General features: G+C 65.4%; 103 protein-coding genes and 1 pseudogene (2 of these 104 only partly in view). 58 read left to right on the forward strand and 46 right to left on the reverse strand.

The window, feature by feature from the left end; genetic code table 11:
* Positions 1-1,658 carry the 3' portion of an LTA synthase family protein gene (locus GA645_RS13435; RefSeq protein WP_152223514.1) on the forward strand. Its footprint begins 271 nt before the window's first position, so 1,658 of the gene's 1,929 nt are visible here — the last part of the coding sequence; the start codon falls outside the window, past its left edge; the stop codon is at positions 1,656-1,658.
* Positions 1,659-1,819: 161 nt separating this feature from the next.
* Here GA645_RS13435 and GA645_RS13440 read toward each other — a convergent pair whose 3' ends face one another.
* The 4 genes from GA645_RS13440 to GA645_RS13455 form a co-directional block, all read right to left on the reverse strand.
* Positions 1,820-2,491 (reverse strand): DUF3313 domain-containing protein, encoded by a 672-nt coding sequence (locus GA645_RS13440; protein ID WP_152223516.1) that lies wholly within the window; start codon positions 2,489-2,491, stop codon positions 1,820-1,822.
* Between the two features lie 228 nt (positions 2,492-2,719).
* Positions 2,720-2,944 carry a hypothetical protein gene (locus tag GA645_RS28805; protein WP_178119540.1) on the reverse strand — a complete coding sequence of 75 codons (225 nt, stop codon included), beginning with the start codon at positions 2,942-2,944 and terminating at the stop codon, positions 2,720-2,722.
* A gap of 370 nt (positions 2,945-3,314) precedes the next feature.
* Positions 3,315-4,343 (reverse strand): AraC family transcriptional regulator, encoded by a 1,029-nt coding sequence (locus tag GA645_RS13450; protein ID WP_152223518.1) that lies wholly within the window; start codon positions 4,341-4,343, stop codon positions 3,315-3,317.
* Positions 4,344-4,494: 151 nt separating this feature from the next.
* Positions 4,495-5,169: a DUF3313 domain-containing protein gene (locus GA645_RS13455; protein WP_152223520.1), complete on the reverse strand. Its 675-nt coding sequence runs from the start codon at positions 5,167-5,169 to the stop codon at positions 4,495-4,497.
* A gap of 511 nt (positions 5,170-5,680) precedes the next feature.
* On the opposite strand from GA645_RS13455, the pseudogene GA645_RS29185 reads away from it, so the two are divergent.
* Positions 5,681-6,073 (forward strand): annotated as a pseudogene (locus GA645_RS29185) (AAA family ATPase); the annotation flags it as partial.
* A gap of 700 nt (positions 6,074-6,773) precedes the next feature.
* On the opposite strand, the gene GA645_RS13465 reads toward GA645_RS29185, so the two are convergent.
* From GA645_RS13465 to GA645_RS13500, 8 genes are all read right to left on the reverse strand, one after another.
* Positions 6,774-6,911 carry a hypothetical protein gene (locus GA645_RS13465; RefSeq protein WP_306092912.1) on the reverse strand — a complete coding sequence of 46 codons (138 nt, stop codon included), beginning with the start codon at positions 6,909-6,911 and terminating at the stop codon, positions 6,774-6,776.
* A gap of 17 nt (positions 6,912-6,928) precedes the next feature.
* Positions 6,929-8,617, reverse strand: a complete 1,689-nt coding sequence (gene aspT, locus GA645_RS13470; protein WP_152223524.1) for an aspartate-alanine antiporter — start codon at positions 8,615-8,617, stop codon at positions 6,929-6,931.
* Between the two features lie 252 nt (positions 8,618-8,869).
* Entirely contained in the window at positions 8,870-9,271 is a 402-nt protein-coding gene (locus GA645_RS13475) for an ester cyclase (RefSeq protein WP_152223526.1), read from the reverse strand.
* 32 nt (positions 9,272-9,303) lie between these two features.
* A complete protein-coding gene (locus tag GA645_RS13480; protein WP_152223528.1) occupies positions 9,304-10,062 on the reverse strand; it encodes an SDR family oxidoreductase in 759 nt (252 codons plus the stop codon).
* Positions 10,063-10,204: 142 nt separating this feature from the next.
* The gene (locus GA645_RS13485; RefSeq protein WP_152223529.1) at positions 10,205-11,101 is read right to left on the reverse strand and encodes a LysR family transcriptional regulator; all 897 of its coding nucleotides are present in this window, start codon (positions 11,099-11,101) and stop codon (positions 10,205-10,207) included.
* Positions 11,102-11,240: 139 nt separating this feature from the next.
* Complete coding sequence (locus GA645_RS13490; protein ID WP_152223530.1) at positions 11,241-11,603, reverse strand: nuclear transport factor 2 family protein; 363 nt, start codon at positions 11,601-11,603, stop codon at positions 11,241-11,243.
* Between the two features lie 39 nt (positions 11,604-11,642).
* Positions 11,643-12,062 carry a nuclear transport factor 2 family protein gene (locus GA645_RS13495; RefSeq protein ID WP_152223531.1) on the reverse strand — a complete coding sequence of 140 codons (420 nt, stop codon included), beginning with the start codon at positions 12,060-12,062 and terminating at the stop codon, positions 11,643-11,645.
* A gap of 130 nt (positions 12,063-12,192) precedes the next feature.
* Positions 12,193-13,092, reverse strand: a complete 900-nt coding sequence (locus tag GA645_RS13500; protein WP_152223532.1) for a LysR family transcriptional regulator — start codon at positions 13,090-13,092, stop codon at positions 12,193-12,195.
* A 190-nt stretch (positions 13,093-13,282) separates the two neighbouring features.
* On the opposite strand from GA645_RS13500, the gene GA645_RS13505 reads away from it, so the two are divergent.
* On the forward strand, positions 13,283-13,723 hold the full coding sequence (locus GA645_RS13505; RefSeq protein ID WP_152223533.1) for a DoxX family protein: 441 nt from the start codon (positions 13,283-13,285) through the stop codon (positions 13,721-13,723).
* 76 nt (positions 13,724-13,799) lie between these two features.
* On the forward strand, positions 13,800-14,723 hold the full coding sequence (locus GA645_RS13510) for an NADP-dependent oxidoreductase (protein ID WP_152223534.1): 924 nt from the start codon (positions 13,800-13,802) through the stop codon (positions 14,721-14,723).
* 11 nt (positions 14,724-14,734) lie between these two features.
* Here GA645_RS13510 and GA645_RS13515 read toward each other — a convergent pair whose 3' ends face one another.
* Positions 14,735-15,661 (reverse strand): LysR family transcriptional regulator, encoded by a 927-nt coding sequence (locus GA645_RS13515; RefSeq protein WP_152223535.1) that lies wholly within the window; start codon positions 15,659-15,661, stop codon positions 14,735-14,737.
* Between the two features lie 143 nt (positions 15,662-15,804).
* Between GA645_RS13515 and GA645_RS13520 the strand changes: the two genes are divergently transcribed.
* The 3 genes from GA645_RS13520 (at position 15,805) to GA645_RS13530 (ending at position 18,808) form a co-directional block, all read left to right on the forward strand.
* Positions 15,805-16,656, forward strand: a complete 852-nt coding sequence (locus tag GA645_RS13520; protein WP_152223536.1) for a pirin family protein — start codon at positions 15,805-15,807, stop codon at positions 16,654-16,656.
* A 25-nt stretch (positions 16,657-16,681) separates the two neighbouring features.
* Complete coding sequence (locus tag GA645_RS13525; protein WP_152223537.1) at positions 16,682-17,260, forward strand: NADPH-dependent FMN reductase; 579 nt, start codon at positions 16,682-16,684, stop codon at positions 17,258-17,260.
* A 111-nt stretch (positions 17,261-17,371) separates the two neighbouring features.
* A complete protein-coding gene (locus GA645_RS13530; protein WP_152223538.1) occupies positions 17,372-18,808 on the forward strand; it encodes a DHA2 family efflux MFS transporter permease subunit in 1,437 nt (478 codons plus the stop codon).
* 25 nt (positions 18,809-18,833) lie between these two features.
* On the opposite strand, the gene GA645_RS13535 is transcribed toward GA645_RS13530, so the two are convergent.
* Positions 18,834-19,754, reverse strand: coding sequence for a LysR family transcriptional regulator (locus tag GA645_RS13535; RefSeq protein WP_178119541.1), 921 nt, complete (start codon positions 19,752-19,754; stop codon positions 18,834-18,836).
* Positions 19,755-19,878: 124 nt separating this feature from the next.
* Between GA645_RS13535 and GA645_RS13540 the strand changes: the two genes are divergently transcribed.
* A complete protein-coding gene (locus GA645_RS13540) occupies positions 19,879-21,303 on the forward strand; it encodes an aldehyde dehydrogenase family protein (RefSeq protein ID WP_152223540.1) in 1,425 nt (474 codons plus the stop codon).
* Between the two features lie 55 nt (positions 21,304-21,358).
* Here GA645_RS13540 and GA645_RS13545 read toward each other — a convergent pair whose 3' ends face one another.
* The 3 genes from GA645_RS13545 to GA645_RS13555 form a co-directional block, all read right to left on the reverse strand.
* Entirely contained in the window at positions 21,359-22,948 is a 1,590-nt protein-coding gene (locus GA645_RS13545) for an MFS transporter (RefSeq protein WP_152223541.1), read from the reverse strand.
* Positions 22,949-23,022: 74 nt separating this feature from the next.
* Positions 23,023-23,436, reverse strand: coding sequence for a DoxX family protein (locus GA645_RS13550; protein ID WP_152223542.1), 414 nt, complete (start codon positions 23,434-23,436; stop codon positions 23,023-23,025).
* 123 nt (positions 23,437-23,559) lie between these two features.
* The gene (locus GA645_RS13555) at positions 23,560-24,453 is read right to left on the reverse strand and encodes an AraC family transcriptional regulator (protein ID WP_152223543.1); all 894 of its coding nucleotides are present in this window, start codon (positions 24,451-24,453) and stop codon (positions 23,560-23,562) included.
* Positions 24,454-24,553: 100 nt separating this feature from the next.
* Between GA645_RS13555 and GA645_RS13560 the strand changes: the two genes are divergently transcribed.
* Positions 24,554-25,309, forward strand: a complete 756-nt coding sequence (locus GA645_RS13560) for an SDR family oxidoreductase (RefSeq protein WP_152223544.1) — start codon at positions 24,554-24,556, stop codon at positions 25,307-25,309.
* A gap of 11 nt (positions 25,310-25,320) precedes the next feature.
* Here the strand turns inward: GA645_RS13560 and GA645_RS13565 are convergent, their stop codons facing one another.
* Positions 25,321-26,064 (reverse strand): class I SAM-dependent methyltransferase, encoded by a 744-nt coding sequence (locus GA645_RS13565; protein ID WP_152223545.1) that lies wholly within the window; start codon positions 26,062-26,064, stop codon positions 25,321-25,323.
* Positions 26,065-26,223: 159 nt separating this feature from the next.
* Here GA645_RS13565 and GA645_RS13570 point away from each other — a divergent pair, with 159 nt between their 5' ends.
* Positions 26,224-27,258, forward strand: coding sequence for a GGDEF domain-containing protein (locus GA645_RS13570; protein WP_152223546.1), 1,035 nt, complete (start codon positions 26,224-26,226; stop codon positions 27,256-27,258).
* A 56-nt stretch (positions 27,259-27,314) separates the two neighbouring features.
* Here the strand turns inward: GA645_RS13570 and GA645_RS13575 are convergent, their stop codons facing one another.
* The 6 genes from GA645_RS13575 to csiR all read right to left on the reverse strand — a co-directional run bounded on the left by GA645_RS13575 (position 27,315) and on the right by csiR (position 35,964).
* The gene (locus GA645_RS13575) at positions 27,315-28,271 is read right to left on the reverse strand and encodes a helix-turn-helix domain-containing protein (protein WP_152223547.1); all 957 of its coding nucleotides are present in this window, start codon (positions 28,269-28,271) and stop codon (positions 27,315-27,317) included.
* Positions 28,272-28,369: 98 nt separating this feature from the next.
* Complete coding sequence (locus tag GA645_RS13580) at positions 28,370-30,454, reverse strand: hydantoinase/oxoprolinase family protein (protein WP_152223548.1); 2,085 nt, start codon at positions 30,452-30,454, stop codon at positions 28,370-28,372.
* Positions 30,455-30,467: 13 nt separating this feature from the next.
* Positions 30,468-32,147 carry a hydantoinase B/oxoprolinase family protein gene (locus tag GA645_RS13585; protein ID WP_256676189.1) on the reverse strand — a complete coding sequence of 560 codons (1,680 nt, stop codon included), beginning with the start codon at positions 32,145-32,147 and terminating at the stop codon, positions 30,468-30,470.
* A gap of 319 nt (positions 32,148-32,466) precedes the next feature.
* Positions 32,467-33,648 carry a hypothetical protein gene (locus GA645_RS13590; RefSeq protein ID WP_152223550.1) on the reverse strand — a complete coding sequence of 394 codons (1,182 nt, stop codon included), beginning with the start codon at positions 33,646-33,648 and terminating at the stop codon, positions 32,467-32,469.
* A gap of 76 nt (positions 33,649-33,724) precedes the next feature.
* Positions 33,725-35,065 (reverse strand): cytosine permease, encoded by a 1,341-nt coding sequence (locus GA645_RS13595; RefSeq protein WP_152223551.1) that lies wholly within the window; start codon positions 35,063-35,065, stop codon positions 33,725-33,727.
* 209 nt (positions 35,066-35,274) lie between these two features.
* Positions 35,275-35,964, reverse strand: a complete 690-nt coding sequence (gene csiR, locus GA645_RS13600) for a DNA-binding transcriptional regulator CsiR (RefSeq protein ID WP_152223552.1) — start codon at positions 35,962-35,964, stop codon at positions 35,275-35,277.
* Between the two features lie 194 nt (positions 35,965-36,158).
* Here csiR and glaH point away from each other — a divergent pair, with 194 nt between their 5' ends.
* The 5 genes from glaH (at position 36,159) to gabP (ending at position 42,910) form a co-directional block, all read left to right on the forward strand.
* Positions 36,159-37,136 (forward strand): glutarate dioxygenase GlaH, encoded by a 978-nt coding sequence (glaH, locus tag GA645_RS13605; protein ID WP_152223553.1) that lies wholly within the window; start codon positions 36,159-36,161, stop codon positions 37,134-37,136.
* Positions 37,137-37,267: 131 nt separating this feature from the next.
* Positions 37,268-38,518: an L-2-hydroxyglutarate oxidase gene (lhgO, locus tag GA645_RS13610; protein ID WP_152228083.1), complete on the forward strand. Its 1,251-nt coding sequence runs from the start codon at positions 37,268-37,270 to the stop codon at positions 38,516-38,518.
* Between the two features lie 38 nt (positions 38,519-38,556).
* Positions 38,557-40,005 carry an NADP-dependent succinate-semialdehyde dehydrogenase gene (gabD, locus tag GA645_RS13615; protein ID WP_152223554.1) on the forward strand — a complete coding sequence of 483 codons (1,449 nt, stop codon included), beginning with the start codon at positions 38,557-38,559 and terminating at the stop codon, positions 40,003-40,005.
* A 72-nt stretch (positions 40,006-40,077) separates the two neighbouring features.
* Positions 40,078-41,355 carry a 4-aminobutyrate--2-oxoglutarate transaminase gene (gabT, locus tag GA645_RS13620; RefSeq protein WP_152223555.1) on the forward strand — a complete coding sequence of 426 codons (1,278 nt, stop codon included), beginning with the start codon at positions 40,078-40,080 and terminating at the stop codon, positions 41,353-41,355.
* A gap of 148 nt (positions 41,356-41,503) precedes the next feature.
* Positions 41,504-42,910 carry a GABA permease gene (gene gabP / locus GA645_RS13625; protein WP_152223556.1) on the forward strand — a complete coding sequence of 469 codons (1,407 nt, stop codon included), beginning with the start codon at positions 41,504-41,506 and terminating at the stop codon, positions 42,908-42,910.
* Positions 42,911-43,160: 250 nt separating this feature from the next.
* Here the strand turns inward: gabP and GA645_RS13630 are convergent, their stop codons facing one another.
* A complete protein-coding gene (locus GA645_RS13630; protein WP_306092913.1) occupies positions 43,161-44,081 on the reverse strand; it encodes a LysR substrate-binding domain-containing protein in 921 nt (306 codons plus the stop codon).
* 170 nt (positions 44,082-44,251) lie between these two features.
* On the opposite strand from GA645_RS13630, the gene GA645_RS13635 reads away from it, so the two are divergent.
* The 10 genes from GA645_RS13635 (at position 44,252) to GA645_RS13680 (ending at position 54,488) form a co-directional block, all read left to right on the forward strand.
* On the forward strand, positions 44,252-45,313 hold the full coding sequence (locus tag GA645_RS13635; RefSeq protein WP_152223558.1) for an aromatic ring-hydroxylating dioxygenase subunit alpha: 1,062 nt from the start codon (positions 44,252-44,254) through the stop codon (positions 45,311-45,313).
* Complete coding sequence (locus tag GA645_RS13640; protein WP_152223559.1) at positions 45,306-46,415, forward strand: FAD-binding oxidoreductase; 1,110 nt, start codon at positions 45,306-45,308, stop codon at positions 46,413-46,415. Before GA645_RS13635 ends, GA645_RS13640 begins: the two co-directional genes overlap by 8 nt.
* A 145-nt stretch (positions 46,416-46,560) precedes the next feature.
* Positions 46,561-47,412 carry a transporter substrate-binding domain-containing protein gene (locus GA645_RS13645; RefSeq protein WP_256676148.1) on the forward strand — a complete coding sequence of 284 codons (852 nt, stop codon included), beginning with the start codon at positions 46,561-46,563 and terminating at the stop codon, positions 47,410-47,412.
* Between the two features lie 72 nt (positions 47,413-47,484).
* Positions 47,485-48,231, forward strand: a complete 747-nt coding sequence (locus GA645_RS13650) for an ABC transporter permease (protein ID WP_152223560.1) — start codon at positions 47,485-47,487, stop codon at positions 48,229-48,231.
* 13 nt (positions 48,232-48,244) lie between these two features.
* Positions 48,245-48,982, forward strand: coding sequence for an ABC transporter permease (locus GA645_RS13655; RefSeq protein ID WP_218572359.1), 738 nt, complete (start codon positions 48,245-48,247; stop codon positions 48,980-48,982).
* A 5-nt stretch (positions 48,983-48,987) separates the two neighbouring features.
* Positions 48,988-49,764: an ABC transporter ATP-binding protein gene (locus GA645_RS13660; protein WP_152223561.1), complete on the forward strand. Its 777-nt coding sequence runs from the start codon at positions 48,988-48,990 to the stop codon at positions 49,762-49,764.
* Positions 49,765-49,857: 93 nt separating this feature from the next.
* Complete coding sequence (gene hutH, locus GA645_RS13665; protein ID WP_152223562.1) at positions 49,858-51,405, forward strand: histidine ammonia-lyase; 1,548 nt, start codon at positions 49,858-49,860, stop codon at positions 51,403-51,405.
* A 57-nt stretch (positions 51,406-51,462) separates the two neighbouring features.
* Positions 51,463-52,575, forward strand: a complete 1,113-nt coding sequence (locus GA645_RS13670; protein ID WP_152223563.1) for an S-(hydroxymethyl)glutathione dehydrogenase/class III alcohol dehydrogenase — start codon at positions 51,463-51,465, stop codon at positions 52,573-52,575.
* A gap of 19 nt (positions 52,576-52,594) precedes the next feature.
* Positions 52,595-52,978 (forward strand): VOC family protein, encoded by a 384-nt coding sequence (locus GA645_RS13675; RefSeq protein ID WP_152223564.1) that lies wholly within the window; start codon positions 52,595-52,597, stop codon positions 52,976-52,978.
* A gap of 652 nt (positions 52,979-53,630) precedes the next feature.
* Positions 53,631-54,488 carry a hypothetical protein gene (locus GA645_RS13680; RefSeq protein ID WP_152223565.1) on the forward strand — a complete coding sequence of 286 codons (858 nt, stop codon included), beginning with the start codon at positions 53,631-53,633 and terminating at the stop codon, positions 54,486-54,488.
* Between the two features lie 156 nt (positions 54,489-54,644).
* On the opposite strand, the gene GA645_RS13685 is transcribed toward GA645_RS13680, so the two are convergent.
* Positions 54,645-55,643, reverse strand: a complete 999-nt coding sequence (locus GA645_RS13685; protein WP_152223566.1) for a nitronate monooxygenase family protein — start codon at positions 55,641-55,643, stop codon at positions 54,645-54,647.
* A 226-nt stretch (positions 55,644-55,869) separates the two neighbouring features.
* Positions 55,870-57,567, reverse strand: coding sequence for a SulP family inorganic anion transporter (locus tag GA645_RS13690; RefSeq protein ID WP_152223567.1), 1,698 nt, complete (start codon positions 57,565-57,567; stop codon positions 55,870-55,872).
* Positions 57,568-58,058: 491 nt separating this feature from the next.
* On the opposite strand from GA645_RS13690, the gene GA645_RS13695 reads away from it, so the two are divergent.
* Complete coding sequence (locus GA645_RS13695) at positions 58,059-58,391, forward strand: potassium channel family protein (protein WP_152223568.1); 333 nt, start codon at positions 58,059-58,061, stop codon at positions 58,389-58,391.
* 236 nt (positions 58,392-58,627) lie between these two features.
* On the opposite strand, the gene GA645_RS13700 is transcribed toward GA645_RS13695, so the two are convergent.
* The 8 genes from GA645_RS13700 to GA645_RS13735 all read right to left on the reverse strand — a co-directional run bounded on the left by GA645_RS13700 (position 58,628) and on the right by GA645_RS13735 (position 68,276).
* A complete protein-coding gene (locus GA645_RS13700) occupies positions 58,628-59,284 on the reverse strand; it encodes a hypothetical protein (RefSeq protein WP_152223569.1) in 657 nt (218 codons plus the stop codon).
* 366 nt (positions 59,285-59,650) lie between these two features.
* Positions 59,651-60,157, reverse strand: coding sequence for a ProQ/FinO family protein (locus tag GA645_RS13705; protein ID WP_152223570.1), 507 nt, complete (start codon positions 60,155-60,157; stop codon positions 59,651-59,653).
* Between the two features lie 234 nt (positions 60,158-60,391).
* Complete coding sequence (locus GA645_RS13710) at positions 60,392-61,690, reverse strand: cytochrome c (protein ID WP_152223571.1); 1,299 nt, start codon at positions 61,688-61,690, stop codon at positions 60,392-60,394.
* 46 nt (positions 61,691-61,736) lie between these two features.
* Positions 61,737-63,986: a xanthine dehydrogenase family protein molybdopterin-binding subunit gene (locus tag GA645_RS13715; protein WP_152223572.1), complete on the reverse strand. Its 2,250-nt coding sequence runs from the start codon at positions 63,984-63,986 to the stop codon at positions 61,737-61,739.
* Positions 63,983-64,474, reverse strand: coding sequence for a (2Fe-2S)-binding protein (locus tag GA645_RS13720; protein WP_152223573.1), 492 nt, complete (start codon positions 64,472-64,474; stop codon positions 63,983-63,985). Before GA645_RS13720 ends, GA645_RS13715 begins: the two co-directional genes overlap by 4 nt.
* A gap of 211 nt (positions 64,475-64,685) precedes the next feature.
* Positions 64,686-65,645 carry an FAD:protein FMN transferase gene (locus GA645_RS13725; RefSeq protein ID WP_152223574.1) on the reverse strand — a complete coding sequence of 320 codons (960 nt, stop codon included), beginning with the start codon at positions 65,643-65,645 and terminating at the stop codon, positions 64,686-64,688.
* Complete coding sequence (locus GA645_RS13730) at positions 65,629-67,791, reverse strand: PepSY domain-containing protein (RefSeq protein WP_152223575.1); 2,163 nt, start codon at positions 67,789-67,791, stop codon at positions 65,629-65,631. The genes GA645_RS13725 and GA645_RS13730 overlap by 17 nt, the downstream gene beginning before the upstream one ends.
* Positions 67,792-67,805: 14 nt before the next feature.
* Complete coding sequence (locus GA645_RS13735) at positions 67,806-68,276, reverse strand: DUF2271 domain-containing protein (RefSeq protein WP_152223576.1); 471 nt, start codon at positions 68,274-68,276, stop codon at positions 67,806-67,808.
* A gap of 225 nt (positions 68,277-68,501) precedes the next feature.
* On the opposite strand from GA645_RS13735, the gene GA645_RS13740 reads away from it, so the two are divergent.
* From GA645_RS13740 to nahK, 6 genes are all read left to right on the forward strand, one after another.
* Positions 68,502-69,125, forward strand: a complete 624-nt coding sequence (locus GA645_RS13740; RefSeq protein ID WP_152223577.1) for a ParB-like protein — start codon at positions 68,502-68,504, stop codon at positions 69,123-69,125.
* Between the two features lie 116 nt (positions 69,126-69,241).
* Positions 69,242-71,518, forward strand: a complete 2,277-nt coding sequence (gene pqqF, locus GA645_RS13745; RefSeq protein ID WP_152223578.1) for a pyrroloquinoline quinone biosynthesis protein PqqF — start codon at positions 69,242-69,244, stop codon at positions 71,516-71,518.
* Positions 71,519-71,823: 305 nt separating this feature from the next.
* A complete protein-coding gene (locus GA645_RS13750; protein ID WP_152223579.1) occupies positions 71,824-73,023 on the forward strand; it encodes a porin in 1,200 nt (399 codons plus the stop codon).
* A gap of 80 nt (positions 73,024-73,103) precedes the next feature.
* Complete coding sequence (locus GA645_RS13755) at positions 73,104-73,496, forward strand: hypothetical protein (protein ID WP_152223580.1); 393 nt, start codon at positions 73,104-73,106, stop codon at positions 73,494-73,496.
* Between the two features lie 286 nt (positions 73,497-73,782).
* Positions 73,783-74,940, forward strand: a complete 1,158-nt coding sequence (nosP, locus tag GA645_RS13760; protein WP_152223581.1) for a nitric oxide-sensing protein NosP — start codon at positions 73,783-73,785, stop codon at positions 74,938-74,940.
* Positions 74,870-77,497: a hybrid sensor histidine kinase/response regulator NahK/ErcS' gene (gene nahK, locus GA645_RS13765; RefSeq protein ID WP_152223582.1), complete on the forward strand. Its 2,628-nt coding sequence runs from the start codon at positions 74,870-74,872 to the stop codon at positions 77,495-77,497. The genes nosP and nahK overlap by 71 nt, the downstream gene beginning before the upstream one ends.
* A gap of 45 nt (positions 77,498-77,542) precedes the next feature.
* On the opposite strand, the gene agmR is transcribed toward nahK, so the two are convergent.
* The 6 genes from agmR to GA645_RS13795 form a co-directional block, all read right to left on the reverse strand.
* Positions 77,543-78,208 (reverse strand): response regulator AgmR, encoded by a 666-nt coding sequence (gene agmR, locus GA645_RS13770; RefSeq protein ID WP_152223583.1) that lies wholly within the window; start codon positions 78,206-78,208, stop codon positions 77,543-77,545.
* 80 nt (positions 78,209-78,288) lie between these two features.
* The gene (locus GA645_RS13775) at positions 78,289-78,855 is read right to left on the reverse strand and encodes a PQQ-dependent catabolism-associated CXXCW motif protein (RefSeq protein ID WP_152223584.1); all 567 of its coding nucleotides are present in this window, start codon (positions 78,853-78,855) and stop codon (positions 78,289-78,291) included.
* Positions 78,856-78,961: 106 nt separating this feature from the next.
* Positions 78,962-79,780: an ABC transporter permease gene (locus GA645_RS13780; RefSeq protein ID WP_152223585.1), complete on the reverse strand. Its 819-nt coding sequence runs from the start codon at positions 79,778-79,780 to the stop codon at positions 78,962-78,964.
* Complete coding sequence (locus GA645_RS13785; RefSeq protein WP_152223586.1) at positions 79,777-80,508, reverse strand: ABC transporter ATP-binding protein; 732 nt, start codon at positions 80,506-80,508, stop codon at positions 79,777-79,779. Before GA645_RS13785 ends, GA645_RS13780 begins: the two co-directional genes overlap by 4 nt.
* Complete coding sequence (locus GA645_RS13790) at positions 80,505-81,473, reverse strand: YVTN family beta-propeller repeat protein (protein ID WP_152223587.1); 969 nt, start codon at positions 81,471-81,473, stop codon at positions 80,505-80,507. Before GA645_RS13790 ends, GA645_RS13785 begins: the two co-directional genes overlap by 4 nt.
* A 23-nt stretch (positions 81,474-81,496) precedes the next feature.
* Complete coding sequence (locus GA645_RS13795) at positions 81,497-82,699, reverse strand: ABC transporter substrate-binding protein (protein ID WP_152223588.1); 1,203 nt, start codon at positions 82,697-82,699, stop codon at positions 81,497-81,499.
* 171 nt (positions 82,700-82,870) lie between these two features.
* Between GA645_RS13795 and GA645_RS28820 the strand changes: the two genes are divergently transcribed.
* From GA645_RS28820 to GA645_RS13825, 7 genes are all read left to right on the forward strand, one after another.
* Positions 82,871-83,029, forward strand: a complete 159-nt coding sequence (locus tag GA645_RS28820) for a hypothetical protein (protein ID WP_178119542.1) — start codon at positions 82,871-82,873, stop codon at positions 83,027-83,029.
* A gap of 369 nt (positions 83,030-83,398) precedes the next feature.
* Positions 83,399-83,836 carry a cytochrome c-550 PedF gene (pedF, locus tag GA645_RS13800; RefSeq protein WP_152223589.1) on the forward strand — a complete coding sequence of 146 codons (438 nt, stop codon included), beginning with the start codon at positions 83,399-83,401 and terminating at the stop codon, positions 83,834-83,836.
* Positions 83,837-83,841: 5 nt separating this feature from the next.
* Entirely contained in the window at positions 83,842-84,729 is an 888-nt protein-coding gene (locus tag GA645_RS13805; RefSeq protein ID WP_152223590.1) for an ABC transporter substrate-binding protein, read from the forward strand.
* 10 nt (positions 84,730-84,739) lie between these two features.
* Positions 84,740-85,489, forward strand: a complete 750-nt coding sequence (locus GA645_RS13810; RefSeq protein ID WP_152223591.1) for a quinoprotein dehydrogenase-associated SoxYZ-like carrier — start codon at positions 84,740-84,742, stop codon at positions 85,487-85,489.
* A 10-nt stretch (positions 85,490-85,499) separates the two neighbouring features.
* Positions 85,500-86,429 (forward strand): quinoprotein relay system zinc metallohydrolase 1, encoded by a 930-nt coding sequence (locus tag GA645_RS13815; protein WP_152223592.1) that lies wholly within the window; start codon positions 85,500-85,502, stop codon positions 86,427-86,429.
* 322 nt (positions 86,430-86,751) lie between these two features.
* On the forward strand, positions 86,752-88,524 hold the full coding sequence (locus GA645_RS13820; RefSeq protein WP_152223593.1) for a methanol/ethanol family PQQ-dependent dehydrogenase: 1,773 nt from the start codon (positions 86,752-86,754) through the stop codon (positions 88,522-88,524).
* A 943-nt stretch (positions 88,525-89,467) separates the two neighbouring features.
* Positions 89,468-90,988: an aldehyde dehydrogenase family protein gene (locus tag GA645_RS13825; protein ID WP_152223594.1), complete on the forward strand. Its 1,521-nt coding sequence runs from the start codon at positions 89,468-89,470 to the stop codon at positions 90,986-90,988.
* Between the two features lie 300 nt (positions 90,989-91,288).
* On the opposite strand, the gene GA645_RS13830 is transcribed toward GA645_RS13825, so the two are convergent.
* A complete protein-coding gene (locus GA645_RS13830) occupies positions 91,289-91,528 on the reverse strand; it encodes a hypothetical protein (RefSeq protein WP_152223595.1) in 240 nt (79 codons plus the stop codon).
* Positions 91,529-92,075: 547 nt separating this feature from the next.
* Here GA645_RS13830 and pqqA point away from each other — a divergent pair.
* The 11 genes from pqqA to GA645_RS13885 all read left to right on the forward strand — a co-directional run bounded on the left by pqqA (position 92,076) and on the right by GA645_RS13885 (position 103,365).
* Positions 92,076-92,147, forward strand: a complete 72-nt coding sequence (gene pqqA, locus GA645_RS13835) for a pyrroloquinoline quinone precursor peptide PqqA (protein ID WP_003106462.1) — start codon at positions 92,076-92,078, stop codon at positions 92,145-92,147.
* A gap of 47 nt (positions 92,148-92,194) precedes the next feature.
* On the forward strand, positions 92,195-93,109 hold the full coding sequence (gene pqqB / locus GA645_RS13840) for a pyrroloquinoline quinone biosynthesis protein PqqB (protein ID WP_152223596.1): 915 nt from the start codon (positions 92,195-92,197) through the stop codon (positions 93,107-93,109).
* Positions 93,110-93,120: 11 nt separating this feature from the next.
* Positions 93,121-93,870: a pyrroloquinoline-quinone synthase PqqC gene (gene pqqC / locus GA645_RS13845; protein ID WP_152223597.1), complete on the forward strand. Its 750-nt coding sequence runs from the start codon at positions 93,121-93,123 to the stop codon at positions 93,868-93,870.
* Positions 93,870-94,148 (forward strand): pyrroloquinoline quinone biosynthesis peptide chaperone PqqD, encoded by a 279-nt coding sequence (gene pqqD / locus GA645_RS13850; RefSeq protein ID WP_152223598.1) that lies wholly within the window; start codon positions 93,870-93,872, stop codon positions 94,146-94,148. The genes pqqC and pqqD overlap by 1 nt, the downstream gene beginning before the upstream one ends.
* Positions 94,120-95,268 (forward strand): pyrroloquinoline quinone biosynthesis protein PqqE, encoded by a 1,149-nt coding sequence (pqqE, locus tag GA645_RS13855; RefSeq protein ID WP_152223599.1) that lies wholly within the window; start codon positions 94,120-94,122, stop codon positions 95,266-95,268. The genes pqqD and pqqE overlap by 29 nt, the downstream gene beginning before the upstream one ends.
* A gap of 2 nt (positions 95,269-95,270) precedes the next feature.
* Positions 95,271-97,079: a S9 family peptidase gene (locus GA645_RS13860; protein ID WP_152223600.1), complete on the forward strand. Its 1,809-nt coding sequence runs from the start codon at positions 95,271-95,273 to the stop codon at positions 97,077-97,079.
* Positions 97,080-97,163: 84 nt separating this feature from the next.
* Positions 97,164-98,327 carry an alcohol dehydrogenase-like regulatory protein ErcA gene (ercA, locus tag GA645_RS13865; RefSeq protein WP_152223601.1) on the forward strand — a complete coding sequence of 388 codons (1,164 nt, stop codon included), beginning with the start codon at positions 97,164-97,166 and terminating at the stop codon, positions 98,325-98,327.
* The gene (locus tag GA645_RS13870) at positions 98,311-100,029 is read left to right on the forward strand and encodes a NahK/ErcS family hybrid sensor histidine kinase/response regulator (protein ID WP_152223602.1); all 1,719 of its coding nucleotides are present in this window, start codon (positions 98,311-98,313) and stop codon (positions 100,027-100,029) included. Before ercA ends, GA645_RS13870 begins: the two co-directional genes overlap by 17 nt.
* A gap of 263 nt (positions 100,030-100,292) precedes the next feature.
* Positions 100,293-100,661, forward strand: a complete 369-nt coding sequence (locus GA645_RS13875; RefSeq protein WP_152223603.1) for a cytochrome c5 family protein — start codon at positions 100,293-100,295, stop codon at positions 100,659-100,661.
* Between the two features lie 99 nt (positions 100,662-100,760).
* On the forward strand, positions 100,761-102,071 hold the full coding sequence (locus GA645_RS13880; protein WP_178119624.1) for a D-arabinono-1,4-lactone oxidase: 1,311 nt from the start codon (positions 100,761-100,763) through the stop codon (positions 102,069-102,071).
* 85 nt (positions 102,072-102,156) lie between these two features.
* Positions 102,157-103,365, forward strand: coding sequence for a DSD1 family PLP-dependent enzyme (locus GA645_RS13885; protein ID WP_178119625.1), 1,209 nt, complete (start codon positions 102,157-102,159; stop codon positions 103,363-103,365).
* A gap of 68 nt (positions 103,366-103,433) precedes the next feature.
* Here GA645_RS13885 and GA645_RS13890 read toward each other — a convergent pair whose 3' ends face one another.
* Positions 103,434-104,381, reverse strand: a complete 948-nt coding sequence (locus GA645_RS13890) for a transporter (RefSeq protein ID WP_152223606.1) — start codon at positions 104,379-104,381, stop codon at positions 103,434-103,436.
* 243 nt (positions 104,382-104,624) lie between these two features.
* Between GA645_RS13890 and GA645_RS13895 the strand changes: the two genes are divergently transcribed.
* A complete protein-coding gene (locus tag GA645_RS13895; protein WP_152223607.1) occupies positions 104,625-105,668 on the forward strand; it encodes an AraC family transcriptional regulator ligand-binding domain-containing protein in 1,044 nt (347 codons plus the stop codon).
* A 153-nt stretch (positions 105,669-105,821) separates the two neighbouring features.
* Here GA645_RS13895 and GA645_RS13900 read toward each other — a convergent pair whose 3' ends face one another.
* Together GA645_RS13900 and GA645_RS13905 are read right to left on the reverse strand one after the other, a co-directional pair.
* On the reverse strand, positions 105,822-106,049 hold the full coding sequence (locus GA645_RS13900; protein WP_152223608.1) for a YMGG-like glycine zipper-containing protein: 228 nt from the start codon (positions 106,047-106,049) through the stop codon (positions 105,822-105,824).
* 11 nt (positions 106,050-106,060) lie between these two features.
* Entirely contained in the window at positions 106,061-106,435 is a 375-nt protein-coding gene (locus tag GA645_RS13905; protein ID WP_152223609.1) for a hypothetical protein, read from the reverse strand.
* A gap of 725 nt (positions 106,436-107,160) precedes the next feature.
* Here GA645_RS13905 and GA645_RS13910 point away from each other — a divergent pair.
* The 7 genes from GA645_RS13910 to GA645_RS13940 all read left to right on the forward strand — a co-directional run bounded on the left by GA645_RS13910 (position 107,161) and on the right by GA645_RS13940 (position 112,884).
* A complete protein-coding gene (locus GA645_RS13910; RefSeq protein WP_178119543.1) occupies positions 107,161-107,913 on the forward strand; it encodes a helix-turn-helix domain-containing protein in 753 nt (250 codons plus the stop codon).
* A 166-nt stretch (positions 107,914-108,079) separates the two neighbouring features.
* A complete protein-coding gene (locus GA645_RS13915; RefSeq protein WP_218572360.1) occupies positions 108,080-108,856 on the forward strand; it encodes an SDR family NAD(P)-dependent oxidoreductase in 777 nt (258 codons plus the stop codon).
* Between the two features lie 95 nt (positions 108,857-108,951).
* Complete coding sequence (locus GA645_RS13920; protein WP_152223611.1) at positions 108,952-109,368, forward strand: nuclear transport factor 2 family protein; 417 nt, start codon at positions 108,952-108,954, stop codon at positions 109,366-109,368.
* Between the two features lie 3 nt (positions 109,369-109,371).
* Positions 109,372-110,229, forward strand: coding sequence for an SDR family NAD(P)-dependent oxidoreductase (locus tag GA645_RS13925; RefSeq protein ID WP_152223612.1), 858 nt, complete (start codon positions 109,372-109,374; stop codon positions 110,227-110,229).
* Positions 110,230-110,269: 40 nt separating this feature from the next.
* On the forward strand, positions 110,270-111,028 hold the full coding sequence (locus tag GA645_RS13930) for an SDR family oxidoreductase (protein ID WP_152223613.1): 759 nt from the start codon (positions 110,270-110,272) through the stop codon (positions 111,026-111,028).
* A 37-nt stretch (positions 111,029-111,065) separates the two neighbouring features.
* The gene (locus tag GA645_RS13935) at positions 111,066-111,902 is read left to right on the forward strand and encodes an SDR family NAD(P)-dependent oxidoreductase (protein ID WP_152223614.1); all 837 of its coding nucleotides are present in this window, start codon (positions 111,066-111,068) and stop codon (positions 111,900-111,902) included.
* A 73-nt stretch (positions 111,903-111,975) separates the two neighbouring features.
* Positions 111,976-112,884 (forward strand): NAD(P)-dependent oxidoreductase, encoded by a 909-nt coding sequence (locus GA645_RS13940; RefSeq protein WP_152223615.1) that lies wholly within the window; start codon positions 111,976-111,978, stop codon positions 112,882-112,884.
* Between the two features lie 265 nt (positions 112,885-113,149).
* On the opposite strand, the gene GA645_RS13945 is transcribed toward GA645_RS13940, so the two are convergent.
* Positions 113,150-113,230, reverse strand: the 3' end of a protein-coding gene (locus GA645_RS13945) for a site-specific integrase (RefSeq protein ID WP_178119544.1). Its footprint extends 1,212 nt past the window's final position; 81 of the gene's 1,293 nt are visible here — the last part of the coding sequence; its start codon lies off the right edge, out of view; its stop codon occupies positions 113,150-113,152.

Consider the following 113,230-nt stretch of genomic DNA (forward strand, 5'->3'; position numbering starts at 1 on the left):
TCAGCCTCTACCTGATGCTGTTCACGTCGGTGGCCGAGTGGCTGTTCTGGGATGAGTTCGGGGTCCGCTTCAACTTCATCGCCGTCGACTACCTGGTCTATTCCGATGAAGTCCTGCACAACATCCTCGAGTCCTATCCCATCGGCTCGCTGCTGAGCATCCTGGCGGCGGTCTCGCTGGGCGTCACCCTGGCGCTGTCCAAGGCATTGCGTGCCATCTGCGCATCCGAAGTCCCCGCTTTCCGTCGCCGCCTGCTGGGCTGCGCAGGTCTGGTGGCCATGGCGCTGCTCGCCGGGCTGCTGGTTGACCAGGATCATCCGCGCACCCAGGGCGGGAACACCTATGCTCGCGAGCTGGAGAGCAACGGCCCGTACCAGTTCTTCGCGGCGTTCCGCAACAACGAGCTGGACTACCCGCAGTTCTACGCCACGCTGCCGGCCGAGGACGTGGCGCGGCAGATGCGCGCCGAGTTGGCCGAGCCCAATGCCCGTTTCATCGGTAGCGACCCGATGGACATCCGCCGGACCATTTCCAACGAAGGGGCACCGAAAAAGCACAACATCGTCCTGGTGACGATCGAAAGCCTCAGTACCAAGTACCTGGGCAGTAACGGCGATGGGCGCAACCTCACGCCCAACCTCGACGAGCTGCGTCGCAACAGCCTCTACTTCAATAACTTCTACGCCACCGGCACCCGTACCGACCGTGGCCTGGAAGCCATCACGCTGTCGATTCCGCCGACCCCCGGCCGCTCGATCGTCAAGCGCATCGGCCGCGAGAGCGGTTTTGGCAGCCTGGGGCAGCAGCTGAAAGCCATCGGCTACGATGCGGTCTTCCTGTACGGCGGCCGTGGCTACTTCGACAACATGAACGCCTTCTTCGGCGGCAACGGCTATCGCATCGTCGACCAGTCGAGCGTCCAGGAAGCCGACATTCACTTCAAGAATGCCTGGGGCATGAGCGACGAGGACCTCTACGCGCAGGCCATCAAGCTCGCCGACGAGGACTACGCCCGCCAGCAGCCGTTCCTGCTGCAATTGATGACCACCTCCAACCACCGTCCCTATACCTACCCGCAAGGCCGGATCGACATTCCCTCCGGCAATGGTCGTGATGGTGCGGTCAAGTACACCGACTACGCGATCGGCAAGTTCCTCCAGGCCGTGAAGGATAAACCGTGGTTCGACAACACCATCTTCGTGTTCGTGGCCGACCACACTGCGGGTAGCGCGGGCAAGGAAGACCTGCCGGTGGAGAACTACCAGATCCCGCTGTTCATCTATGCGCCCAAGCTGCTGCCAGTGGGTGAGCGCGGCGAATTGGCGAGCCAGCTCGACCTGGCCCCGACCTTGCTGTCGATCCTCAATGTGAGCTACGCGTCGAGCTTCTACGGGCGCAACCTCATGGCGGAGAACGCGCTGCCGCCGCGTGTGGTGATCGGCAACTACCAGCACCTGGGGTTGTTCGACGGCAAGGACCTCGCAATCCTCAGCCCGCGCGCGGGCTTGCGTCGTCACAACCAGGCCCTTGGCGCGAGTGAGGAAGTGACGGCGAAATCCGATGACCCCCTGGTAAGCCGGGCGATCAGCTACTACCAGTCGGCCAGCTATGGGTTCACCCATCACCTGCTGGACTGGAAGCCGGCCCAGGCACAGTAAGCCCACGGATCGGGCAGGGCGCTGCGATCGACTCGCAGGTCCTGCCCGACTCGTTGACGCATCGAGCCGCGAGCCGGCGTTCCAGCCGGTTGATTTCCCTCGGTGCCTGACGCTCGGCGCGCCACGGTCAGCCGAGGGCGGCGCTGCAGCGCCCCCTGGCGTTAGCGTCCTTTCAGAGCCTCGAAGGACTTCACCATGTCTTGCGCCCAGCCATCGAGCGCGGCGCGGGCGTCCCTGGCCTGCATGACCTGCCCGGAATTCTCCAGCTCCGCACCGGTCCCCTTGCGCACCACCTCGGCCACGACCTGGCCATTGCCGCCGTCGAAGAAGACAGCCTCGGTAGCGAGGCTGGTCTCCTGATTGCGGATACCGGTGGCAGTGCTGATGCCCGCCGCGATCAGCGCGATCGGAATCACTTCGTAGGGCTGCAGTCCCTTGGTCGACGCGCTGACGGCGGTGATCGCCGGACGCACCACCAGTACGCCCGGACCTCGGCCACTGGCCAGCGGCAAAACCTTGGAAAACTGCGTCTGCAGCGCCTGGTCGTAATACTGGGTGATGCCCTGCAGGGTGCTTGCCGGAATTTTCTCGGTGGGTCTGGGCCGTGGATAGAGCTGGCTGGGCTCGATGTAGACGCTTCTGAAGCGGTTCACGTTCACGTCCGGAAGAATCCAGCGCAGGACAGGCGCCCCGGAGGGCGATTCGTGTTCCTCCAGGCCGCTGTAGTCCTTGAGGAAGCCCGAATACTGCTCGGGCTCGACATACTTGCTGGCGCAACCCGCAAGGGTCAGAACCGTCAGGCAGAGCGGCAACACCAAGGGTTTCCAGTTCATCACGCAGCTCCTTGTGGCCAGTTCTGAAATTCAGCTGAGGCACAGGTTGAGTCGACGGCTCGGACCCGGACAGCATCAGGTGACTCGTCGATCCTGTGCAGGATAGCGCTCTGGTAGTGACCTGACAGCGCGGTGCCTGGCCTGTTCGTCATCCCCCGTCTGGGGGCAGGTCAGGTGCGCATGCAGAAGGGACGGCGAACCGGAAGAGATTTCACCGTCCCCTGGCGGCTAGTGCTCGCGGACCAGCTGCAATTCGTGGCTGGCGATGGATTGATACAGTGCTTCCAGTGCCTGCGCGTCCTCATGCATGTGCTGAACGACATCCGCAATGCGGGCGGCGAGGGCGGGGGGAGGCATGTAGCGGCGCTGCAGCTCCAGCTGCAGCTCGGCCGCGATGTCGTTGTTGAAGGATGCGCTGCGGATCGTGCAGGGCGGGTCGATTAGCGGTCTCATGGCGTGCTCCTTCGTCCCCTAGAACAGCTTCAGGAAGTTGATGTAGAAGCGCGGGGCCTTTCGCGAAAGCGGCGAGCCCGTCCAGGCCGTTCCTGACGACGCCGGTCACGCTATGGCCGGCGTTGCGCAGGGCGGTCTCGACGCCCAGGGAGCTCAGCGGCTGCTGATCGATGAGGAGTACGTTGGCCATGCTGTATCTGCGGCTCCGGGAAGATTGGTCTTGATGATAGCTGCAGTTACAGTCGGGCCAGTGATGTACGGCAGGGCCAACCCGCTCATCTGCCGGGCATTTCAGGCGACCCGTGCGAGTCCGCGGCGGGCTGCTTTCTCCATGGCGTCAGAGATGGTTGAGAGTGTCGCCGCGCGCCGCTCAGTCGACCGTCGACTCAGCCGCTCGGAAGGGGCCTCTGCCGCGCAGGCGCCGATGCTCCAGCGGTGGGATGCCGAACCAGCGCAGGTGGGCGCGGCAGAAGGACGCCGTACGGTTGTAACCCAGCTCGCGGGCGATCTGGCCGACGGTCAGGCTGGTACGGCACAGCAGTTGCTCGGCCTGTTGGCGGCGCATCTGCTCGACATGCCCTTCGAAATCGACGCCATCGCTGGCCAGCCGCCGTTGCAGGGTTCGCGGGTTCAGGCCGAGGTTGCGGGCGACCTGCTGGAGATTGCAACGGGACTTGGGCAGCAGCATCTGGATATGGCGCTCCATCTGGCTGCGCAGGTCCTCATCCTGATTGCTCTGGGCCTCCAGGTAGAAGCGCACGATGGAATGCAACACGGCGTCGTGCTGGATGCACGGGCGTTGCAACGACGCCGGCGAAAGCGCCAAGGCATTGTGGTCCTGGCCGAACAGGACCGGGCAGCCGAAATAGCGCCGATAGATCGCGACATCGCCTTGCGGTTGATGGCGGAACAGCACCGAGCGCGGGCGGAACGCGGCGCCCATCAGCTCGGAGATCAGCAGTTTGCCCTGCAGGACCGACTTCTCGACGATCTGCGGGATCTCGTCGGTACAGGGCAGGGCGTTGTCGAAATACAGCATCGCGCTGCCGGGGCGGCGTTCCAGGCGATAGTGAATCGACGGGCTGTACAGGTGCATGTAGCGCAACACCGCGACCAAGCCATCGCCCACGGTGGGTGCCGAGCGAGCCAGGTGCTGCAGGGGGCCGAGCAGTGAAGTGCCCTGACGCGCCGCCAGCTCGAGTCCGAGCTCCGGCATGTTGATGGCGTGAGCGCTGCCTTCGAAGATCTGCACCAGGCTCTTGTAGGAGAAGGCTTTCTCGAAATCACCGACGACGTCGAGGCTGACACGCTGTGGCGCCAGGCAGCCGCGAAGCGATACGCCCTGCTCGGAGAGCAGTTCGCCAAATTGGAGGAAGGCGGTGCCGCGGATACTGTCCATGTAATCACACTGATTCGAGTTGCGGGCTAGCGGGGCGCTGCAAGCCCTGGTTCCTGCCAGGGCCTCGGGTCTGGTGTGGGGGGAAGTATTGCGGGCTGGGACGAAAGTGCAAGCAAGGCCCGGACGCGCGGTAGTATCCGGGCCTGTCGGCTTACTTCTTGTTCTTCAGCGTCTGGAAGGACTTGAGCATGTCGGAGGCCCAGCCATCGAGCACGGCGCGCGCGTCCTTGGCCTTCATGACTTGTTCGTCGTTCTCCAGTTCAGTGCCGGCGCCCTTGCGCACGACTTCCGCAACCACCTTGCCGCTGCCGCCGTCGAGGAAGGCGGCTTCGGTGGCGATGCTGGTTTCCTGGTCGCGAATACCGGTGGCGGTGCTGATGCCGGCCGCGATCAGGGCGATCGGGATGACTTCATAGGGTTGCAGGCCCTTGGTCGAGGCGGTGACCGCAGTGATCGCCGGACGCACGACCAGTACGCCCGGGCCGGGGCCCTTGGCCAGCGGCAGGGCCTTGGAGAACTGGGTCTTCAGGGCCTGGTCGTAGTACTGGGTGATACCGGTCAGCGTGCTCGCCGGAATCTTCTCGGTGGGTTTGGGCTGCGGATAGAGCTGGCTGGGCTCGATGTAGACGCTGGAGAAGCGCTTCACATCCACGTTCGGGTCGATCCAGCGCATGACCGCCGCGCCAGACGGGGATTTTTCTTCCTTGAGGACGCTGTAGTTCTTCAGGAACCCGGAATATTGCTCAGGCTCCACGTACTTGCTCGCGCAACCAGACAACGCGAGAGACGCGCCGCACAGCGTGGCCAGCAGAAACTTCGACTTCATCGTAATGCTCCTTAAACGGTCTTAGGGTCAAGCAACGGGAGTGATATCAAATTGCTTGTCATGAAAAAATTGCGGCTGGTCTCAGAATCGCCACGTCGCACTGTCGCCCAATGCAGGCGGCGCGCAGTTCTCGTAGGTCCCCAATAGCGTAATGCCGGTGCGGTGCCCGGATTACGCCAGATCCGGATTGCCCAGCCACATGAGAGTGTAGGCGGCATGCACAGCCAGTCCATTGTTCAGAGCGCAAAAGATGAGGGTGAAATGGCGGCGCCCCGATTGATATCCCAGTCCTCTGACGCCGTTATGACATCCAGACGAGATTTCGAGCCTGTCTACCCGCCATGGGGGGAGGCAGCCGAGCGGCTTTTTACGCCAATTGATCTATTCATTTGACGACAACCTGCCGGGGATACTGCGGGTGTTGTGGGCCGGTTTGGGGGTCTATGCTGGCTCGTGCCGCGCTACGACGATCCGTGGATCGACTCGATAAATCAGCACAAGGAAGATTGCGGTGGACACACGCGAGCTCATTGCCAATCTGGAAACCAGCATCGGATCGCAGGTGCTGGGTCAGCAGCAAAGCATCCGCCATATCCTCTTGGGCCTGTTGGCCAACGGCCACGTACTGCTGGAGAGCCTGCCAGGGCTGGCGAAAACCCGCACCGTGAAGGCGCTGTCCACGTACCTGGATGCGCACATGAGCCGCATCCAGTTCACGCCAGACCTGCTGCCCTCCGACATCACCGGCGGGGAGATCCTCCAGCAGACCGAAACCGGCAACCAGCTCAGGTTCCAGCCCGGTCCGCTGTTCGGCAACGTCATCCTCGCCGACGAGATCAACCGCGCGCCGGCCAAGGTGCAGGCGGCACTGCTGGAAGCCATGGAAGAGCGGCAGATCACCCTGGAGCTGCCGCCACCCTCGGCGGCCGGCGTGGTCAATCTCTACTCGCGGGACTTTTACCAGCTGGCTGCCCGCCGCCTGCAGGAAAATGGCGTGGTTGCCCAGTGGCTGCCGCTGCCGATGCAGAACGACGAAGACAGCCGCTCGCTGGTGCGCAGCTTCATCGATGTATTCCCCTACGCTTCGCTGTGGACCACCGAGTTCCACGAGATGCTGCTGGTCGGTTCGCTGCAACCGCTGCAGTTGGATGTCCCACGCATCCGCCAGCGCTTCGAGCAGCCCGAGATCGCGGCAGCCCTGAGCGCCGTGGGCATCGACTCGGCGCAGGCCCTGCTGGCCACCTGGATCACCGACCGAGAGGGGCTTGTGCGCTACGCTGGCGACGCTTCGCCAGTGACGGACGACCAGCCACGCATCGAGTACGCCCCCTGGGTGCGCTCGCGGGAAATCACCCGCGTGCTGCCGACCCTGCTGGCACTGCGCACGCCACCACCGCTGGAGGGCGCTGAAGCATCATTTCGTGGCGCGGTCGATGACCAGTGGCAGAGCCTGCGTCGCTTCTACGGCCTGAGCCTGCACGCCTACCGCGGCGAGCGGGATGCCTGGGCACGGGACGTGCGGCAGATCGCCCGGGAGGAGGGCGGTAATCCGTATTACCGGTGGTTCCTCGGCGGGCAGTGAAGGGAGCGGCTCCACAAGGCGCTCAGTGCGCGCTGTCAGCCTGTCCGACCGATGCCGGTGGAGCGCCCACGAGCTGATCAACCCAGGGATTGAACAGTTCATAACCGACGGCCAGCACCACTGAGCCAGAGAACGGGCCGATGACGCCGTTGCTGATCATCCCGACCAGCGCTCCGCTCAGGTCGTTGTCAGCGCGACGATGATCGGCCCGCAGACCGCCAGCAGCACGTTGGAGATCGCGTAGCACACGGTGAAGCCAACCACCGGGGTGTTGCTGCCGGACTGCTCGATGATCCGGTTCATCGAGGCCGCTTCGGTCTGCGCACCGGCAAGGGCACCGAACAGGATCATCGGGTGCAGGCGCAGCACGTAGCGCCCGAAATACAGTGTCACCAAGGGCGGAATCAGGGTCACCACCGCGCCAGCGACCAGCAGCGCCAGGCCCTGGTCGCGGATGGCAGAGAGCGCCGCAGGGCCTGCCAGCAGTCCGACCACGGCGCCGAACGCGGTCAGGCCGAATTCGGAAAAGGCCCACTGCGCGGCAGGGGGTAGGGTGCCCCGTTCGGGGTGGCGCGAGTTGTACCAGCCGATCAGCAGGCCGGCGAGCAGCACGCCACCGCCGATGCCCAACTCCACCGGAATCATGCCAATGTGGGTGGACAGCAGCCCCAGCAGGGACCCCAGCACCATGCCCAGGGCGTGGATGGCAATGTCGCTCTTGTAGCTGCTCTCGCGGATGCGCCCCAGCTGAATGGCCAGGGCTTCGACACTGGCGGTGCGGCCGGTGAGGCTGATGACATCGCCGCGCCGCAGTATCGTCTCGGGCAACTGCGGCAGCTCCAAGCCCTGGCGGGTGATGGTGGTAATGAAGCAGCCCATGCGCTGGGCGCCGACCAGATCCGCATGCATCTGGTGGATGCTGCGGCCGGCCAGATGGCGGGAAGTCAGGACGATGTCCGCGCTGCGGGTCGGAAAGGACAGGCTTTCGGCGTGATCGACCTCCGGCCCGACCCAACTGCTCAGCTCGCCCACCGCCTCGCGCAGGGCGTAGATGCCGAGGACGTCGCCGGCCTCCAGGTGCAGCCCCGGATCACGCTCGATGACGCGTTCGCCGCGCACCACGCGCTCCACGCTCAGTGCAGGATGCAGCGCCTCGAATGCGGCGATGCTCAGGCCGATGGGCCCTGGCGTTTCCAGGCGATGGGCGCGCACCACGATGCGGGTGTAAGGGATGCTGATGGCGGTCTCGTTGCGCTCGATGCCCAGCTCGCGCTCCAGTTCACGTGCCGAGGTGCGCAGGTCGACGCCCAGCAGCCAGGGCGCAATGCTGCCGACGAAGACCACCAGACCGATGGTGCCGAACAGGTAGGTGATGGCGTAGGCCACCGCCATGTGGCTGTTGAGCTGGGATTTGGCGGCTTCATCGATACCCAGTTGGGCGATGGCGCTGCTGGCGGTGCCCATGATCGCGGTATCGGTCAGCGCGCCAGCGCCCAGGCCGGCGGTGAAGCCGGCGTCGAAGTCGTAGAGCGCGTACATCGCCAGGATGCTGGCAAGGGCGGTAGCGCACAGCACCACGGAGAGCAGCACCAGCTTGAGGGTGCCACGGTTGAGGCTGCCGAAGAATTCCGGCCCGCTCTTGAAGCCGACCGCGTAGATGAACAGGGCGAAGAACACCGCCTTCAGCCCGTGGGGCACCTCCAGGCCGAGTTGCCCGATCAACAGTCCCATCAGCAGCGCGCCGGCTACCGAGCCGAGGTGAAACCCGGCGAAGTGCAGGCGCCCCAGCAGCACCCCCAGGGCGATGGCGAGGAACACTGCGATCTCGGGGTTGGCGCGTAATGCGCTGAGCGTGAATTCGAACATGGAACCTCGCCTTGGCGGTTTTCCGGCAACGCCACTGACGATTCCGGCCCCTCGGAGTATGGCTGCACTGACAGCCCGGGGCGGCGCTGTCGCGAAATGAATACAGCCACTTCGTCGCCACCAACCTCAAGGTCCGCCTAGGATCGGCCGCCCGGCGTTGCCGCCGCTCCGGGACCTTGCGGTCCTGGAGTTTCCTTGCTCCCCGGCATCGTACTGGCGGCGATCGATGCTCGAGGTTCGGGCTGGCGCGCGTCAGTCCGGGAAGCGCTCGCCGAACATGGGATGCCCGCCGGCGGAGCCCTGGCGTGTCGCTTCGTCCTGGATCACGTCCCAGTGCTCGACCATCACGCCGTTTTCCAGGCGCAGGATGTCGACCACCACCCAGTTGGCGGACAGGCCGAGACCGGAGAAACGCCCGTGGAGCATGACGTAATCGCCTTCGGCCACGGCCCGCTGATTCTCGTAGCGCAGGGTTTCCGGGCCGCTGGCGACAAGGCCGAACAGGCCTTCGCGGCCCGCCGGCACATGGGCGCTGTGCTGGATGTAGACGGGTGACCAGTAGCGCTCGGCGGCGGCCAGGTCCTTGCGGTTGAACAGGGTCTGGAAGGCTTCGAGAACGAGGGCCTTGTTCTGAGTGGGGGTGAATGCAGGCATTACGCTCCTCCTGTTGGGCGATGCACGGGCTGTCAACCCAGCGCCGGGCCGGCCGCGACCATGTCGTTGAACTGGTTGACCCAGGCGTGCTCGTTCGGACCGGGGTTGGCGCGCATGGCCTCGGCGGGGCTGACCAGGATTTCGTCCAGGCCCTGCTCGAACTGCTTCATCGCCTCGCTGATGAACTGCTCCAGCGGAATGGCGCGCTCTTCCTCGGTGCTGTTGAGCAGCTCGGTGCGCACCCACGGCGGTGCCAGTTCGACCAGTTGCACGCCGTGCTCGCGCAGCAGGTAGCGTTGCGACAGGGTGTAGGAGTGCACCGCGGCCTTGGTCGCCGAATAGACCGCCGTCGCCGCCATGGGCACGAAGCCGAGCACGGAGGAGACATTGACGATCACCGCGTCCTTTTGTGCCTTCAGGTGCTCGATCAGCGCCGAGGTCATGCGCACCGGGCCGAGCAGGTTGGTGGTGACGGTCGACAGGGCGATCTCATCGTCCACCGGGCCTTCGGCGTGATCCAGCAGCATGATGCCGGCGTTGTTGATCAACACGTTGAGGTCCGGATAGTCACGCAGCAGCTGGGCCGAGGCGGCCTGGATGCTGGCGGGATCGCTGATGTCGAGCTCGATCGCGGCCATGCCGGGATTGGCCTCGAGCGTTTCCCGCAAGCGCGCCTGGCGCCGGCCGGAGATGATCACCTGGTTGCCGAGACGGTGGAAGGCTTCGGCCAGGCCGCGGCCGATGCCGGAGCCGCCACCGGTGATGAAGATAGTGTTGCCGGTCATGCGCATGATGCTGGTCCTCGTGGAGTCGGGTTAAGAGCCCCGCTGGCAGGTCGTGCGGGATCTGGACTCACGATGACAGTGGCGCTTGAGGCCCGGTAGCCGTGGCGCGGCGCTAACACCTATGCCACGGATGCATGAATGCGCCGGCTCACTGGCCAGGCGCTTCGCCCACCAGGCTGGCGACCAGATGCTCGATCAGGGCGCGGCCGGCGCTGCGGGTGCGTGGCCCGTGGGGAAAGTAGGCGTGCACGGGGACCAGTTCGGTCTCCCAGTCGTTGAGCAGCGTGACCAGCTCTCCGCTTTCCAGTTCACGGCGGCAGGCCCAGGCGGTGGTCGAGGTGATGCCCAGGCCGGCGGTCGCCGCTGCCACGGCGCCTTCGTTCTCGTCGGTCGAGAAGTGCGGCTCGAGCTTGATCACCCGGGTTTCACCGTCGCGCTGGAAGGTCCAGGCGTGGGGCACGGCGCTGGCCGGGCCGCCGATGATCCGGTGTCCCTGCAGGTCCTCCGGTATCCGTGGCTCGCCCGCTGCGCGCAGGTAGGCCGGCGAGGCAAGGATCACCCGGCGGATGGTCATGATCTGCCGGCTGGTGGCGCTGGAGTCGAGCAGGCGGCCGAGGCGAATCGCGACGTCGACGTTCTCGCGGACCAGGTCCTGCCAGTGATCGGCGAGCAGGATCTGGATGTGCAGGTCAGGATGCTGCGCCGCGAACGAGGTGAGGCGCGGAATGACTTCGCGGACGCCGACACTGGTCGACATGCTGATGCGCACCACACCGCGCAGCTTGCCACCCTCGCGAACACTCTGCTCAGCCTCTTCCAGCGCCGCCAGGATAGGCTCCATGCGCGCCAGGAATTCCGCCCCGGCGGCAGTGGGCACCACCGCGCGGGTCGAGCGCGCCAGGAGCAGGGTGCCCAGGTCGCTTTCCAGTTCGGCGATCATGCGCGAGACCTGGGGCTGCGACAGGCCGTTCTCCCGCGCCGCGGCGGAAAAGCTGCCAAGGCGCGCCACGCGGGTGAACAGCCTGTAGGTGATGAGGTCCTTCATGGGGTCGAGCCTCTGCTGGGGCCGTTGCATACCCTGTCCAGCGCTGCCCGCTGATAGCGGTACGGCCCACTGGATCAGTCAATCACGGGATGCGAAAACTGCCATGCCGGCGGTGACCAAACCTGTACCCGCAGAGTCTTCAGGCGAGCTTGTCGAAGAACAGATAAACCGCGGCGATGCGGCCTTCCCGGGCAATGATGAAGTCCGTCCCGGCATAGGCCGGTGCCATCCCCGGACGCCCCGAGACCCATTGCACCCGCCCGCTGTCACCCAGTTCCTCAGGCTCGGCGGTCGGCTGATAGCGAAAGTCCGGGTGAGTGGCGCGGATGATGCCCGCGATGCGGTCGATCTCGTCGCGGCCGCGGTGGACGCCCTGGGGTTCATGGAACACGCAATCCTCGGTGAACAGCTCGTCGATGGCCGCACGACGGCGCGCGGGGTCGTTCTCACCGAAGACGTCATGAAGGTTGCGCAGCAGCAGGGTGGGAATGCTGAAGGACATGGGAAATCTCCTCTGGGGACTCGAAGTGGCGGGCCCGGCCTACTGTTGTGCGGAGGCTATCGGTTCGCCGAGCGCATGCGCCGCGCGAATGGGGTCGAAGTACTCGCGCAGGAAGGCAATTCTGCCATTCTCGATTCGGCAGAACAGAACGTAGTCCTGGCGATAGATTCGGCCCGTCTGCTTGATCAAACCCTCTGCCTTGACCTCGGCCACCGCCATGCGGGGATCGGCGAAGGCATGGATTCGCAGGTCGTAGAAGCGGAAGTTTTCGACAGCTTGAATGAACCAGCGAACATGGCCGAGCACCTGGTCGCGGCCGGTGAGCCGTTCGGGATGACCCAATCCCGGTGCGTAGGGAAGCTCCCACAACAGATCATCGGCAATCAGCGTTTTCCACTTCTCGTGATCGTCGACGAATGTTTCGAAATGCAGGTGCAGCAGGTTGGTGGCGATACTCATCACGGTTCCCCTGGAGTGGTCGGTGGCTGCGGCGACGCTGCCGTGGCGAGGAGAACTCTGGCATAGGGGGAGTTGATGCAATAGCCGAATAAAATCGACCTTTTCGATCGAGAATCTGGAATAGCCGCAGTCATGCGGGATGCTCACCGAAATGCTCGATCAGCCATCGCGCAGCAGGCCCGGGGGGCGTATCCGTGCGATAGATGGCGTCGAAACGGTAGATGCCGCTTTCGCAATCCGGCATCCCGAGCCGCACCAGGCGGCCGGACGCCAGGTCATCGCGAACCATCGGCAGTGGCATGTTGCCCCAGCCAATCCCTTCCTTGAGCAGTATGTGCTTCGCTCCCAGGTCCGCCAGGCGCCAGGTCCTTGTCCCGATGACCGCGAAGTCCTTGCCCTCGGTCAGGGGGGAACGGTCCGAAAGCACCAGTTGGACATGCTCGCGACCGGCGCCCGGGGCATTCATTGGTTTCATCGCCAGCGGATGGCTGGGCGCCGCGACGGGGACCAGCTCGACACTACCGACAGCGATCCGCTCGATGCCATCGATGCTGCCCTCCAGCGGGCCGCTCACCCCGACGCTGGCTCCGCGATTGAGTACGAGCTGGGTGACCGCACCCAGGGCCTCCATGTGCAGGTGCAGGGACACTGTCGGAAAGTTCTCCTGGAACGACTTCAGCGCCTCGACCACGCGCTCGGCGGGCAGCATCACGTCGAGCACCACGTGAAGCTCCGCCTCGAGACCGTACAGCAGTCCCTTCACCTTGGCTCGCAGCCCGCTGACGCCATTGGCGATGGTGCGCGCCTCGGCGAGCACGGCGCGGCCGGCATCGGTCAACTGGGGCTTGCGCGTGGTGTGCCGGTCAAAGAGCACAACGCCGAGCTGCATTTCCAGATTGGCGATCGAGTAGCTGACCACCGAGGTGGCTCTGCTCAGTTTGCGTGCCGCTGCGGCAAAGCTGCCGACGTCGACCACGGTAAGGAATACGCGCAGTTGATCGAGCGTCGGTGTACCGGGGTCCGAGATCATGGTGGTTTCCTTGAACAGGCACGAAGTACCCGTGTGGTGAGAGTCACTGGATGGGGAGAACAAACATTTCCAAATTCTAGAACGTAATCGTCGAAATTAGCCGGCTATTCAGATGTTAGGGCGGGTGACAGACTTTTTCCCAATGCGGCGCTCCATGGTGGATGCGCCCATCTCTGATGGAAGAAAAACCATGTCCCACACTGCATCGACCACTCCCCATGACACTCCTGAACTGTCCCGCGACCTGGCTGCCACCAGCACGGCCGCGCTGGTTGGCCGCGTGCTGATCAGTGCCATCTTCATTCTCTCCGGCCTCTCCAAGCTGGGCGCACCGGCGATGATGATCGGCTATATCGGCTCGGTCGGCCTGCCATTCCCGCAGCTGGCGCTGGTAGCGGCCATCGCCATCGAGGTCGTCGGCGGCATCGCGTTGATCGCCGGCTATCGCACTCGCACCGTTGCGTTGCTGCTGGCCGCGTTCAGTGTGATCACCGCGCTGGCGTTCCATAACAACCTGGGCGACCAGAATCAGTTCATCCACTTCTTCAAGAACCTCGCCATGGCCGGCGGCCTGCTCCAGGTCGCCGCGTTCGGTGCCGGTCACTTCAGCCTCGACGCCCGCCGTCGCTGAGCCCATGGCGCCGCGTCAGCTCGAAGCTCGCGGCGCTGGTTTGTTCTCTTCTTTCGCCACGATGCCAGGAGTCCCGATGAAGGCCATACGAGTACAGGAGTACGGCAACCCAGCAGTACTGCAACTGGAAGAGCTTGACGATCCCATCGCAGGGAGGGGCGAGGTGCTGATCGAGGTGGAGGGTGCTGCGGTTAATCCGATCGACTGGAAGATTCTCTCCGGCTCGAAAAAAGCAGTGATACCACTCTCGCTGCCTTACACCCCCGGCGTTGAAGTCGCTGGTACCGTTGCCGCGATCGGCCGCGACGTTACCGACTTTGCGGTGGGGGATGCCGTCTTCGGCTTCATCGGCATCGCAGGCGGCTATGCAACCAGGGCTGTCGCGCCGACAGAGCGGTTGGCATTAGCTCCACGCAGCCTCTCCATGCTGCAGGCAAGCGGCGTGGCGGCGACGGCACTTACCGCCTGGCAAGCGCTGCACGAACACGCCGGCATTGAACCAGGGCAGACTGTGCTGATTCATGGCGCCGCAGGCGGTGTCGGAAGCATGGCCGTACAGCTGGCCAGAAATGCAGGCGCCACCGTTATTGCCACGGCATCCGCGAGTAACCATGCCTATCTGGAAAATCTCGGCGCGAATCAACTGATCGACTACCGTCGCCAGGCTTTCGAGAAGGTGGTCGCGAAGGTGGACATCGTGCTCGACCTCATCGGTGGCGAGACCCAGGAGCGCTCATGGCAGGTCCTGAGACCCGGCGGAGTTCTGGTTTCGCCGGTCAGCGCGCCGAATCCGGAGTTGGCCAGAGTTCATGCGGTGCAGGCGAAACACTTCGCCACGCGTCCGGATGGCAAGCAGTTGGCTGCTATCACGGCGCTGTTTGACGCAGGTCGCCTGTCGATTGAAGTCGAAGCGTTCGCTCTCTCACAGGCGCACCAGGCCTTGGAGAAAAGCATGGCGGGGCACGCGCGCGGCAAGATGGTGCTCGATACCCGCCGGTGAGCAGGGGATCGCTAGTGTTCGCTGGCGTGTCCCGATGAGGGGATGACCTCGGTTTCGCCCAGTTTCTTCAGCAGGAAGTCAGCGAAGACCGCAACCGCAGGGGGTATTGGCGGGCGGCTGGTGAAGACCAGCTGCAGGCCGAGCTCGGAACTCTCGCGCCGGTAGTTCGGCAGCACCCGTACCAGTTCTCCCTGTTCGATGAAGGGCTCGGCAAGCAGTTGCGGCAGCAGCGCGATGCCCAGTCCGGCGATGCAAGCCTGCTTCAGCACGCGCATGTCGTTGGCCGCGAAGCGGCTGTTGATCGCCACTTCCTGGCTACCGCGCGGCCCCTGCAGGCGCCAGGTGTTGCGGCCCTGGCGATTGGCGATGGTCAGGCAGTCGTGCTCGGCCAGCGCGCGCAGCGTGCGCGGGGCAGGGCGCCGCTGCAGGTAGGCGGGGCTCGCGGCGAGGATCATCGCGTTCGGCGCCAGGCGCCTCACCCGGAAGCCGCTGCCGGTCTCGATGCCGCTGCGCAGGGCCAGATCGACGCGTTCGGCAACCAGGTCGGTCGGCGTGTCGTCGAGCAGGAACTCCAGGCTGATGTCCGGATAGCGGGCGTAGAACTCGTTCAGCCACTCCAGGGGAAACAGCTCGAACAGGGCGGCCATCGCGGTGACGCGAACCAGGCCGGAGGGCGCCTGCTTGTCCGCCGTGCGCCGCTCGATCTCGAAGATCTGCTCCAGCGCCGGCGCACAGCGGTCGAACAGCGCCTGGCCGTCGGCGCTGGTCGAGAGCTTGCGCGTGGTGCGGTGCAGCAGGCGCGTGCCGAGCTGGCCTTCGAGCTGGTCGATGCGCCGGCTCAGGGTGTTCGCCGGCATCCGCAGGCGCCGCGCCGCTTCGGAAAAACTGCCGGCGCGGACGACGTGGACGAACAGCGCGAGATCATTCAAATCGAGCATGGGATTGCGTCCAAAAGTGGATTAATCAAATCCTATTTTTCCACCTAGTGCCGAGTGGTTGCAATCCACATACTGGACCCATCGCACAGCCGGCGGCGCTTCCAGGGCCGCCTTCGTGCCAAGTCGGATAGCTGGAGGCCCCCATGAGCGCCGTAGTCAAAACCTTGCCCATTCCCGTCGAGGGTCGCCGCGGGATCGTCCTGCGCACCCGTGGCGAGACCCACGGGCCGATCAACCGCCTGATCAACGCCACCGACGTAGGCCGGTTGACCAAACCCTTCGTGTTCCTCGACCTGGTCGAGTCCGAGGACCCGTTCGGCAAGGCCGGCACCGGCTGGCACCCGCATTCGGGGATCGCCACGCTGACGCTGGTGATGGCCGGGCGCGGCCGCTTCTTCGAGTCCACCGGCAACGAGGGCGCGATGAAGGCGGGTGACATCGAATGGATGAGCGCCGGCAGCGGCGTTTGGCACAGCGGTTACGCGCTGCCGCCGGTCAAGGCTTTCCAGCTCTGGGTCGCCTTGCCGACGGAGCGCGAGCTGACACCGGCATTCAGTCAACACCTGAGCGTCGACGATATCCCCACCGACGGCCCGGCTCGGGTGCTGCTCGGCCGCAGTGGCGGGGCGGTCAGTCCGATCGACGCGCCAGCGGGCATCAACTATTTCGTCGTCCAGCTCAAGGCCGGCCAGCGCTGGACCTACCAGCCACCGCCCGGCCATCTGGTTGGCTGGATCGCGGTGATGGATGGCGCCGTGCGCACGCCCGAGCCGGTGGGCAAGGGAGAGCTGGCAGTGTTCGAGCATTCCGATGCGGCGCTGGAATTCGAAGCCGTGGGCAATGCGCGCTTCGTGCTCGGCACTGCCATCCCGCATCCCCACGAACTGCACCTTGGTTATTACTCGGTCCACACCAGTCGCTCGGCCCTGATCGAGGGCGAGGGCGAAATCGCCCGTATCGGCCGCGAACTGCGCGCCAAGGGCGTACTGGGCTGATCCTTCCACTCAACCGGAGCACATCATGACTGTCATTTCCGTCATCGTCGGCAGCGTCCGCCAGGGACGTCTTGCCGAGAAACCCGCCCGCTGGATTCTCGACCACCTCAAGCAGCGCGACAGCGTCGATGCGCGCCTGCTGGATCTCATGGACTACCCCATGCCGTTCTTCGACGCGGCCTATCCACCGGCGATGCCGGGGCGGCCCGCCTACGAGCACGAGGTCGTGCAGCGCTGGACGCAGGCCATCGCCGCTTCCGACGGCTTCGTCATCGTTACGCCCGAGTACAACCACGGACCCTCGGCGGTGCTGAAGAACGCGCTCGACTGGGTGTACCCGGAGTGGAACCGCAAGGCGGTCACCTTCGTCGGCTATGGCGGTGTCGGTGGGGCCAGGGCGGTAGAACAGTTGCGCGAGATCGCCGTCGAGCTGCAGCTCGCGCCGACCCGCTCGGCCGTGCATCTGCCGGCGGCGGCGCTGTACGCGCACTTCCAGGGCCAGGACATCACTCCGCACCTGGCTGCGCTGGACGACGCCGCCAACCAGACGATCGATGATCTGCTGTGGTGGAGCGAAACGCTGAAGGCCGCACGGTCACGTTGACGTTCGGCTGACCAGGCAAATGCGGTGTCGCGAGGCCCATGCCCGTGACACCGCCACTCGTGAATTCCGCAGGCAGGCGTGAGTCGCCCAGCATCGGACAGGAGCAATTTCATGACCCAGGTTCTCGACGAACCCAAGCGCTGGCTCGCCCTCATCGTGCTCTGCCTGGGCATGTTGATGATCGTGCTGGACACAACCATCGTGAACGTCGCGATGCCGTCCATCCGGGCAGACCTGGGTTTTGACGAAACCTCGCTCGTGTGGGTCGTCAATGCCTACATGCTGACCTTCGGCGGCTTCCTCCTGCTGGGGGGACGCCTGGGCGACCTGTACGGGCACCGCCGGCTGTTCCTGCTGGGTATCGCGCTGTTCACGGCGGCTTCGGCCGCGTGTGGGCTGGCGACCGCACAGGGCCTGCTGATCGCCGCGCGGACAGTGCAAGGGCTGGGAGGCGCATTGGTCTCCGCCGTTTCGCTGTCGCTGATCATGAACCTGTTCACCTCGCCGGCAGACCGGGCGAAGGCCATGGGCATCTACGGCTTCGTGGGGGCCGGCGGTGGCAGCCTCGGCGTGCTGCTCGGCGGGGTGCTGACCAGCGCGCTGAGCTGGCACTGGATCTTCCTGGTCAATCTCCCGGTCGGCATTGCGGTGTATGGCGCGTGCGCGCTGCTGCTGCCGGTGGAGCAGGCGCCGGCCAATCGAGCCAGGCTCGATGTCGCGGGCGCCCTCTGCGTGACGGCGGCGCTGATGCTGGTGGTGCATGCCGTGGTGCATGGCAACCAGGCCGGCTGGCTGTCCGCCCGGACGCTTGCCCAGCTGGGCATCGCCGCCATGCTCCTCCTGGCCTTCGTGGTCATCGAGGCGCGCGTGGCCCATCCACTCATGCTGCTGCACCTGTTCGCCTCGCGCAACCTGGCCACGGCCAACATGGTGGCCGTGCTATGGGCCGCCGCGCTGTTCGCCTGGTCCTTCATCTCGGCGCTCTACCTGCAGCGCGTGCTGAACTACGGCGCCCTGCAGGTGGGGCTCGCCTTCCTGCCGGCCAGCCTCATCATGGCGGCGTTTTCGCTGGGGCTGTCGGCCCGGCTGGTGACGCGCTTCGGCATTCGCGTGCCGTTGTCCATCGGGCTGCTGGTGGCGGCCGTCGGCCTGATGCTGTTTGCCCGCGCACCGGTGGGCGGGAACTTCGTAGCGGACGTGCTGCCGGGCATGGTGCTGATCGGACTGGGCGCGGGAGGGGTTTTCAACCCAGTGTTCCTGGCCGCAATGGGAGACGTTGCGGCGGAGGCATCGGGCCTGGCCTCAGGCATGGTGAACACGGCGCTCATGATGGGCGGTGCCCTCGGGCTGGCCATCCAGGCGAGCCTGGCCGATGCCCGTAGCAATGGCCTGGCGGCAATGGGGGTGGACGCCGTCACCGCGCTCAACAGCGGTTACCACCTGGCTTTCGCGCTGGGAGCCGTGGCAGCGGTGATGGCCGCCGCGTTGGCAGCGGCGTTCCTGCGTTCGCCCAGCCACAGCCCGGCGCACGGCGAGGCCAGCCACTAGCCTGGCCCGGCTCCGCGCCGCCTGCTCATGGTTCCCCTTGCCGCGGCGCTCCGGCCAGGCGCAGCTCGCGAGCCAGGTCGATAAGTGCGCGCAATCGCGCCGGCATGAAACGGCGTCCGGAGTAGTAGAGTCTCAGACCGCCAAACGGCTGGCACCACGGCTCGAGCACCGGAATCAGCGCCCCCGACGTCAACTCCTCGTGGATGAACCATTCCGAGATGAACCCCAGGCCCATCCCGAGCACGACGGCCCGCTTGATGGCCGGCAGCTCGTTGAGCACCATGCGCACGGGCAGTTCCATCTGCAACTTCTGACCGCCTTTCTCCAGCTCCCAGTGATAGATGCCTCCGTGCGCCATGCGCATGGCGATGCTCTGGTGCTTGAGCAAATCACGTGGGTGCCTGGGCGTGCCGTGGCGTTCGAGGTATCCGGGCGAGGCGACCACGAGCATGCGGATGTCGCCTGAAAGCGGAACCGCGATCATGTCCTGCGGCACGGACTCGGCCAGGCGAATACCGGCGTCGAAGCCGTCTGCCACGATATCGATCAGGCGCGATTCGCTCACGATGTCGATGCAGACCTCGGGATAGCGCTGGGCGTATTGGTCGAACAGCGGTTCCAGCAGCAGGGACGTCGCCCCTTGCGGTGCATTGATGCGCAGGGTTCCGCTGGGCACGTCGGGGCCGGCGCCGGCCTCTTCGCCGGCACTCTTGATTTCCGCCAATGCCGGGGCGATGCGCTCTACATAGCGCTGTCCCGCATCGGTGAGGGCCACACTGCGTGTCGAGCGATTGAACAGCCGCACCTTCAGGCGCGCCTCCAGCCCGGCCACCGCACTGCTCACCGCAGTGGTGGACATGCCCAATTCCTGCGCCGCACCCCGAAAACTGTTGCGACGGGCTACGGCCAGAACTACTTCCAGCTCGGTCATTCCTGTTCTGTGCATGGATTGTCCTGGAATTCCGGATTCATCATCAGCAAAAAGGCGTCTTATCGGAACAGTAAAGCATTCATAGACTTCCCCTCATACCGGCTTGACCTACGCGAGCCGTTCCGAAAGAGGAGCTGCCATGCAACGCATCGAACACATCTACATCAATGGCGAATTCGTCACACCGCACGGCCAGGAATGGTTCGACCTCCACAACCCGAGCACCGAGGAGGTCATCGGTCAGGTGCGGTTGGGCGATGAGCACGACGCACAGCGCGCGATCCTGGCGGCCAAGGCCGCGTTTCCCGCCTGGTCTCGCACCTCACGCGAGGAACGCATCCAGGTGCTGTGGCGCATGCACAAGGCCATTGCGGCACGGGAAGGCGAACTGATGGAGGCCATCCTCACGGAGTACGGCGCACCTGCGGCACGTGGGCGCTGGATGGCGACCTATCCGGCTGATGTCATCGCGCAGGCGATCGATGCACTGGAGTCTTTCGCCTTCGAGGAGCAGGCCGGCAGCGCCAAGGTGATCCTGACGCCGGTGGGAGTCGCAGGGCTGATCACGCCCTGGAACAGCAATGCGGGCTTCATCTGCAACAAGCTGGCCACCGCGCTGGCGGCAGGCTGTACCGCAGTCATCAAACCCAGCGAGATGAGCGCGATTCAGACGCAGATCGTGGCCGAAGCGCTGCACGAGGCCGGCTTGCCACCGGGCGTATTCAACATCGTCAATGGGCGTGGCGATGTGGTCGGCGAGGAAATCGCACGTCACCCGGACGTTGCCAAGATCTCGTTCACCGGCTCGTCCGCGGTCGGCCAGTATCTGGTGAGTGCCGGCGCCGCCACGATGAAGCGGGTGACGCTCGAGCTGGGCGGCAAGTCGCCCACCCTGGTGCTAGACGATGCGGATTTTCAGGAAATCATGCCGCTGGTGCTGCAGGCCGGCTTCCTCAATAGCGGCCAGGCTTGCATCGCGGGTACGCGTATTCTCGTGCCGCGCAGCCGGCTGGCCGAGTTCGAGGCGGTCGCGAAGGACGCGGTCGCCCAGTTCAGATCGGGCGACCCGCGCAGCGTCGATACCGACATCGGCCCGATGGTGAGTCGCAAGCAATGGGAGCGAGTGCAGAACTACATCCGCATCGGGCAGGAGGAGGGCGCAACGCTGCTCGCCGGTGGCGAAGGCCGGCCTGAAGGCCTGCACGCCGGCTGGTTCGTGAAGCCCACGCTCTTCACCCAGGCCAACAACCAGATGCGCATCGCCCGCGAGGAAATCTTCGGCCCCGTGCTGACCATCATCGCCTATGAGGATGAAGCCGACGCCATCGCCATTGCCAACGACACGAACTATGGCCTGAGCGCCCTGGTGCTGGGCAAGAGCCTGGCTCGCTGCGAACGTGTCGCCCGCCAGATCGACGCGGGCCGCGTGCTCATCAACACCCTGTCCCACGAACCGCGCGCACCGTTCGGTGGCTTCAAGCATTCAGGGCTTGGGCGGGAAATGGGCAGATGGGGTATCAGCGCGTACCTGGAACCCAAGGCCCTGGTCGCCAGTGCAGGCTGAGTCCCATCGGGGGCTTCGTTCGGCGATGGAGTGACCTGGGGGCGACTCATCCCCGTCAGGCACCCTTGAGGTAGTGGCGGATAAGGATGTCCACGCCCTGGGTCTGGAACTGGCGCGCAGCCGCTTCGATCTTCAGCTCACCACGCGTGACGCGCTGGTGGTGGCGCAGGTGCTCCAGCCAGGATTCGTCGACGAACAGCTCCAGCCACTGGCGCGGATTCTCGCTGTCCTGCACCAGCTCCCAGGAGATCGCCCCGTTGCGCCTGCGCATGCCGCGCACATCCTTCATCGCCGCCTGGAAGGCTTCGGACCTGGTCGGGTCGATGTCGTATTCCAGGGTGACCAGCACCGGACCGCGTTCCTGGTCCACGCCTTCGACGAGGATCGGCGCCGGCCAGTGCAGCGACGGCGCCAGGTCTTCCGCCTCGGTGACCGGCAGGCGGAATCGCAGGCTGGCAACCAGGCCCAGCAGCAATACAGTGCTGGCGCACAGCAGTGCGAGGGGGATCGACGCGCGGCTGGCGACGAAGCCCCACAGGGTGCCGCCGGACGCCATGCTGCCGAAGAACACCAGGATGTACACGGCCAGCGCCCGCGCGCGAACCCACGCCGGCACCGAGGTCTGCGCCGCCACCTGCAGGCTCGACAGCACGGCGATCCAGCCCGCGCCGCTGAGCAGCATCACCGGGACCAGCAGGTAGAGGTTGCGCACCAATGCCAGGGCGAGCAGCACCAGTGCATAGACCACGCTGGAGAGCACCACCAGGCGGTCGCCGCCCAGTCGTTCGCGCAGCGCCGGAAGGAACGCGGCGCCCAATACGGCGCCGACGCCGACGCTGCCCAGCAGCAGGCCGAAGTCCATGGCGCTGCCGTGCAGCTCGCCGCGCACGATCAAGGGCAGCAATGACATCCCGGCGCTGGCGCCGAGGAAGAACGCCAGCGCGCGCACCAGTACCGCCTGCAAGGGCCGGGAACTGCGGCTGTAACGCCAGCCGGCGCGCAGTGCGCCGAGCAATCGTTCGGCGGGCAGCACCGAAGACCTGGTTTCGCGCTTCCAGGCCAGCAGCACACCGATCACCGCGAAGAACGACAGTGCGTTCAGGGCGAAGGTCAGCCAGGGGCCGACGAGGCTGACCAGCACGCCGGCGATGGCCGGGCCGACCGCCCGCGCCAGGTTGACGCCGACGCTGGAGAGCGCCACCGCTGCCGGCAATTCGCCCTTGTCCACCAGCTCGGGCGTCGTGGCGCTCCAGGCTGGCATCATCAGCGCGGTGCCGATGCCCATGCACAGGGTCAGCCCCAGCAGCAGCCAGACCGTGGTCAGACCCAGCAGGGTGAGTGCCGCCAGCAGCGTGGCCACCGACGCCATCCACAGCTGCACGCCCAGCAGGTAGCGGCGTTTGTCGACGATGTCGGCCAATGCACCGGCGGGCAGCGCCAGGAAGAACATCGGCAGGGACCCGGCCACCTGCACCAGGGCGACGTTCATCGGGCTGGCCGACAGCGAGGTCATCAGCCAGCCGGCGCCGACTTCGTGCATCCAGGTGCCGATGTTCGAGGCGATGCTGGCGAGCCAGAGCCAGCGGAAGGTGGCCTGGCGCAGCGGGCTCCAGGGGGACGAGCGGGCGGTAGCGGGCTGGGACATGGCCGGCGGTCACTTTTCAGAGTGGACTGAAGAATCAGGTATAGGCGATCGATCGCCGGAGTGTTGCGGCGCGGTCAGGATAGCCACGCCGGAGTTGCCCGCGCTCCCGCGAGTCCGTTGCTCACTGACAGGCCGCCTGGCCCGGCGATGAGCAGGGTGACGAAGATGATCAGCAGCAACCAGGCGAACTGCCCTTCGGCCACGCTCCATTGCGGATGCACGAAGACCAGCGACACCAGCAGTACGCAGAGGATGGGCAGGCAGGCCAGGCGGGTCAGCACGCCGAGGATGATCGGCACCGGGCAGAGCACTTCGGCGAAGATGGCCAGGCTCAGCGTTGGAACGGCCCCCAGGTGGAACGGGTCTTCGATGACGGTCAGCTCATGGCTGAAGTTCAGCAATTTGGGCAGACCATGGACCCAGAGCAGGAGCAGGCAGCCGGATACGCGCAGGTACAGCAGCGCCCAGTCGGTCGAGGAGCGGGGCATGGCGTCACCTTCCAGTGTGGTGTGGGAGCCTATGACAATGCGCCATCTGTGCCGGGGTGTCTTGTACCTATGTGCCGGGTGTGCGGCTGGCGGGCGAGGCGATCTGTCAGCTCGCCCGGCCCATCAGTCGAGGGCGTAGCGGCTGGGCGAAATGCCGACCTGCCGGCTGAATGCCGTGCTGAAGGTACTTGCGGAGCCGTAGCCCACGCGCTCGGCCACTTCGGCCAGGCCCAGGCGCTGCTGACGCAGCAGGTCCTTGGCGACCGCCATGCGCCAACCGATCAGGTATTCCATGGGCGGCATGCCGACCTGGCTGGAAAAACGCTCGAAGAAGGACGAGCGGGAGAGGGCGGCCTCCCGGGCGAGCTGGGCGACCGTCCAGGGATGGGCGATCCGTTCATGCATGGCCTTGAGCGCCGGCGCCAGGCGCTCATCGCCCAGGCCGCGCAGCAGTCCGGGCGGTGCATCCAGGGACGGCGCCAGGCGCAGCGCCTCGATGAGCAGTACCTCCACCAGTCGCGACAGGACCAGGTCGCGCCCGGGCTTGTCCTCCGCGGACTCCTGCGCCAGGAGCCGAACCAGGAGCGTGAAGCGTTCCACGCCACGGACGTGAATCACGGCCGGCAGGATGGAAGCCAGTAGCGCGGGGTCGGAGGCGTCGATCAGGAAGGCGCCGCCCAGCAGACGAACCTCTGCAGGTCCGTCCGGCTCGCCATGCCTCACTTCCCCGGAAGAGACCGGCTCCCGTCCGGGATCGATGTGCCGGGGCTCGGCGGGCTCGAAGCCGGAAAGCGTGAAGCCTGGCGTCGCAGGCAAGAGCAGGAAGTCGCCGGACGTCAGTGTGAGCGGCTGCTCGCCGTCGACGGCGAGACGGCAGCGTCCCTCCAGCACGACGCAGAAGCTCGGATGGCCGTACTCCGAATAGCGCACCGCCCAGCGTCCGGAGCCGCTGATGCCCTTCGCGAACACCGTGCGAGGCCTGAGCAGGCCAACCACTTCCGACAATGGATCGCTCATTTCCGGACTTTGGCAAACGTAATTTGGACTTTCCAGCGTAGATCGTCCGAGCGCCCTTATCTACCGTTGGCACCTATCCATCGCCACAAGGAATCTACCGATGAAAACCGTGCTGATCACCGGCTGCTCTTCGGGCTACGGCCTGGAAACGGCCCTGTACTTCCATTCCCAGGGCTGGAAAGTCATCGCCACCATGCGCACGCCGCATACCGATGGCTTGCCCATCTCGGAGCGCTTCCGGGTGCTCGCCCTGGATGTCACCCGGCCTGAGAGCATCGCCGGGGCGCTCGCGGCCAGCGGCCCCGTCGACGTGCTGGTGAATAATGCCGGCATCGGCCTCTTCGGAGCCTTCGAGGCGACGCCCATGAGCACAGTTCGGGAGGTGTTCGAGACCAACACCTTCGGTGTGCTGGCGATGGTGCAGGCTGTCGTGCCGCAGTTCCGGGCGCGTCGCGCGGGCGTCGTGATCAATGTGACTTCGAGTGCAACCCTGGCCCCGATGCCTCTGGTGGCCGTCTACACCGCCAGCAAGATGGCCATCGAAGGATTCACGGCGTCCCTGGCCCACGAGCTGCGAACCTTCGATGTCGCGGTGAAACTGGTCGAGCCCGGCTACGCGCCGACGACCCGCTTCGCCAGCAACGGGCAGGCGCGGATGCGCAGCCTGATTCCCGAAGCCTACGCACCCTTCGTCCAGCAGGTGTTCAGCGCCTTCACCCAGGTGAGCGAGGTGACGACCGAATCCGACGTGGCGAAGGCCGTGTGGCGGGCGGCGAACGATGGGAACGACAGGTTGCGCTATCCGGCGGGAGCCGACGCCCTCGCCTTGGCCAGGATGACCGGCACGGGCCTGTAACAAGTGGGCGACTAGCGCTTCACGCAGACGAACAGTGCATTCCCGGAGGTGCCGCCCCAGGGCGTGATCCGCTCGTAGTCATGCTCGAAGACCTGCACCTCGAAAAGCGGCTGCAACAGTTGCTGCAGCTCGCTGAAGCTCAGGGCGACCATGGCATGTTCGTCCTGCCAGGCCTGGGTCACCCCGGCGGTGGTCTTCTCGATGCTCAGGCGCAGCGCCTGGCGCTCGCCTTCGCCGCTGTAGTACCAGCCGGAGCCGAAGGTGAAGTGGCTACCCTCATGCTCCACGCCATGGCGCACGAAGGAGCGATTGTCGATCTGCAGCTTGTCCACCGAGTTGAAGCAGAACACACCGTTCTCGGCGAGCGCGTCGTGCACCTTGGCCAGGCACGCCCGCAGCTGGGCAGGGCCTGCGTTGTAGTGGATCGAGTAGAGGAAGCAGGTGATCAGGTCCAGCGGCTCGTCCACCTGGAAGTCCGCCATGTCCTGTCGGCTGAACGTCGCCTCGGGGCAACGCTGCTGGGCGATATCCAGCATCGGCTGGTTGATGTCCAGGCCGGCACTGCGGTAACCGAAATCGAGGAAATGGCGCACATGCGGCCCGGTGCCACAGGCAAGGTCCAGGTGCCTGCGTCCCTGATTGCCGAACAGCTGGTGCAGCCGGCGCACACAGTGGCTCTGCGCCTGGTAGTCGATGTCGGCGCACATCAGGTCGTAGTAGGTGGACAGGTCGGTGTAGAGCGCGTTGGAGGACATAGGTAACCGGGGCGACAGGGTTTCGGCGCGGCATGGTACCTCAGCCCCGAGCGCTGTGTTCGACAGATATCGGAAAGCGGCTGGGCCCACATGGCTGGTCATGGCGAAGGTGATTTGCTATCAATCAACATGCCCATACGCCACTGTCGAAGCGCCTGCATGGACCAGATACTGTCGTTCCTGTCCGAAACCGTTCCCAAAGCCAAAAACGTAGAACAGCTCACCCGCCCCTTGCTGGCCCTGCTCGAAAAGGTGACCGGCATGGAGTCGACCTACCTGACGACCATCGACACCGAGCAAGGCGTCCAGCGCGTGGAATTTGCGCGCAACATCGGCGAAATGGCAATTCCCGAGGGTCTGGTGGTGCCCTGGGAGGACACCTTGTGCAAACGCGCCCTGGAAGAGAATCGCCTCTACTCGGACGACGTTGCGGAATGCTGGGGAGACTCGGACGCCGCCAAGGCGCTGGGCATCAGGACCTACGTCAGCGCGCCGATCACCGCCCAGGATGGCCGGGTGCTCGGTACGGTGTGTGCCGCCAGCTCATCGAAGGTCGCCCGCACGCCGGAAGTCGAGCCGATCCTGAAGCTGCTCTCCGGCTTGCTGGGGTATTCCCTGGAACGGGAGCTGCTTGTCGAGCGCCTGCAGTCCGCCAACTCGGAGCTGGCGAAGCTGGCCCTGACCGACTCCCTGACGGGGTTGTCGAACCGGCGCGCCATCCTGGGTGAACTCGAGCACCTGTTCGCGCTGGCCAGGCGGGAGCAGATGTACGTGCTGGTTGGCGTCGTCGATCTGGATGAGTTCAAGCACATCAACGATACCCATGGCCATCATGCCGGCGATGCCTTTTTGCAGGGTGTCTCCGCCCGGTTGCACGACAGCCTGCGCTCCAGCGACATCCTGGGGCGCACCGGGGGCGACGAATTCATCGTGATCGCGCTGGGAACGCCATCCGCGCAATGTGACCTGCCGACCGACATGCTGCACGCCTCCCGGCTGCTCCAGGAGCGACTGGCGAAGGCCACGGTCGGGCGTTACGAACTGGGTGTCGGGCACGGCGATATCCAGTATCGCGGCGCCAGTGTCGGCGTTGTCGCGGTGCTGCCCGACAGCGTCGACGTGGACGAGGCGATCAAGCTGGCCGACCGGGAAATGTACAAGGTGAAGCAGCAGCGCAGGTCGTCCGCGCCATAGCGGTCATGATCGATCCGCCCCTATCACCGGCAGCGTTCGATCCGCGCCCACAGCAATTAGTGCGCGTGTACGCCGCGCACTTCGCGGGCGGTGCAGCCGAACCGCTGGCGGAAGGCCCGAGTGAACTGGGCCTGGTCGTTGAAGCCCCAGTGATACGCCAGTTCGCCGATGGAGAGGTGGCAGTGCGGGTCGCGCAGCTGGCGATGCACGGCTTCCAGGCGTTGCTGGCGCACCCATTCGCCCAGGGTGTAGGGCGTGGCGGCGAAGAGCTTGTGCAGGTAGCGTAGCGACAGGCCGCAGGCGTTGGCGATGGATTGCGGGGAGAGGTTCGGATCGCCCAGGTTCTGCGCAACGAACTGTTCGACTCGTTGCAGGTGCAGGGCGCTGAGGCTGGAGCTTTCGCTGTTGAGCACGCGCTCGTCCTGTTGCAGCGCCAGCAGCAGGACGGACAGGGTCTGTTCCAGCAGCAGGTGGTGGGCGGAGGGCGGGCAGGCGTCGAAGTGGCTGGCGCACAACGCCAGTTGCTCGACGAACAGTCGGCCCAGGCCGCGCTCGGCATCGAAGCAGTAGCGGGTGTAGCGCTCGGGCCCACGCAGGTGGCCCTTGAGTGCACGCTCGGGAAGCTTGAGCACCCAGAGATCATTCTGGGCGGCGTAATGGAAGCGGTAGGGCGCGTCGCCGCGTTCGACGATGAAACCGCCCGGCGCGCAACTCAGCTGGCGGCCGTCCTGTTCGAAATGCACATCGGTACAGCGGGGCACGGTGACCAGGTAGAAGGCTTCGCGGTCTTCGCCGGCCTGCACCTTGCTGCGCGAATAGCCCAGCGTGCTGGAGCGCAGGCGGGACAGGCTGACGGGGCTGCTGGGGGTGTCCCAGACCTGCAGGTGGCCATCGAAGGGCTGGTCTCCGTCGAACTTCAGCGACAGCGGGAAGTAGGTACTGCTGATGGCCTCGGCCCAGCGCGCCTGGCGTTCATGCTGCGACCAGCGGTCGGTCGACAACTCATGGGGCATGGCGTGTCCTCGTGCTTATTGCTTTTGTGAGGACAGCGCGGCAGGTCGAGCATGCCGCGCTGTGTATCGGCCAATGATCGGCGTGAATCAGAGCCGCATCAAGCGCAGCGCGTCACCCGGTAAGTGGCCGACGGTTCGAGTGTTGCCTGCCAGAGCGGTGGAACCACGATATTGGTGGTGTCCTCCTCGATCACGCAGGGGCCCTGGACCGTCTGGCCCGGCAACAGGCGGTTGCCGTTGAACACGGCGGTGGACTGGAACTCGCCATCGGCGCTGAACAGCATCGGACGCAGGCTGTCCGGCACCGCGACCGGCGGGTTGGCCGGGCCCTGCAGTTCGAGCTGCGGCGGACGCGGCAGGTGGCCGATCACCGAGCACTCCAGGTTGACCAGTTCCACCGGGCTGGCCTCCTCGCTGTAGGAGAACAGCTTGCGGTGCCGCTCATGGAAGGCCTCGCAGAGCGCGGCCAGGCCCGCCTCGTCGAGTCGGTGCGCCTCCAGCTCCACGCTGCATTCGTGGATCTGCCCGAGGTAGCGCATTTCCAGGGTGTAGTGGCAGCTGCTGCTTTCGTCGGCGAAACCGTCGTCGCGCAGGTTGACCAGGCCTTGCTGGCGCAGGTCGGCCAGGGCGCGGTTGAGCTGCTCGAGGTCAACGTGTCCGGCGTCCAGGCGCATCGGCAGGGTGGTCAGCTGGTCATAGCGCACGTCGGAGAGGATCTGGCCGAAGGCGCACAGGCCGGAGGCGACCTTGGGGATCAGCACGGTCTGGATGCCGATTTCCTCGGCCAGGCGCACCACGTGCATGCCCGCCGCGCCGCCAGCGCCGATCAGGGCGAAGTCGCGCGGGTCGTGGCCGCGTTCGATGGACACCCGGCGGATGCCGTTGACCATGTTCAGGTTGACCAGGGTGGTAATGCCGAAGGCCGCGCGTTCGATGCTGATGCCCAGCGGGTCGGCGATCTTCTGCCGAATGGCGTCCAGCGCGGCCTGGCGGTTCAGGCGGATGGTGCCGCCGAGCAGGGCGCCGTCCGGCAGGTAGCCCAGGGCCAGGTTGGCGTCGGTCACGGTCGGTTCGCTGCCGCCCTTGCCGTAGCACACCGGGCCGGGCTTGGCGCCGGCGCTGCGCGGGCCGACCTGGAGCATGCCGAACTCGTCGAGGTGGGCGATGGAGCCGCCGCCGGCGCCGAGGGTTTCCACCTGGATCATCGGCACGCCGATGCGCTGGCGGAGGAAGTCCACGTCCTTGCTGAAGTTGGTGCGCCCGGCGTTGGTCAGGGTGATGTCGAAGGAGGTGCCGCCCATGTCCACGGTGATGATGTTGTCGATGCCGAAGGGCCGCGCCACCGAAAGCCCGGCCTGGGGCGCGGAGGCCGGGCCGGAGTTGATGGCGTTCACCGCCCGCTCGCGCATCACGTTGCCCGGCGCGAGGCCGCCGTTGGACTGGAAGTAGCGTACCGGCTGCTGGGTGCCGAGCTCCTCGAACAGCGCGTCGATGCGTTCGACGTAGCGCGCCATCACCGGGCTCAGGTAGGCGTTGACCACGGTGGTGGAGGTGCGGGTGTATTCGCGGATCTGCGGGAAGACCTCGTAGCCGGTACAGACGAACACCCCCGGCAGCGCGGCGCGCACCAGTTCGGCGGCGCGTTTCTCGTGGCTGGGGTTGCGCACCGACCAGACGAAGGAGATGGCCACGGCCTCCACGCCTTCGGCGCGGAAGTAGTCGATGGCGTCGCGCACTGCGCGTTCGTCCAGCGGGCTGTGCTCGCGGCCGTCACCGAGAATGCGTCCGCCGACGGGGCGGCGCAGGTGACGGGGCACCAGCATGTCTGCCGGCGGGTAGTGGGCGTCGTAGCGGTGGCCTTCTTCCTTGTGGCCGAGGCGGATTTCCAGGCTGTCTTCGTGGCCGGCGGTGCAGAGCAGGCCGACCTTCACGCCGGTGCGTTCGATCAGCGCGTTGAGGGCGACGGTGGTGCCGTTGATGCACAGGTCGCAGTTGGCAATGATGTCCGCCGGGGTGCGGCCGGTGGCGTCGGCGATCTGCGCCAGGCCGGCGCGGATGGCCAGGGTGCCGTCCTGCGGGGTGGAAGGGGCCTTGAACAGCTGCACGCCGCCGTCACGGTCGGCCAGGATGAAGTCGGTGAAGGTGCCGCCGGCGTCTATGCCCAGGCGATATTGGTTGCGCATGTCGGATCTCCGGTCAGAACTGGCCGCGGGCGGCGCGGGTGGCGGTTTCGTCGAGGTGGCCTTCGGCGTCGAGGATCACGCCGTACTCCAGGGCCGCGCCCTGGGGCGAGACCAGGCCATTGCGGACATCTTGCAGGACCGCCGCCACCGGGCGGCGCAGCGGGTCGCCGTAGCCGCCGCCACCGGGATTGACGTTGATGATCCGCTCGCCGGGTTGGATGGTGAGCATCGGGTTCTGCACGTAGTGGTCTTCCTCGCCGTCGGCGTGGCGGTGGATCAGGCGGCCGAGCTTGGGCTCGAGCATTGCGTTACGCGCTCCGGCTGCGCCGGCGGTGGGCAACTGACGGCCTTCGCCGAAGCCGACCACGGTCATGCCGTGCTCAAGCGGCTCGATCTCCAGGCGGGTGCCGGAACCACCGCGGAATTCACCGGCGCCACCACTGTCGGCCATCAGGCTGTAGCGGTGGATCAGGATCGGGTAGGCATGCTCCAGCAGCTCGATATCGCCACTCATCAGTGCGCCGAAGCAGCACAGCGGGCCGCAGGCGTGCCAGCCATCCATCACCTTGTTGGCGCCGGCGCCGGCGATGATCGACGCCAGCACCATGGTCACGTATTCGCTGTTGGCGTTGCGCGGATCGAGGCCGGCGATGTTGATGCCGCTGGCATGCCCCCAGGAGGCGGTGACGCGCTGCGGGGAGGCTTGCTCCAGCGCCAGGCGCACGGCGTCGGCCAGGGTTTCCATCGGCGTGGTGGTGCAGTTGACGTGCGGCGCGGGCTCCTGGGCGTTGCACAGGGTGCCCCTGGGGCCGACGTCGACGCTGACGCAACGGTACAGGCCCTCGTTATAAGGCGGGGCGACCTGGGCGAACATCATCAGCCCGAGGTAGACGCCGGAGACCGAGTTGCCCTCGTAGGAGTTGATGAAGTAGGGCACCTGGGGCGGACTTTCGATGCGGATGTGGGCCTCGTCGCCACGGATTTCCACGTGGGCGGTGATAGCCAGTTCGCCCAGGCCGTGGCCGGAGTCTTCGAGCACGGCGGTGCCGCTGTAGTGGCCATCCGGCACGTCGCGCAGCAGGGCACGCATGTGGCGGTCGGCCATGTTCTTCAGCTCGGCGATGCAGGCGCGGACCTGTTCCACGCCGTACTTGTCGAGCAGCTCCAGCAGGTGGCGCTCGCCGACCTTGCAGGCGCCGTACTGGGCGTTGAGGTCGCCTTCCTGGTAGGGACGGGCGCGCATGTTGGTGAGCATAAAGTTGATCACGTCTTCGCGACGCTTGCCCTTTTCCCACAGCTTGACCGGCGGGATGCGCAGGCCCTCGGCGTAGATTTCCTTGGCGTCGGGGTTGTAGCCGGCCGGCACCGGGCCGCCGATGTCGGTGAGGTGGCCCTTGCAGACGGTCCAGAACACCAGCTCGCCCTTGTAGAACACCGGCTTGTACATGCAGCAGTCGAGGATGTGGCTGCCCTTGTAGGCCGGGTCGTTGTGGTAGATCACGTCGCCTTCGGCGATGTCGTCGCCGAAGAAGCCGGCCACGCACTTCATCGCGGGAATCAGCGAGCCCAGGTGGATCGGGATGTCCTGGCCCTGGAGGATCATCTCGGGGAGGTGGTCGAACAGGGAATTGGAATAGTCATGGGCCAGGTTGAACACACTGGAGCGGCCGGTCTTTTCCAGGGTCAGGGTCATCTCGCGTTGCGCTGTTTCCAGCGCGCCGCGTACGACCGCGAGAGTGATCGGATCAACTGTTTTCATGGGGCACCAACGCTTGTTTTTATGTTTCGGGTGAGGGTCGTACGTGTACGGCCCTTGCTGCATACGCTACGGCCGGCGGGGGCGGCTGGCTTGTCGCTGGGTGCACCGGTTGTTGCGTTTTGGCGCACTGCGGAGGCGGGCGGTCAGGCAGCAAGGAGATGCCCCCGCGAGGCGGGGGCGAACGCATGGGCTCAGGCGAGGGAAGGGCGCGGGCATCGCGTGTGCAGGCGGCTGTCAACTGCCCGGCGGCGCCTCAGAAGTAGTAGCCGATGTTGCTGTACAGCTGGTTCTCCCAGTGGTCGGTGCCGCCCGCGCCCAGGCTCTGGGTGTAGCTGCCGCCGCCGATGTAGGGGTCGTTCTTGCCGTGCAGCCATTCCAGGGCGATCCACAACGGGCCGAGGGTGAAGGAGCTGCCGGCGATGAAGCGCTGGGAGTCGCGGAAGTCCGACTCGTCCTTGTCGAACAGGCTGTAGTTGGCGTAGAGCTTGACGCCGGAGAACCAGCCGTACTGGCCCGGCAGGCTGTAGCTGAGGTCCGCCACGTAGAGGTTGCCCTTGGCGGCGACGTTGAAGGTGCCGTCGAAGCTGCCAAAGCTCACCAGACGGTCGTCGCCGGGATTCTCCGGGGTCATCTGCTGCCGCGCGGCCTGGGCCTGGAAGCCCCAGGGGCCGTTCTGCGCGGTGGCGTGCAGTGCGGCAGCGGTGCGGTGGCCGTCGCGGCCGGTGTCCTGGTTGTCCAGGGTGGAGGCCAGCAGCGAGACGCCGGCTTCGCCGCTCCAGTCGCCGGCCTGGTACTTGCGCGCCAGGCGGCCGACGAGGATGTCCTGCTCGTGGTTGTCGCTGCCGTCCACCACGTAGTCATCGGCGCTGGCGACGCTGGTACCGTAGGTGCGTCCGCCCCGGCTGGTGCCGCGGCCCTGCTCGGCGGTGATCGGATAGTAGGCGGCCTGCAGGTCCCAGTTGCCCTGCCGGGCGAGGTACTTGAAGCCGATGTCCTGGGTGTCTTCCAGGCCGATCACGTTGCCCAGGGTTTCGAAGAAGGTGCTGCCGAAGTACGGCGCCAGGCCGAAAGGGATGGCGGTCTGGCCGACCTGCACCTGCTGCTCGGGGGTGAAGCGGTAACCGACCCAGGCGTACTCGGCGAAGGAGATGTCGCCGACCCGGTCGGTGTATTCGTAGGGGTAGTCGCCGCCGTAGAAGCGGTACTTGGCGGCCGCTATCCAGCTGTCCGAGTGGTAGTCGGCGGTGAGGAAGAAGGTGTCGAAGCTGAACTCGGAGATGTCGCGGTCGGGGTCGTAGTCCAGACGGCCGCGCAGGGCGCCGCCGAGGTCGAGGTTGTCGGTGATTTCCACGGCGCTGGCTGGTTGTGCCAGGCCGAGAGCGAGGGTGGGCAGGGCTGCGAGAATCGAGATAAGCCGAATGCGTTGCGGGTGCATGAACCGCTCCAGATGTTCTTGTAGTTGTAGGGGCATGGGGTTGCAGGGAGGAGGCCGCCCGCCGGGCGGCCGAAGATCAGCCCAGGTCACCCTGGGGTTGGGCACGGCGTGACAGCAGGGGCGCGAGATAGCCGAGGAAGGCGACGAGGAAGGCCGCCGGCGCCGAGGAGGTGGCCAGTTCGGCGACGCCGCACAGGTGCAGGCCGATGCCCACGATCGCGGAAACCAGCCAGGCGATCAGGCCACGGGCGCGGAAGGCGGGCAGGCCGTCAAGGCGATAGCGGGTGTGGCGGGTGACCAGCAGGTGGGCGAGGGCGATGGCGACCCAGCCGACGATCAGCAGGCTCTGGTAGGCCAGTGCCTGGAGGATGTAGCTGAACACGTCGAACAGCATCAGCAGGTAGACCAGCGCGCCGGTCAGCAGTGCCCAGGCCACGTAGGGGACCCAGGCCAGGCCCAGGTGCCCGGCGAATGCCTGCAGGTTGGTGGCGGCGAGGAAGAAGTTGCCGGTGTTGATGCGGGTCTGGCTGATCCAGACGAAGAGCAGGCCGCCCAGCCCCATCAGCTGGATGATCGCCAGCACCACCGAGACCTCGCTCAACCCGCCCTCGGTGGGGATGGTGGCGGCGAGGAAGATGCCCACCAGGCCGTTGAGCAGGAAGGCCACGCAGTAGAAGGGCATGCCGAAGTTGATCCGCGCGTGGTAGCGGCTGTCTTCCTTGCGGCCGAAGCGTGCGTAGTCCCAGGTGTACATCATCAGCACCCAGACGCCCATGAAGTAGGTGAAGCAGTTCCACCAGCCGTGGGGTAGCGGTCCGTCCTTGGGCGCCAGTGCCAGCCAGGCGGGGGAGTAGCCGTATTCGCCGATGGCCATCGCCACCGCCGCCACCAGGCCGAGCAGGTAGAACGGCAACAGCACGCCGTTGAGTTTGTCGAGCCAGCGCAGGGCATTGCCGAAGATCAGCAGCACGCTGTAGACGACCACCAGCAGGAACGCCGCATGCAGTTCGAGGCCCGGCAGGTAGTGATGCAACGCCACTGCCATCACCGAACCCTCGAAGACCGCGTAGTAGATGGCCGTGGCGCTGAAGATCAGCGTGGCCAGCGCGGCGCCGGTGCGGCCGAACAGCACCTGGGAGAACTGCGCCACCGAGAGGCCGGTGGCGATGGCGTGGCGGCTGATGACGGCGTTGACCAGGCCGTAGCTGATCACCGACAGCACCAGGCCGATGATGGCGTTCAGCGTGCCGTAGCCCATGGCCAGGGCCGCGGCCACCACCAGGTAGAACATCGCGCTGCAGATGCCCCACCAGGCCATGGTCAGGGAGCCGCGGCCGAGCCGCTGCGAGTCCGGGACCGCACCTTGGGAGTGGGACTGTTCAGGGGATGAATCGTGGTTCGAGAGTGCTCCAGCCATGACCGTACCTTTCTTGTTGTTGGAGTGGGGAGGCTCCAAGACGGTAAGGAAAGTCGGGTAGGCGGGATTGCCGTTAGGTGTACGGGTTTTTGCGCCTGGGTGCACAGGCGCTCTGGGGCGCGGGTCGGGCGAGCGGGAGTGGTTTCAATCGCGATGCGAAGCGGCGCGTCGAGCCACCGCGATCGAGCGCATTCCCACGAACACGGGGCTCAGCGCGTGCCGTTCGCCTGCATGATCTGGGCGATGATCGGCACCGGGGTCATCAGGTGGGTGCGCATCATCTCGCTGGCGCGCTTGGCGTCACGGGCGAGGATGGCGTCGACCAGCGCGGCGTGCTCCTGGCGCTTGAGCTCAAGGGCCTGTTCGGAGAACACCGTCTGGGTCAGCCAGAGATGGCGATAGCGCTCGGCCTGGTCGAACAGGTAGGTGCGCGCCTGCAGCAGGTGCTTGGAGCCGCAGCCGGAGGCGATGGCGGTGTGGAAGGCCTTGTGGCGCTGGTCCCAGACGTCCAGGCGCTGCTCGCGGGTCTTCACTTCCATCACCTTGGCCAGGGTATGGGACTGGGCCAGCACCGAGGCTTCCCAGGCGTCGTCGCCGCGCTCGATGGCGAGGCCGACGATCATCGCCTCGAGATTCGCCCGGGCATCGTAGATGTCCTGCATCTCTTCCAGGGACATGGGGGCCACGCGGTAGCCCTTCTGGCTGATGGCGACCACCAGCTTTTCCGCCACCAATTGCGAGAGCGCTTCGCGCAGGGGACCGACGCCCAGGTCGTAGCGCTCCTTCAGGGCGCTCATCAGCAGCTTTTCGCCGGGCTTGAACACGCCACGGATGATGTCCTGCTTGAGCCACTCATACCCGCTGAATGCCGAGTTTTGACGGGGGGCGAGAGCTTCCAAAGTCCTGTTCCTCAAAGCGTTTTGCGGATCATACCGAAACGTCGTATGGACGAAAAACAATAGACAGATTAGAGAATTGAATTCGTTTTATAAAAATGTAGACATTTCGAATTGATGGCGATATTTTTTGATCGCCCGCCTGATCCAGGTCATTGCTGGACGGGCCAATCCATCTCCAACGCCAGGACACCGCCATGAACGCCTTTACGAAGATCGAGGACCTTGTGATGCCGCTGCCTCTCGAGACCCGGGGTTACACCGTCGCCCCCTCGAAGCAGTCGCCCCGCCTGCTGGAGTTGACCTTCGCTCGCGAAACCGTCGAGGCCTTCGTCAAGGCCGTGGCCGAGTGGCCGGTCCAGGCGCTGGAGTACAAGTCCTTCCTGCGTTTCCGTTTCGGCGAGATTCTCGACGAGCTCTGCGAAGGCACCCTGCGCCCGGTGCTGCTGAACACCATCCTGGGTCGTTCCACCGGCGGCATGCTGATCAAGCCCGTTGGCCTGGATGACGTGAGCCAGGCCGAGGACATGGTGAAGTTCACCACCGCCTGCGCCCACCTGATCGGCCGCTCCAACTACGACGCCATGAGCGGCCAGTTCTACGCGCGCTTCGTGGTGGTCAACACCGACAACTCCGACAGCTACCTGCGCCAGCCGCACCGCGTCATGGAGCTCCACAACGACGGCACCTTCGTCAACCAGATCACCGACTACGTGCTGATGCTGAAGATCGACGAGAAGAACATGGAAGGCGGCAACTCCCTGCTGCTGCACCTGGACGACTGGGAGCAGTGCGACGAGTTCTTCCGCCACCCGCTGGCCCGCCGCGACATGCGCTGGACCGCGCCGCCGAGCAAGAACGTCACCGAGGACGTGTTCCATCCGGTGTTCGATACCGACGCCGAAGGCCGCCCGACCATGCGCTACATCGACCAGTTCGTGCAGCCGGCCAACTTCGAGGAAGGCATCTGGCTGAACGCCCTGTCCGAATCCCTCGAAGGCAGCGCGCAGAAGCTGTCGGTGCCGGTGCCGGTGGGCAGCTTCGTGCTCATCAACAACCTGTATTGGCTGCACGGCCGCGACCGCTTCACCCCGCACGAGGGGCTGCGCCGCGAACTGATGCGCCAGCGTGGCTACATCAGCTACCAGAAGCCGCGCTACCTGCGCGGTCAGTAATCAGGCAGGCCGGAGGGCCGCCCTGGGCGGCTCTTCGCCGTGTCCGGAAAACGCCGGCCCGCCGCATCGACGCGGGTGGGCCGATGCGGACCGCGTAACGATTTGCAGCGCCCCGGCGCGAGGTAATGGCTGTGTACGATTTCATCATCATCGGCGGCGGCATCGTGGGCATGTCCACGGCCATGCAGCTGACCCAGGTATACCCGGACGCCAGGATTCTCCTGCTGGAAAAGGAATCCGGCCCGGCCCGGCACCAGACCGGCCACAACAGCGGGGTGATCCACGCTGGCGTCTACTACACCCCGGGCAGCCTCAAGGCGCGTTTCTGCCTGGAAGGCAACAAGGCCACCAAGGCCTTCTGCAACAAGCACGGCATCCGCTACGACGAATGCGGCAAGCTGCTGGTGGCCACCAACGAACTGGAAATGGGGCGCATGAAGGCGCTCTGGGAACGCACCGCCGCCAATGGCCTGGAGCGCTCCTGGCTGTCCGCCGCCGAATTGCGCGAGCGTGAGCCGAACATCGTCGGCATGGGCGGTATCTTCGTGCCCTCCAGCGGCATCGTCAGCTACGCCGAAGTTACCGCCGCCATGGGCCGCGAGTTCCAGGATGCCGGCGGCGAGATCCGCTACAACGCCGAAGTCACCGGGCTCGACGAGCGCGCCGACGAAGTGGTGGTGCGCACCGCCAGCGACGAATTCCACGGCCGCTACCTCATCACCTGCTCGGGCCTGATGGCCGACCGCGTGGTGCGCATGCTCGGCATCGAGCCGAACTTCATCATCTGTCCGTTCCGTGGCGAGTACTACCTGCTGCCCAAGCAGCACAACCAGATCGTCAACCACCTGATCTACCCGATCCCGGACCCGTCCATGCCGTTCCTCGGCGTGCACCTTACCCGGATGATCGACGGCACCGTCACCGTCGGCCCGAACGCGGTGCTGGCCATGAAACGCGAGGGCTACCGCAAGTCCGATATCTCCGTCGCCGACATGTTCGAGACGCTGACGTCCCCCGGCATCCTCAAGGTGCTGGCGAAGAACCTGCGCCCCGGCCTGATCGAGATGAAGAACTCCCTGTTCAAGGGCGGTTATCTCAAGGAAGTGCAGAAGTACTGCCCGAGCATCACCAAGGCCGACCTCACCGCCTACCCGGCGGGCGTGCGCGCCCAGGCGGTGTCCCGCGACGGCAAGCTGATCGACGATTTCCTCTTCGTGAACACCCCGCGCAGCATGAACGTGTGCAACGCACCGTCGCCCGCCGCCACCTCTGCGATCCCGATCGGCGCCTACATCGTCGGCAAGGTGCGTGAGCAGATCGACGGCACCCAGGCTGGCTTCACCGTCAAGGCCACCGATAACAAGCTGCGGGCCGCCGGCTGAGCCGACGTCACCGCCGCCTACCCCTGAGGATGACAAGCGTGCAACTGAAAGACCCCACTCTGTTCCGCCAGCAGGCCTATATCGATGGCGCCTGGGTCGATGCCGACAATGGCCAGACCGTCCAGGTGAGCAACCCGGCGACCCACGAGATCATCGGCAGCGTGCCGATGATGGGCGCCGCCGAGACCCGTCGCGCCATCGAAGCCGCCGACAAGGCCCTGCCGGCCTGGCGCGCGCTGACCGCGAAGGAGCGCGCCAACAAGCTGCGCAAGTGGTTCGACCTGATGATCGAGAACCAGGACGACCTGGCCTGCCTGATGACCATCGAACAGGGCAAGCCGCTGGCCGAAGCCAAGGGCGAGATCACCTACGCCGCCTCGTTCCTCGAGTGGTTCGGCGAAGAAGCCAAGCGCGTCTATGGCGACATGATCCCGGGCCACCAGCCGGACAAGCGCCTGATGGTGATCAAGCAGCCGATCGGTGTGACCGCGGCCATCACCCCTTGGAACTTCCCGTCGGCGATGATCACCCGCAAGGCCGGCCCGGCCCTGGCCGCTGGCTGCACCATGGTGCTCAAACCCGCCTTGCAGACTCCGTATTCCGCCCTGGCGCTGGCCGAACTGGCCGAGCGCGCCGGCATCCCGAAAGGCGTATTCAGCGTCGTTACCGGCAACGCCGGCGCAATCGGCGGTGAGCTGACCGGCAACCCGATCGTGCGCAAGCTGACCTTCACCGGCTCGACCGAAATCGGTCGCCAGCTGATGGCCGAATGCGCCAAGGACATCAAGAAGGTGTCCCTGGAACTGGGCGGCAACGCTCCGTTCATCGTGTTCGATGATGCCGACCTGGACGCCGCCGTCGAAGGCGCGCTGGTCTCCAAGTACCGCAACAACGGCCAGACCTGCGTCTGCGCCAACCGCCTGTACATCCAGGACGGCGTGTACGACGCCTTCGTCGAGAAGCTGAAGGCTGCAGTAGCCAGGCTGAACCTCGGCAACGGCCTGGAGCAGGGCATCACCACCGGCCCGCTGATCGACGCCAAGGCCGTAGCCAAGGTCCAGCTGCATATCGACGACGCCGTTTCCAAGGGCGCCAAGGTCGTCGCTGGCGGCAAGCCGCACGCCCTGGGCGGCACCTTCTTCGAGCCGACCATCCTGGTCGACGTGCCGAAGAACGCCCTGGTGGCCAAGGACGAGACCTTCGGCCCGCTGGCGCCGCTGTTCCGCTTCAAGGACGAGGCCGAAGTCATCGCCATGTCCAACGACACCGACTACGGCCTGGCCGCCTACTTCTATGCCCGCGACCTGGCCCGCGTGTTCCGCGTCGGCGAGGCGCTGGAGTACGGCATCGTCGGCATCAACACCGGGATCATCTCCAACGAAGTCGCGCCCTTCGGCGGCATCAAGGCTTCGGGCCTGGGCCGCGAAGGTTCGAAGTACGGCATCGAGGATTACCTCGAGATCAAGTACCTCTGCCTCGGCGTGTAAGCACGGCGAACCTCCCACCTTTCCTGGACGGGCCGCGGCCCGTGCAGGGCGATCGCACTACCGGAGTCAACGATGAATACCAACCAGAGCCTGCAACAACGCCGCATGGACGCCATTCCCCGTGGCGTCGGCCAGATCCACCAGATCTTCGCCGAGCGCGCCGAGAACGCCACCGTGTGGGATGTCGAAGGCCGTGAATACCTGGACTTCGCCGGCGGCATCGCCGTACTGAACACCGGCCACCTGCACCCGAAGGTAATGGCCGCCGTGCAGGAGCAACTGGCCAAGCTGACCCACACCTGCTTCCACGTCTTCGGCTACGAGCCCTACGTGGCCCTGGCGGAGAAGATCAACCAGCTGCTGCCGGGCAACTTCGAGAAGAAGACCCTGCTGGTCACCACCGGCGCCGAAGCCGTCGAGAACGCCATCAAGATCGCCCGTGCCGCCACCGGCCGTAACGGCGTGATCGCCTTCACCGGCGCCTACCATGGCCGCACCCAGTACACCCTGTCGCTGACCGGCAAGGTGGTGCCGTACTCCGCGGGCCTGGGCCTGATGCCCGGCGGCGTGTTCCGCGCCCAGTACCCGAATGCCCTGCATGGCGTGTCGGTGGACGAATCCCTGGCCAGCATCGAGCGCATCTTCAAGAACGACGCCGCGCCCCGCGATATCGCCGCCATCATCCTCGAGCCGGTGCAGGGGGAGGGCGGCTTCAACGTGGCGCCGAAGGACTTCATGGCCCGCCTGCGCGCCCTGTGCGACGAATACGGCATCCTGCTGATCGCCGACGAAGTGCAGACCGGCGCCGGCCGTACCGGCAGCTTCTTCGCCATGGAGCAGATGGGCGTCGCCGCCGACCTGACCACCTTCGCCAAGTCCATCGCCGGTGGCTTCCCCCTGGCGGGCGTGGCCGGCCGCGCCGAGGTCATGGACGCCGTGGCCCCCGGCGGCCTGGGCGGCACCTATGCCGGCAGCCCGGTGTCCTGCGCCGCCGCGCTGGCGGTGATCGAGGCCTTCGAGAGCGAAAAACTGCTGGATCGCGCCAAGTCCGTGGGCGAAATCCTGACCACCGGCCTGCGCAAGATCGGTGAGCGCCACAACAGCCTGGTGGACGTGCGCAACCTCGGCGCCATGGTCGCCGTGGAGCTGTTCGAGGGCGGCGACCTGAACAAGCCGGCCGCCGAGCTGACCGGCAAGGTGGTGGCCAAGGCGCGCGAGAAGGGCCTGATCCTGCTCTCCTGCGGCACCTACTACAACGTCCTGCGCATCCTGGTTCCGCTGACCGTCAGCGATGCCGACCTGCAGCGTGGGCTGGCCATCATCGGCGAGTGCTTCGACGAGTTGGCATAAGACTTAAGAGCGTCACCCCTGGTCCCCTGCTCAACCCGCATCTGCCCCGGTCACTGACCGGGGCAGGGCGGGCTTTTTGGGCTTCGCGCCGGGTGATCGCCGAGAGCGACGTCGCTCTCAAGGGCACGACAAGAACAAAGGTAATGCCATGCAGACTGCTAAGAACAACCTGAGTCACGGGTTGAAGTCCCGCCACGTGACCATGCTTTCCATCGCCGGCGTGATCGGCGCCGGCCTTTTCGTTGGTTCCGGGCGAGCCATCGCCGAAGCCGGCCCGGCCACCATCCTGGCCTACATCTTCGCCGGCGCCCTGGTGGTGCTGGTCATGCGCATGCTGGCCGAAATGGCCGTCGCCTCGCCGGATACCGGCTCCTTCTCCACCTACGCCGACCGCGCCATCGGCAAGTGGGCCGGCTACACCATCGGCTGGCTGTACTGGTGGTTCTGGGTACTGGTGATCCCCATCGAGGCGAACATCGCCGCAACCATCCTCAACTCCTGGATACCGCAATTGGATATCTGGGTGCTGTCGCTGGCCATCACCCTGCTGCTCACCGCGACCAACCTGTTCAGCGTGAAGAACTACGGGGAGTTCGAGTTCTGGCTGGCCCTGGTGAAAGTGGTGGCCATCGTCGGCTTCATCATCCTCGGCGCCTGCGCCATCTTCGGCCTGCTGCCGAACACCGGCGTCAGTGGTGTTTCGCGCCTGTGGGACACCGGCGGCTTCATGCCCAACGGCTTCGGCGCCGTGCTCAGCGCCATGCTGATCACCATGTTCTCCTTCCTCGGGGCCGAGGTGGTGACCATCGCCGCCGCCGAATCCGACGCGGCGGAAAAGCAGATATCCAAGGCCACCAACTCGGTGATCTGGCGGATCACGCTGTTCTACATCCTGTCGATCTTCATCGTCGTCGCCCTGGTGCCCTGGACCGACCCGCGCCTGGCCAGCGAAGGCTCCTACGCCGCCGTACTGGAAATCCTCGGCGTACCCCACGCCAAGGCGCTCATCGACGTGGTAGTGCTGACCTCGGTCACCAGCTGCCTGAACTCCTCTCTCTACACCGCCTCGCGCATGCTCTATTCCCTGAGCCGCCGTGGCGACGCTCCGGCGTGTGCCCGGGCGACCACCAGCAGCGGCACGCCGATCTACGCCGTGCTGATTTCCACCGGCGCGGCTTTCCTGACCGTGATCGCCAACTACCTGGTGCCTTCCAAGGTGTTCGGCTTCCTCATGGCCAGCTCCGGCGCCATCGCCTTGCTGGTCTACCTGGTGATTGCGATTTCCCAGTTGCGCATGCGCAAGCGCATGACGGCCGAGGGCAAGGCCATCCAGTACCGCATGTGGCTGTTCCCGTGGCTGACCTGGGGCGTGATCGCCTTCATCCTCAGTGTGCTGGTGGTCATGTTCCTGCGCCCTGACCACCGCGTCGAAGTCATCGCCACCGGTTTGCTCACGCTCGTCGTGGTCTGCTCCGGCCTGCTCGTCACCCGCCGCAGGGCGCGCGAGGAACTGGGTGGGAAACCTCACGGCTTGGCGCGCATCACGGACATCTGAGCGCGTGTCGGAGGGCTGCTTCGTGACGGAAGCAGCCTTCGGGCCGAGAGGCGTTTATCCAGGATGACCCTTGGTCACCGGCAGTTATCGGCCGGGGCCGTTAGCAGACTATGGTTCGTGTGCCAATTACGGACCACAGTCTGCGAGTTCTCGCTCTGCCCTGATGGCCGATGCAGCCGTTGGAGAATGCCTCGCCGTTTCCATGGGCGCTCATGGCTGCCGTCGATGAGGCCTCGGAGTTCCCGCATTCTCATGCACGACCCAGCAGTTCATTCGTCATGTGTTGCTGGTCCTGCCCGCGTGCAATCAGCCAGCGCTGGAAGTCCCGGCATTGTGCCTTGTGGAAATTGTTCCGGTTCCAGGTCAGATAGTACGAAGCGGGCATTGGCAGGGCGCGCAGGCATGGAACGATCAACTGGCCGCACGCCAGATCCCCGCTGATCATCGAGTACTGGGCCAGCACCAGCCCCTGTCCCTGGATGGCTGCCTCGATGGCCATGGATGAAAGCGAGTAGATCCTGCTGTTGCTGATAGGCACGTCATGCACATCATTCAGCGCGAACCACTCCGTCCATGAGGGTGGCGAGTCGAACCTGGGGCGCCAGTCGATGGTTAACAGTGGATAGTCGAGCAGGCTACGGGCGGCCTCCGGAGGCACCGCGGTCGCAAGCAGGGCAGGGCTGCATGCCGGTACCACGCAATCGCGAAAGAGTTCGATGGTGTGCTGGTCATCGTGGATGCCTTCGCCATAGCTGATGCGGAAGTCCGCGCCATTGGCCTCGGACTGAGACGGTTCGGTGTGGGTGCCGTCGAGGTAGACGCTCAGTTCCGGAAAATCCTTCTGCCACTCGGCCACCAGCGGCGCTAGCCATTTGGACAGCAACGACGGCAGGGCGCTGACGTAGAGATTGTTGGCGTTCTTCGCGCGCTCCAGCTCTGCTGTCGCGGCCCGCAGCCGCTCGAAGGCCTGGTTGCAGCCTTCATGAAAGCGCTGGCCAACCGCGTTGAGGCGCAGGCGCTGACCATCCTTGACCGTGAGGCTGATACCGACCGCGTCTTCCAACAACTTCATCTGCTGGCTGACCGCGCCGGCGGAAATGCCCAGGCGTTTCGCAGCCTGGGAAATGCTGCCGCACAGGCCGACGGCCTCGAATATTTCCAGTGCGCGCAAAGGGGGGAGGTGGCTCATCGTGGCTCCTGGACGCTCAAGAATCGTGCCTTTTATATTTTAGAAAATCTTAAATAAGCAACAGAAACAGACATCTATTCTTTTGAGTCTCGCGCTCCTACGCTCTCCATCAAGAAGCTCGCTTCGAATAACAACAAAAGGAGCCATGAGACATGTTCCTGAAAAACGCCTGGTATGCAGCCGCCTGGGACAATGAAGTGAAGCAGGCCCTGCATGCGACCATTCTGCTGGGTGAGCCCATCGTTCTCTACCGCAAGGCCGACGGAGCCGTCGTCGCTCTGGAAGACGCCTGCCCACACCGCAAACTGCCGTTGTCCATGGGGCGTCTGCTGGGTGATCTGGTCGAGTGTGGCTACCATGGACTGACCTTCGACTGCTCCGGCGCCTGCGTGAAGGCCAGTTGCGTGCCGCGGGTGCCGCAGGCCGCGCAGGTTCGCAGCTATCCGGTGGAGGAGCGCTACGGCCTGGTCTGGCTGTGGATGGGTGATCCGCAGTTGGCCGATCCGGCCAAGCTGCTCGACATCCCGGAGTGGGACGATCCGAACTGGGGCGTCAATCGTGGCGACTCGATGACCGTCGAGTGCAACTACCTGTACATGACTGACAACCTGCTCGATCCGTCCCATGTCGCCTGGGTACACCAGAGCACCTTCGGCATCTCGGCCTGCGAATCGGAGCCGCTGCAAACCAGGGTCAACGACAACGGCGTGGTGGTGTCGCGCTGGCTGCACGACATCGATGTCGCGCCGTTCTATCGGCAGTACCTGAAGTTCCAGGGCCGCTGCGACCGGCTGCAGTACTACGAGGTCCGCTACCCGTCCCACGCCATCATCAAGGGTGTGCACACTCCCGCCGGCAGTGGCGGAGACGGGGCGCCGATGCACGAGAAGGCGTTCCTGATGGACTCGTACAACTTCATGACGCCGGTCGACGAGAATCGCACCCGCTATTACTGGTTCCAGTTGCGTAACTTCGACGCCGACGACGAGGACGTGTCCCGCCGGTTCGCCGCCGACGTGCGCCGCGCCTTCGAGGAAGACCGCCTGGTGCTCGCCGCCGTGCATGCCGGGATGAAGAACCGCCAGACAGCGAACATCGATCTGGCCATCGACTCCGGCCCGCTGCGCTTCCGCCGAGGCATCGAGCGACTGATCCGTGAGGAGCAGGAAGCTGTCGAGCAGCGCAAATCCAACGAGATCGCAGTCCATGCATGAACCTATTCCTGCCACGAAGGGCTTCGCGCGCTTCCAGGTGACCGGGAAGGTACGGGAAAGCGCGTCGATCACCTCGTTCCTGCTCAAGCCCGCGATGAACGACGCGCGCGTGGAATTTCGCCCGGGGCAATTCATCATGGTGCGAATTCCGCAACCGAACGCTCCGCAGGTTCTGCGTGCCTACAGTTTGTCCGGTGACCCGGATGATCATTCGCAGTTGCGCATCTCGGTGAAGCACGAACTGCCCCCGGCGCATCTGCCCGACATGCCAGCGGGTATCGGTTCCAGCTTCCTGCACGATGCGGTGGAGATCGGCGGGGAGCTGGATATCGCCGGGCCGTCCGGTGAGTTTGTCCTCGACGAGAGCAGCGAACGGCCGGTACTGCTGTTCAGCGGCGGCGTGGGGCTGACGCCGATGGTGAGCATGCTGCATCGCCTGGCGACCCGATCGGCGCGCCCGGTGTACTTCATCCACGCCTGTGAGAATGGCGCCGTCCACGCGCTGCGCGAGGAGGTGCTGGAACTGGCAGCGACGCGTGCTGGAATCGCCGTGCACTTCTGCTATCGCGCGCCGACGGCGGAGGACCTGGAGCGCGGCCGTCACCATAGCTGCGGGCTGGTCAGCAAGGAGACCCTGCAGACATTGCTGCCGCTGGACGACTACGACGCCTACCTGTGCGGGCCGCGCCCGTTCATGCAGGCGAACTGGCGACTGCTGCGCGGCCTGGGCGTCGAGCGGGAGAGGATTCGCTACGAGTTCTTCGGCCCGGCGACCATTCTCGAGGCCGACGAGGCGCCAATCGCGCCGGCACCGGCGAAGCCGCAGCCACTGATCGATGGCGAATTGACGGTGCGCTTCGAGCCTTCCGGCCGCTCCATTGCCTGGGATGTGTCCTGCCCCTCGCTGCTGGATTTCGCCGAGCAGGCAGGGTTCGCTCCGCCTTTCAGTTGCCGCGCCGGCCTGTGCAACTCATGCCTGACGCCATTAGTCAGCGGCAGCGTCGAATACAGCGAAGCGCCGCTGATGGCCCCCGAGCCGGGACAGGTCCTGTTGTGCTGCGCGAGGCCGACCTCTCCGGTGGTGCTGGACCTGAAGAAGTGATGCCGGCGGTGCCGGTCGAAAATCGACCCTTTATGGATGGAACGCCTATCGACACGACCATAGTTCACGCAACAACCGACCTGTGATTTGCCTTGCCGCGCCTGCCCTTTACGACCCTCACCGGATTCGCATCGGAGAATTAAAAATGAAAAACAAGAAAGTCGGATTTGCAGCCTGCTCGTTGTTGATGATGTTCGCCAGCTACTCGCTGAGTCCCCTGGCCAAGGAACTGGATAGCATCCAGATCGCTACCGAAGGGGTTTACGAGCCCTGGAACCGCACGCTGCCCGATGGCAGTTTCGATGGCTTCGAGCCGGAAATGGCCAAGGTGCTCTGCGAGCGCATGCAGCTCCAATGCAAAATCGTCGCACAGGACTGGGACGGTCTGATCCCCGGTCTGCAGGCTGGAAAGTTCGACGTGGTGATGGACGCTCTCGCGATCAGCGAGACGCGCAAGAAGGTCATCGATTTCTCCCGCCCCTACACCAAGGCTCCCGCCACCTTCATCGCCCTGCAGTCCAGCGGCATTGACCTGGGCAAGGGGACCCTGCACCTGCGCGGCAATCCCGAAACGGATACGCCCGCCGTCGAGGAGTTGCGGAGCAGGCTCAAGGGCAAGCTGATCGGCATCGTCTCCGGCACGGTGTACAGCAAATTCATCCACGACCAGTTCGGCCAGGTGGCGACCATCCGTGACTACAAGACACCGCCGGAGCCGCTGATGGACCTGAAGAACGGACGGGTGGACCTGGTGTTCGAGGATCTCGGTTTTCTCGCCGGAGAAATGCAGCGGGCCACCGACAGCGGACTCACGCTGGTCGGCCCGGCGATCAACGGACCGATCTGGGGCGAGGGTGAAGCCTTCGGCATCCGCAAGGGCGAGCCGGAGCTCAAGGCCAAGCTGGATGCGGCAATCGCGTCGATGATCGCCGACGGCACGATCAATCGCCTCAGCACGAAGTGGTTCCATCACGACTTCACGCCACCCAGCCAGTGACCGGCTGATCCATCGGCGGGCGCCATCACGCAGGGTGCCGCGCCGATGGCGTGGGTACTCCCGCGGCCGCGCATGCCGGCCGCTCTCCTGACGCAGTTCTCGGTGGGTGTACACGTGATCGATTTGATTGGTTTTGGCGAGAAAGGCTGGGGCAGCGTGCTGCTCATGGCCGCGCTCATGACGGTGCTGGTGACGCTGGGCGCGCTGCTGGTCGGCGCCGTGCTCGGTGCGCTGGTTGCCGCGGCGAAGCTGCACCACAGCAGGCTGCTGCGCACGCTTGGCGATGCCTACACCACGGTGTTCCGTGGTGTGCCGGAGCTGCTGGTGATCTATCTCTTCTACTACGGAGGCTCGGCGCTGGTGAGCAGCGTCGGCCGGCTGTTCGGCGCCAGCGGCTTCATCAGCATGCCCGCCTTCCTGGTCGGTGCGCTGGCGGTTGGCGTGGTGTCCGGGGCCTACCAGGCGGAGGTCTATCGAGGTGCCTTCCAGGCGGTGTCGCGCAGCGAACTGGAGGCGGCCAGAGCGATTGGCATGCCGACCCTGCTGCGCTTCCGGCGGATCATCGCGCCGCAGATCCTGCGCTTCGCGCTGCCAGGGATTGGCGGGGTCTGGCAGATCAGCCTGAAGGATTCGGCGCTGATCTCCGTCACCGGACTGGTCGAGCTGATGCGCGCGAGCCGGGTGGCGGCCTCGTCCACCGGGCAGTTCGTACTGTTCTTCCTGAGTGGCTGCGCGCTGTACCTGATGCTCACCGCGCTTTCCAACCTGGTCTTCTCGCGCGCTGAGCTGCGAGTCGGCAGAACTTTCCGCCGCAGCTGAAAAGGAGCGGGCCATGTCCATAGATTTCGCTTTCCTCTGCGACACCCTGCTGCAACTGCTGCAGGCCTTGCCCACCACTCTGGCGCTGTTCGCCGCCTCGGTGGCCCTCGGCACGCTGCTGGCGATGCTGGTGGTCTGGGCGCGTGCAGGCGAGTTCGCCGTCCTGCGGCACCTCGCGCGCGGCTACATCTTCCTGTTTCGCGGCTCGCCGCTGCTGATCCAGATGTTCCTGCTCTATTACGGTCTCAGCCAGTTCCCGGCGGTGCGCCAGAGCCTGCTCTGGCCGGTGCTGCGCGAGCCGGCCACCTGCGCGGTGATCGCGCTGGCGCTGTGCACGGCTGGCTATATGGCGGAAATCTTCCGTGGCGGCCTGCTGACGGTGCCGGCGCAGCAGATCGAGGCCGGACGCGCAGCGGGGATGTCCGGCTGGCTCTTGGCGAGACGGATCATCATCCCGGTGGCGTTGCGCAACTGCCTGCCGGCCTATTCGACGGAAATCATCCTGATGATGAAGGCGACCTCGCTGGCGAGCCTGGTGACCGTCTACGAAGTCTCCGGCGTGGCGCAGCGAATCATTTCCGAGACCTATCGCACCATGGAGGTGTTCCTCTGCGCTGCGCTGATCTACCTGGTTCTCAACTTCCTGATCGTCCGCACACTGTCGCTGGTAGAGCGCTGGCTGTCCCCGAAGGCACCCGCTACCACCCGTCCTACAACAAGAAATTACGCACTTGGCGTGCGCAGAGGGTAACTGGCATGGCTACTGGCAACGAACCGATCCTGCAGGTGACGCATATCCGCAAGTCGTTCGGCGACCTCGAGGTGCTCAGGGGCATCTCGCTGGATGCCTACGAAGGCGACGTGGTTTCGATCCTCGGCTCCAGCGGTTCCGGCAAGAGCACCTTCCTGCGCTGCATCAACCTGCTGGAAGTCCCCGACGCCGGGGAAATCCGTGTCGCTGGCGAGCAGGTGGCGCTCAAACGCGGATGCAACCAGATGCTGGTGCCCGCCGACCGGCGCCAGATCGACCGCATCCGTCCGGAGCTGGGCATGGTGTTCCAGAACTTTGGCCTGTGGTCGCACATGACCGTACTGCAGAACGTCATCGAAGGCCCGGTGCACGTGCAGAAGCGCTCGCGCGCCGAGTGCATCGCCGAGGCGGAGGCGCTGCTGGAGAAGGTCGGCATGGCGGACAAGCGCAATCACTACCCGGCGTTCCTTTCCGGCGGTCAGCAGCAGCGTGTGGCCATTGCCCGCACCCTGGCAATGCGGCCACGGGTGATCCTGTTCGACGAACCCACTTCGGCACTCGATCCAGAACTTGTCGGCGAGGTGCTGAAGGTCATGCGCGGCCTTGCCGAAGAAGGCCGGACCATGCTGGTGGTGACCCATGAGATGGGTTTTGCACGCAACGTCTCGAACCGCGTGGTGTTCATGAACCAGGGGCAGATCGAGGCCCAGGGCACGCCGGACGAAATGTTCAGAGAGCAGCGCTCCGAGCGCTTCAGCCGGTTCATCCTGAGCCAGGCCTGACTCCCGACCAATCCCCTTGTTTTTTCGCCTGTCTTCGCACGGGACGGGCTTCCTACGCCCTGAAAAAGGCCAATGAGCAGAGAGAGCAACGCAATGCGCATTCACCCGAAAGACATTTCCAATGTGGTGCTGGACAACGCCAAACCCTCCATCGAGGAGGTCATCGCCGTCGCCCGCTACGGGGCCGAGGTGAGCTTCTCCGACGCCTATCGCGCCCGGGTCGGCCGCTCGCGCCGGCTGATCGAGCGCTTCCTCGACGAGAACCGCCTGGTCTACGGCGTAACCACCGGCTTTGGCGACAACGTGCGCCACGTAATTTCGCCGGAGGACGCCCAGGCGCTGCAGGTGAACATCGTCCGCTCCCATGCGGTGTCGGTCGGCGAGCCGCTCAATCGCGAGCAGGTACGCGCCATCCAGCTGATGATCCTGGTCAGTCTCGGTAAGGGTTACTCGGGCGTGCGCGTCGAGTTGCTGGAGCAGATCGCCGGCCTGCTCAACAACGATGTGCTGCCTTTCGCACCCGGCGAAGGCTCCGTGGGCTACCTCGGCCCGGAAGGCCACCTGGCACTGGTGTTGATCGGGGAGGGCAAGGCCAGCGTCGCCGGCGGCGAGTGGGTCGACGGTGCGACCGCGCTGCGCCAGGTCGGCATGCGGCCGATCTCGCTGCAGTGCAAGGAGGGCCTGGCGATGCTCAACGGCACCACTTCGGTGACGGCTATCGCCACGCTCGCCCAGTACAACGCCAACCAGGCCGCGCAGGCAGCGGACGTCGCCGCGGCAGTTTCGCTGCAGGCGCTGAAGGGCACCATTCGCGCCTTCGATGCGCGTTACCACTCGGTCAAGGCGCATGCCGAACAGGCGCAGACCGCCCAATACATCAAGCGCCTGCTGGATGACAGCCGGCTGATCGAGGAAAACATCGACTACCGCCTGCAGGACACCTACAGCCTGCGCGCCATCCCCCAGGTGCACGGCGCCTCGAAGAAGTTCATCACCTATGCCCAGACCTGCATCGACAACGAGATAGCCTCGTCGGGCGACAACCCGGTGATCTACCCGACCAGCGAGGACGATGGCATCGCCATATCCGGGGCGAACTTCGATGGCTCCTACATCGGCATCGCCGCCGACACGCTGTGCAACGCGCTGACCAACCTGGCGAAGATTTCCGAGCGGCGCACCGACCGCATGGTCAACTCGCACTTCAGCGAGATGCCGGCCTTCCTCGTGCGCAAGCCGGGCCTGAACAGCGGCTACATGATCATCCAGTACACCGCCGCCGGGCTGCTCGGCGAGATGAAGGTGCTGTCGCATCCGTCCACCATCGACAGCGTTTCCACATGCGGCAACCAGGAAGACCCGGTGAGCTTCGCCTTCAATGCGGCGATCAAGGCCTACCAGGTATCGCGCAAGCTGGAGTCGGTGCTGGCCATCGAGATCCTGGTGGGCTGTCAGGCGCTGGATTTCCACGACCTCGGCAAGGCCTCCAGCGCCACCCGAGCGCTCTATGACCTGGTGCGCAGCCGCGTGGCGCGCGCCGACGAGGACCGCGCCTTCTATCCGGACATCGTCGCGGTGACCGAGCAACTGCGCTCCGGCGAAATCCTCACCACCGTCGACCGCGTCCTCGCCAACCAGTGAACCCGTGCGGCCGTCCCGGACTACAGGCCGGGACGGCCCCGACCAGGAGATCCAGGCATGATCAAATCCCGAGCTGCCGTCGCCTTCGAACAACGGCAGCCCTTGCAGATCGTCGAGGTGGACGTGGCGCCGCCTGAAGCCGGCGAGGTGCTGGTGCGCATTGTCGCCAGCGGCGTCTGCCACACTGACGCCTACACCCTGTCCGGTGCCGATCCGGAGGGTATCTTCCCGAGCATTCTCGGCCACGAAGGCGGCGGCATCGTCGAGGCGGTCGGCCCGGGCGTGACGTCGCTGGCGGTCGGCGACCATGTGATCCCGCTGTACACACCCGAGTGTGGGCAGTGCAAGTTCTGTCGCTCCGGCCGGACCAACCTGTGCCAGGCGATCCGCGCGACCCAGGGGAGGGGCCTGATGCCGGACGGCACCACGCGTTTCTCCTTCGAAGGGCACCCGCTATTCCACTACATGGGCTGCTCGACCTTTTCCGAGTACACCGTGCTACCGGAAATCTCACTGGCGAAGATTCCCCGGGATGCCTCGCTCGAGAAGGTCTGCCTGCTCGGCTGCGGCGTCACCACCGGAATCGGCGCGGTGCTGAACACCGCCAAGGTGCGAGCGGGTTCCAGCGTGGCGATCTTCGGCCTGGGCGGCATTGGTCTGTCGGCAATCATCGGCGCAGTGAAGGCGAATGCAGGACGGATCATCGCCGTCGACATCAATCCAGCGAAGTTCGAGATCGCTCGCCAGCTTGGCGCCACTGACTGCATCGACCCGCGCGACTACGACAAGTCGATCCAGGACGTGATCGTCGATCTCACCGACGGGGGCGTGGACTATTCCTTCGAGTGCATCGGCAACGTCCAACTGATGCGCGCGGCGCTGGAGTGCTGCCACAAGGGCTGGGGCGAGTCGGTGATCATCGGCGTCGCCGGAGCAGGGCAGGAGATCGCCACCCGGCCGTTCCAGTTGGTCACCGGCCGTGTCTGGCGCGGCTCGGCCTTCGGCGGGGTACGCGGCCGCAGCGAGCTGCCGAGCTACGTGGAAATGGCGCAGAAGGGCGAGATTCCGCTGGACACCTTCATCACTCACACCATGGGGCTGGAGGACATCAACCAGGCGTTCGAACTGATGCATGCGGGCAAGAGCATTCGCAGCGTCATTCATTTCTAGTGACCAGAAGGAGAGATCAATGTCTATCTACACACATGTAACAGTTGGCACGAACGACTTGCCCAAGGCTCGAGCTTTCTATGACGAAGTCCTCGGCAAGCTGGGGATGAAGCGTCTCGCCGACCTCGGCGAGAACGGCTCCATCTGGGGCGTCGACGCCCCCTCGTTCTTCGTGCTCAAGCCCGCCAACGGCGCCCCCGCGACTGTCGGCAATGGCGTCACCGTGAGCTTCGAGGCGCCCGACCGGCCAGCCATCGATGCCGCTCACACGGCCGCCCTTGCCCATGGTGGCAGGGACGAAGGTACCCCCGGCCCCCGTAATTGGAAGGAAAACGCCTACGCGGCGTACTTCCGCGATCTGGATGGCAACAAGATTGCGGCGTACTGCTTCCAGCCGACTTGAACCTGGCCCGCTTGAGCCCAGTCCATCGATGGAAGTAGTGGCGCTGGATTGATCGGCCTCATGCCTAAGGCACGCCCAGGCCGCAAGATGGCTCAAGCAAAAAAATAGACCCCAGGTATTCAGCTGGGGTCTTGCCGCATCTGGAGACCCTGGTCCATTCACTGATGGTGAATGGACGATCAAGTCGAACGCTCAAGGTGGCGATGGAGAGACCGCCAGGACGGTTGGACTATATCTGCATCTGCAGCGAAGGGAGCGAGAACCGTGCGACTTCGGAAGTCGTGCTGCTGATCGATTGGCTGATCGAGCAGGTCAGGCGCATTCAGACATGGCCGCAATGCGCTGGAGTGGTTTGGCAGCCGCTTCTCGATAGCTTGTTGCGCAAGGCCCGATGGTCGCTACGGGCTGATAGCTGACCTCGATCAGCGCCCGCTTTCGACCCTTTGCGGACGGTCGTAGCTACCCGTTCTGTTCGTCACGCAACTACAAGGTGGCGATGATCTAGAATCGACTCAGTCATGCGGGTGAGCCTCTTATCGACACAGCGTCTTCACTACATCTAGCGCTGTTCGGGGCTCGAGCTCATCGCCTGCATAGTGAGCGACCCCAAAGGACATACGGGATCGCGTTATCCATTCATGAGGACGAATGCATGGGAAGAGCAGGGAAGCTGCTTCAGTTGCTTGGCCTGTCGCTATGGTTGGCCGGTTGCGGTGGGGGCGAGGATACGACCCGCAAGGCAGCGGAGAAAGTGGCGCCGCCGCCTGATGATCCGGCAGCAATGACGCCCTTGCAGCGAGCGCAAGCGGGTAAAGCCCTGTGGGAGGAAAAGTGTCGAACTGTGGCGGGCGAGAAGATCTACAAAACGGCATCAGACATAGATGGGGTATTGCTGCTCAAGGTACGCCCCAAAGCCTCGACCAACCAATGGGCTGATCCCAATTGGCCGGGAGCGGCCTTTGCGATTGAAGATCGTGTTGACGATTACATTAAGTCATTTCTCGGTTTTGAAATGGCCATGGGAGCCTTTGGCGCACCCAGGCCTATCACAAAGGATGATCGAGGGTTTATCAACACTACTTATAGCCCGGGCCCGAAGCAGTACCCCGGATACCGCTATGTCGATGTTGCTGATCCCAGTGATGGAAAGCGCTATAGATATCGATTAGGGATCAAAGTGGTACAGGGGTCGAAGACTGGAGAGCTTAGGACGTTCCTGGAAAAGACTTTGGCCCCCGAGCCTTCTCCACTCTACGGCGTTGATTACGAAGACCACGTCATTCCTGAGGATCGTGCGCTGGGAGTGGCCAGCAGCACAGTACGAGTCATCAACCTTAGGACCGGTGAAGTGCTGGGAGAAATGCTGCGCTATGCCTGGAGTACTCCAGCCTCAGGGGCGAACCCCAACCCTTGGCTGACCGCATATAAATGTCCCGGCCACGCAATGGGTTCGGGCGAGGCAACTCGTAAATTCGTCGATCAGGTGCTCATTCCAAGGAAGGACCAGTAAGCCTTCCAGGCTGGTGCACCTGAGCGATACGAAGTCATGGCGTGTCGATCCGGGTGTCCGCTATTGGCCGATAGCTGCCGCTGGTGTTCGGTAGCTACCAGGTCCATCAACAAGTGCCGCTTGGTAGTGAGTGCCCGGGCTCTGATCGCCGGCGGCCTAGGTCTCGCTGCGGAGGTCTTCCATGCGCCGCATTGCCCGTTGCGCGTCGTCCATAACCTCATCAAAGATGGCTTCCACGGATTGCACGGCGTCAGCAAACACGACCGATGGGCCGTAGTCGAGCATGCCCAGGCGGCTGTCGCCCGTCAGATAGGCCCGGGTGGTCAGCGTCCCCATGACATGGGGGCGATAGCGCTCGAAATCGCGTGCACCTGCTGCGTCCAGGGCCGCAACGGATTTGGCGCTTTCATTGTTCAGCACCCTGTGATGCTGCCGCAGGCCGGTCTTCACGACGACGCTCTCCGTTCCGTCGCTCCGGACCAGTCGATCCTTGTAGTCGCGGTGAATCCACAACTCCTCCGCTACCAGCATCCGCGAGCCCATCAGGACGGCATCGGCCCCCATCATCAGCGTCGCAGCCAGTTGGCTGCCGGTTCCTATCCCGCCACCAATGGCCAGCGGGATGGAAACCGCTCTCGGTGCATGGGCGGCCTGGACCATGCTGCTGATCCCATAGATTCCTGGATGGCCTCCACAGTCGTTACCCACAACGATCACTGCGTCCACGCCAAGCCGGGCGACGGATCGGGCGTAACGAACGGCGGGAACCTTGTGCAGGACCTTGATACCCGCTTCACGCAAAGCCGGAAGAACACCCTCGGGGCTCCCGCCTGAGGTCTCGACGCAAAGAACCTCTTCTTCAGCGAGAATCCTCACCTGTTCCTGTAAACGATCAGTCGCCTCGGCTTGGCCTGAAATGTAGAGATTCACGCCAAATCCCTTGCCGGAAGTGAGCGCACGGCATTTGCGCAATTGCGCGCGAAACGCTTCCGGATCGGGGAAGCCGGCTGCAACGATGAACCCCATGCCGCCGGCGTTGACGACGGCCGCCACGTAGTTCGCATCCGATACGCCAGGCCCCATGCCCCCGCAAAGGATGGGATGGCGGATACCGAGCATCTCGGTGATGCGGGTTTTGAAAAGCGGACGTCGCATGGAGACTCTCCGACTCAATGACGAAACCAGGGGCGGCTGATCAAGCCGGGTGGGGCCGCGGGCACCGAGACCGATGAGCGAGCCGTGCACAACTGAATGGCAACGATCTTATAGCTGAACAAGTGTTCAGCAGTAAAGTGCGGCGAAGACAGCCTTCAAGCGGCTGTTCGGTGGGAAGCTTGCGACCCGAAGCGAGACTTGCCACCGTCTTCGAAGTGCGGACGACTCACTGGGAAGCCTGGGCATAGCGGTCATAGGCGCTCAACAGATCTTCCAGCTGCGGGAAGACCGCTTTTTCTCCCAGCAATTTCTTGATGTTGTAGCGGGAGTGATCGGCCACATCCTCCATGACATTGACGAGTAGCATGCGCACGCCCTGGGCCTTCAGGGTGCTGGCCAAACCACGGATGGTTTCCGCGGCCGAATAGTCGACATCATCGATCGCCGAACAGTCGATGCAGAACCAGCGCAAGCCCGGCAATGCCTGCTCGACCAGTTGAGTGACTTCCTCGGTCAACTGGCGGGTATTGGCGTAGTAGATGCTGTGGGTGAAGCGGTAGATGAGCAAGCCCGGCCTCGCCTGGGCGCCGCTGGACAATACAACGGGGTGCAGTCTCCCAGCCCGGGAAGGAGCCAGCAGCGCGTTCTTCGGGTGATAGCCCCGGCGCAGGTGATCGATGATTGAAAGCAGCATTGCCAGAATGACGCCTTCTTTCACCCCCACAAGGACTACGGTGATGAGGGTAATCAGGGCGACCCAGAATTCATCTGGCCGCTCCTTGTGGATTTTCTTCAGGCTTTTGAAGTCAGTCAGCTCGATGCCGATCATGAATACCACCGCTGCCAGAACGGCTTCCGGCATGTAGGCAAGGGGTGCGGTGAGGAACAGCAGGACCATCAGCACGATCATTGCCGTTACCAGCAGCGACAGTTGGCTTCGCCCACCCGCGCTATCGACCATCTGTCTCTTGGTCGGGCTGCCATTGACCACGAAAGTCCCCGACAGCGCGGCACCGATATTGGCGATCGCCAGACCGACCAGATCGATATCTTCACTGAAAGGCTCGTTGTAGCGACTGGCGTAGGCCCGCGAGGTAGCAGCGCTCTGGGCGAGAATCACCACGAACATGGCAAAGGCCGTTGGCAGCAACTGGCCGAGCAGATCCAGACTCCATTGCACCTTGGGCAGGCCGATGTGGGGAAGCCCGCTGGGTACCGGGCCAAGAACCGGCATGTAGGCGGCGAAGTTCAGCATCCAGCTGAGCGTGATGGCGCCCACCACGGCAATCAGCGCTCCAGGAATCCGGTGGGACAGCTTCCTGCATCCGAGGATCACGACCAGCACCAGAACGGCGACGACAAGCGCATGCCAATTGAGCTGGTGCAGTCGTTGCACCGTTGACCAGAGCTTGCCCAGCACACCGTGACCGTCTCCCGGCAAGCCAAGCATGCCGTCCAGTTGCCCGAGTGCGACTTGAATCCCGACACCGGTCAGAAAGCCGACGAGGACCGTGCGTGAAAGGAAGTCCGCCATGAACCCCAGGCGCACCAGTCGAGCCAGGATCAGCAGGCCGGCGGCCATGAGTGCAAGCAGTTCGGCAAGCGCCAGGTATTCATCCGACCCGGTTGCAGCGAGCCCCACCAGTGCTGCTGAAAGTATCGCGGCGGTCGCTGAGTCGGCGCCAACCACCAGATGCCGCGAGGAGCCAAAGAGGGCGAACAGAACCATGGGGATGAGCATGGTGTAGAGGCCGGTTACGACGGGCGTCCCGGAAATCTTGGTGTAACCCATGACTTCTGGAATCGCGAGTGCGGCCAGGGTGAGGCCCGCTACCACCTCAGCGGGAAACTGCTTCGGATTCAATGGAAGCAGGCCCTGGAGAATGGGGAGGTGGATGCGTTTGCTCTGGTGGGTCTTGTCCATGTTGCGTATCCGCTCCGGGGCTGGTCACGTGATGCCAACCGTTGGGGCGCGTGCACCCATGTGTTCCCCCCAAGGACGAGGCGTTGCGGGGGGGGGGCGGATGCGTGCGGCCACCGAGCGACTGGATAATCGCTGTAGTGCGTCTCACATTAGATCAACTTCCTGCTGGCAGCTTGCAGGGCTTCCTTGCGCTCCGGCTTGCTCGATGACGCCGCAATGCGATGACATCGGCTCTTGCCCTCGCAGCGCTGTGCTGACGTCCACGTTCCACACTATCGGGGCGGGGAGCTTGGAACTGTGCTCAAGGGCCGAACACCTACGCCAAGGCCCCGCGCCATCGCTCGGCGAATCGGATTGGCGCTGTGATTCCCAACGATAATTTGCGCACCTGTCGAGTGGGCGGCAATCAGCCTGGCGTCATCGAGGCTGCTGGCTGGAGCACAGCCAGGGGCGCGTCAAGAAAGACACTTGCACCCTTCACGGAGTCTCCCATGCGTGCTTCGAAACATTTGAAACACGAATTTATCCGTGGGTTCTTGCGCGGATTGAGCGTCGTCTGGCCGATCATATCGCTGCTATTGGTATTCATGGCCCTGCTCGGCCTGGTCGTGGGGCAGGTGGAAGGTTGGCCTGTGGGAGACGGCCTGTACTTTTCCTTCGTTACCGGCTTGACCATTGGATACGGCGATCTGGTGCCCAAACATGCGTTGGCTCGATTCCTGGCCATCGTGATCGGGATGTCCGGCATCGTCATGACTGGTCTGATCGTTGCTGTTGGCGTCCACGCGTTGCGCGGTGTGCTGGAGGATGAAGGCACCCGCTAGCCAAGGATCGCGCGAGCACTGCGGGCTCAGGCGGGCTTGATCCGGGTTGCCGGGCGTCCGCTTCTGGCGGATTGCAGGCTTTCGCGATCGGTCTATTTCCTCCCTGTCGTGCGGCCGATTCGTGCGCCTTATGGTGGGCCGCTTCCGACCCATAGCGGTCTTTTGCTAGAGGCCACTATCGGCCAGAGGCGGATACCAAAGCCTATGGTTGGACAGTAGCTATTCACTGCGCTGCTTCAGTGTTTCGGCAAAACCTGTGTTCCCTCTCCAATGAGGTCGTAGAGCCGGGGCAAATTATCCACCGCATCGGGCGCTCCGCATTTCAAGGTGCGCACTGCCGACGAGTTCCAAGGATCGGACGCGTACACCGAAATTTCACGGTCAACTTCGTACTCGCCATTTTCATTGGAATGGCGCCCGCTCAGTACCGAGTAATAGAAGGTGCCAGACCTGAAAAATAGCGCGTTGTAGAACTGCCCCCCGCCGTCCCCATAATTGGAATTCACGTGCTCCATTTGGAAGTGGCGCACGGAATCCTCTCCCAATGAAGGGTACGAAAGCTCCACGTGCCGCAGTGTACCGAATCGATACTGGATCGCTGTAACTGTCTGGTCTGCCGCAACGCCACAAACTGACACGAATTTCTCGGACCGATCGATCTTGCAATTGAAAAACACATCTTCGCCTGTACGACACAGATTCTTCGCCTGAACGCTGCCACCAGCGAACAAGCACAGTACGACTGTAAAAAGAAACTGTCGCGCTATCTCTCGACGGCAGAATGCAGTAGTGCTGATGCGTCTACTGATCCGATTGTTTACACAACTATAAGTACGCGACAGAAGTGACGTAATACTTTCCGCTATTTGTGTCACATAACGTTCCTTGTCCATGTGTAACCCCTGGAGCGAACTGTGCCGAGCGCTGGAGGCGCGACATGGGCAAAAGAGAAGAATCGACAAGACCCGCCCCGAGAGTACGAAGTCGTCGGCAGCGTGTCTACGTTCGGGTACGGGTAAAGCGCCTCGCCCATCAGCGTCCGCTTCTGGCCGATAGCTGCCGTTAACCGACAGGATCGCAACCGCAGGTGAAAGTCCGCTTCCACCCCGAAGCGGACTTTCACATCAGGCTGCTACCGGCCAGCAACCCCCGTCGAATCTCCTCGCCAGCACATCACGCGCCCATCGAGCGAGTGGGCAGGTACTCACGCACCTTGCCAGTGATCCAAGGGGGGGGCACGAAGCGGTGTGCGGCTGAACTCAGTCCGCGGCCTGTTCCGCTGAGGTATCGGCGGCGGCCGGGGCCGGCGTTTTTGCCTTCGCGCGATTTCGTCGGTCCTGGCTACGTTGCCGCGCAGCCTGCTGCTTCGCATGCAGCGCCTGGGCGGCCGTCACAGTGCCGGCGGCTTGACCGCTCAAGTCCAGGCGCGGCGCATTTTCCACCATGCTTGCCCAGTAGCGAGTGCCCCGGCACCAGGTAGATATACCCAGCTTGAGCTGTTCGCTGGTTATTCCGAGCAGCTCCAGGTGTTGCTCGGCATCCTTGAGAATGCCCTCCTTGAGCGGAACCTTGGGGGCCGGATTGACAGGGAAGGCCAATGGGAAATGCTTCTGTAAGCGCCAGATCGCTTCCACTGCCGGGTCCTGGTCACGAGGCTTTGCCTGCGGGGCGGACTTGCGCTTGAGGTGTTTGGCCTTATCGGCCTTTGCCTGCTCTTTTTCAGCCCGCAGGCGGTCACGTAGATCAGCTAGTTGTTCAAAACCCATCGTTCAATTCACAGCTTCGAGGTTGATTTCGTGGTGCAAGGTTAATCCATGCAGTCCTTGGGAGCATCTAAATAAGGATAAAACGCCTCTGGTTTCGCGGACATACGATGAGCGCTCCTGGCCGATAGCGGCCAATCAGGCAACCGCCGCCTTGGGCTGCCTCCGACGGATGGGCGCTCAGGGCGGCTCGATCATCCCCCGTCTCCGACGGGCTCTCCAATCTCGCGGAACCTGTCAGTGGGCGCTTTCCTGGCGCAGCGTGGCGCTGCGGGCCGCGAGGTTCTGCCAGGCCGGTTTCCGGGCGAACTGCTCGCGCAGGTAGCTGGCGAGATCGGCGACCTGCTGGTCGTTCAGGCTGTGGCGGAAGCCCGGCATGTAGCCCAGGTCTCCCCGGGCCGGTTCGTGAATCCCGTCGAGGATGATCCGCAGCAGGTTGTCCGGGCTGTCGTCATGCACGCTGGTGTTCAGCGCCAGCGACGGACGCACGCCGAACAGCTTCGGGCTGTCGCCATCGTGGTGGCAGGCCATGCAGGCGCCGGAGAAGATCCGTGCCCCCGAGCCGGCGACTGGCCGCAGGCCGCCGTAGCTCTGCTGGTTCAGGTGCTGGGCCTGTTCCTGGTCGGTATTCGTCGGGCCTGCGGCCGAATGGGACGCCATGTAGTGGGCGAGGGCGCGCAGGTCATCTTCGGATTGTACCGACAGGCCATCACCCACGACGGGGCCCATCGGGCCGGTGGCCACCCCGTGGTAGGCCGAGTAGCCGTGGCGGAAATAGTCGTAGAGGCTTTCCCTGTTCCAGGCGATGGGGGCGGTCGACTGCCGGTTCAGCGCCGGCGCGTTCCAGCCCTCGGCCTGTCCTCCTGCGAAGTGCGCGACGCCGGTCTTTTCCGCGCCGAGTGCATTGCGCGGGGTGTGACAGGCGCTGCAGTGGCCGAGTCCTTCGGCGAGGTAGGCGCCGCGGTTCCACTGGCTGTCGCGGGCAGCGTCGTTCTGATAGACGCCGGCGCGGAGGAACAGCAGGTTCCAGCCGGCCATCAGGATGCGCTGGTTATAGGGGAAGGGCAGGTGGGTCGGCGGATTGTCGGTCTTCACCGCTGGCTGGCTCATGAGATAGGCGTAGATCGCCCTCAGGTCTTCGTCGCTGGTGCGGGTGAAGGCGGTGTAGGGGAAGGCCGGATAGAGGTAGCTGCCATCCTGGGCGACGCCATGGCGCATGGCGCGCTCGAAGGCGGGATAGGACCAGCCACCGATGCCGGTCTCCCGGTCCGGGGTGAGGTTGGTGCTGTAGATGGTGCCGAAGGGTGTCGGCAAGGGCAGCCCGCCGGCATTGCGCGGCCCACCCTTGGCGGTGTGGCAGACGGCGCAGTCGCCCAGGGCCACGAGACGCTCCCCACGGGCGACTTCATCGGCGCTGAACTTTGCCGGCGCGCCGCTCAGCGGCGCTATCGCGGGTTTCCATGCGTAGCCCACTGCGAAGGCGCCCATGACGGCAACGAGGCCGATGGCCCAGAAGCCCAAGTGTGCTGTTTTCATTTGTCAGTCATCCACTGCGTGGGCGCCTTGGCACCCTGTAAAGGAGTCATGCCGAGACCTTGCGCAGCGCCGCGAGGACGCGCTCTGGGGTGAACGGAACCTTTCGCAGGCGGGCGCCGGTCGCATCGAAGATGGCGTTGGCAATGGCGGCGGCGCTGGGGACCGAAGCGGATTCGCCTGCGCCCATGGACGGCTCCTCCGGGCGGTCGAGCAGCAGCACGTCGATCTCCGGCAGGTCCGGGAAGCCGAGGATCGGGTAACCGCCCCATTCCAGACTGGTCACGCCCTGGCGGTCGAAGGTAGCGAACTCCTTGAGCACCCGGCTGGTGGACTGAATCACGTTACCGTGCACCTGATGGAGTACCCCGGCGGGATTGATCATGCGCCCGGAGTCCTGGGCTACCCAGACCTTCACCACGCGTACCGCGCCGTTCTCCGGGTTGACCTCGACATCGGCCACCCAGGCGGTCCAGGCCGCACCGAAGCCGGGGAACTTGCTGTGGAAGTAGCGCGCATAGGCAAAGCCGCGGCCCTTCAGCAGCTCGCCCTTGGCCGCCGGCGGCCTGGGGGATTGGCGCGGCTGCCAGTCGGCGCGCTTGACCAGCGCGTCGATCAGCGCCAGGGCTCGGTCGTCATCCAGGTAGCGGCGCCGGTAGGCAATCGGGTCGACCCCGGCCATGTGCGACAGTTCGTCGATGTAAGACTCGTGGGCGAACACGTTGGGCAGCGCCGATACGCCGCGCATCCAGGAGGCCCGGACAATGGGCGCGGCGTCGTTGGCGATGACCCGCATGTGCGGATAGTGGTACTGCGGAATGGCGGTACGGTCGCCCATGTCCGCCACCTGGGAAACGGCCGGGATGCGCCCGGTGAGGAGCAGGGCGAGGGTGGGAGCGCCGTTGGAGGGGTAGCAGGTGGCAAAGTCGTAGGCGGCCACCTGTCCCTGCGCGTCGAGTCCGCCACGGATCTCGACCAGTTGCGCGGTGCCCTTGGGTTCCCAGCCGTGCTCCTGTTCGCGCATCAGCTGCACCCGCACCGGCTTGCCGACTGCCTGGGCGAGCAGGGCGGCGTCGGCGCTCACGTCATCGGCGCCGTTGCGGCCATAGCAGCCGGAGGCTTCCATGCGAATCACCTCGACCTCGCTGGCATCGCGCTTGAGCAGGGTGGCCAGGTCGTTGCGCAGGTCATGCGGATTCTGCGAACCGGACCAGACCCGCACCACCTTCTCGTCGACCTGGGCCAGGGCGCAGGAGGGGCCGATGGAGGCGTGCAGGTGGAAGGGCCAGACATAGGTGGCCGACAGGGGCTTGGCAGTATCCTTGAGAATCTGCTCGATGTCCTTCTCGTCCTTGAGCATCCGGGGCCGCTTGGGATGCTGGCGCAGGGTCTCTTCGAGCTGCTCGAGGCCGAGCGGCGGCAGGCCCTGCCAGTCCTTCCAGCTGACCTTGAGCTGGCGGGCCGCGCGGATGGCCTGCTCCTCGCGCTCGGCGACGACCCCGACGAAGTCGCCGATCACCACCACCTTGATCAGGCCGGGCAGGTTGGCCACGGAGGACTCATCCACGCTCGCCAGGCTCTTGCCCAGCGGGGCGGTGGCGTCGGCGCCGGTGTAGGGCGGGCGGACTACCCGACCGTGGACCATGCCGGGCACGCGCATGTCGTGTACGTAGATGAGCTGGCCGGTGAGCTTCGCCGGGATATCCACGCGGGGGATCGGCTTGCCGACCAGACGGTACTCGCTGCTGGGTTTCAGCGGCACCTTGGCATCGATATTCAGGTTGAAATGCTGGCCGCGTACCAGCTCGCCGTAGCCGATGCGCTTGCCTGGAGCGCTGGCGACGAAGACGAAGCCTCCTGCGGTCCGCAGGTTCTGTGGTTCCGCCTTGAAGCGCTCGCCGGCCTGGCGCAGCAGGAACTGCCGGGTTGCCGCCGCGGCCTGGCGCAGCGGCACGGCGCTGACCTGGATGCTGGCGCTGGCGATAGTAGGTCCCTGGTTCGGGGTGTGTCGGGTATCGCCAAGCACCATCTCGACCTGAGCGAAATCGACGTCCAGTTCATCGGCGACGATCTGCATCAGCGCGGTGCGGATACCGGTGCCGAGGTCTACGTGGCCGCAGAAGGCGCTGACCTTGCCGTCGGCGCCGATGGCGATGAAAGAGTCGACCTGGTCAAGTGGAATGTCGGCGGCGGTGCTGGCATTGGCCAGGGCCAGTAGCGGCGCCGGCAGGTTCACCGTCACCAGCAGCGCGCCGCTGGCCTTGAGAAAGGCCCGGCGGGAGAGGGCGGAGGGACTCATGAGGTGGCCTCCTTCTGCGAGGTGCCCAACAGCTCGATTGCGCGATGCACCGCCGCCAGAATCTCCATGTGCGTTCCGCAGCGGCACAGGTTGTACGCAAGTTCCTGGCGAATCTCGCTTTCGCTGGGCGCCGGATTACGGTCGAGCAGGGCTTTGGTGGTCATCACCATGCCGTTGATGCAGTAGCCGCACTGGGCGGCCTGGCACTCGATGAACGCCCGCTGTACCGGGTGTGGCCGCTCGACTGTGCCCAGCCCCTCGAGGGTGACGATCTGACGGCCAACGGCCGCCTTGGCGGGGGTGATGCAGGAGCGCGTCGCCACGCCGTCCAGCAGGACCGTGCAGGCGCCACACTCACCCAGGCCGCAACCGAACTTGGGACCGTTGAGTTGCAGGTCGTTGCGCAGGATATACAGCAGGGGGGTATCGGCATCGACCTCAAGGGTCTGGGACTGGCCATTGACGGTCAGCGCAAGGCTATCGCTCATAGCGGGTCTCCCGTACGTTCCTGGCAGGCTGGCGCGACGGTTCACCAGACCAACCTCGCTGTAGCCAACGCCGGTCCAGTCGGCAGAAGGCTCAGGAAGTCTCTTGGCATGGTGTAGACATCGTTTCGACGGCAACGATGCCCTGGACTCTATGAGAATAGACAAACGACGGGGGACCGGCCGCCACGGAGGGGCAGCCGCTGACCTCCGATCAGAAGCGCCCGGCTTCGACCCACAGTTGACGCAAGCCTGCGTCCTCGCGCAGCAGGAAGAGCGCACTCAACCCCTGTTCACGGGCCACCGCCGGGCCGAGCGTGGGGCCGAGCACCATCAGTGCGGTCGCCCAGGCATCGGCGAGCATGCAGGTCGGCGCCAGCACGGAAACCGAGGCGATCCCATTGTCCAGTGGCGCCGCGCGCCGTGGGTCCATGGTGTGGGCATAGCGCTTGCCTTCGTGTTCGTGGAAGTGCCGGTAGTCGCCTGAGGTGGCCAGCCCGCCGTCCCCCATCTGCAGCGCCCCCAGAGCCGTGCGGACGCCCGCCTCGGGGCGCTCGATGGCCACCGTCCAGGGCTGGTCGCCGGGCTTGCCGCCGCGCGCACGGAATTCCCCGTCGATGCTCACCAGGTAGTCGTGAATGCCACGATCTTCCAGGCAACGGGCCAACTGGTCGACGCCGAAGCCCTTGGCGATGCCGGACAGGTCCAGATGCACCGGATGACGTTTGCGCACGCGTCCGCCACCGAAGTCGAACTCCAGGGCTGTCATCGCGCTAGCCCTGGGTTGGCGCCTGAGCGCATCGCGCTGCCCATCGTCGGCGGGTCGCCCGGTGGGGCCGAAGCCCCAGGCGCCGACCAGATCGCCAACCGCGATATCGAAGGCGCCGGCGGACTCCACTCCCACCTGGATGGCGGTGTGCAGCACCCAGAGCAGTTCGGCCGGCAGGGTCATCCAGATGCCCGGTTGCAGGTCATTGAAGCGCATCAGCTCCGAGTCGGGCCGCCAGTTCGACATCTGCTGGTCCACGCGTGTCACTGCCATGTTCAACTGCTCGGCCAGCGCCTCCAGGTCCGGCGCGTCGAAGCTGTAGAACAGCACGCGGTAGCGTGTCCCCATGGTGGCGCCATTGAGGTCGTAGCGCCCAGCGCTCCGGGATTCAGAACAGGTCTTCACGGTAGCGGCCTCCGGCCCTGAGATGTTCCACGCTCAGCGCCAGCGGGCCGAGCAGCTCATCGATTACAGTGCGTACGCTTTCAGCCATGCCGCGCCCGCCACAGACCAGCACCTGGGCGCCGACGGCCAGCAACTGGCGAAGTTCCGATGCGTCCCGCTGCAGGCACTCCTGCACGTAGGCCCGCTGCGGTCCGGCGGAATAGGCCGTGTACAAGGCATTCAGGCGTCCGTCGGCGAGTGCCTGGTCGAGCTCGTGCCGGAAGGGCACGCCAGCCTCGGGAACCCGTCCTCCCCAATACAGGTAGAGCGGGCGTTCGCCGCGGTTCTGCCGTACGAAACCGACCAGCGGGGCGATGCCGCTGCCCGCGCCAATCAGGATCAACGGCGCCGTTCCCGCCTGTGGCCGGAACTCGCGGTTCGCCCGCACCGCCGCGCTGATCGTCGCGCCGGGCTGCAAATCGAGCAGGTAGCCGGAGCAGAGGCCGCCTGGGCGCAGGCGCACGCAGATGTCCAGCAGGCCGTCGCGGCTGTCGCTGGCCAGGGAATACTGGCGCGGCGCAGTGGCGCCAGGCGCGTATACGCTCAGCAGGTCGCCCGCCTGGTAGGTCACGACGCTGTCGATAGGGGCGAAGCGGAGCACGGCCAGGGGGGTATCGCCGGGCGCGTCGTGCAGTTGCCGCTCGACCAGTCTGAAACCTGAGTCGGGACGCGCTACGCCAACCTCGCCGATCGTCAGTGGCACGCCCAGCGATTCACCCAGCTCGCCCGCCCAGGCGCTGAAGTCGTGCGGCTGCCCGGCTTCCATGTCCCGGCGCGGCAACAGGCGCTGTAGCCCCTGCGCGGCGAGGGCTTCGTCCACCGCCACGGCGAACTGGCAGAAGCGCGGGAAACGTCGGTCGCCGAAGCCCAGTACGGCGAAGCGGGCAGCGGCCGGCAGGCGCAGGCATTCAAGCTGCTCCAGGAAGCCCGTTGCGGACTCTGGGGCGCCGCCATCACCGTAGGTGGCGGTCAGGACCAGCAGTTCGCGCGCAGCCGGAAACTCCCGCGCACCTTGCTTGAGCTGAGCGCTGTAGACGCTTCTGCCGGCGTTCGCCAGCGCACCCTGGAGGGCGTTGGCGAACGCCCAGGTGCCCCGGGTCTCGCTGCCGACCAGCAACACGCAGTCGGCGCGTTCGGCAGCTGCCTGCATGGACGTACGTGCCGGAGCACGCCGGCGCCGCAGAAACAGCAGCAGGCCGGTGATGCCCAGCAAGGGCACGCCGAGGGCCGCCAGGCCAAGTACTGGGCTCGCGGCTCCCAGGAGCTCACCGCTGTGCAGGCGGTAGAAGAATTCATTGAAGCCTTGCAGCGCCGTATGCGGCTGATACCCCAGCAACTCGCCGTTGACCGGATCGACGAAGCCGTCGCCCTCTGCGGTGCGCAGCGTGTAGGCCGCCTGGGCGTCCCCGCTGGCCGGGAACTCCAGCTCGCTCAGCTGCCCAAGGGGCACCTGGCGCAGGGCGTCAAGGTGCCCCGGTGACTGGGGCGTACCCAGGGTCAGATGAGCGGGGAAGAGGGGCTCCTGCTCCGAACCGGTGGGGATCAGCTCGAAATGCTCGGCCGACAGGTAGATGCCGCTCAGGCCGAACAGCAGCGCCACCGGCAGCAGAACCCGGCCGACCTGGTTGTGCCAGCGCGAAACCATGCCGCCACGCACGGGGCCGGCCAGCTTGCGCCAGCCACCCTGGCGGCGGGCCAGCAGCGCCAGCCCGGACGCACCCAGCAGGAGCATACCCAGCGCCCCGCCCGCCGCCAGCCCGTGACCCGGTTCGCCCAGCAGCAGTTCCCGGTGCACTGAGCGGGCGACACGGTACAGTGCGGAAGGCTCGTAGGCGCCCAGCACGTGGCCGTCCCCTGGGGAAACCTGCACCGCCCCCTGTTCGCCATAGGCGATCAGCAGACCGGACGGACGCCGCACCAGCCGCTCGATGCCGGGCACCTCCTGGCTCGCCCGTTCGGCGATCTGTGCCACGTTCCCGGGCAGTTCCGCGCCGGCCTGCAGGCGTTCGGCCAACGGCTGGGTCGCCAGCAGCGCGCCGCTACCGGCCAGCAGGAGGAGCAGGGCGGTCAGCAGGATGCCGGGCCAGGCGTGCAATCGACGCAGCATGTTCGCCTCCGCCCTCAAAACCCGTAGCGGAAGGCCGAAACGTAGCCGCTGCCGGCACTGTCCTTGCCGGCGCCCTGGACAGTCAGCGGTACCTTCAGTTCCGCGCGATTGGAGGCTTTGTCTTCCACCGCGCTGTCGATGCGGATCTGGTACCCGGCGTCGATCAGGCTGTCGGCCACTTCCACCGAAACCTTCAGGGTGTCGCCGCTACCGACGCTGGCGCCGCTCAGACCATCGAACTCCGCCGCGCGCAGGCCGCTGCCGCGTGCCCAGTCGCCCAGGTGCTTGTAGTACTTGGCCTTGCGGCCGGCGACCCAGAGCGTACGCTGGTACTGGCCCTGCGCATCGGTCAGGTAGATCGACAGATAGGCCTTGTTGCCGCTGTACTCGGCAAGGGTGGTGCTCAGGTTGAGTTCACGGGCTTGGGCCAGTGCGGGACCGGCGAGAGCGCCGGCCACGGTCAGGGATACGACGGCGGTCTTCATGATGGAGTCTCCTGCGGGGGAGCGCCCAGAGTGAATCAATGCGCTTAAATCAAGCTGAACCCCTCGCGGGTCGAGCTTCAGGCTAGCTTCAGATAACTCTGCTTAGGCACCGGGTGCGATCCCGTGCCTCGGGCCAGACTTCGTACTGCTGGCTGGTTCGCGCCAGTCGGCATTTTCCCATTCATCCTGCTCCCCTGCAGGGCTCCATGCGTAAGCGAGGCAACCATGCCCATCGTTCGAGACCCGGTCCTGACTCCCATTCCGATCAAGGAATTGCGCCCGACCCAGATCACCGTCGGCATGCGCGAAGTGCAGCTCAAGCGCAAGCGCTGGCTGAAGATGGCGGAAAAGAAAGGCGGCGAGTTTCTCGGCAAGCACATGATCCCCGTAGTGCTCGGCCCGAAGAATCGTCACTACATCATCGACCACCACCATCTGGTCCGGGCCCTGCACGACGAAGATGTGCAGCACGTCCTGGTCAGCGTCATCGCCAACCTGGGCTCGCTCGACCAGGAAGCCTTCTGGAACTTCCTGGACAATCGCGGCTGGATGCACCCTTTCGATGAAAAGGGGCATCGCCGCCACTACGAGGACATTCCCAAGTCGGTCTGCGACCTGATCGACGATCCCTTTCGTTCGCTCGCCGGAGAGCTGCGCTACGCCGGCGGCTTCGCGAAGGACACGACACCGTTCAGCGAGTTTCTCTGGGCCGACTTCCTCCGCCGGCGGCTGAGCCGCAAGGAACTGAACGCGGACTTCGATGGCGCAGTGCAACGCGCCCTGAAACTGGCGAAGAGCCCGGAAGCCAACTACCTGCCGGGCTGGTGCGGCCCGATCCCGCTGGGCTGATGCTGCCCCGGGGGATAAGCGCGCGGCGGCTACCCCCGTCGAAGGAAGTATTTTTCTTCGCCCGCCGTGCCGCTAAGGTGACTGAAGTAGCAGCGCCACTGGAGCCCGTCTGCGAAATGGCCGCCCCTTCCGACCGGATACGAGAGCTGCGCCTGGCCAACGGCTTGCGCGTCGTACTCGTGCATGCGCCGGATTCGCCGAAGGCCGCGGCGCTGGCCAGGGTTGCGGCGGGCAGTCATGACGAGCCGGCGGATTATCCGGGGCTTGCGCACTTTCTCGAACACCTGCTGTTTCTCGGGAGTGCCGATCATCGCGCCGAGCAGCGGCTGATGCCTTGGGTGCAAGGGCGCGGCGGGCGGCTGAATGCCAGCACCCAGGCGCGTACCACCGACTACTTCTTCGAAGTGGCCGCGGCCGATCTTGGCGATGGCCTGACGCGCCTGGTGGACATGCTGGCCCGGCCGTTGCTCGATCGGGCCGCGCAGCTTAGCGAGCGGGAAGTGCTGGAGGCCGAGTACATCGCCCGCTCGGCGGACGCCGACACGCTGATCGACGCGGCGCTGGCTGCCGCCGTCAGCGGGAATCATCCATTGCGCCGCTTCGTGGCGGGCCGGCGCGCGAGCCTGCCGGTGGAGAACGACAGGTTCCAGCGTGCCCTGGCCCATTTCCATCGCCAGCACTATCACCCCGACAATCTGGAGCTGTGGCTTCAGGGTCCGCAGTCGCTGGATGAGCTGCAGGCCCTGGCCGAGCGGGATTGCCCGGACTGGCCGGCGCACCTGCCGAAGGTGCGGGAGGCCGCGCCGCCCTTGCTGCCGCTGAGCGGGGACTCGTTGGCTCTGCAACTGCCCGGAGTCCCGCGCCTGGTGCTGGCGTTCGTGCTGCCGGGCCTCGACGCCGCCGCCGAGCAATCGGTGGAGAACCTGCGCGAGCGCCTTCGCGAAGAATCCCCCGGCACCCTGCTGGCCTGGCTGGGCGAGCAAGGGTTGGCGGATGAGGTCGGCGTGCGTGTCGTCTATCGCGCTGCGGAGCAGACCCTGGTGGCGGTGACCTTCGAACTGCTGGAAGCCAGCGCCGCCGCCAAGGTGGAGGCCGCGTTTCTCGACTGGATACGGGCGTTGCTCCAGTGCGCTGCGGCGCCGCCGCCAGCGGGCCAGGACGATTTGCGGCAGATGCCGGCGCTGGAACAACTTCGCCTGCGCGTGCGTGGCCTGCCCAGCGCACCCGCCCCAGGCTGGCTGGAATGGCTCGACGGCACTGCCATGATCCGTCTGCGAATTGCGCCGGACATCCAGGGACGGCCGGCCGAGGTCGCGGGTTTCCCGCTGCGGCTCGATTGGGCCGCGCGGCAATCCTGCACCTACCCATCACCGCACTGGCGATTTGCCGCGCCGCTGCCAGCCAGCGAGGCGGAAGAGGGCGCCTTGCGGCTGCGCTGGCGCTTCCCGACACGCCCATGCCGTAGCCACTTGCTGACTGCTCGATTGGCCTTGCGACCCATCACCGGGCAGGCGCGCCTGAGCGGCGTGGGGTTGATGCTGGAGGAGGAGGGTGTCGACTGGACCCTGTCGGTGATCGGGCCGGGGGATCGGCTGGACGAGCCCCTGATCGAGGCCCTGAGAGTGCTGCAACAGCCGCCAGCCTCTGTGCTGGCGCAGCGCGATCGACTGCTGCAGCGGGACTGCCTGCGCCAGGCCACGGCGTTGCCGATCCGCCAGGTGCTCGCCGCCGTGCCATCGACCCTGGCTGGACGCTCGATGGGGGCACCGGACTGGACCGTCGCCCAGTGGGACCTGCTGGCCCGGCGCGCCGAGCTTCCGCCGAGCGCCCAGGTGCCGGGGTTGCGTGCCACCGAACCGCTGCCGCCGCCGCGTCTGTCGGGCGGACATCATTGGCACCGCTGGGCCGGCGAGGGCGAGGGCGAGGCCGCGCTGGCCCTGTTCTGCCCCTTGCCTGACCGCAGCGCCGTTGGCGAGTCGCGCTGGCGCTTGCTCGCACGGGTGCTGGAGCCGGGTTTCCACCAGCGCCTGCGCGGCGAGCTCAACCTGGGCTATGCGTTGTACTGTGGCTTCCGCCAGATCGCCGGTTGGCGTGGTGTACTGTTCGCGGTGCAGTCGCCGCACGCGACGCCTGACGCGCTGTTGCGGCATCTTCAGGACTTCCTCGACCAGGCCGAACCAGACGCCATCCCGGAGCACCCGTTGCGAGAGTTGGCCGCTACTCTCGTCGGCCCCGTCGAAGCCTGGCAGGACCACCTGGCCGGCGTCGCCGACGATCACCATCAATACCTTCTTGACTGCGCACCGCGCCTGACCCGCGCCGACCTCGCCGCCGCCCACGCCGAGTTGATGGCCGGCAGCGGCGGCTGGTGGCTGCTCGCCAACCGCGCCTAACGCCCTTCTTCCATTTCAGCTTCCAGGTTCCGACATCTCGGAGGCCTTCCTGCACCTTTTGTCCGACTCCTCACGACCCCGTACCAGGTGCCATCGCGCTCACGACCAAAGTGCCACTACCGCCGCTACCAAAGATGCCCGTTCTACGGTCGGGACTGCGGCATGGCCTTGCGCAGCAAGCCCCGCGCCCCGGCCAAGGCAGCAGCGAAACGCGTCCAAGGCAGCGTATGGACAGTGCTTTCGGGTTTCGATAATCGCCTCCGCCACGACTGAACCGCAGTCGTTACATCCACGCGGAGAGCGTCATGAACAAGAACAACACCGCCATTCGCCGTTTCCTGCCCCTGTCCCTGGTTTCCATTGGGGCGCTGGGTTTCCTGCAGGCGGCCGTCGCCGATATCACGCTGTACGACAAGGACGACACCACCTTCTCCACCGACGGCTACTTCAACACCTTCTACGTCAACAGCGACGTGAACCGTAATGGCGAAACCTACGATCGCCGCCAGTCGCGGGTGAAGATGGGCTTCCTGCCCAACTATATCGGCTTCAACTTCGGCAAGAAGATCGACGGCCTGACGCTCACCGGGCGCTCCTCGTTCTGGGTGACCATCAACGACAGCGAACAGGACGGCACCAACACGGCGATCGACGTCCGTCAGTTCTACGGCAACGTCGCCGGCGACTGGGGCGAGGTGCTGATCGGCAAGGACTTCGGCCTGTTCTCGCGCTCCAACATCTTCCTCGACGAACTGCTCGCCGGCTTCGGCAACGCCAGCGATACCCTGGGCCTGGTCGACGGCAAGGGCGTGTCGTTCGGCAACATCGGCACCGGCTACCCGTACCCGTTCCCCACCTCGCAGATCACCTACCGCAACAACAACCTGGTGGATGGCCTGCGTGTCGCGGTCGGGATCATGGACCCGATCGACACCAACCAGATCGACAAGGACGCCAGCAACGGCCTGAATGACAAGGCCTACCAGGACAACCCGCGCTACGAGAGCGAGGTCAGCTATCAGTTCGACGTGGGTGACGCGCAGATCTACAGCTGGGTCAACGGCGGCTACCAGACCTCGAAGAACACCAACCACGAGGTCGACGACGTCACCTCGAAGGGCCTGGGCTATGGCATCCAGGCGAAGATGGGCGGTATCTCGCTGACCGGTTCGGGCTTCACCGCCAAGGGCATCAACCCGTTCTTCACCAACAACGCCGGCGAAGCCGCTCTGCGCGAAGTGGACAGCCGCGGCATGCTGCTGCAGGGCTCCTACACCTGGGGCAAGAACCGCCTGGCGCTGTCCTTCGGCGAGACCCGCGACGACGGCAATGGCTTGGGCACCGCCGCCGACTACTCCACCCAGGGCGTCGCCTACTTCCGCACCATCAACGACAACCTGAAGCTGGTGGCCGAGTACAACGTCTACCAGATCGATGGCCGCAAGGGCTCCACCGTCAGCGAGGACACCGACACCCTCGCCCTCGGCGCCGTACTCAACTGGTAACGCTCCCCAACTCCTTTGGAACCTTTTCGGCGGGCTGTCCTTCGGGTAGCCCGCCTTTTTTCGCACGGAAGGCAAATCACATGATCGGACTCTTTAGCACTCACGCGCAGGCGTACCTGCTGATTCTTTCCATCGGCACCACACTGGTGTTCGCCTTGCCCATCTTCCTCGTGCCGCTGTTGTGGGCGCGGGTCATGCAATGGACGTTGCCGGCGCAGACCGACCTGACGGTGTACTTCGGGCGTTGCCTGGGGGCGTTCATTCTCATCGTCGAAGGGCTGATGTTGCGGGCGGCGCTGACGGGGACGGCCTTGGTGACGACCTTCGAAGTGCTGGCGGCGGTGGCGGGGTTCATGGTGGTGGTCCACATCCATGGCGCGCTGCGGCGAATCCAGCCGTGGACGGAGACGGTGGAGACGGGGTTCTATGCGGGGATGCTGGTGCTGACGCTGATGTTCTGGCCGGTCGGGTGATGTCAGCCGTGGCGGCGGATCGCGGGCATGGCGCGGTCTTGCAGGCGGGCTCCGGTGCATCAGCTCTCGTAGGAGCAACTGTCTTTTGCGTGCTTGTAGGATGGCGTAGAGCGAAACGAAACCCATCAACACCGTGTACCAACAGCATGGGTATCGCTGCGCTCCACCCATTCTACAAAGAGACCCCGCTACTTTCGGATAAACCCGCCACGACCCAAGTAGCATGGGGTCGTCCCCGTCGCCTTCGTAGAATGCCCTCGTCGATATCCTGACCCAGGCGTACGCCATGCACGAAACACAAGGAGTCGTTCGCGGCATGTCCAGTGCCCGCGACGTCGAGGAAGTCGCCCAGGACCTGGCCCGCCAGCTGATCCATCCGCACCTCGGTTTCGTGCTGTTCTTCTGCTCCGCCGAGTACGACCTGGCGGGCCTCGCCGCCGCGCTGGAGCAATACTTCGGCGGCATCGACCTGGCCGGCTGCACTACCGCCGGCGAGATCACGCCGCAGGGCTACGGCCGGGGCTGTGTCACCGCCGTGGGCTTCGACCTGCGCAGCTTCGCCATCTCCTGCGCGCTGGTGGACGAGATGGAGCGCTTCAGCCTGATCGATGCCCAGCAGATGGTCGAAGCTCTGGTGGCCGATTGCCGCAGCGCCAGTCTTGCCCCGATCAAGGAGCACAGCTTCGCCCTGACCCTGCTCGACGGGCTGTCCAGCCGCGAGGAGATCGTGCTCGCAGCGCTCAGCGCCGCGCTGGGCGCCATCCCGCACTTCGGCGGATCAGCCGGCGACGACAACCACCTGACCCATACCCACGTCTACTACCAGGGCCAGTTCCATACCGGCGCGGCAGTGGTGGTGTTGTTCAACACCTGGCTCGACTTCGAGGTGTTCACCACCCACCACGTAGTGCCCAGCGAGGAAAAGCTGGTGGTCACCCACGCCGACAGCGACAGCCGCCGTGTGCTGGAACTCAATGCCGAGCCTGCCGCGCTGGAGTTCGCGCGGCTGGTCGGGGTGCCGCTGGAGCAGCTGGACTTCTCGCTGTTTCCGGCGCACCCGCTGGCGGTGCGGGTGCGCGATCAGTACTACGTGCGCTCGATCCAGCAGGTCAACGACGACCTCAGCCTGACCTTCTACTGCGCGGTGGAGAACGGCATCGTCCTCACCGCCATGAGCACCGGCCCGATGCTGCCGGGGCTCAAGGCGCAGTTCCAGCGCCTGCACGAACGCCTTGGGCCGCCGCTGCTGACCATCGGCTGCGACTGCTTCCTGCGTCGCCTGGAGCTGGAAGTGGCCGGCGATACCGAACCCACCGCCGAATTTCTCCGAAGCCAGCAGGTCATCGGCTTCAACACCTACGGAGAGCAGTTCAATGGCATGCATATCAACCAGACCTTCACCGGTGTTGTCATTGGACGCCCACGGGGCAACGGCGGACGCTGACCTGCGGGCGCGCATCGACGAGCTGGAGCGTGACAAGCGCAAGCTGCAGCGGATCAATGCGGCGCTGATCGAGCGCGTCGAGTCCGCCACCTCGCGTGGCGACAACGCCTATGGTGCCTTCCAGCACTCCGTGGTGCTGGCCGAGCAGGTTCGCGAGCGCACCGACGCCCTGAGCCAGGCGATGGTCGAGCTGAAATCCAGCAACCAGCTGCTCAGCGATGCCCGCCTGCGCGCCGAGACCGCGCACCAGCACCTGCTGGACGCCGTCGAGAGCATCTCCGACGCCTTCGTGCTGTTCGATCCGCGGCAGCGCATCGTGCTCTACAACGAGCGTTTCCGCGCCTTCTGGGCACAAACCCGTGCCCGTGTCGGCGCCGGTACGCGGCTTTCAGAGGTGCGCCGGCTGGCGCAGAGCAGCGGGCTGATCGTCGAAGAACAGCGCAGCAGCGACGACGAACACACCCTCTACCGTCTGCGCAACGACCGCTGGGTGCGGGTCACCGAGCGGCCGACCCGCGATGGCGGACTGGTGGTGCTCTATAGCGATATCACCGAGATCAAGCAGAGCGAGATGGTCCGTCGCGAGCAGGCGGTGGCGCAGAAGTCGCACCTGCTGCAGCGCGCCGTCGACAATCTGTCCCAGGGCGTGGCCATGGTCAGCGCCGACGGCGCGCTGGAACTGTGGAACCGGCGTTTCCTGGAGCTTTGCGGGCTGGCGCCGATCGAGGCGCATCGTCCCTTCGCCGAGGTCATGGCGGACAGCGAGCTGCCGCTGCTGACCCCGCGCAGCCGACCGTGCAAGGGTGAGGCGGAGGGGGCGATCGAACAGCGCCTGTACGACGGCCGCATGCTGGAAATCCGCACCCACGCGCTGCCCACCGGCGGCTTCGTCAATACCTTCACCGACATCACCGAGCGCTATCGCCACGCCGAGGCCCTGCGCGAAAGCGAGCGCTGGATTCGCCTGATCACCGACCAGGTGCCGGCGCTGATCGCCTACCTGAGCGCCGACCTCGACTACGACTTCACCAACAAGGTCTACGAAGAGTGGTACCGCTGGCCCAGCGGCTCGATGCTCGGGCGCAACCTGCGCGAGGTGCACAGCGCCGAGCACTGCCAGCGCCTGGAACCGTATTTCGAGCGTGCGCTGTCAGGCGAGAGCGTCACCTTCGAGATCGCCGAGACCAATCTTTCCGGGCAGGAGCGCTACATGCAGCGCTCCTACGTGCCCAACCGCCAGGCCGACGGCACGGTGACCGGCTTGTTCGTGCTGATCCGCGATATCACCGAGCGCCGCCGCACCGCCGAGGCACTACACCAGGCCTACCAGAATCTCGAGCAGCGAGTACGCGAGCGCACCGCCGAGCTGACCAGCCTGAACGACCAGCTCAAGCGCGAGATCGACGAGCGCAGCCAGGTCGAGGCGCGCCTGCGCGAGGCCAAGCGCGAGGCAGAGCAGGCCAACCTGTCGAAGACCAAATTCCTCGCCGCCGTCAGCCACGACCTGCTGCAGCCGCTGAACGCCGCGCGGCTGTTCACCAGCGCATTGCAGGAGCGCGGCGGTGACGCCCTGGTGCGCAACATCAGCCAGTCGCTGGAGGACGTGGAGAACCTGCTTGGCACCCTGGTGGACATCTCCAAACTGGACGCCGGGGTGATCAAGCCGGACATCGCCGCCTTCGACGTCGGCGAGCTGCTCGGCAATCTCGCCGCCGAGTACCGCCAGGTGGCCGCCAGCGAAGGCCTTGCACTGGACTTCGTGCCTTGCGGCGCGCAGGTGCGCAGCGACATGCAGTTGCTGGCCCGCATCCTGCGCAATCTGCTCTCCAACGCCATCCGCTATACCCCCGGCGGCCGCGTGCTGCTGGGCTGCCGGCGGCGCCGGCACGGGTTGTGGATCGAGGTCTGGGACACCGGCATCGGCATCGCCGACGACAAGCTCGGGGAGATTTTCCAGGAGTTCAAGCGTGGCGATGTGCAGCGATTCCACCAGGATCGCGGGCTCGGACTGGGGCTGGCCATCGTCGACAAGATCGCGCGGATGCTCGGGCACCGCATCCACGTGGAATCGGTGCCGGGCAAGGGCTCGCGCTTCGCCATCGAAGTACCCCTGGCGCGGCGTGTAGCCCGCGTTGCGCCGGAGCCTGCGCGTACTACTGACGATCTGCTCGAACGTCTGCGCGGCTCGCGTGTCTGGGTGCTGGATAACGATGCCTCGATCTGCGCCGGCATGCGCACGCTGCTGGAAGCCTGGGGTTGCCGGGTGGTGACGGCGCTGTCCGAAGAAGACCTGGCGCGCCAGGTCGACAACTTCCATGCCGAGTCGGATCTGCTGATCGTCGACTATCACCTGGACGACGGGTTGAATGGCGTCGATGCGGTGGCCTCGATCAACGCCCGGCGCGGTACTCCGCTACCGGCGCTGATGATCACGGCCAACTACAGCAACGAGCTCAAGCAGCAGGTCCGTGAACTGGGCTACATGCTGATGCACAAGCCGGTACGGCCGATGAAGCTGAAGACCGCGCTGTGCCACCTGATGGATCGTAGCGGCTGAGCGCCGGCAGGCACGCATGAGCACTGCCGGCGCCAGGGATTGTCGTCAGCGGCGCAGGTAGGCGGAAAAGTCGATGTCGCTGGCGCTCAGGATGGCCTGCACGCGGTTGTGCACCTTGAGCTTGTGCAGGATCGCCGAAACGTGGGCCTTCACGGTGGTTTCGGCGATCTCCAGGTTGTAGGCGATCTGCTTGTTCGACTCGCCCTTGGTCATGCGTTCGAGCACCAGCAGTTGCTTGCGCGTCAGCGCCTGCAGAAGCTCCGACGGGATGCTGTGCTCCTCGTGGCTGTTGCGCCGCGGCGAACTCTTCTGGGTGCGAATGATGTCCGACGGCAGGTAGACGTTGCCGTTGAGAATCTGCTCGATGGCCTCGGTCATCTGCAGTCGCGGCGAGGACTTGGTGATGAAGCCCACCGCGCCATAGGTGATGGCTTGCAACACCACCTGCTTGTCCTGCTCGGCGGAGACGATCACCACCGGAATGGTCGGTGCCTCGTTGCGCAGGCTCATCAGGCCGTTGAGCCCATGCATGCCGGGCATGTTCAGGTCGAGCAGGATCAGGTCGAGATCGTCGTGTTCCTGGGTCAGGTCCAGGGCGCTGTCGAGGTCGGCAGTCTCCATCACTTCGCTGCCGGGGAAGCCGTCGGCGATTACGTTATGGATGGCCTCGCGGAACAGCGGGTGATCGTCGGCGATCAGGATCTTGTACATGGCCTACACCTCGTTGTTGTCGTTATGGGTGGCGAGCGGCTTGCGGTCGCAGGTTGCTTCCAAGGTTGCAGCTTCCAGGGTCACGGCTGCAGGGGTTGCGGCTGGGCGTCCTGCAGGGGCAGCCCTGCCTGTTCCCAGGCGTCGATACCGTCACGGTACCAGTAGAGGCTGGCGTAGCCCAGCGCATGCGCCCGACGGATGGCGTTCCAGCTCAACCAGCAGTCGGAACGGCAGTAGAACACCAGTGGGCGCCTGGCGTCGCCCGCGGTCAGGCGCTGCAGGTTGTCGGCGAAGTAAGCTTGCCAGCGGGGCTCCAGCGCGCCGTTGCCGGTATTGGCCAGCCACAGGCTGCCGGGCAGGTTGCGGTGCTTCTCATCCTCGACGAACTGGCCGTTCAGCCAGGTGCGGCGATAGACATCCACCAGTCGGGTTTGCGGCTCGCGCTTGAGCAGCGCCTGAAGGGCGGGGGTGTCGAGGGTGGTGGCATGCTCGGCGGACGGCGGCGTGGGGCTGCGGTACTGGGTCAGGCGGTAGCCGTCGGCGGAAAACAGCGGCGTATCGCCGGCCTGCGCGGTCGGGAGCGCGAGAGTCAGGCTGAACAGGCACGCGGCCAGGCAGCCGTTCAGTGCGGAGGCAGGGCGAGGCATGGCGGTATCTCTATATCGTTCTTTTTGTAGTGGCCATTACATGCCAGCCGCGCACCTTTGGAAATTCGACGTGCGGAGGGGCGAACCAGTACCAAAGTAGTAGATTTCACCCCTTGCGCAGCGCGGCGTGTTGCGGGTTGAAGGTGAGCACGGCGAGGCTGGCGAAGAGCAGTGTCAGGCCCAGGCAGACGCCAGCCGCCAGCGGGTTGAAGCGTTCGTAGAGGGCGAAGCGCACCAGTTCCACGGCATGGCTGAACGGGTTCAGCGCGCACAGCCAGTACAGCCACTGGCTGGCCTCGCGCATCTTCCACAGCGGGTAGAGCGCTGAAGACAGGAAGAACAGCGGGAAGATGACGAAATTCATCACCCCGGCGAAGTTTTCCAGCTGGCGGATGCCATTGGACAGCAGCAGCCCCAGCGCGCCCAGCAGCAGGGCGGCGAGCAACAGTGCGGGGAGGGCTGCGACCAGTCCCATGGCCGGCGGCTGCACGCCGTAGAGCCAGGCGATGAGCAGGAAGGCGTAGACCTGCAGCAGCGACACCAGCGCGGTTGCCAGCAGCTTGCTCGCCAGCAGGAAGGCGCGCGGCAGCGGGCTGGTCAGCAGCACGCGCATGCTGCCCATCTCGCGGTCGTAGACCATCGATAGCGAGCCCTGCATGCCGTTGAACAGCAGGATCATGCAGCACAGCCCCGGCACGATGTAGGTCTCATAGGTGACGTAGGTATCGTAGGGCTCGATGATCGAGATGCCCAGCGCGGCGCGAAAGCCGGCGGCGAACACCAGCAGCCAGAGCAGCGGCCGCACCAGCGCGCTGAGGAAGCGCGAGCGCTGCAGGACGAAGCGCAGCCACTCGCGCACGACGATGCCGCGCAGGCATTGCCAGTAAGCGGCCGGGCCGAAGCGCGGATTCTCCAGGGCGCTCATGCGCAGGCCTCCAGGCGGGTCAGGCGTTCGAAGGTGCGCTCCAGATTGCCGGCATCCGGCGCGCAGATGTCCTGGGCTTCGCCACGGGCCACCAGGCGGCCGCGATCGACCAACAGCAGCGCGTCCTCGCCGCGGACTTCGTCCAGCAGGTGAGTGGTCCAGAGCACCGCCAGGCCGTCTTCGCGGCACAGTCGGCGCACATGGTTGTTGAGGGCCTGGCGCGCCGCAGGGTCGAGGCCGACGCTGGCTTCGTCGAGCAGCAACAGGCGCGGGCGATGCAGCAGGGCGCGGGCAATCTCCACCCGACGTCGGTGCCCGCCATTGAGCGCGCGGACCTTGTCGCGGCGACGATCCTGCAACTGCTGGCGGGCCAGCTCGGCGTCGATCCGCTCGTTCGCCACGCTGCGCGGCAGGCCGTGCAGGGCGGCGTGGTAGCGCAGGTTCTGCTCCACGCTCAGGTCCAGGTCCAGGGTGCTCTGCTGGAACACCACGCCCAGCTCCCGCAACGCCAGGCGCGGCTGGCGACGGAGGCTGCAACCGAGTACCTCGATCTCGCCCTGCTGCAAGTCGTAGAGGCGGGTGAGCAGGGCGACCAGCGTGGACTTTCCGGCTCCGTTGGGCCCCAGTAGTGCGGTGAAGCGCCCGGCCGGCAGCTCGAAGTCGAGGCCGTCCAGAGCGCGGCGGGGGCCGAAGGCGAAGCTCAAATCGCGGACCGTGAGAGCGTTCATGGCGTCACCACCACGCCCCAGGGATAGCGGCCGACCTTGATGGACTTGGTGACCTTGCGCGATGCCACGTCGATCACCGACACATCGCCGCTGACGCCGTTGGTGGCGAGCAGGGTCTTCTCGTCCGGAGTGAACGCCAGGTGCCAAACGCGGCGGCCCACCAGCAGGTAGTCGAGCACCTCGAAGGTCTTTGCATCGACGACCGCCACGTGGTTGGCCGGGCCGAGGGCGACGAAGGCGGTCTTGCCGTCGTCGGTGAGCTTCACGCCCACTGGCTGCACTTTGTCCGGGTGTACGCCCTGGATGGCGAAGCGCAGGGTCTTGAGAATCTTGCGGCTGGCGGTGTCGACCACGCTGACGGTGCCGCCGATCTCCGCCGAGACCCAGACCTGCGAGCCGTCGCGGGTGAATTCCGCATGGCGCGGGCGCTGGTCCACCAGGGTACTGTCCACCAGCTTCTGCGTCGATGTATCGATCCAGTGCAGCATGTTGGTGGTCTCGCTGGTGTTCACCGCCCACTTGCCGTCCGGGCTCACCGCCATGCCTTCGGGCTCGACGCCGACGTCGATCTGGCCAAGCACCTTGGCAGTCTCGGTATCGACCACGGTAACCAGCGCATCGTCCTCGTTGGAGATGTACAGCCAGCGGTCGTTGGGGTGCAGGGCGAACTGCTCGGGGTCGGCGCCCGAGGGCAGCTGCCTGATGATCTTGCGGCTGGCGAGATCGAGCACCTGCACCGTGTCCGAATCGCTCGCGCAGATGTACAGCAGCTTGTTGTCGTGGGACAGCGCCAGGCCGCGCGGACGCTTGCCGGTGTCGATGGTGCCGGTGACGGCCAGGGTGTCCAGGTCGATGACGCTGAGGTTGTTGTCCTTCTCGTTGGACACATAGGCGGTGGCGGCGAAGGCCGTGGGCACCAGACCGAGCGCGAGGCTCAGGCAGGAGAGGGCAAGCAGGCGGGGCATGGCGAATTCCTCTGTGATGCGTGTTATGGCCGGGCGTCGGCGAGGTGGCACTGGCTTTCCGGGGCGTCGAGGCCGAGGCTGTCCAGTTCGCTGGCAGGGTGCAGGAAGCCTTCCTGCGGCGAGGTGCCGACCAGGGCGCGCGGTTGCACCAGTGGAATCGGCTGGCGCAGCTGGCCGTCCCAGGAGCGGTAGCCGAGCTTGTAGCCCTTGAAGCCGTCCAGTGGCAGGTCAGGGGACAGCGACAGCGTGCGGATCGCCATGGGGTCGGCGCTGCGCAGCCGAGTGACGGCGCTGGCGACGCTGCGCACGGCGATCCAGGCGGCGAAGTCGCGGTCGTTCATCCAGCGCCCGGCGTGCTCCTCGAAGCGCTTCTGCAGCTGCGCGGCGCCATAGGTTTCCACGGTTTTGTGCCAGCCGGTGGCGACCAGCCCCTGGGTGCCGGCCACGGGGCGCGGCAGCCAGGTGTTGTAAGGCACGTATTCGCCGAAGTCGCCGTGCTCGTCGGCCACCAGCACGGCGTCGTAATCCTCGCTGGACTGGGTGAACAGCGCCATGTCTGCCTGGGCGCTGCGGCGTTGGTCGTTGTCGAAGGTGAAGGGCTTCTCCTCGACTATCTTCGCGCCGAAGCGCTTGGCCGAACGGCGCAGGGCATTGGCGTAGGCGGCGTCTTCCGGGCGCCGGCCGACGATCAAGAGCCAGCGCGTCCACTTGCGCAGCACCAGGAACTGGGTGAGGGCGTCGGTCAGCATCAGCCGGCTGGGCAGGGTGTGCAGCACGTTCGGCGCGCACTGGCTGGCGCGCAGTTCGTCATCGGCGGCACCGGCATTGAACAGCAGGCTGTCCGGCAGGGCGGCGGACAGTTGGCGCAGGGTGTCGGCGGGGGCGTTGACCACGAACAGACGCAGGCCGGCGTCGTGCAGGCGCTTGGCTTCGGTGAGCAGCTTTTCCGGGGTGTCGGTGCTGGCGGCTTCCAGGCTGTAGTGGTGCTTGAGGAAGCGCCCGGTGCTGTTGCTGTCGGTGATTGCCAGCTCGGCGCCGCGCACGCCGGCATCGGTGGGTTCGGGGATGACATTGGACAGCAGCGGGCCGGGATCGGGCGTGTAGCCCAGGTAGCCGATACGAACCTCCAGCGCCGGAGCCTCGTTAGCGCGCGCGGCAAGGCTGAGCGATGCGGCGCAGGCGACCGCGAGCAGATAGGCCACGCCGTGCAGGACGAACTGGCGCATGGGGCGACTCCTTGTTTCTGGGTCGACAGGTTGTTCTGTCGCCAGCATAGGAATCGCTCGGGGCGCGGCAAATATGCAGAAAGTACCGTTGGGGCAGTACCAAGGTAGTAGGTTGCGCGCCGCGCCTGCGCCCTAGGATGGCGACACAATAACCAGAAGAGAAACGTCGCCATGCGTATCGCCGTCACTCTCGTCCTGCCGATCCTGCTGATGCTCAGCCTGCTCGGTTTCGATTTCATCTATGCCCGCAACAGCTATCCGAGTCCGGTCGAGGTGCGTGCGCCGGCCGGGCCGGTGGGCTGCATCCTCACTTGCCGCCACGCGCCTTAGACGGACGCTCATTCCGTGTCGTTATCGAGTCCGGGAGTGGCGCTTGGTTCGCGAGCAAGCTCGCTCTTACAGGTCTGTGCCGAGCTGCTCTTCGTAGGAGCGAGCTTGCTCGCGAACAGCCTGTAGGGCGGATAACGCCTGTGGCGTTATTCGCCCTACAAAGAGCCGGGCGATGCCCTGTTGCTGCCGTCACTGGCCGGTGGCGTGCCGCCAGGGATTCGGCCATGCCTACCGCCGCTCTAGTACCAAGGGAGTAGGCGGCATCACCCAAAGCAGGATTCGGCGCGCGGGCAAGCGTTCTTACCATCGTCACCACGGTCGCCGATCCGGGCGCCGAGCCTTGCCAAGCATCTCGATGAGGATGAAGTGATGAACAACAAGAATGTGCTGTGCGGCCTGCTGTTGCTGGCTGGCCTGGGTGCCTCGGGTCTGGCCCTGTCCCACGGCAATGTGACGCCCCAGGCAGTGGATACCACGGGACTGGAACCTCTGGGCAAGGAATGGCGCGACACCAACCCGTACCGCGAGCCCTACGCCAACCACGCCAAGGCAGTGGAGATCGGCGCCTCGGCCTACAACCAGAACTGCGCGCGCTGCCACGGTCTGGAAGCCAAGTCCGGCGGTATCGCCCCCGACCTGCGTAAGCTCGACGTCGGCGCCGAGGGCGACGAGTGGTTCAAGGAGCGGGTGATCAATGGCGCGGTGCGCGATGGTGCCGTCTACATGCCGAAGATGGCCGACTACATCAGCCAGGAAGGCCTCTGGGCGATCCGCACCTACCTGGACAGCGTGCACGTGGACGAGTGACCGCCATGCGCCTGCCCAATCTGCTGATCGGCCTGGTCCTGTGCCTGCTGCTGGGGCAGGCGCAGGCCGGGGTCCGCCCCTACGAGGACATGGTCGCCAGCGGCGTGCTGCGGGTGGCCGTGTACGAGAACTTCCCGCCCTACAGCTTCATGCAGGGTGGGCAGCCACACGGCATCGACATCGACCTGGCGACGCGCCTGGCCAGCGGCTTGGGCATGCGCGCGGAATTTCTCTGGGTCACCCCGGGCGAGCGGCTGGACGACGACCTGCGCAACTTCATCTGGAAGGGGCACTACCTGCGCCCCGGCGTGGTCGCCGACGTGATGCTGCGCGTGCCCTACGACCGCGAATACGCCAATCGGCGCAACGATGTCGGCGAGTTCGCCAACGCCCAGGTGGTGATGTTCGGCCCCTACCAGCGCGAGCGCTGGCAAGTGGTCAACGATGACCGCCGGTTGCCGAAGGTGGACACCATCGCGGCTTTCCGCGAACACCCCATCGGCGTCGAGCTGGACAGCGTGCCGTCCTTCTACCTGACCTCGGTGCTGGGCGGACAGCTCAGTCGCATGACCGTGCATTTCCCCAGCACCCAAGCGGCCTTCGACGGCATGCGCTCCGGCAAGGTGGACGCGGTGATGGCCCTGCGCGGCGAGCTGGACTGGATGCGTGCGCAAGCGGCCGACGAGCATCTGAAGAACGCCGAGAACACCTACCCGAATCTCGGTCAACCCGAGTGGGACATCGGCATGGCGGTACATGAAAGCAATCGCCAGCTTTCCAATGCCCTGGACGGCGAACTGGAAGAACTGGTGCGCAGCGGTGAGATGGAAAAGCTCTACGCGGCCTACGGCGTGCGCTACGAACTGCCGGGGCTCTATCAGGACGTGCAGTGAGGGAAACAGGATGCACAGGCGCCACGTGTTGCTCGGACTATGCGCGCTGCCGTTGCTGGCGGCGGCGGTGGAGGGCGACCCGATGCCCTCGGTGATGTGGGAGTACCACCACCAGCGGTTGCTGAACGGGGAGCCCTACGTCTTCGACGAGCGGGTGAAACTGGGCGTGCCGCCCTTCGCCGAGGACTCCCGCCAGGTACCGGTGGAAGTCGACGCCCGCGCCTTGCCGGGGCGCTTCGACCGCCTGCTGTTGTGGGCCGAGCTGAACCCGATTCCCCACGTGCTGACGCTTTATCCGGGCGAGCACCTGGAGCCGCTGCTGGCTGTGCGCATCCGTATCGAACAGGCTACGCCGATCCGCGCCGCGCTGCGGGACGAGAAGGGCGTCTGGCATGTCGGCTCCGCCTGGATCGCCGCCGCCGGCGGCGGCTGTACCGCGCCCAGCGTGGTGCGCGCGCAACCCGGCTGGGAGGACCGGCTCGGCCAGGTCCACGGCGGGTCTTGGCCCAAGGGTGAATACAGCCGGGTGCGCCTGTCGGTGTCGCACCCGATGGACAACGGCCTGGTCGGCGGAATCCCGGAGTTCTACCTGGACCACGCCGAGCTGCGCGGGCCGGACGGCGAAGTCTTCGCCCGGCTGGACCTGTTCCCGGCGGTGAGCGAAAACCCGACCTTCACCTTCGAGGTGCGCGGCCACCCGCACACCGAACTCTGGCTGCACGACAACAACGGCAACGAATTCCAGGCTGCTCTGCCTTGACGAGGTGTCCATGCGTTTCCTGCTGATCGCCCTGACGTGCCTGTGCCTGCCGGCACTGGCCGACCTGCAGTATCACCTTCAACCCCGGCAGATCGCCGACGGCACCTGGCTGGTGGAAGGCAGCACCGATAACTTCGGCAAGGACAATGGCGGTGCCATCGTCAACGTTGCCTTCATCGACACCGGCGACGGCGTGCTGGTGATCGATACCGGGCCCTCGAAACGCTACGGCGAAGCCCTGCGCGCAGTGATCCAGCAGACCACCGGCAAGCCGGTGAGGCGCGTGCTGCTGACCCATCACCATCCCGATCACGTGCTGGGCAACCAGGCCTTCGCCGACGTGCCCATCGGTGCGCTGGCCGGCACCAGCAAGCTGCTTAACGAGCAGGGCAACGCCATGGCGGAGAACATGTACCGCCTGGTAGGTGACTGGATGCGTGGCACCGAGGTGGTGCTACCAACGGAAACGGTGGCGCCGGGTACATTCCAGATGGGCAGCCATCGCTTCAGTCTTGTCGGGTTACGTGGCCACACCGGCGCGGACCTGGCGATCCTCGACGAGACCACCGGTGTGCTGCTCGCCGGGGACATAGTGTTCTACCAACGTGCGCTGACCACACCGAACAGTCCGGGGCTGGACGTGTGGCTGGGCGATCTCGACACGCTGCAGAAACTGCCGTGGACGATTATCGTCCCCGGCCATGGCCCTATCGCCACCGATGCCGCGCCCTTTGCGCAGATGCGCGACTACCTTGGCTGGCTCGACAGCGTGATGCGCGACGGCATCGCCCAGGGCTCGGACATGAACGACCTCCTGCGCACGCCCATCCCCGAGCGTTTCGCTGGCGTCAGCCTGACGCGCTACGAGCTGATCCGAAGCGTCAGTCACCTCTATCCACGCTACGAGCAGAAGGCACTGCCGCGCGTCGATGAACAGTGACTGCGCTCTCGTAGGATGGCGTGGAGCGAAGCGATACCCATCAATCCGTGTGCCGACAGGATGGGTTTCGCTCCGCTCTACCCATCCTACGCCGTCCATCTTCAAACGTAGGGGCGCAATCCCTCCTCGATAGTCTCCATCACGGAGGGCGTCCGCTCCTACGCAAGCCTTGAATTTCGCGCCGCTGCGGCAAGGTATTGCTACCAAGGAACTAGAGAATTCGGCACTGCGTTCAATTGTTGGCCACCGTCGCCAAACCAAGAATCTGCGACAGACCGGGAAACTTTCCCGGGTACAACAACAATCGCAGAGGCGCACCGCCATGAGAAAGCTTCAACCTTTCGCCCGCACCGTGCTGTTCACCGCCGTCAGCCTGGCCAGCCTGGGTGCCCACGCCGGGGTCACCGACCAGGACATCAGTGATTCCGCCAAACGCACAGACCAGATCGTGGTCAACGGGATCAACCAGCAGGGTCAGCGCTTCAGCCCGCTGAACACCCTGAACAGCGACAACGTGAAGGAACTGCGGCCGGTCTGGGCGCTGTCCTTCGGTGGGGAGAAGCAGCGTGGCCAGCAGGCGCAACCGCTGATCAAGGATGGCGTGATGTACGTCACCGCCTCCTACTCGCGGGTGTTCGCAGCAGACGCGCGCACCGGGCGCAAGCTGTGGCAGTACGACGCGCGCCTGCCCGACGGCATCATGCCCTGCTGCGACGTGATCAACCGTGGCGTCGCGCTCTATGGCGACCTGGTGATTTTCGGCACCCTTGACGCCAAGCTGGTCGCCCTGAACAAGGACACCGGTAAGGTGGTGTGGAAGAAGACCGTGGCCGACTACAAGGCCGGTTACTCCATCTCCGCCGCGCCGCTGATCGCCAAGGGCAAGCTGATCACCGGCGTGGCTGGAGGCGAGTTCGGCGTGGTCGGCAAGATCGAGGCGTACGACCCCAACAACGGCGAGCTGCTGTGGAGCCGCCCGACGGTGGAAGGCCACATGGGCTACGTCTACAAGGACGGCAAGCCGGTCGAGAACGGCATCTCCGGCGGCGAAGCGGGCAAGACCTGGCCGGGCGACCTGTGGAAGACCGGCGGCGCCGCGCCCTGGCTGGGCGGCTACTACGACCCGAGCACCGACTCGCTGTTCATCGGCACCGGCAACCCGTCGCCGTGGAACTCGCACCTGCGCCCGGGCGACAACCTGTACTCCTCCTCGCGTCTGGCGCTGAATCCTGATGACGGCTCGATCAAGTGGCACTTCCAGACCACCCCGCACGATGGCTGGGACTTCGACGGCGTCAACGAGCTGGTTTCCTTCGACTACAAGGACGGCGGAAAGACCGTGCAGGCCGCGGCCACCGCCGACCGCAACGGTTTCTTCTACGTGCTCGACCGCACCAACGGCAAGTTCATCCGTGGTTTCCCCTTCGTCGACAAGGTGACCTGGGCCAAGGGCCTGGATGACAACGGCCGGCCGATCTACGACGACGCCCACCGTCCGGGCGCGCCGGGCGAGGGCACCGAGAAGGGCTCCTCGGTCTTCGTCGCGCCGTCCTTCCTCGGCGGCAAGAACTGGATGCCCATGGCCTACAGCCAGGACACAGGCCTGTTCTACGTGCCGTCCAACGAGTGGGGCATGGACATGTGGAACGAGAACATCGCCTACAAGAAGGGCGCGGCGTACCTCGGCGCGGGGTTCACCATCAAGCCGCTGAACGAGAAGTACATCGGCGTGCTGCGCGCCATCGATCCGAAGACCGGCAAGCAGGTCTGGCGCTACGAGAACTACGCGCCGCTGTGGGGCGGCGTGCTGGCGACCCACGGCAACCTGGTGTTCACCGGCAACCCCGAGGGCTTCCTGATGGCCTTCGACGCCAAGACCGGCAAGAAGCTCTACGAGTTCAACACCGGCTCGGGCGTGATCGCCTCGCCGATTACCTGGGAAATGGACGGCGAGCAGTACGTGACTGTGCTGTCCGGCTGGGGCGGCGCGGTGCCGCTGTGGGGTGGCGAGGTGGCCAAGCGGATCAAGGACCTGGACCAGGGCGGGATGATCTGGACGTTTAAGCTGCCCAAGGATCTGGTGGCGAAGAAGTGATGTTGTTGTGAGGTGAGCAGGGGGCCGGCCGTTTAGCTGGCCCTTTGTTTTTGCGGGCGAGGGGTGGTGCTCCCGTGGGGCGGACCTTGTCCGCGATGTTTCTGGTTTGGGTGTTCTGCGTCGCTTCGGCGTGTGCTGAGACGTTTTGTTTCGCCCCCTCGGGCGAGTCACTTCTTCCAAACGTCGGAAGGCCGCCCCCAAAGAAGTAACCAAGAAGGCTCGTCCCGACATGCGGGTCCGGCTTCGCCGGACTCCCCTCCTGACGGGACTCTGCGCGCGCCTGCGACTCTGGCTGCTTCATGCTGAATGGCTCTTCGTAGGATGGCGTAGAGCGAAGCGAAACCCATCAAGGCGGATAACGCTGTGCGTTATTCGCCCTACGGGTGTTCATCCTGCAACGCAGGTGCAATGGCAGGCCTTCGCGGACAAACTCCGCTCCTACGAGAGCAGAAGCAACGCGGAGCTTTTGCTTTGCACTGGAGACTTCCAGAGAAACCTCCGCGCGCACCGGAGCGCCCCTTCAGGAGGCCGAGCGGAGTCGGAGTTTCAGGGGTTGAGCGACATGGATGTCGCGAGAGCGTCGTTGGGCCATGGATGGCCCGTCGACGCGTGCCCCTGAAACTTCGATGGAGCGAGGGAATTTTTCGCCTAAGCGAAAAACCGGATGCAGGGGCAGACCTTTTGGTTCCTTTTGGGGCCCCAAAACGGACTCGCCCGAGGGGGCGAAACAAAAAGTCTCATCCCACACCGAAGCGGCGCAAAAACACCCAAACGAAAGCGTCGCGGACAAAGTCCGCTCCTACGAAGAGCCCACGCCCCACATCTACTACCAAATGAGTAACCCACCCCTCCCATGGGTGCATTCCGAGCAGGAAAGGGCGCTGCCTAAGATCGCTCCATGACCTGGCCGATGTAGGCCGGGACCCGACAGGAGAGCATCCCCATGATCTACGCCCCACCCGGAACCCCCGGCGCCGTCGTCACCCTCAAGCCACGTTACGGCAACTACATCGGCGGCGAGTTCGTCCCGCCGGTGCTGGGCCAGTACTTCAGCAACACCTCGCCGGTGAACGGCGAAGTCATCGCCGAGTTCCCGCGTTCCACTGCCGAGGACATCGAGCGCGCTCTGGACGCCGCCCACGCCGTCGCCGACAGCTGGGGCCGCACCTCGGTGCAGGAACGCGCGCTGATCCTGCTGAAAATCGCCGACCGCATCGAACTGAACCTGGAGCAACTGGCCGTCGCCGAAACCTGGGACAACGGCAAGGCCGTGCGCGAAACCCTGAACGCCGACGTGCCGCTGGCCGCCGATCACTTCCGCTACTTCGCCGGCTGCATCCGCGCCCAGGAAGGCGGCGCCGCCGAGATCAACGAGAACACCGTCGCCTACCACATCCATGAGCCGCTGGGCGTGGTCGGGCAGATCATCCCGTGGAACTTCCCGCTGCTGATGGCCGCGTGGAAACTCGCCCCGGCCCTGGCCGCCGGCAACTGCGTGGTGCTCAAGCCAGCCGAGCAGACCCCGCTGTCGATCATGCTGCTGGCCGAGATCATCGGCGACCTGCTGCCGCCGGGCGTGCTGAACATCGTCCAGGGCTTCGGCAAGGAAGCGGGCCAGGCGCTGGCCACCAGCAAGCGTATCGCCAAGATCGCCTTCACCGGCTCCACCCCGGTCGGCTCGCACATCCTCCACTGCGCGGCGGAGAACATCATCCCGTCCACGGTGGAACTGGGCGGCAAGAGCCCGAACATCTTCTTCGAGGACATCATGCAGGCCGAACCGGCCTTCATCGAGAAAGCCGCCGAGGGTCTGGTGCTGGCCTTCTTCAACCAGGGCGAGGTGTGCACCTGCCCGTCGCGGGCGCTGGTGCAGGAATCGATCTTCGAGCCGTTCATGGCGCAGGTGATGAAGAAGATCAAGGCGATCAAGCGTGGCAACCCGCTGGACACCGAGACCATGGTCGGTGCCCAGGCGTCGCAGCAGCAGTACGAGAAGATCCTGTCCTACCTCGACATCGCCCAGAACGAGGGCGCAGAGCTGCTCACCGGTGGCTCCAGCGAGCGCCTGGAAGGGGACCTGGCCAGCGGTTACTACATCCAGCCGACCCTGCTCAAGGGCCACAACGGCATGCGCGTTTTCCAGGAGGAAATCTTCGGTCCGGTGGTGGGCGTGACCACCTTCAAGGACGAAGCCGAAGCCCTGGCCATCGCCAACGACACCGAGTTCGGCCTCGGCGCCGGCGTCTGGACCCGCGACATCAACCGCGCCTGGCGCATGGGCCGTGGCATCCAGTCCGGCCGCGTGTGGACCAACTGCTACCACCTGTACCCGGCCCACGCCGCGTTCGGTGGCTACAAGAAGTCCGGCGTCGGCCGCGAAACCCACAAGATGATGCTCGACCACTACCAGCAGACCAAGAACCTGCTGGTGAGCTACGACATCAATCCGCTGGGCTTCTTCTGATCCTCGGCTGATGTGAGCGCAAGCCGGTGTGCCGTCCCCCATCAGGCGCGCCGGCTTCCACCTCCGGTGTGCCCGCCGCCCGGGCATCCCTTGTCTCGACGCGCCCGTTCGGGCGGCCGTCCGCTTCCGTGCCCACTTCCTCGGGCGACGGTCTTCGTCGAACGCGACTCCGGTCGCGTTTTCTTTTTCGGGCGGACTGTGAAGGATCGGACTCCGTACGTGGTGCAACTGCGCTCAGGCGGCCCCTGTAGGAGCGGGCCATGCCCGCGAGCTGGCGGATAACGCTGCGCGTTATTCGCCCTACGGTCGTACCTGGGCCTCTGCGGCGTCGTACAGCCGGGCGGCATCGTCGGGCAGGAATTCCAGGCAGGAGAAGGCGCCGGCCAGCACTTCGGCCGAAGGCGCGCCGTGATCGGGGATGCCGGCGAGGAAGCTGAGCATGTGGCGCAGGGCTCGATGGCGCGCGTAGGCGGCGTCTTGCAGCGATAGGTAGCTGGGGTCGTCGTTCAGGCGGAGCAGGGACGGTGTGGTGAAAGTCATGGTTGTACCTCGTGTCCTTGAGTTTCCGCGCCCTGACGCCAATCAGGGTGGGCGGACCGTACAGGTTGGCGTACCGGGACACGAGCAACCGGCGCATCCGAAGATGCCCTGCACGGTCCCCCCATAACGCGGGTGCAACCATGCGAGCCACCCAGCGATGCTCGGTGGCTGCTCGAATCGTCGGGACGCCAATCCCGAACCGCCCAGATGGGGCAGCGGGGCCACGTTAGGGACTCGGATGGTGAGTGTCAATCGGAGGGTTCCGACGTTCGCTGCAGGTTCGTTTCGCGGGCATGACTCGCTCCTGCAGTGAGCCATTGCGCCGAGCCTACCCGCAGGAAAGGGCGATGCCCGTGATGCTCGCGGGGCAGCCGCGTCCTGGCTGGCGGTCTAGTCTGGATCGGCAAGGCCCGCACTCACTACCAAATCAGGGGGGAATCTCCTTCGAAAGTATCATTCGGCGTGTCTGCCCCCGGTGGTTAACTCGACCTACCGGAACAACCGGTGCGATGCCTGAACGACATCCCTACAACAAGAGGACAGACCCATGTGGACCAAGCCTAGCTTCACCGACCTGCGCCTTGGCTTCGAAGTGACCCTGTACTTCGCCAACCGCTGATCCACTCGGCCCCGGTCCGCCGGGGCCCCTGCCCACGGGGCACTGTCATGCACATCCGAATTCTCGGGTCGGCCGCCGGCGGCGGCTTCCCCCAGTGGAACTGCAATTGCCGCAACTGTCGCGGCGTACGCGACGGCAGCGTGATCGCGCAGCCACGCACCCAGTCGTCCATCGCGCTGTCTGACGATGGCGAGAATTGGATCCTCTGTAACGCATCCCCCGACATCCGCGCTCAGCTCGCGTCCTTCCCGGCGCTGCAACCGGCGCGGCGCCTGCGCGATTCGGCGATCGCCGCCATCGTCCTGCTGGACAGCCAGATCGACCACACCACCGGCCTGCTCAGCCTGCGCGAGGGTTGCCCGCACGAGGTGTGGTGCACCGAGATGGTCCACCAGGACCTGACCACGGGTTTCCCGCTGTTCCCCATGCTGTCGCACTGGAACGGCGGGCTGAAGCACAACCGCATCGCGCTGGATGCCGAACCCTTCACCATTCCGGCCTGTCCGGGCCTGCGCATCACCGCCATCGCCCTGCGCAGCAGCGCGCCGCCGTACTCGCCGCACCGGGGTAACCCGCATCCGGGCGACAACATCGGCCTGTTCGTCGAAGACCTCTCCACCGGCGGCAAGTTGTTCTACGCGCCGGGCCTGGGGCAGGTGGACGACGGCCTGCTGGACTGGATGCGCCGCGCCGACTGCCTGCTGGTGGACGGCACACTGTGGCGCGACGACGAGATGCGCGTCTGCGAAGTGGGCGACAAGCTCGGCAGCGAGATGGGCCACCTGGCCCAGAGCGGCCCCTGCGGCATGCTCGAAGTGCTCGACGGCATCCAAGGGCCGCGCAAGGTGCTCATCCATATCAACAACACCAATCCCATCCTCGACATCGCCTCGCCCGAACGCGCCGAACTGGACGCGCACGGCGTCGAGGTGGCGTTCGATGGCATGGGTATCTACCTGTGAGGGGAACCGCCATGACCCGAGAAGCCATGAGCCCCGCCGAGTTCGAGCAGGCGCTGCGCGCCAAGGGCGCCTGCTATCACATCTTCCATCCGTACCACGTGGCCATGTACGAAGGCCGCGCGACCCGCGAGCAGATCCAGGGCTGGGTGGCCAACCGCTTCTACTACCAGCTGAACATTCCGCTGAAGGATGCGGCGATCCTCGCCAACTGCCCGGAACGCGAGGTGCGTCGCGAGTGGCTGCAACGCATCCTCGACCATGACGGCGCACCGGGCGAGGAGGGCGGCATCGAGGCCTGGCTGCGCCTCGCCGAGTCCGTGGGGTTGGACCGCGAGCAGGTGCTGTCCCAGGAGCTGGTGCTGCCCGGCGTGCGCTTCGCGGTGGACGCCTACGTCAACTTCGCCCGCCGTGCCAGCTGGCAGGAAGCGGCCAGCAGTTCGCTGACCGAGCTGTTCGCCCCGCAGATCCACCAGTCGCGCCTGGACAGCTGGCCGCAGCACTACCCGTGGATCGACGCCAGCGGCTACGACTACTTCCGCAAGCGCCTGTCCCAGGCGCGCCGCGACGTCGAGCATGGCCTGCGCATCACCCTGGAGCACTACCGCACCCGCGAGGCCCAGGAGCGCATGCTGGAAATCCTGCAATTCAAGCTCGACGTGCTCTGGAGCATGCTCGACGCGATGAGCATGGCCTATGAACTGCAGCGCCCGCCGTACCACACGGTGACGACCGAGCGCGTATGGCACAGGGGGTTGCTGTGATGAGTCTGCCTTCACTGGACAGCGTACCGGCGCTGCGCCGGGGTTTCCGCCTGCAATTCGAACCGGCTCAGGGCTGCCACGTGCTGCTCTATCCTGAAGGGATGGTGAAGCTCAACGACAGCGCCGGGGCGATCCTCGGCCGCGTCGACGGGCAATCCGACGTCGCCGGCATCATCGACGGCCTGCGCGGCGATTTCCCCGGCGTGCCGGGCATCGACGAAGACATCATGGCATTCCTCGAGGTGGCCCATGCGCAATTCTGGATCGAGCTGCGCTGAGGCGCCGGTGGGCCCGCCGCTCTGGCTGCTGGCCGAGCTGACCTACCGCTGCCCGCTGCAGTGCCCGTACTGTTCCAACCCGCTGGACTTCGCCAAGGGCGGCGAGGAACTGACCACCGCGCAGTGGATCGAGGTGTTCCGCCAGGCCCGCGCGATGGGCGCGGCGCAGCTGGGTTTCTCCGGCGGCGAGCCGCTGGTGCGCCAGGACCTCGCCGAGTTGATCGCCGCCGCGCGCGGGCTGGGCTTCTACACCAACCTGATCACTTCCGGCATCGGGCTGAACGAGAAGCGCCTGAAGGAGTTCGCCGACGCCGGGCTGGACCACATCCAGATCAGCTTCCAGGCCGCCGACGAGGAGGTGAACAACCTGCTCGCCGGTTCGCGCAAGGCCTTCGCCCAGAAGCTCGCCATGGCCCGCGCGGTAAAGGCCCACGGCTACCCGATGGTGCTGAACTTCGTCACCCACCGGCACAATATCGACAACATTGCGAACATCATCGAGCTCTGCGTGGAGCTGGAGGCCGATTTCGTAGAACTCGCCACCTGCCAGTTCTACGGCTGGGCCGAGCTCAACCGGGCCGGCCTGCTGCCGACCCGCGAACAGCTGGAGCGCGCCGAGCGCATCACCAACGAGTATCGGGAGCGCCTGGCCGCGGCCGGCAATCCATGCAAGCTGATCTTCGTCACCCCCGACTATTACGAGGAGCGCCCCAAGGCCTGCATGGGTGGCTGGGGCAGCGTGTTCCTTGACGTCACCCCCGACGGCACCGCGCTGCCGTGCCACAGCGCGCGGCAATTGCCGGTGAAATTCCCTAACGTGCGCGAGCACAGCCTGCAGCACATCTGGTACGAGTCTTTCGGCTTCAACCGCTTCCGTGGCGACGCGTGGATGCCCGAGCCGTGCCGATCCTGCGACGAGAAGGAGCGCGATTTCGGCGGTTGCCGTTGCCAGGCCTTCATGCTCACCGGCGATGCCGAGGCGACCGACCCGGTGTGCGCCAAGTCTGCCCACCACGGGATGATCCTCGCCGCCCGCCGCCAGGCGGAGGAGGCGCCGCTGGCCCTCGAGCAGCTGACCTGGCGCAACGAGCGCGCCTCGCAACTGATCTGCAAGGCCTGAGAGTGGAACGCAACGACTGGAGCGCCGAACGCGCGGTAGCCGCCGCCGGGGATTTCGCCGAGTTGCACGTGGCCCACGGTGGACTGCTGTGGGCTGCGTTCGACCCCGCCAGCGCACGCTGCCGGCTGTTCCTCCGCCGTGAAGGGCAGAGCGTCGAGCTGACGCCACCCGGCGCCTCGGTGCGCAGCCGGGTCTACGAGTACGGCGGCGGCTCCTGCTGCGTCACCGCCGATGGGGTGGCCTGGGTGGAAGAGAGCGACCAGCAGGTGCGCTGGCTGCCACTGGCGGGCGCCCCTCGATCGGTCACCCAGCGCAGCGACTGCCGCTATGGCGACCTGCACTACGTCGCCGCCTGGAACGCGTTGCTGGCGGTGGAGGAGGAAGGCGGCCAGGGTGAAGTGCGCCACCGGATCGTTCGTCTCGACGCCGATGGGCACCGCCGGGTGATCGCGGAGGGCGCTGACTTCTATGCATCGCCCGTCGCTGGCGGCCGTGGTGAGCGAGTTGCCTGGGTCGAGTGGGATCGCCCGCACCAACCCTGGACTCGCACCCGCCTGTGCGAAGCCTTCGCTGGCGAGCAGCGTTGCCTGGCCGGGCAGACGAGCCACGAATCCATCCAGCAGCCACGCTATTGCGACGACAGTCACTTGCACTGGTTGAGCGATCTGGACGGTCACTGGCAGCCGTACCGGGAAGGACTCGGAGTTCTGCCGTCCGCGTCTGCCGACCACGCCGGCGCCCCCTGGCAGCTGGGCGGACGCACCTTCCTGCCGCTGGCGGGCGGCCGCCTGCTGGCAACCCGTTACGAAGACGGGCGCGGCATGCTGGTGCTTTATGACCGCAACGGGGAGCGTCGGTTTGCGCCGGAGTACAGCCGCTTCCGTTCCCTGGCCGCGGATGCGCACCACTTCTATTGCATCGCCGCCGCGCCGGACCGCCTGCCGACACTGCTGGCGATCCGCCGCGCCGACGGCTCCACCCAGGTCCTGGCGGGCGGCGAGCGTCCACTGGCCGAAGCCGAGCTGTCCCGAGGGGAGGCCTTCCATTACCCGGTGGGCACCGACGAGTGCGGTCATGGCTTCTTCTATCCACCCCGCGCCTTCTACCCGCCTGACGGCAAGGACTCGGCGCCGCCCTTGGTGGTGTTCCTGCACGGAGGACCGACCTCGGCCAGCTACCCGGTGTTCGACGGTCGCATCCAGTTCTGGACGCGCCGGGGCTTTGCCGTGGCCGACCTCAATTATCGCGGCAGCAGCGGCTACGGCCGGGCCTACCGCGAGCGTCTGCACCTGGGTTGGGGCCAGGTGGAAGTGGAGGACATCGGTGCCGCGCTGGATTTCCTCGCCGGGGCAGGGCGCATCGACCGCCAGCGGGTCTTCGTGCGCGGCGCCAGCGCCGGCGGCTACAGCGCGTTGATGGCGTTGGCACGGCTACCGGGCCTGCGCGGCGGCGCCAGCCTCTATGGCGTCAGCGATCCGCAGGCATTGGCGCAAGTGACCCACAAGTTCGAGGCGGATTACCTGGACTGGCTGATCGGCGACCCGCAACAGGACGCCGAGCGCTACCGCGAGCGCACGCCGGTGCTGCTGGCCGCGCACATCCACGCGCCGGTGATCTTCTTCCAGGGGGACCTGGACGCGGTGGTGGTGCCATCGCAAACCAACGCCATGGTCGACAGCCTGCGCCAGCGCGGCGTGCCGGTGGAGGCCCATCATTACCCAGGCGAGCGCCACGGTTTCCGCCTGAGCGCCAACCTGGCCCATGCGCTGGAGGCGGAGTGGCGTTTCTACCGGGCGCTGCTGGCTGTCTGAAACGTCTGCCAAGGTCGCATTGCAATACCTGACGGATGCAGTAGGCTGCCGGAAATATCCATAACAATAACGACAGAGCGCCCGATGTCTCACGAGCTCAGCCAACTGCGCAAATTCGTCTCGCCAGAGATCATTTTCGGTGCCGGATGCCGGCACAATGTCGCCAATTACGTGAAAACCTTCGGCGCGCGCAAGGTGCTGGTGGTGTCGGACCCCGGTGTACTCGCCGCCGGTTGGGTCGGCGACATCGAAGCCAGCCTGGCCGCCCAGGACATTCCCTTCTGCCGCTACACCGATGTCTCGCCCAACCCGCGCGTAGAGGAAGTGATGCGCGGCGCCGAGGTCTACCGCAGCGAGGGCTGCAACGTCATCGTCGCAGTCGGCGGCGGCAGCCCGATGGACTGCGCCAAGGGCATCGGCATCGTCGCCGCCCACGGCCGCAACATCCTCGAGTTCGAGGGCGTGGACACCCTGCGCGTGCCCAGTCCGCCGCTGATCCTGATCCCGACCACCGCCGGCACCTCGGCGGACGTCTCCCAGTTCGTGATCATCTCCAACCAGGACGAGCGGATGAAATTCTCCATCGTCAGCAAAGCGGTAGTGCCCGACGTGTCGCTGATCGACCCGGAAACCACCCTGACCATGGACCCGTTCCTCTCCGCCTGCACTGGCATCGACGCGCTGGTGCACGCCATCGAGGCCTTCGTCTCCACCGGCCACGGACCGCTCACCGACCCCCACGCACTGGAGGCCATGCGGCTGATCAACGGCAACCTGGTGCAGATGATCGCCAATCCCGGCGACATCGCCCTGCGTGAGAAGATCATGCTGGGCAGCATGCAGGCGGGCCTGGCGTTCTCCAACGCGATCCTGGGCGCGGTGCACGCCATGTCGCACAGCCTCGGTGGCTACCTGGACCTGCCCCATGGCCTGTGCAACGCGGTGCTGGTGGAGCACGTGGTGGCCTTCAACTACAGCGCCGCGCCGGAGCGCTTCAAGGTGATCGCCGAGACCCTCGGCATCGACTGCCGGGGCATGAACCACGCGCAGATACGTCAGCGTCTGGTGGAGCACCTGATCGCCCTGAAGAACGCTGTGGGCTTCCATGAAAGCCTCGGCCTGCACGGCGTCGGCAGTTCCGATATTCCCTTCCTCTCGCGCCATGCGATGCAGGACCCGTGCATCCTCACCAACCCTCGCGAGTCCAGCCTGCGCGATGTCGAGGTGGTGTATGGCGAGGCCCTCTGACGAGCAGCAACAACAGGCCCTGGCCGGGCTGCTCGGCCTCGGCAGCCACTCCGCGCGCAAGAGCCACTACCCGGAACTGGTGGCGCGCCTGGATGAGCTGGAAACCGAGCGCAATCGCTACAAATGGCTGTTCGAGAACGCCGTCCACGGCATCTTCCAGGCCAGCCTGAGCCAGGGCCTGCGCGCCGCCAACCCGGCCCTGGCGCACATGCTCGGCTATGACGACCCGCAGCAGGTGCTGTGGAACCTGCAGGACATGGCAAGCCAGCTGTTTGTCGGCGGCGAGGCGGAGATGCACCGCATCCGCGAGCTGCTGCAGGCGCAGGGCGGGTTGTTCGGCTACGAGACGCGGCTGCAGCGCAAGGACGGCAGTCACGTCGGCGTGTTGATGAACCTGCTGCTCAAGCCGGACGAAGAGGGGCTGGTGGAAGGCTTCGTCGCCGACATCACCGAGCGCATCCAGGCCCAGCAGCGCCTGCAGACCCTCAACCAGGAGCTGGAGCAGCGCGTCGCCGCTCGTACCCGCGAGCTGGAGACGCTCAACCAGCAATTGCGCGAAGCGCGCGACGCCGCCGAGGCGGCCAACCTGTCCAAGGATAAATACCTGGCGGCAGCCAGCCACGACCTGCTGCAGCCGCTGAACGCCGCGCGCCTATTGCTTTCGACGCTTCGCGAGCGGCAGTTGCCAGCGAGCGAACGGCAACTGGTGGAGCGCACGCACCAGGCACTGGAGGGTGCGGAGAACCTGCTCAGCGATCTGCTGGAAATCTCCCGCCTGGACCAGAGCGCGATCCGTCCCAATCCGGAATCGTTGGACCTGGACGAGCTGCTCGGGCCGCTGGCTTCGGAGTTCGACAGCGTGGCACGCGCCGCTGGCCTGCAACTACGCACGCGGGTTCCCGAGTTACGGGTGCGCACCGATGCGCATCTGGTTTCACGCATCCTGCGCAACTTCCTCAGCAACGCCTGCCGCTATACCCAGCAGGGCGGCGTACTGCTGGCGGCGCGCCGCCGTGGCGAGCGCGTGCGCCTTGAGGTCTGGGACACCGGGCGGGGCATTCCGGCGGACCAACTGCTGGCGATCTTCCGCGAGTTCAATCAGTTGGATGTGGGCCGCGCCGCCGAGCGCCAGGGTGTGGGCCTGGGCCTGGCGATCGTCGAGCGCATCGCTGGCCTGCTCGGCTGCGAAGTCCAGGTACGCTCGACGCCGGGCCGGGGCTCGCTGTTCGCCATCGAAATCCCGCTGGCCGATGAACTGCCGGTCCGCCAGGCAGCCCCCACTGCGCCCCGTCAAAGCACGGGGGACCCACTGCCGGGAAGGCGCCTGTTGGTGATCGACAACGAAGAGACGATTCTCTACAGCATGTCGGCGCTGCTCGGCCAATGGGGTTGCGAAGTCCTGACAGCGACCGACCTTGAAAGCGCCGAGGCGGCCCTGGGCTCGCGGGTGCCAGACATTGTCATCGCCGACTACCATCTGGACTACGGCCAAACGGGCTGCCAGGTCGTGAAGGCGTTGCGGGACAAGTACGCAACCAGCATCCCCGCCGTGATGATCACTGCCGACCGCAGCGACGAGTGCCGCAGGGCGCTGCAACGGCTGGACATCCCGCTGCTGAACAAGCCGGTACGCCCCGGGAAGCTGAGGGCCGTGCTCAGTTCGCTGGTGCAAGGGCAGGGGGAGGGCATGCCGGCCCGTTGAGGCTGGCGTACCCGGGTGATCGGCCGGTCGATTCCACCGCCGGTTGCTGCAACCTTCCTCGTCCAGGTGCCGGCGCATCGGACTTTCCGCGTCACTCGCGAACGCGCCCCAAGTGCCGCCGGGAGCGGTGACGCTGTCCTGTTAATCCCCCCTTGTTGGCCGCCAATGCCCTCAGCGCCGAGCCGCGCCTGACTTAACGTTGCTCTCTGCCCATACAACAAGAATCCGTGCCACCACCCGGCGCGGTAGAAGAGGGGAGCACCATGTCGATATCCAGAACACCACTGCTGCCGGCTGCCCTGCTGGCCCTGGTCGGGCTGCTCGGCGGCTGCGGGGATGACGCCCGCCCGAGCGCGCCGGTCCATTCCGCCACCCTGGCCCCGGCCGACAAGGCCCTGGCGAAGATCTACGACACCAGTTGCAAGACCTGCCATGCCAACCCGGCGTCCGGCGCTCCTCAGGCCGGCGATCTGCAGGCCTGGCGGCCACGGGTTGCCCAGGGCGCGGACAGCCTGCTCGACCACAGCATCAATGGCTACAAGGGCATGCCGCCCATGGGGATGTGCATGCAGTGCTCGGAAGACGAATTCCTGGCGCTGATTTCCTTCATGTCCGGTCAGCCCATCCAATAATCACAAGGTGCTCTGATGACCATACAGCTCACTCGACGCCAGCTGCTGCAGCGCGCCGGCGTTGCCGGTGCATTCGCGACACTCTTCACCCACCCGGTCATGGCGCAATTGGCTCGCACTCCACGCCTGATCCCGTGGCGCAACTGGTCCGGCGGGCAGAGTTGCCTGCCGGCGGCGCGCCTGGCGCCACAGAGCCTGGACGAGCTGGTACAGGTCATCCGCCAGGCCGAAGGCAAGGTCCGCCCGGTAGGCTCGGCGCATTCCTTCAGCCCCCTGGTGCCCACCGACGGCACGCTGGTCTCGCTCAGCTACTTCAACGGTCTGCTCGGCCATGACGCCAAGACGCTGCAGGCGGAGTTCGCCGCCGGCACGCCGATGTCGCTCATGGGCCCGGCGCTGAAAGAGATCGGCCAGGCATTGCCGAACATGTCCGACATCGATTACCAGACGCTGGCCGGGGCGATCTCCACCTCGACCCATGGCACCGGCGTCGGCTTCGGCTCCTATTCCTCCCACATCACCGGCCTGCAACTGGTGACGGCCACCGGCGAGGTGCTGGACTGCGACGCCCAGCGCCACCCCGAGGTGTTCAACGCGGCGCGGGTTTCCCTTGGCGCCTTTGGCGTGGCGACCCGGGTTCGATTGCAGAACCGCGAGGCCTACCGCCTGCGCGAGCGGCAGTGGATCGCCAGCACCGAGGAACTGCTGGAAGACGTGGAGAAGAACACCCGCGAGAACCAGCACTGGGAGATGCTGGTGATCACCCATTCCGACTATGCGCTGTCCGTGGCGCTCAACGAGACCAGCGATCCGGCCACGCCACCGCGGGACCCGGCCGAGGAGGGTGGCAACGAATTCGTCGGGTTGATCGAGAAGCTCGACAAGTACGGCAGCGACTTCCCGGCCGCGCGCCGGGCGCTGCTCAACAGCCTGCGCCATATCGCCAGCTTCGACGAGCGCGTGGCTGACTCCTACGCGGTCTACGCCAACGTCCGCAACGTCCGCTTCAACGAGATGGAGTACTCGATCCCCGCCGAGCACGGTCCGGCCTGCCTGCGGGAGATCCTCAAGCTGATCCGCGACAAGGACCTGCGCACCTGGTTCCCCATCGAGTACCGCTACGTCAAGGCCGACGATATTCCCCTGAGCATGTTCGAAGGCCGCGACAGCTGCTCGATCTCCGTGCACCAGCACTACAGCATGGACCACCACAACTTCTTCGCGGCCATCGAGCCGATCTTCTGGAAGTATGCGGGCCGGCCACACTGGGGCAAACTGCACACGCTGAACGCGCGCACCCTGCAGCCGCTGTACCCGCGCTGGAAGGAATTCACCGAGGTACGCCGGGATCTGGACCCCCAGGGCAAGTTCCTCAATGCCCATCTGTCCTCGATCCTGGGCGTGGCCTGACACGGAAGGAGAGTGCATGAATCGACGCAATTTCATCGTCGGCGCCGCCGGGGCAGGGGTCCTGCTCGCCAGTGCCGGCGCCTGGTTGCGCCCGGCCGACAAGGGCGCCCCGTACAGCGACTACTTCGCCCGATTGAACCGCGAACTCAAGGAACACGGGCCCATGCGGCCGGTGATGCTGATCGACCTGGACCGGCTGGATCACAACATCGACGTGGTCATGCAGTCGGTGCAGCGCACCGGCAAGCACCTGCGCCTGGTGGAGAAGTCCCTGCCGTCTCCGCAGCTGCTCGACTACATCGCCAAACGTGCCGGCACCCGCCGGCTGATGTCGTTCCACCAGCCCTTCCTCAACCACGACGCCGAACGCTTCCCCGACGCCGACCTGCTGCTCGGCAAGCCGTTGCCGGTGCGCTCGGCGCAGGAGTTCTACGAGAATCATCGTGGCCCGTTCGACCCGACTACCCAACTGCAATGGCTGCTCGATACCCCCGAGCGCCTGCAGCAGTACCTGGCGCTCGCCCAGGGCCTGAAGACCCGGCTACGGATCAATATCGAACTGGATGTCGGCCTGCACCGCGGCGGCGTGGCGGACCACGCGACCCTGGGGCGGATGCTCAGCCTGATCGGCGCCAACCCGCAGCACCTGGAGTTCGCCGGCTTCATGGGCTACGACCCCTTCGTCGGCATGGGGGTGCCCGGCATCCTCGGCTCGCCGGAAGTGCTGTTCGCCAAGGTCATGACGCTTTACGACGGCTTCGTCGACTACGCCCGCACCCTACATGCCACGCTCTGGCGGCCGGACCTGACGCTGAATACCGCCGGCAGCCCGAGCTACCGGATGCACGAGCACGAGCGCACCAGCAGCGAGGTGTCGGTGGGTTCCGCGCTGCTCAAACCGACCCATTACGACCTGCCTTCGCTGGTGGAGCACCAGCCGGCGGCCTTCATCGCCACCCCGGTGCTGAAGAGCACCGGCGCGGTCGAGATTCCCGCGCTGGACGACAAGTCGGCGCTGTTCTCCTGGTGGGACCCGAACCAGCGCGAGACCTTCTTCATCTATGGCGGCAACTGGCTGGCCGAGCCCGAATCACCTGCCGGACTGCAATTCAACGGTCTGTACGGGCGCAGCTCCAACCAGGAGATGGTCAACGGCTCCGGCGCCGTGGGCCTGAAGGTGGACGACCAGGTGTTCCTGCGCCCGACCCAGTCCGAATCTATCCTGCTGCAGTTCGGTGATCTGCTGGCGGTGCGCGACGGCCGCATCGTCGAGCATTGGCCGGTCTACAGTTAAGCGCCGGAACGCCGGAACAAAAAAACCTCAGGTCATCGACCTGAGGTTTTTTTCTGCCCGCTTCGCCCTCAGAGGGTGAACGGGAGGGTCAGCTTGGCCCAGAGCATCTCGCCTTCGGGGCGGTTCTCCACCGCGAACTCCTTGGCCCAGCGCAGCTCGACACTGGCGTACTTGAGGAAGGTCAGGTGCGCGGCGGGGCCGATGGCGAACACCTGGCCACGCACGCCGTCGTCCACGTCCTCACCCATGAAGGTCACGGTCTTGCCGTACTGCTTGTCGTCGGTGGTCTGCTTGAGGAAGTAGCCGTTCACCCCGAGATACAGGTCGTCGGTTACCCGGTAGCTGGCCGAGTAGTCGAAGTGGAACAGCTGGCCGGAGCGGTAGTCGGTGTCGTGGTTTTCCTCGTTGAAGCTGTAGGTGACCTTGCCCGACAGCTCTGTGTTCTCGGTGGGCAGCCAGGTCGCGGAGAGCAGCGGCTTGTAGGTGTAGAAGTTGTTGCCGGTGTTGGCCAGGCGTGCGGCGTTGTAGTCGCCGGTGGGCACTGTGATCTCCAGCGCGGCGCCGACCGTCAGGTTCTTGCCCATGTCCCAGAGGATAATCGGCGCGACCGTGGTGTCGCCCTGGCTGTTGCGTTCTCCCTCCATGCCGAACATGGCGACCTGCTGACGCATGTACGGCTGCGCGACATAGCCGCCGAGACGGCCGCCGAATACCCGCAGCGGGCTGAGGTAGTCCAGGCGCGGGATGATGGCATCGGAAGTGATTTTCACCCCCGGCACCTTGCCGCCGAGGGAGCTGATGTCCAGCTTCGTCGCCTCGTAGTGGTTGTAGTAGAGGTTGAACGCGAACATGTTGTCCGGCAGGTTGTTGACGTCCAGCGGCAGGACGAAGAAGCCGTCGGTGCCGGGGCCGATGTTGTCGACGCCGTTTTCGGTGGCCAGGGCCGGTAACGAAAGGGAAGCGGCGGCGAGGAGGGCGGCTGCCAGGGGCAGCCTGGGGAGATGGATGGTGTGCATGCTTGAGCTCATTGTTCTTGTTGGCGGACGGCACCGGGGCGTGGCCCGGCCCGCGCCATAGGAATAAGCGCTCAAGGCTCTGCGAAGCAGGGCATTGCCGGACAATCAGGGGGCTTTGGCGGACAAGGCTTGTAATATTCTGTTACGCCCGCTCTTGGCGCTCCCGCGAACGCGTTATGATGGCCCCGCCGCGCGCCGTCCCCAGAACAAGAACTGCAGGCGCCCGGTTCGAGAGCCTCCTTCATGCCAAGCACACCCATCGACACCCACTTCGACCTGGCCCTGGTTTCACCCTTTCTGCTGCAGACCCTTGCCGAGGTCCTCAGCGACAAGGGCGTGAACAGCGAGCGCCTATGCCTTGGGCTCGGCTTCACCGTCGAGGAGCTGCAGGACCCGGCGCAGCGCATCTCCTACCGTCAGGCCGTGAGCATGATCCAGCGTGCCCTGGCGGCATTGCCCGAGCGCGGCCTTGGCCTGTGGGTCGGGCACCACAATGTGCTAGGCACCCTCGGTCTGCTCGGTCACGTGCTGTCGCTGTGCAGGACCTTGCGCGACGCCTTCGAGATCGGCCGGCGCTTCCAGCACACCACCGGCAGCATGGCGGTCTGCAACCTGCTGGAAGGCCCCGAGGAGAGCTTCGTCGAAGTCGAGTGCCGTCTGCCTTACGCCGATGTCCAGGTGTTCGCGGTGGAGGAGTTCTTCGCCAGTCTGCTGGTCTACAACCGCACGCTGATCGGTACCGGTTTCCAGCCCCTGCGCTTCGAGTTCACCCATACCGCGCCGAGCTACGAGGCCGAGTACGTTCGCCTGCTGGGGCCGAACCTGCATTTCGGCTGCCTGCACAATCGCATGGTGATTGCCAGCCACTGGCTGGACCTGCAACTGCCCAGCCACCACCCCGTTGCCCTGCGCCAGGCGCTCAAGCTGCTGGAGTCGGAGTGCGCCCAGGTGCAGCAGAGGATGGGACTGCTGGAGACGGTAGAGCGCGCGATCGCCCGCGATTTGCCTTACGGCAGCCATATCGACAAGGTCGCCAGCGACCTCAACATGAGCAGCCGCACCCTGCGTCGCCGCTTGAGCGAACACGACATGACCTTCGACGCCTTGCAGGAGCAAGTGCGCCGCGCGCGTGCCATGAGCCTGCTGGGCAACCCGGAAATGCCCATCGAACGCATCGCCGAAGCACTGGGCTACAGCGACGTGCGCGGATTCCGCCGGGCCTTCAAGCGCTGGACCGGGCTGAGTCCCTCGGGCTTTCGTGACGAGGTGCCGGCCTCGGCCGATTGACCGGAATGGGTGGCAGGCGAGCCGCTATCCCTGAAGCCTGGACGTGGAGTGCAGGTTCGCACCGGGCACGAGACAGAAGCAGGCACGAAAGGAGGGGCAGGGCAGGAGTGCTCCGCCTGCCCCACTCGTTGACGATGGGCTGCTTGTCATCGCCTACTTCTGCTGCTGCCTGCCTCTTATATTGCCGACAACCCCGCCAGCGACGGCGCCAACCGCCGCGCCTGTCCAGCCACTGCCACCGGCGATGGCGGCAATGCCGGCGCCGGCTGCGGCACCGATGGCCGCGCCGCTCACCGTTCCCTGTTGTTCGGAAGTCATCGAGGTGCAGCCGATCACGCTGGCTGCGGTAAGAATCAGGGTGAACGAGAGGAACCGTTTCATGTTCATCTCCGCTACTTGTTCTGCTGAAGACCGGGCAAGACCATCTCGAACCAGATGGTCTCGATGACAGGCCGTTTAACCTGGTCGGGGTGAGCCGAGTACCACTGGTTGAGCCCTTCGCGTACGGAGTCGAGCGTGTGCCCCTTCAGGCCCCGGCCGAATCGCGGAATCAGGCTCTGGGCGTCGGTCGGCGGTTTCGGCGCGTAATAGGCCGCTTCCACCTGGTAAGCATTGGCAATGCCGATCAGGTAGACCTTCTTGAGCTGCTCCGACGACTTAATCCACTGTTCGCCGGTGATCATGGGTACCTCTTCGGCACGGGCAATGCTCGTCGCCAAGGTCAGGCATGCCGCCAGTGCCAGCGCGCCCGTTCGCAGTGTCCTCATCGTCTAGTCTCCACTATGGGGTGAAGCTCAATGCCGTGGCGCGACAGGCGCCGGCAAGCGCGGAGTCTTTATCGGCACATCGACGACAGGAGCGGGGTCCGATGGACGAAGCCCACAAAGATGCCGCCAGAACGAAGTGAATGGATCCACGAGCATTTGAGCGTTGCGATCAGGTATGGGGCAAACGACAAGAACAGCTCTCCGCGAACCAGGAACATCACCAGCCGACAACACCCCGGAGTACATGCCTACAGCTCCTCATCCCAATCGACAAGTGTAGGAGCTTGGGTAGGAAAGGCTAAGAAACCGACGCTGCGCTTGATGCATACAGCGACACACCTTCCTCCTTGGCGTAAGAGACGACCAGGTGGCTGTGCAAGTAGGAGTTCAAAGCGAAGAGCGCGCCGAACAGCATCAGGCCGCCCGAGAAAACGGCCTCCTGACCACGGCTTGCATCCGATCTCACCAACGAGTTGTAGAGAGATGGGGGCAGAGGTTGACCCTGCCGGAGAGAAATAACAGAACGCGTCTATCAGCTGCCTCCCTCAAGCGGCAGCTATCGACCGATAGCTGCCTGCGCCCCAGGGCGGGCGACCGGTACGCACCGCCTACTCAGCCGCGTTGGCGGGAGATATAGTGCCTGCCCAACCTCCATGCCCACCGAACCGCGACACTCGGCACGGCGTTGCGAACGCTCCGAATGTGCGACTGGAACACGCCCGACCATGCATCCGAAGAACCTCGATGGCGCCACCGATGAATCGCTGCTGCTCGTGGAGCTGAAGCGTCTGTTGAAGGATCGCAATATCCGCTATTGCGATATCGCCGAGCAGTTGAACCTGAGCGAGACAACCATCAAGCGCAAGTTGACCGGGCATGGTCTGAGCGTATCGATGCTCGAGTCGGTCTGTTCCATGGCGGGCGTGCGCCTGATCGATCTGGCCGAACTGGCGGCGCGGCGAAGCGATAGCAAGATTCACTCGCTGAGCACCGCGCAGGAGCAGGGGCTGGCCGATGCGCCGTTCACGGCGTTCATCTTCCTGCTGTTGCGCTATGACTGGACGCCCCGGCAGATACAGCAGGAGTTCGAGCTGAACGACGCGGACATCTTCCTTCACCTCAGGTGGCTGGAAAAACTCCGGTTGCTCGACCTGTTTCCCGGCAACCGTGTACGACTGCTGACCGTGCGGCACCCGGAGTGGATACCAGGCGGCCCGTTGCGGCGGGCAGTGGACGACACGATGCGCCGGCATTTCGAAGCGATGGACTTCCACGACCCGCAGTCGGTCTGGCAGCTCGAAACCGTCAAGTTGTCGCGCGGCTCGATAGACCAGTTGCGTCAGATGATGGCCTCGCTTTCGCAGCGCATGCGCGAGCTCGCCACCGACGATCGCTCCCTGCCTGACGGGCAGACGGAGTGGTACAGCATGCTATGCATGGCTCGCCTCACTGATCCGCGAATCTTCTGGACCGAGTGACGCTGGCTGTCGTGCCGCCATGGGCGCGCGTACCGCAACGCGACACTACTAAGTATCACCCGAAGATGCTTTCTTAATAGTCCTGCAGTGGGCAATCCATGTGGGATCGACTGCTGATACTTTTCCTCAACGACACCCTGTCGATCTACCGAGGAAAGGAGAGGCAATGATGAGAAAGAGCGAATTCCCGCAGGGCGCCACTTTGGTCTTTGGCGGCAGCGGTGGCATCGGACAATGCGTTGCCCTCGAGTTCGCACGCGCTGGCGTGCCGGTCGCAGTCGCCTACCGGAGCAAGGCCGAGGTAGCGCAACGCGTCGCCGGCCAGATCCGGGAAGAGGGCGTCGACGCGAGCATCCACCAGGTCGACGTTACCGATGTCGCCCAGATCCAGGCGACACTGGACGCAGCCATCGAAATCCACGGTCGCGTGCACACCATCATCTGGGCTGCCGGGCCTTTCGTGAACCAGCTCCATATCAGCGAAATGGGTCCCGATGACTGGAAGCGCGCCATCGATGTCGAGGTTATGGGCTTCTTCAATGCCGCCAAGGCCGCGCTGCCGCACCTGCGCGCCGCGGGGGGCGGTTCGTTCGTCACGCTGGGCTCCGCCGGCCACCTGCGCTGGCCGGATCGTGATGGCCTGTCGGTCGCGCCGAAGGCCGCCAATGAGTCGCTGATAAAGGGCCTCGCCCGCGAGGAAGGCCGCTACAACATCCGCGCGAACTCCGTCCTGGTGGGTGTCATCGAGGCCGGCATGTTCCCGCAGCTCCTGGAGCAGGGGCAGTTCGACCAGAAGTGGATCGACGAAACGCTGCAGATACTGGCGCTCAAGCGCTGGGGCAAGCCCGAGGAAATCGGTCGTGCCGCCGTGTTCCTGGCATCCGACAACGCTGCCTACATCACCGGGCAACAGCTGAACGTGTCCGGCGGGTACGGCATCTAGGGCATCTTCTGGCCCCCATCGAGAGTCGCTGTTCACCGATACCTCCGCGTCTGCATTCTCGGCGCGGCCGTCCTTTTCCTGTCCTGGAGTACGGCATGACCGATTTGAATCCCCACCACGCGTTGTACGAACTCGCGTGCCGCTATGCACAAGCTGTCGACCGACGCGACTGGGCTCGGCTCAGCACTCTCTTCACCCCCGACGCATCCCTTGCCGGCCCCGGCTTCCGCTTCGACGAGCGCAACGCGATCGTCGCGGGCATGGGCGCGATCGAGCGCTACGAAACGACGCAGCATCACGTACACAACCAGCTCGTCACGCTTGACGGCGGTGTGGCCGACGTCGAGACCTACGGCGTTGCGTGCCACGTCTATCTGCGCGATGGCGTGAAGCGCAAGCTCGACTGGGGGCTGCGCTATCACGACCGCTGCCGGTTCGACGGCGGCACGTGGCGCTTCGCGGCGCGCACGCTGCACGTCGATTGGACCCAAGACCTGCCGCTGGAGGGCTGAACGATGCCAACGTCTCGTCCCCTTGACGGCCAGACTGCGCTGGTTACCGGCGGTGCCGGCGGTATTGGCGCGGCCTGTGCGCAGGCGCTGCTCGCGGACGGTGCGGTCGTTGTGCTGATGGGCCGCCGCCACGACGCGCTCGCACGCACCCGGCGGCAGCTGACCGACGCGGTGCCCGGCGGCCGAGTGGCGATCCACGCGGGCGACGCGTGCGACGAAGCCGATCTGCAAGCGGCGCTCGACTGCGCATGGGCGCTTGATGGCCGCCTCGACATCGTCGTGCCGACGGTCGGCGGCGCCGGATTCCGGCCGCTGCTGATGCACGACGCCGACACGTTCCGCCAGGAAATCGACCTGAACCTGCACAGCGCGTTCCTCGCGATCCGCCATGCCGCGCCACGGCTGGCCGACAGCGGTGGCGGCGCGATCGTCTGCATCTCGTCGACCGCCGCGCGGATCAACTTCCGCTGGCTGTCCGGGTACTGCACCGCGAAGGCTGCGCTCGAAGCACTCGTGCGCGGGGCGGCCGAGGAACTGGCGAGTGCGAAGGTCCGCGTCAACGCGGTGCGTCCGGGCCTCACGCGCTCGGAGGCGACCGCGCCGATGTTCGACAACCGCGCGCTGGTCGACAGCTTTCTCGAGCAGGTCCCGCTCGGCACGCTCGGCGAACCCGACGCGATAGCGCACGCGGTGCGCTATCTCGCGGGCCCCGAGTCGGGCTGGGTCACTGGCCAGAGCTTCGCGGTCGACGGCGGCAACGAACTGCGCACCAACCCCAACGTCGACGACACGGTTGCGCAGATCTACGGCGCGGCCGCACTCGCCGCGGTGAAGGCCGGCCGCGTGCCGGGCGCCGCATGAGCGCACGTCCTCTTTCCATCCCACGGGAAATCGATCATCCATGAAACGAGTCGCAAACAAGGTCGCGCTGGTCACCGGCGCGGCGAGCGGCGTCGGCCGCGCGGATGCGCTGCTGCTTGCCGCCGAAGGTGCCCGCGTCGTGCTGTCCGATATCAACGAAGAGGCGGGACAGGCGCTCGCACGTGAGATCGGCGACGCCGCAATGTTCGTGCGTCACGACATCGCCGAAGAAGACTGCTGGCGGCACGCGATCGCCGCGACGCTCGAGCGCTTCGGCCGCCTCGACGTGCTGGTCAACAACGCGGCCATCTGCCCGGTCGGCTCGATCGAGGAGACGGACCTCGGGACCTGGCAGCGGGTGATGCGCACCAACGCGGACGGCTATTTCCTCGGCTGCAAGTACGCGATCGGCGCGATGAAAGGCAACGACACGCCGGGCTCGATCGTGATGATGTCGTCGGTCGCCGCGCTCGGTGGGTTGCCGATGATGTGCGCGTACACCGGCTCGAAGGGCGCGGTGACGGCGCTCACCCGCAGCGTCGCCGTGCACTGCAAGCGCAGTGGCTACCGGATCCGCTGCAACTCGATCCACCCGGACGGGATCTGGACGCCGATGACGCAGGCGCTGATGCCCGGTCTCGACCCGGCCGCACTGGGCATCGGCAGCGATCCGATGGCGCGCATGTGCGACCCACAGGATGTCGCGAATCTCGTGCTGTTCCTCGCATCCGACGAATCGCGCTTCGTGAACGGCGCGGAACTGCGGATCGACAACGCGCAACTGGTGTCGTCGCTTTGACGCGGCGCAATGCTTTTCCAATCCAAGGAGTGCATCGATGATTTCATTCTCCGGCAAGACTGTACTGGTCACTGGCGGCGGTGCGGGTATCGGCCGGGCCTGTGCTGAAGCGTTCGGCGCCGCGGGCGCGCGGGTCGCCGTGGCCGAGATCGACGCGGCCCGCGCGCAGGACGTGCGGCACGCGCTCGAGGTGGCGGGCGTCGACGCGCTCGTCGGCATCGTGGACGTCACGCGCCGTGACCAGGTCGAAGCGTTCGCGCGGACGGTCGACGCGCGTTTCGGCGGGCTCGACGTGCTCGTCAACAACGTTGGCGATTTCCTGCAGATCGCGAAGCCGTTCGACGACTACACCGATGACGACATCGCTCGGCTGTTCGACGTGAACCTGCGCCAGGTGTTCATCGTCACGCAGGCGATGCTGCCGTTGCTGCGCAAGCGCGGCGCGGGCAGCAGCATCGTCGGCGTGTCCTCGATCGAAGGGTTCCGCGCGATTCCGAACTGCGCCGTGTATGCGTCGTTCAAGGCTGCGCTGACCGGTTTCACCAAAAGCCTCGCGCTCGAACTCGGGCCGGTCGGCATCCGCGTGAACCAGATCGCGCCGGAAACCACCGAGACGCCGCAGGTACCCGTCAGCCTGATGGTCGCGGCCGAGCACCAGGAGCACATCCCGCGTTGGATTCCCCTCGGACGCTTCGGCGAGGCCGGCGACATCGCGGGCGCCGCGCTGTACCTCGCGAGCCCGCTCGCCGCGTGGGTCACCGGTACGACGCTGCACGTCGACGGCGGCGCGCTCGCGGCGGCCGGCTGGTACCGCGACCCGAAGGGCTTCTGGACCAACATTCCCGTCGTCACGGGCAACGGCTTCAACTTCTGAGCGCCAGCCGCACGTAGCTGCGGCTTCATCCGTCCATTTCTCGCGGCGTGTCTGCGCCGCTTCCGGAGATATTATGAAGATCCTCATCGTCGGCGGTACCGGTCTCATCGGCGGCCATGCCGCGCTGTACCTGCACGCGCAGGGCAACCAGGTCACGCTCGCCGCGCGCAAGCTGCCCGTGGCCGACAGCGCGCTCGCGCAGTTCGACGTGCTGCTGCGCGACTACGTGGCCGATAACTTCACCCGCGAGGATCTCGTGCCGTTCGACGCGGTCGTGTTCGCGGCCGGCAACGACATCCGCCACCTGCCGGCCGGCACCGACGAAGCCGCGCACTGGGAGCGCGCGAACGTCGACGCGGTGCCGCGCTTCTTCGCGCTGGCGCGGGAAGCGGGCGTGAAGCGCGCCGTACTGGTCGGCAGCTTCTATCCGCAGGTCGCACCGGAGCTGATCGAGTCGGTGCCGTATGTGCGCTCGCGCCATCTGGCCGACGAACGCGTGCGTGCCCTGGCGACTCCGACGTTCGAGGTGTGCAGCGTCAATGCACCGTTCGTGGTCGGGTCGGTGCCGGGGCTGCGCAGCGAGATGTTCGCCGCGTACACCGGCTATGCCGAAGGCAAGCTTGTGGGGCTGCCCGTGTTCGGGCCCGCCGGCGGCAGCAACTTCATCTCGACGCAATCGCTGTCGGAAGCGATTGGGGGCGCGCTGCTTCGTGGTGAATCCGGCAAGGCGTATCTCGTCGGCGACGAGAACCTCAGCTTCGCCGATTATTTCGCCGCGTTCTTCCGCGCGGCCGGCCATCCGCAGGATGTGCCGTCGTTGGACCAGGAACATCCGCTGTTGCCAGACATGGCGATCTACACGGGGCGCGGCAACGTCGTGTCCTACGAGCCCAATGCCTCGGAACTTGCGCTACTGGGCTACCGGCGCGGCGACGTGCAGCGCGCGGTCGACGAAGTCGTCGCGCATTGCCGCGCGCAGTAGAGCAAACGGCGCTGTCCCTCCACCGGTAAGCAGAGCCGGCGGCGGGACGTTGGGGCCAGTTCGGCCCGCTGAATGAGCTCAATACGCCCCTCTGCTGCACGCGCCCCCTTGGGCGAACTGTGCCGAGCGCGAGAAGCTCGACATGGGCAAAACAGAAAAATCGAAAGACTTACCCCGCGCCGCCTTGCTCTCCGGGCAGGGAGGCTGGTGGTTGCTTGCCAATCGACGGAGTCGCACCCCACCAGCGCCTTGAAACAGCCGGCAGTTATCGTTTGATACGCAGATCTTTAACAGAGCTTGCCCGCTGTTCGTCCAGCGAGTTGTAGTAGGTGTTCTGAGTTGTGCT

The organism is Pseudomonas sp. SCB32 (assembly GCF_009189165.1).
Lineage (GTDB): Bacteria > Pseudomonadota > Gammaproteobacteria > Pseudomonadales > Pseudomonadaceae > Pseudomonas.

Excerpts from the sequence above, each read along its gene's own strand:
- GA645_RS13440 (WP_152223516.1), bottom strand. The coding sequence starts at position 2,491 with ATGAACTGGAAACCCTTGGTGTTGCCGCTCTGCCTGACGGTTCTGACC.
- GA645_RS28805 (WP_178119540.1), bottom strand. The coding sequence starts at position 2,944 with ATGAGACCGCTAATCGACCCGCCCTGCACGATCCGCAGCGCATCCTTC.
- GA645_RS13450 (WP_152223518.1), bottom strand. The coding sequence starts at position 4,343 with ATGGACAGTATCCGCGGCACCGCCTTCCTCCAATTTGGCGAACTGCTC.
- GA645_RS13455 (WP_152223520.1), bottom strand. The coding sequence starts at position 5,169 with ATGAAGTCGAAGTTTCTGCTGGCCACGCTGTGCGGCGCGTCTCTCGCG.
- GA645_RS13465 (WP_306092912.1), bottom strand. The coding sequence starts at position 6,911 with ATGATCAGCAACGGCGTCATCGGCCCGTTCTCTGGCTCAGTGGTGCTG.
- aspT (WP_152223524.1), bottom strand. The coding sequence starts at position 8,617 with ATGTTCGAATTCACGCTCAGCGCATTACGCGCCAACCCCGAGATCGCA.
- GA645_RS13475 (WP_152223526.1), bottom strand. The coding sequence starts at position 9,271 with ATGCCTGCATTCACCCCCACTCAGAACAAGGCCCTCGTTCTCGAAGCC.
- GA645_RS13480 (WP_152223528.1), bottom strand. The coding sequence starts at position 10,062 with ATGCGCATGACCGGCAACACTATCTTCATCACCGGTGGCGGCTCCGGC.
- GA645_RS13485 (WP_152223529.1), bottom strand. The coding sequence starts at position 11,101 with ATGAAGGACCTCATCACCTACAGGCTGTTCACCCGCGTGGCGCGCCTT.
- GA645_RS13490 (WP_152223530.1), bottom strand. The coding sequence starts at position 11,603 with ATGTCCTTCAGCATTCCCACCCTGCTGCTGCGCAACCTTCATGACGTC.
- GA645_RS13495 (WP_152223531.1), bottom strand. The coding sequence starts at position 12,062 with ATGAGTATCGCCACCAACCTGCTGCACCTGCATTTCGAAACATTCGTC.
- GA645_RS13500 (WP_152223532.1), bottom strand. The coding sequence starts at position 13,092 with ATGATCTCGGACCCCGGTACACCGACGCTCGATCAACTGCGCGTATTC.
- GA645_RS13505 (WP_152223533.1), top strand. The coding sequence starts at position 13,283 with ATGTCCCACACTGCATCGACCACTCCCCATGACACTCCTGAACTGTCC.
- GA645_RS13510 (WP_152223534.1), top strand. The coding sequence starts at position 13,800 with ATGAAGGCCATACGAGTACAGGAGTACGGCAACCCAGCAGTACTGCAA.
- GA645_RS13515 (WP_152223535.1), bottom strand. The coding sequence starts at position 15,661 with ATGCTCGATTTGAATGATCTCGCGCTGTTCGTCCACGTCGTCCGCGCC.
- GA645_RS13520 (WP_152223536.1), top strand. The coding sequence starts at position 15,805 with ATGAGCGCCGTAGTCAAAACCTTGCCCATTCCCGTCGAGGGTCGCCGC.
- GA645_RS13525 (WP_152223537.1), top strand. The coding sequence starts at position 16,682 with ATGACTGTCATTTCCGTCATCGTCGGCAGCGTCCGCCAGGGACGTCTT.
- GA645_RS13530 (WP_152223538.1), top strand. The coding sequence starts at position 17,372 with ATGACCCAGGTTCTCGACGAACCCAAGCGCTGGCTCGCCCTCATCGTG.
- GA645_RS13535 (WP_178119541.1), bottom strand. The coding sequence starts at position 19,754 with ATGCACAGAACAGGAATGACCGAGCTGGAAGTAGTTCTGGCCGTAGCC.
- GA645_RS13540 (WP_152223540.1), top strand. The coding sequence starts at position 19,879 with ATGCAACGCATCGAACACATCTACATCAATGGCGAATTCGTCACACCG.
- GA645_RS13545 (WP_152223541.1), bottom strand. The coding sequence starts at position 22,948 with ATGTCCCAGCCCGCTACCGCCCGCTCGTCCCCCTGGAGCCCGCTGCGC.
- GA645_RS13550 (WP_152223542.1), bottom strand. The coding sequence starts at position 23,436 with ATGCCCCGCTCCTCGACCGACTGGGCGCTGCTGTACCTGCGCGTATCC.
- GA645_RS13555 (WP_152223543.1), bottom strand. The coding sequence starts at position 24,453 with ATGAGCGATCCATTGTCGGAAGTGGTTGGCCTGCTCAGGCCTCGCACG.
- GA645_RS13560 (WP_152223544.1), top strand. The coding sequence starts at position 24,554 with ATGAAAACCGTGCTGATCACCGGCTGCTCTTCGGGCTACGGCCTGGAA.
- GA645_RS13565 (WP_152223545.1), bottom strand. The coding sequence starts at position 26,064 with ATGTCCTCCAACGCGCTCTACACCGACCTGTCCACCTACTACGACCTG.
- GA645_RS13570 (WP_152223546.1), top strand. The coding sequence starts at position 26,224 with ATGGACCAGATACTGTCGTTCCTGTCCGAAACCGTTCCCAAAGCCAAA.
- GA645_RS13575 (WP_152223547.1), bottom strand. The coding sequence starts at position 28,271 with ATGCCCCATGAGTTGTCGACCGACCGCTGGTCGCAGCATGAACGCCAG.
- GA645_RS13580 (WP_152223548.1), bottom strand. The coding sequence starts at position 30,454 with ATGCGCAACCAATATCGCCTGGGCATAGACGCCGGCGGCACCTTCACC.
- GA645_RS13585 (WP_256676189.1), bottom strand. The coding sequence starts at position 32,147 with ATGACCCTGACCCTGGAAAAGACCGGCCGCTCCAGTGTGTTCAACCTG.
- GA645_RS13590 (WP_152223550.1), bottom strand. The coding sequence starts at position 33,648 with ATGCACCCGCAACGCATTCGGCTTATCTCGATTCTCGCAGCCCTGCCC.
- GA645_RS13595 (WP_152223551.1), bottom strand. The coding sequence starts at position 35,065 with ATGGCTGGAGCACTCTCGAACCACGATTCATCCCCTGAACAGTCCCAC.
- glaH (WP_152223553.1), top strand. The coding sequence starts at position 36,159 with ATGAACGCCTTTACGAAGATCGAGGACCTTGTGATGCCGCTGCCTCTC.
- gabT (WP_152223555.1), top strand. The coding sequence starts at position 40,078 with ATGAATACCAACCAGAGCCTGCAACAACGCCGCATGGACGCCATTCCC.
- gabP (WP_152223556.1), top strand. The coding sequence starts at position 41,504 with ATGCAGACTGCTAAGAACAACCTGAGTCACGGGTTGAAGTCCCGCCAC.
- GA645_RS13635 (WP_152223558.1), top strand. The coding sequence starts at position 44,252 with ATGTTCCTGAAAAACGCCTGGTATGCAGCCGCCTGGGACAATGAAGTG.
- GA645_RS13640 (WP_152223559.1), top strand. The coding sequence starts at position 45,306 with ATGCATGAACCTATTCCTGCCACGAAGGGCTTCGCGCGCTTCCAGGTG.
- GA645_RS13645 (WP_256676148.1), top strand. The coding sequence starts at position 46,561 with ATGAAAAACAAGAAAGTCGGATTTGCAGCCTGCTCGTTGTTGATGATG.
- GA645_RS13650 (WP_152223560.1), top strand. The coding sequence starts at position 47,485 with ATGCCGGCCGCTCTCCTGACGCAGTTCTCGGTGGGTGTACACGTGATC.
- GA645_RS13655 (WP_218572359.1), top strand. The coding sequence starts at position 48,245 with ATGTCCATAGATTTCGCTTTCCTCTGCGACACCCTGCTGCAACTGCTG.
- GA645_RS13660 (WP_152223561.1), top strand. The coding sequence starts at position 48,988 with ATGGCTACTGGCAACGAACCGATCCTGCAGGTGACGCATATCCGCAAG.
- hutH (WP_152223562.1), top strand. The coding sequence starts at position 49,858 with ATGCGCATTCACCCGAAAGACATTTCCAATGTGGTGCTGGACAACGCC.
- GA645_RS13670 (WP_152223563.1), top strand. The coding sequence starts at position 51,463 with ATGATCAAATCCCGAGCTGCCGTCGCCTTCGAACAACGGCAGCCCTTG.
- GA645_RS13675 (WP_152223564.1), top strand. The coding sequence starts at position 52,595 with ATGTCTATCTACACACATGTAACAGTTGGCACGAACGACTTGCCCAAG.
- GA645_RS13680 (WP_152223565.1), top strand. The coding sequence starts at position 53,631 with ATGGGAAGAGCAGGGAAGCTGCTTCAGTTGCTTGGCCTGTCGCTATGG.
- GA645_RS13685 (WP_152223566.1), bottom strand. The coding sequence starts at position 55,643 with ATGCGACGTCCGCTTTTCAAAACCCGCATCACCGAGATGCTCGGTATC.
- GA645_RS13690 (WP_152223567.1), bottom strand. The coding sequence starts at position 57,567 with ATGGACAAGACCCACCAGAGCAAACGCATCCACCTCCCCATTCTCCAG.
- GA645_RS13695 (WP_152223568.1), top strand. The coding sequence starts at position 58,059 with ATGCGTGCTTCGAAACATTTGAAACACGAATTTATCCGTGGGTTCTTG.
- GA645_RS13700 (WP_152223569.1), bottom strand. The coding sequence starts at position 59,284 with ATGGACAAGGAACGTTATGTGACACAAATAGCGGAAAGTATTACGTCA.
- GA645_RS13705 (WP_152223570.1), bottom strand. The coding sequence starts at position 60,157 with ATGGGTTTTGAACAACTAGCTGATCTACGTGACCGCCTGCGGGCTGAA.
- GA645_RS13710 (WP_152223571.1), bottom strand. The coding sequence starts at position 61,690 with ATGAAAACAGCACACTTGGGCTTCTGGGCCATCGGCCTCGTTGCCGTC.
- GA645_RS13715 (WP_152223572.1), bottom strand. The coding sequence starts at position 63,986 with ATGAGTCCCTCCGCCCTCTCCCGCCGGGCCTTTCTCAAGGCCAGCGGC.
- GA645_RS13720 (WP_152223573.1), bottom strand. The coding sequence starts at position 64,474 with ATGAGCGATAGCCTTGCGCTGACCGTCAATGGCCAGTCCCAGACCCTT.
- GA645_RS13730 (WP_152223575.1), bottom strand. The coding sequence starts at position 67,791 with ATGCTGCGTCGATTGCACGCCTGGCCCGGCATCCTGCTGACCGCCCTG.
- GA645_RS13735 (WP_152223576.1), bottom strand. The coding sequence starts at position 68,276 with ATGAAGACCGCCGTCGTATCCCTGACCGTGGCCGGCGCTCTCGCCGGT.
- GA645_RS13740 (WP_152223577.1), top strand. The coding sequence starts at position 68,502 with ATGCCCATCGTTCGAGACCCGGTCCTGACTCCCATTCCGATCAAGGAA.
- pqqF (WP_152223578.1), top strand. The coding sequence starts at position 69,242 with ATGGCCGCCCCTTCCGACCGGATACGAGAGCTGCGCCTGGCCAACGGC.
- GA645_RS13750 (WP_152223579.1), top strand. The coding sequence starts at position 71,824 with ATGAACAAGAACAACACCGCCATTCGCCGTTTCCTGCCCCTGTCCCTG.
- GA645_RS13755 (WP_152223580.1), top strand. The coding sequence starts at position 73,104 with ATGATCGGACTCTTTAGCACTCACGCGCAGGCGTACCTGCTGATTCTT.
- nosP (WP_152223581.1), top strand. The coding sequence starts at position 73,783 with ATGCACGAAACACAAGGAGTCGTTCGCGGCATGTCCAGTGCCCGCGAC.
- nahK (WP_152223582.1), top strand. The coding sequence starts at position 74,870 with ATGGCATGCATATCAACCAGACCTTCACCGGTGTTGTCATTGGACGCC.
- agmR (WP_152223583.1), bottom strand. The coding sequence starts at position 78,208 with ATGTACAAGATCCTGATCGCCGACGATCACCCGCTGTTCCGCGAGGCC.
- GA645_RS13775 (WP_152223584.1), bottom strand. The coding sequence starts at position 78,855 with ATGCCTCGCCCTGCCTCCGCACTGAACGGCTGCCTGGCCGCGTGCCTG.
- GA645_RS13780 (WP_152223585.1), bottom strand. The coding sequence starts at position 79,780 with ATGAGCGCCCTGGAGAATCCGCGCTTCGGCCCGGCCGCTTACTGGCAA.
- GA645_RS13785 (WP_152223586.1), bottom strand. The coding sequence starts at position 80,508 with ATGAACGCTCTCACGGTCCGCGATTTGAGCTTCGCCTTCGGCCCCCGC.
- GA645_RS13790 (WP_152223587.1), bottom strand. The coding sequence starts at position 81,473 with ATGCCCCGCCTGCTTGCCCTCTCCTGCCTGAGCCTCGCGCTCGGTCTG.
- GA645_RS13795 (WP_152223588.1), bottom strand. The coding sequence starts at position 82,699 with ATGCGCCAGTTCGTCCTGCACGGCGTGGCCTATCTGCTCGCGGTCGCC.
- GA645_RS28820 (WP_178119542.1), top strand. The coding sequence starts at position 82,871 with ATGCGTATCGCCGTCACTCTCGTCCTGCCGATCCTGCTGATGCTCAGC.
- pedF (WP_152223589.1), top strand. The coding sequence starts at position 83,399 with ATGAACAACAAGAATGTGCTGTGCGGCCTGCTGTTGCTGGCTGGCCTG.
- GA645_RS13805 (WP_152223590.1), top strand. The coding sequence starts at position 83,842 with ATGCGCCTGCCCAATCTGCTGATCGGCCTGGTCCTGTGCCTGCTGCTG.
- GA645_RS13810 (WP_152223591.1), top strand. The coding sequence starts at position 84,740 with ATGCACAGGCGCCACGTGTTGCTCGGACTATGCGCGCTGCCGTTGCTG.
- GA645_RS13815 (WP_152223592.1), top strand. The coding sequence starts at position 85,500 with ATGCGTTTCCTGCTGATCGCCCTGACGTGCCTGTGCCTGCCGGCACTG.
- GA645_RS13820 (WP_152223593.1), top strand. The coding sequence starts at position 86,752 with ATGAGAAAGCTTCAACCTTTCGCCCGCACCGTGCTGTTCACCGCCGTC.
- GA645_RS13825 (WP_152223594.1), top strand. The coding sequence starts at position 89,468 with ATGATCTACGCCCCACCCGGAACCCCCGGCGCCGTCGTCACCCTCAAG.
- GA645_RS13830 (WP_152223595.1), bottom strand. The coding sequence starts at position 91,528 with ATGACTTTCACCACACCGTCCCTGCTCCGCCTGAACGACGACCCCAGC.
- pqqB (WP_152223596.1), top strand. The coding sequence starts at position 92,195 with ATGCACATCCGAATTCTCGGGTCGGCCGCCGGCGGCGGCTTCCCCCAG.
- pqqC (WP_152223597.1), top strand. The coding sequence starts at position 93,121 with ATGACCCGAGAAGCCATGAGCCCCGCCGAGTTCGAGCAGGCGCTGCGC.
- pqqD (WP_152223598.1), top strand. The coding sequence starts at position 93,870 with ATGAGTCTGCCTTCACTGGACAGCGTACCGGCGCTGCGCCGGGGTTTC.
- pqqE (WP_152223599.1), top strand. The coding sequence starts at position 94,120 with ATGCGCAATTCTGGATCGAGCTGCGCTGAGGCGCCGGTGGGCCCGCCG.
- ercA (WP_152223601.1), top strand. The coding sequence starts at position 97,164 with ATGTCTCACGAGCTCAGCCAACTGCGCAAATTCGTCTCGCCAGAGATC.
- GA645_RS13870 (WP_152223602.1), top strand. The coding sequence starts at position 98,311 with ATGGCGAGGCCCTCTGACGAGCAGCAACAACAGGCCCTGGCCGGGCTG.
- GA645_RS13875 (WP_152223603.1), top strand. The coding sequence starts at position 100,293 with ATGTCGATATCCAGAACACCACTGCTGCCGGCTGCCCTGCTGGCCCTG.
- GA645_RS13880 (WP_178119624.1), top strand. The coding sequence starts at position 100,761 with ATGGCGCAATTGGCTCGCACTCCACGCCTGATCCCGTGGCGCAACTGG.
- GA645_RS13890 (WP_152223606.1), bottom strand. The coding sequence starts at position 104,381 with ATGCACACCATCCATCTCCCCAGGCTGCCCCTGGCAGCCGCCCTCCTC.
- GA645_RS13895 (WP_152223607.1), top strand. The coding sequence starts at position 104,625 with ATGCCAAGCACACCCATCGACACCCACTTCGACCTGGCCCTGGTTTCA.
- GA645_RS13900 (WP_152223608.1), bottom strand. The coding sequence starts at position 106,049 with ATGAAACGGTTCCTCTCGTTCACCCTGATTCTTACCGCAGCCAGCGTG.
- GA645_RS13905 (WP_152223609.1), bottom strand. The coding sequence starts at position 106,435 with ATGAGGACACTGCGAACGGGCGCGCTGGCACTGGCGGCATGCCTGACC.
- GA645_RS13910 (WP_178119543.1), top strand. The coding sequence starts at position 107,161 with ATGCATCCGAAGAACCTCGATGGCGCCACCGATGAATCGCTGCTGCTC.
- GA645_RS13915 (WP_218572360.1), top strand. The coding sequence starts at position 108,080 with ATGATGAGAAAGAGCGAATTCCCGCAGGGCGCCACTTTGGTCTTTGGC.
- GA645_RS13920 (WP_152223611.1), top strand. The coding sequence starts at position 108,952 with ATGACCGATTTGAATCCCCACCACGCGTTGTACGAACTCGCGTGCCGC.
- GA645_RS13925 (WP_152223612.1), top strand. The coding sequence starts at position 109,372 with ATGCCAACGTCTCGTCCCCTTGACGGCCAGACTGCGCTGGTTACCGGC.
- GA645_RS13930 (WP_152223613.1), top strand. The coding sequence starts at position 110,270 with ATGAAACGAGTCGCAAACAAGGTCGCGCTGGTCACCGGCGCGGCGAGC.
- GA645_RS13935 (WP_152223614.1), top strand. The coding sequence starts at position 111,066 with ATGATTTCATTCTCCGGCAAGACTGTACTGGTCACTGGCGGCGGTGCG.
- GA645_RS13940 (WP_152223615.1), top strand. The coding sequence starts at position 111,976 with ATGAAGATCCTCATCGTCGGCGGTACCGGTCTCATCGGCGGCCATGCC.